Annotated in this window: 109 protein-coding genes, 4 tRNA genes and 1 pseudogene; 39 read left to right on the top strand and 75 right to left on the bottom strand. The window is 46.3% G+C overall.

Annotated features, from left to right (window positions below; translation table 11 throughout):
* The 4 genes and pseudogenes from QUB68_RS25690 to QUB68_RS25675 all read left to right on the top strand — a co-directional run.
* Positions 1-399: pseudogene (locus QUB68_RS25690) on the top strand (hypothetical protein); the annotation flags it as partial.
* 614 nt (positions 400-1013) lie between these two features.
* On the top strand, positions 1014-3692 hold the full coding sequence (locus tag QUB68_RS25685) for a DUF5906 domain-containing protein (protein WP_332997746.1): 2679 nt from the start codon (positions 1014-1016) through the stop codon (positions 3690-3692).
* 203 nt (positions 3693-3895) lie between these two features.
* The gene (locus QUB68_RS25680; RefSeq protein WP_332997745.1) at positions 3896-4243 is read left to right on the top strand and encodes a hypothetical protein; all 348 of its coding nucleotides are present in this window, start codon (positions 3896-3898) and stop codon (positions 4241-4243) included.
* 32 nt (positions 4244-4275) lie between these two features.
* Positions 4276-4569 carry a flagellar alpha dynein gene (locus QUB68_RS25675; protein WP_332997744.1) on the top strand — a complete coding sequence of 98 codons (294 nt, stop codon included), beginning with the start codon at positions 4276-4278 and terminating at the stop codon, positions 4567-4569.
* 197 nt (positions 4570-4766) lie between these two features.
* Here QUB68_RS25675 and QUB68_RS25670 read toward each other — a convergent pair.
* The 16 genes from QUB68_RS25670 to QUB68_RS25595 form a co-directional block, all read right to left on the bottom strand.
* A tRNA-Gly gene (locus QUB68_RS25670) sits at positions 4767-4837 on the bottom strand.
* Between the two features lie 133 nt (positions 4838-4970).
* Positions 4971-7031, bottom strand: coding sequence for an excinuclease ABC subunit UvrC (gene uvrC / locus QUB68_RS25665; RefSeq protein ID WP_332997743.1), 2061 nt, complete (start codon positions 7029-7031; stop codon positions 4971-4973).
* A 142-nt stretch (positions 7032-7173) separates the two neighbouring features.
* Complete coding sequence (locus tag QUB68_RS25660) at positions 7174-7926, bottom strand: amino acid ABC transporter ATP-binding protein (RefSeq protein ID WP_332997742.1); 753 nt, start codon at positions 7924-7926, stop codon at positions 7174-7176.
* Positions 7927-8165: 239 nt separating this feature from the next.
* Positions 8166-9362, bottom strand: coding sequence for an amino acid ABC transporter permease (locus QUB68_RS25655; protein WP_332997741.1), 1197 nt, complete (start codon positions 9360-9362; stop codon positions 8166-8168).
* Between the two features lie 3 nt (positions 9363-9365).
* A complete protein-coding gene (locus QUB68_RS25650) occupies positions 9366-9995 on the bottom strand; it encodes a hypothetical protein (protein ID WP_332997739.1) in 630 nt (209 codons plus the stop codon).
* Between the two features lie 87 nt (positions 9996-10082).
* Positions 10083-11297: an amino acid ABC transporter permease gene (locus tag QUB68_RS25645; protein WP_332997738.1), complete on the bottom strand. Its 1215-nt coding sequence runs from the start codon at positions 11295-11297 to the stop codon at positions 10083-10085.
* A 235-nt stretch (positions 11298-11532) separates the two neighbouring features.
* Positions 11533-12618 (bottom strand): amino acid ABC transporter substrate-binding protein, encoded by a 1086-nt coding sequence (locus QUB68_RS25640; protein WP_332997737.1) that lies wholly within the window; start codon positions 12616-12618, stop codon positions 11533-11535.
* A 208-nt stretch (positions 12619-12826) separates the two neighbouring features.
* Positions 12827-13054, bottom strand: coding sequence for a hypothetical protein (locus tag QUB68_RS25635; protein WP_332997736.1), 228 nt, complete (start codon positions 13052-13054; stop codon positions 12827-12829).
* 311 nt (positions 13055-13365) lie between these two features.
* Positions 13366-18186 carry a PAS domain S-box protein gene (locus QUB68_RS25630; RefSeq protein WP_332997735.1) on the bottom strand — a complete coding sequence of 1607 codons (4821 nt, stop codon included), beginning with the start codon at positions 18184-18186 and terminating at the stop codon, positions 13366-13368.
* A gap of 203 nt (positions 18187-18389) precedes the next feature.
* Complete coding sequence (locus QUB68_RS25625) at positions 18390-18791, bottom strand: fasciclin domain-containing protein (protein ID WP_332997733.1); 402 nt, start codon at positions 18789-18791, stop codon at positions 18390-18392.
* A 320-nt stretch (positions 18792-19111) separates the two neighbouring features.
* Positions 19112-19321, bottom strand: coding sequence for a hypothetical protein (locus QUB68_RS25620; RefSeq protein ID WP_332997732.1), 210 nt, complete (start codon positions 19319-19321; stop codon positions 19112-19114).
* 3 nt (positions 19322-19324) lie between these two features.
* Positions 19325-19483: a hypothetical protein gene (locus tag QUB68_RS25615; protein ID WP_332997731.1), complete on the bottom strand. Its 159-nt coding sequence runs from the start codon at positions 19481-19483 to the stop codon at positions 19325-19327.
* A gap of 36 nt (positions 19484-19519) precedes the next feature.
* Positions 19520-19897 (bottom strand): hypothetical protein, encoded by a 378-nt coding sequence (locus QUB68_RS25610; RefSeq protein ID WP_332997730.1) that lies wholly within the window; start codon positions 19895-19897, stop codon positions 19520-19522.
* The gene (locus tag QUB68_RS25605) at positions 19890-20273 is read right to left on the bottom strand and encodes a hypothetical protein (RefSeq protein WP_332997728.1); all 384 of its coding nucleotides are present in this window, start codon (positions 20271-20273) and stop codon (positions 19890-19892) included. The genes QUB68_RS25610 and QUB68_RS25605 overlap by 8 nt, the downstream gene beginning before the upstream one ends.
* Before the next feature lie 88 nt (positions 20274-20361).
* Positions 20362-20802 carry an Hsp20/alpha crystallin family protein gene (locus tag QUB68_RS25600; RefSeq protein ID WP_332997727.1) on the bottom strand — a complete coding sequence of 147 codons (441 nt, stop codon included), beginning with the start codon at positions 20800-20802 and terminating at the stop codon, positions 20362-20364.
* A gap of 252 nt (positions 20803-21054) precedes the next feature.
* Positions 21055-21342: a hypothetical protein gene (locus QUB68_RS25595; protein ID WP_332997725.1), complete on the bottom strand. Its 288-nt coding sequence runs from the start codon at positions 21340-21342 to the stop codon at positions 21055-21057.
* A 185-nt stretch (positions 21343-21527) separates the two neighbouring features.
* Here QUB68_RS25595 and QUB68_RS25590 point away from each other — a divergent pair, with 185 nt between their 5' ends.
* From QUB68_RS25590 to plsY, 5 genes are all read left to right on the top strand, one after another.
* Positions 21528-22322, top strand: coding sequence for an MlaE family lipid ABC transporter permease subunit (locus tag QUB68_RS25590; protein ID WP_332997724.1), 795 nt, complete (start codon positions 21528-21530; stop codon positions 22320-22322).
* Positions 22323-22385: 63 nt separating this feature from the next.
* The gene (locus tag QUB68_RS25585; protein WP_332997723.1) at positions 22386-22778 is read left to right on the top strand and encodes a DUF3119 family protein; all 393 of its coding nucleotides are present in this window, start codon (positions 22386-22388) and stop codon (positions 22776-22778) included.
* A 60-nt stretch (positions 22779-22838) separates the two neighbouring features.
* Entirely contained in the window at positions 22839-24158 is a 1320-nt protein-coding gene (locus tag QUB68_RS25580) for a DUF3086 domain-containing protein (RefSeq protein WP_332997721.1), read from the top strand.
* Positions 24159-24276: 118 nt separating this feature from the next.
* Positions 24277-24441, top strand: a complete 165-nt coding sequence (locus QUB68_RS25575) for a hypothetical protein (RefSeq protein WP_332997720.1) — start codon at positions 24277-24279, stop codon at positions 24439-24441.
* 94 nt (positions 24442-24535) lie between these two features.
* A complete protein-coding gene (gene plsY, locus QUB68_RS25570) occupies positions 24536-25216 on the top strand; it encodes a glycerol-3-phosphate 1-O-acyltransferase PlsY (RefSeq protein WP_332997719.1) in 681 nt (226 codons plus the stop codon).
* 160 nt (positions 25217-25376) lie between these two features.
* On the opposite strand, the gene QUB68_RS25565 is transcribed toward plsY, so the two are convergent.
* Together QUB68_RS25565 and QUB68_RS25560 are read right to left on the bottom strand one after the other, a co-directional pair.
* Positions 25377-25646 carry a hypothetical protein gene (locus tag QUB68_RS25565; protein WP_332997717.1) on the bottom strand — a complete coding sequence of 90 codons (270 nt, stop codon included), beginning with the start codon at positions 25644-25646 and terminating at the stop codon, positions 25377-25379.
* Positions 25647-25859 carry a hypothetical protein gene (locus tag QUB68_RS25560; protein WP_332997716.1) on the bottom strand — a complete coding sequence of 71 codons (213 nt, stop codon included), beginning with the start codon at positions 25857-25859 and terminating at the stop codon, positions 25647-25649. It abuts the gene before it with no gap.
* Positions 25860-26588: 729 nt separating this feature from the next.
* On the opposite strand from QUB68_RS25560, the gene QUB68_RS25555 reads away from it, so the two are divergent.
* Complete coding sequence (locus QUB68_RS25555) at positions 26589-31307, top strand: DUF4347 domain-containing protein (protein WP_332997715.1); 4719 nt, start codon at positions 26589-26591, stop codon at positions 31305-31307.
* Positions 31308-31403: 96 nt separating this feature from the next.
* On the opposite strand, the gene QUB68_RS25550 is transcribed toward QUB68_RS25555, so the two are convergent.
* Entirely contained in the window at positions 31404-31730 is a 327-nt protein-coding gene (locus tag QUB68_RS25550; RefSeq protein WP_332997714.1) for a hypothetical protein, read from the bottom strand.
* Positions 31731-31969: 239 nt separating this feature from the next.
* Here QUB68_RS25550 and QUB68_RS25545 point away from each other — a divergent pair, with 239 nt between their 5' ends.
* On the top strand, positions 31970-32197 hold the full coding sequence (locus QUB68_RS25545; RefSeq protein ID WP_332997713.1) for a hypothetical protein: 228 nt from the start codon (positions 31970-31972) through the stop codon (positions 32195-32197).
* Positions 32198-32267: 70 nt separating this feature from the next.
* Here the strand turns inward: QUB68_RS25545 and QUB68_RS25540 are convergent, their stop codons facing one another.
* The 9 genes from QUB68_RS25540 to der form a co-directional block, all read right to left on the bottom strand.
* The gene (locus QUB68_RS25540) at positions 32268-32879 is read right to left on the bottom strand and encodes a Uma2 family endonuclease (protein ID WP_332997711.1); all 612 of its coding nucleotides are present in this window, start codon (positions 32877-32879) and stop codon (positions 32268-32270) included.
* A gap of 11 nt (positions 32880-32890) precedes the next feature.
* Complete coding sequence (gene proC / locus QUB68_RS25535; protein ID WP_332997747.1) at positions 32891-33736, bottom strand: pyrroline-5-carboxylate reductase; 846 nt, start codon at positions 33734-33736, stop codon at positions 32891-32893.
* 246 nt (positions 33737-33982) lie between these two features.
* Positions 33983-34600 carry a cell division protein SepF gene (locus tag QUB68_RS25530; RefSeq protein ID WP_332997709.1) on the bottom strand — a complete coding sequence of 206 codons (618 nt, stop codon included), beginning with the start codon at positions 34598-34600 and terminating at the stop codon, positions 33983-33985.
* A 117-nt stretch (positions 34601-34717) separates the two neighbouring features.
* Positions 34718-35383 carry a YggS family pyridoxal phosphate-dependent enzyme gene (locus QUB68_RS25525; RefSeq protein ID WP_332997707.1) on the bottom strand — a complete coding sequence of 222 codons (666 nt, stop codon included), beginning with the start codon at positions 35381-35383 and terminating at the stop codon, positions 34718-34720.
* A 100-nt stretch (positions 35384-35483) separates the two neighbouring features.
* Complete coding sequence (pipX, locus tag QUB68_RS25520) at positions 35484-35753, bottom strand: transcriptional coactivator PipX (RefSeq protein WP_332997705.1); 270 nt, start codon at positions 35751-35753, stop codon at positions 35484-35486.
* A gap of 74 nt (positions 35754-35827) precedes the next feature.
* On the bottom strand, positions 35828-36256 hold the full coding sequence (gene acpS, locus QUB68_RS25515) for a holo-ACP synthase (protein WP_332997704.1): 429 nt from the start codon (positions 36254-36256) through the stop codon (positions 35828-35830).
* A gap of 132 nt (positions 36257-36388) precedes the next feature.
* Entirely contained in the window at positions 36389-36595 is a 207-nt protein-coding gene (locus tag QUB68_RS25510) for a hypothetical protein (RefSeq protein WP_332997702.1), read from the bottom strand.
* A 46-nt stretch (positions 36596-36641) separates the two neighbouring features.
* Positions 36642-37637 (bottom strand): energy-coupling factor transporter transmembrane component T family protein, encoded by a 996-nt coding sequence (locus QUB68_RS25505; RefSeq protein ID WP_332997700.1) that lies wholly within the window; start codon positions 37635-37637, stop codon positions 36642-36644.
* A gap of 171 nt (positions 37638-37808) precedes the next feature.
* Positions 37809-39170, bottom strand: a complete 1362-nt coding sequence (gene der, locus QUB68_RS25500; protein ID WP_332997699.1) for a ribosome biogenesis GTPase Der — start codon at positions 39168-39170, stop codon at positions 37809-37811.
* Between the two features lie 71 nt (positions 39171-39241).
* Here der and QUB68_RS25495 point away from each other — a divergent pair, with 71 nt between their 5' ends.
* Both QUB68_RS25495 and QUB68_RS25490 read left to right on the top strand, forming a co-directional pair.
* The gene (locus QUB68_RS25495; RefSeq protein ID WP_332997697.1) at positions 39242-40450 is read left to right on the top strand and encodes a NupC/NupG family nucleoside CNT transporter; all 1209 of its coding nucleotides are present in this window, start codon (positions 39242-39244) and stop codon (positions 40448-40450) included.
* Between the two features lie 228 nt (positions 40451-40678).
* Positions 40679-41221 carry an acireductone dioxygenase gene (locus QUB68_RS25490; protein ID WP_332997695.1) on the top strand — a complete coding sequence of 181 codons (543 nt, stop codon included), beginning with the start codon at positions 40679-40681 and terminating at the stop codon, positions 41219-41221.
* Positions 41222-41483: 262 nt separating this feature from the next.
* On the opposite strand, the gene QUB68_RS25485 is transcribed toward QUB68_RS25490, so the two are convergent.
* From QUB68_RS25485 to QUB68_RS25470, 4 genes are all read right to left on the bottom strand, one after another.
* A complete protein-coding gene (locus QUB68_RS25485) occupies positions 41484-42302 on the bottom strand; it encodes a hypothetical protein (protein WP_332997693.1) in 819 nt (272 codons plus the stop codon).
* 105 nt (positions 42303-42407) lie between these two features.
* Positions 42408-42878: a DUF732 domain-containing protein gene (locus QUB68_RS25480; RefSeq protein WP_332997691.1), complete on the bottom strand. Its 471-nt coding sequence runs from the start codon at positions 42876-42878 to the stop codon at positions 42408-42410.
* Between the two features lie 90 nt (positions 42879-42968).
* Positions 42969-43580 carry a cupin domain-containing protein gene (locus QUB68_RS25475; RefSeq protein ID WP_332997687.1) on the bottom strand — a complete coding sequence of 204 codons (612 nt, stop codon included), beginning with the start codon at positions 43578-43580 and terminating at the stop codon, positions 42969-42971.
* A 150-nt stretch (positions 43581-43730) separates the two neighbouring features.
* A complete protein-coding gene (locus QUB68_RS25470; protein WP_332997685.1) occupies positions 43731-44297 on the bottom strand; it encodes a sigma-70 family RNA polymerase sigma factor in 567 nt (188 codons plus the stop codon).
* Positions 44298-44685: 388 nt separating this feature from the next.
* Here QUB68_RS25470 and QUB68_RS25465 point away from each other — a divergent pair, with 388 nt between their 5' ends.
* From QUB68_RS25465 to QUB68_RS25455, 3 genes are all read left to right on the top strand, one after another.
* On the top strand, positions 44686-45900 hold the full coding sequence (locus QUB68_RS25465) for a DUF4331 domain-containing protein (protein WP_332997683.1): 1215 nt from the start codon (positions 44686-44688) through the stop codon (positions 45898-45900).
* 251 nt (positions 45901-46151) lie between these two features.
* Positions 46152-47552: a tetratricopeptide repeat protein gene (locus QUB68_RS25460; RefSeq protein ID WP_332997681.1), complete on the top strand. Its 1401-nt coding sequence runs from the start codon at positions 46152-46154 to the stop codon at positions 47550-47552.
* Between the two features lie 126 nt (positions 47553-47678).
* Positions 47679-49115, top strand: a complete 1437-nt coding sequence (locus QUB68_RS25455) for a nickel/cobalt transporter (protein WP_332997679.1) — start codon at positions 47679-47681, stop codon at positions 49113-49115.
* A 157-nt stretch (positions 49116-49272) separates the two neighbouring features.
* Here the strand turns inward: QUB68_RS25455 and QUB68_RS25450 are convergent, their stop codons facing one another.
* On the bottom strand, positions 49273-49710 hold the full coding sequence (locus tag QUB68_RS25450; protein ID WP_332997677.1) for a DUF6918 family protein: 438 nt from the start codon (positions 49708-49710) through the stop codon (positions 49273-49275).
* Between the two features lie 150 nt (positions 49711-49860).
* Positions 49861-50043, bottom strand: a complete 183-nt coding sequence (locus tag QUB68_RS25445; protein ID WP_332997675.1) for a hypothetical protein — start codon at positions 50041-50043, stop codon at positions 49861-49863.
* Positions 50044-50362: 319 nt separating this feature from the next.
* Here QUB68_RS25445 and QUB68_RS25440 point away from each other — a divergent pair, with 319 nt between their 5' ends.
* The 4 genes from QUB68_RS25440 (at position 50363) to QUB68_RS25425 (ending at position 54244) form a co-directional block, all read left to right on the top strand.
* Positions 50363-51892 (top strand): Ycf66 family protein, encoded by a 1530-nt coding sequence (locus QUB68_RS25440; protein WP_332997673.1) that lies wholly within the window; start codon positions 50363-50365, stop codon positions 51890-51892.
* A gap of 154 nt (positions 51893-52046) precedes the next feature.
* Positions 52047-53513, top strand: coding sequence for a cobyric acid synthase CobQ (gene cobQ / locus QUB68_RS25435; protein ID WP_332997672.1), 1467 nt, complete (start codon positions 52047-52049; stop codon positions 53511-53513).
* Between the two features lie 187 nt (positions 53514-53700).
* Positions 53701-53937 (top strand): 2Fe-2S iron-sulfur cluster-binding protein, encoded by a 237-nt coding sequence (locus tag QUB68_RS25430; protein ID WP_332997671.1) that lies wholly within the window; start codon positions 53701-53703, stop codon positions 53935-53937.
* A 28-nt stretch (positions 53938-53965) separates the two neighbouring features.
* The gene (locus QUB68_RS25425; RefSeq protein ID WP_332997670.1) at positions 53966-54244 is read left to right on the top strand and encodes a hypothetical protein; all 279 of its coding nucleotides are present in this window, start codon (positions 53966-53968) and stop codon (positions 54242-54244) included.
* A gap of 6 nt (positions 54245-54250) precedes the next feature.
* Here QUB68_RS25425 and QUB68_RS25420 read toward each other — a convergent pair whose 3' ends face one another.
* Entirely contained in the window at positions 54251-55591 is a 1341-nt protein-coding gene (locus QUB68_RS25420; RefSeq protein WP_332997668.1) for a hypothetical protein, read from the bottom strand.
* A gap of 300 nt (positions 55592-55891) precedes the next feature.
* A complete protein-coding gene (locus QUB68_RS25415; RefSeq protein ID WP_332997666.1) occupies positions 55892-56671 on the bottom strand; it encodes a photosystem II S4 domain protein in 780 nt (259 codons plus the stop codon).
* 194 nt (positions 56672-56865) lie between these two features.
* Here QUB68_RS25415 and QUB68_RS25410 point away from each other — a divergent pair, with 194 nt between their 5' ends.
* The gene (locus tag QUB68_RS25410) at positions 56866-57888 is read left to right on the top strand and encodes a DNA-methyltransferase (protein WP_332997664.1); all 1023 of its coding nucleotides are present in this window, start codon (positions 56866-56868) and stop codon (positions 57886-57888) included.
* Positions 57885-58613, top strand: a complete 729-nt coding sequence (locus QUB68_RS25405) for a PaeR7I family type II restriction endonuclease (RefSeq protein WP_332997662.1) — start codon at positions 57885-57887, stop codon at positions 58611-58613. Before QUB68_RS25410 ends, QUB68_RS25405 begins: the two co-directional genes overlap by 4 nt.
* Before the next feature lie 57 nt (positions 58614-58670).
* Here QUB68_RS25405 and QUB68_RS25400 read toward each other — a convergent pair whose 3' ends face one another.
* Together QUB68_RS25400 and QUB68_RS25395 are read right to left on the bottom strand one after the other, a co-directional pair.
* A complete protein-coding gene (locus tag QUB68_RS25400; protein WP_332997659.1) occupies positions 58671-59261 on the bottom strand; it encodes a Uma2 family endonuclease in 591 nt (196 codons plus the stop codon).
* Positions 59262-59405: 144 nt separating this feature from the next.
* Entirely contained in the window at positions 59406-59912 is a 507-nt protein-coding gene (locus tag QUB68_RS25395; RefSeq protein ID WP_332997658.1) for a hypothetical protein, read from the bottom strand.
* Between the two features lie 290 nt (positions 59913-60202).
* On the opposite strand from QUB68_RS25395, the gene serA reads away from it, so the two are divergent.
* Positions 60203-61786, top strand: a complete 1584-nt coding sequence (gene serA / locus QUB68_RS25390; protein WP_332997656.1) for a phosphoglycerate dehydrogenase — start codon at positions 60203-60205, stop codon at positions 61784-61786.
* Between the two features lie 315 nt (positions 61787-62101).
* Positions 62102-62995, top strand: coding sequence for a 50S ribosomal protein L11 methyltransferase (gene prmA / locus QUB68_RS25385; protein ID WP_332997654.1), 894 nt, complete (start codon positions 62102-62104; stop codon positions 62993-62995).
* 118 nt (positions 62996-63113) lie between these two features.
* Here prmA and QUB68_RS25380 read toward each other — a convergent pair whose 3' ends face one another.
* On the bottom strand, positions 63114-63728 hold the full coding sequence (locus tag QUB68_RS25380) for a hypothetical protein (RefSeq protein WP_332997652.1): 615 nt from the start codon (positions 63726-63728) through the stop codon (positions 63114-63116).
* A 23-nt stretch (positions 63729-63751) separates the two neighbouring features.
* On the opposite strand from QUB68_RS25380, the gene QUB68_RS25375 reads away from it, so the two are divergent.
* Positions 63752-64693, top strand: a complete 942-nt coding sequence (locus QUB68_RS25375) for a pentapeptide repeat-containing protein (RefSeq protein WP_332997651.1) — start codon at positions 63752-63754, stop codon at positions 64691-64693.
* Positions 64694-64810: 117 nt separating this feature from the next.
* Here QUB68_RS25375 and trxA read toward each other — a convergent pair whose 3' ends face one another.
* A complete protein-coding gene (gene trxA / locus QUB68_RS25370; RefSeq protein WP_332997649.1) occupies positions 64811-65128 on the bottom strand; it encodes a thioredoxin in 318 nt (105 codons plus the stop codon).
* 74 nt (positions 65129-65202) lie between these two features.
* Between trxA and fabG the strand changes: the two genes are divergently transcribed.
* Complete coding sequence (gene fabG / locus QUB68_RS25365) at positions 65203-65967, top strand: 3-oxoacyl-[acyl-carrier-protein] reductase (RefSeq protein WP_332997647.1); 765 nt, start codon at positions 65203-65205, stop codon at positions 65965-65967.
* A 65-nt stretch (positions 65968-66032) separates the two neighbouring features.
* Here the strand turns inward: fabG and QUB68_RS25360 are convergent, their stop codons facing one another.
* The 3 genes from QUB68_RS25360 to QUB68_RS25350 all read right to left on the bottom strand — a co-directional run bounded on the left by QUB68_RS25360 (position 66033) and on the right by QUB68_RS25350 (position 68204).
* Positions 66033-66377 carry a hypothetical protein gene (locus QUB68_RS25360; RefSeq protein WP_332997646.1) on the bottom strand — a complete coding sequence of 115 codons (345 nt, stop codon included), beginning with the start codon at positions 66375-66377 and terminating at the stop codon, positions 66033-66035.
* Between the two features lie 327 nt (positions 66378-66704).
* Positions 66705-67748 carry an adenylate/guanylate cyclase domain-containing protein gene (locus tag QUB68_RS25355; RefSeq protein ID WP_332997644.1) on the bottom strand — a complete coding sequence of 348 codons (1044 nt, stop codon included), beginning with the start codon at positions 67746-67748 and terminating at the stop codon, positions 66705-66707.
* Positions 67749-68069: 321 nt separating this feature from the next.
* On the bottom strand, positions 68070-68204 hold the full coding sequence (locus tag QUB68_RS25350; protein ID WP_332997642.1) for a hypothetical protein: 135 nt from the start codon (positions 68202-68204) through the stop codon (positions 68070-68072).
* A gap of 19 nt (positions 68205-68223) precedes the next feature.
* Between QUB68_RS25350 and QUB68_RS25345 the strand changes: the two genes are divergently transcribed.
* On the top strand, positions 68224-69357 hold the full coding sequence (locus QUB68_RS25345; protein WP_332997641.1) for an SAM-dependent methyltransferase: 1134 nt from the start codon (positions 68224-68226) through the stop codon (positions 69355-69357).
* Between the two features lie 174 nt (positions 69358-69531).
* Here the strand turns inward: QUB68_RS25345 and QUB68_RS25340 are convergent, their stop codons facing one another.
* The 5 genes from QUB68_RS25340 to QUB68_RS25320 form a co-directional block, all read right to left on the bottom strand.
* The gene (locus QUB68_RS25340) at positions 69532-69705 is read right to left on the bottom strand and encodes a hypothetical protein (protein WP_332997639.1); all 174 of its coding nucleotides are present in this window, start codon (positions 69703-69705) and stop codon (positions 69532-69534) included.
* Between the two features lie 391 nt (positions 69706-70096).
* Positions 70097-71209, bottom strand: coding sequence for a fatty acid desaturase family protein (locus QUB68_RS25335; protein WP_332997637.1), 1113 nt, complete (start codon positions 71207-71209; stop codon positions 70097-70099).
* Positions 71210-71629: 420 nt separating this feature from the next.
* Positions 71630-72895 (bottom strand): glutamate-5-semialdehyde dehydrogenase, encoded by a 1266-nt coding sequence (locus QUB68_RS25330; RefSeq protein WP_332997636.1) that lies wholly within the window; start codon positions 72893-72895, stop codon positions 71630-71632.
* A 4-nt stretch (positions 72896-72899) separates the two neighbouring features.
* Entirely contained in the window at positions 72900-73304 is a 405-nt protein-coding gene (locus QUB68_RS25325) for a hypothetical protein (protein ID WP_332997634.1), read from the bottom strand.
* A 249-nt stretch (positions 73305-73553) separates the two neighbouring features.
* A tRNA-Gly gene (locus tag QUB68_RS25320) sits at positions 73554-73625 on the bottom strand.
* 221 nt (positions 73626-73846) lie between these two features.
* Between QUB68_RS25320 and QUB68_RS25315 the strand changes: the two genes are divergently transcribed.
* The 3 genes from QUB68_RS25315 to QUB68_RS25305 all read left to right on the top strand — a co-directional run bounded on the left by QUB68_RS25315 (position 73847) and on the right by QUB68_RS25305 (position 76631).
* A complete protein-coding gene (locus QUB68_RS25315) occupies positions 73847-73987 on the top strand; it encodes a hypothetical protein (protein ID WP_172188980.1) in 141 nt (46 codons plus the stop codon).
* A gap of 161 nt (positions 73988-74148) precedes the next feature.
* On the top strand, positions 74149-74565 hold the full coding sequence (locus QUB68_RS25310) for a hypothetical protein (RefSeq protein ID WP_332997632.1): 417 nt from the start codon (positions 74149-74151) through the stop codon (positions 74563-74565).
* Between the two features lie 245 nt (positions 74566-74810).
* The gene (locus QUB68_RS25305) at positions 74811-76631 is read left to right on the top strand and encodes an ABC transporter ATP-binding protein (protein WP_332997630.1); all 1821 of its coding nucleotides are present in this window, start codon (positions 74811-74813) and stop codon (positions 76629-76631) included.
* A 206-nt stretch (positions 76632-76837) separates the two neighbouring features.
* On the opposite strand, the gene QUB68_RS25300 is transcribed toward QUB68_RS25305, so the two are convergent.
* The 16 genes from QUB68_RS25300 to QUB68_RS30015 form a co-directional block, all read right to left on the bottom strand.
* On the bottom strand, positions 76838-77134 hold the full coding sequence (locus tag QUB68_RS25300) for a chaperone modulator CbpM (RefSeq protein ID WP_332997628.1): 297 nt from the start codon (positions 77132-77134) through the stop codon (positions 76838-76840).
* Positions 77131-78141, bottom strand: coding sequence for a J domain-containing protein (locus QUB68_RS25295; protein WP_332997627.1), 1011 nt, complete (start codon positions 78139-78141; stop codon positions 77131-77133). Before QUB68_RS25295 ends, QUB68_RS25300 begins: the two co-directional genes overlap by 4 nt.
* 23 nt (positions 78142-78164) lie before the next feature.
* A complete protein-coding gene (locus QUB68_RS25290) occupies positions 78165-78464 on the bottom strand; it encodes a hypothetical protein (protein WP_332997626.1) in 300 nt (99 codons plus the stop codon).
* 352 nt (positions 78465-78816) lie between these two features.
* Complete coding sequence (locus tag QUB68_RS25285) at positions 78817-79953, bottom strand: serine hydrolase domain-containing protein (protein ID WP_332997624.1); 1137 nt, start codon at positions 79951-79953, stop codon at positions 78817-78819.
* A 57-nt stretch (positions 79954-80010) separates the two neighbouring features.
* Positions 80011-80667 carry a head GIN domain-containing protein gene (locus tag QUB68_RS25280; protein WP_332997622.1) on the bottom strand — a complete coding sequence of 219 codons (657 nt, stop codon included), beginning with the start codon at positions 80665-80667 and terminating at the stop codon, positions 80011-80013.
* Between the two features lie 250 nt (positions 80668-80917).
* Positions 80918-81439, bottom strand: a complete 522-nt coding sequence (locus QUB68_RS25275) for an Hsp70 family protein (RefSeq protein ID WP_332997620.1) — start codon at positions 81437-81439, stop codon at positions 80918-80920.
* Positions 81440-81450: 11 nt separating this feature from the next.
* The gene (locus QUB68_RS25270; RefSeq protein ID WP_332997618.1) at positions 81451-82188 is read right to left on the bottom strand and encodes a DUF6920 family protein; all 738 of its coding nucleotides are present in this window, start codon (positions 82186-82188) and stop codon (positions 81451-81453) included.
* 350 nt (positions 82189-82538) lie between these two features.
* The gene (locus QUB68_RS25265) at positions 82539-83162 is read right to left on the bottom strand and encodes an alpha/beta fold hydrolase (RefSeq protein ID WP_332997617.1); all 624 of its coding nucleotides are present in this window, start codon (positions 83160-83162) and stop codon (positions 82539-82541) included.
* Between the two features lie 145 nt (positions 83163-83307).
* Complete coding sequence (locus QUB68_RS25260) at positions 83308-84609, bottom strand: hypothetical protein (RefSeq protein ID WP_332997615.1); 1302 nt, start codon at positions 84607-84609, stop codon at positions 83308-83310.
* A 637-nt stretch (positions 84610-85246) separates the two neighbouring features.
* On the bottom strand, positions 85247-87763 hold the full coding sequence (gene mgtA / locus QUB68_RS25255) for a magnesium-translocating P-type ATPase (protein WP_332997613.1): 2517 nt from the start codon (positions 87761-87763) through the stop codon (positions 85247-85249).
* Between the two features lie 236 nt (positions 87764-87999).
* Positions 88000-88461, bottom strand: a complete 462-nt coding sequence (locus QUB68_RS25250; RefSeq protein ID WP_332997611.1) for a pyridoxamine 5'-phosphate oxidase family protein — start codon at positions 88459-88461, stop codon at positions 88000-88002.
* A gap of 336 nt (positions 88462-88797) precedes the next feature.
* Positions 88798-89124 carry a hypothetical protein gene (locus QUB68_RS25245; RefSeq protein WP_332997609.1) on the bottom strand — a complete coding sequence of 109 codons (327 nt, stop codon included), beginning with the start codon at positions 89122-89124 and terminating at the stop codon, positions 88798-88800.
* 55 nt (positions 89125-89179) lie between these two features.
* Entirely contained in the window at positions 89180-89386 is a 207-nt protein-coding gene (locus QUB68_RS25240) for a hypothetical protein (RefSeq protein WP_332997607.1), read from the bottom strand.
* Positions 89387-89726: 340 nt separating this feature from the next.
* On the bottom strand, positions 89727-92042 hold the full coding sequence (locus tag QUB68_RS25235) for an NACHT domain-containing protein (RefSeq protein ID WP_332997605.1): 2316 nt from the start codon (positions 92040-92042) through the stop codon (positions 89727-89729).
* Between the two features lie 87 nt (positions 92043-92129).
* Positions 92130-92330 carry a hypothetical protein gene (locus tag QUB68_RS25230; RefSeq protein ID WP_332997603.1) on the bottom strand — a complete coding sequence of 67 codons (201 nt, stop codon included), beginning with the start codon at positions 92328-92330 and terminating at the stop codon, positions 92130-92132.
* Positions 92236-92478, bottom strand: coding sequence for a VIT1/CCC1 transporter family protein (locus QUB68_RS30015; protein ID WP_442923123.1), 243 nt, complete (start codon positions 92476-92478; stop codon positions 92236-92238). Before QUB68_RS30015 ends, QUB68_RS25230 begins: the two co-directional genes overlap by 95 nt.
* A gap of 817 nt (positions 92479-93295) precedes the next feature.
* Between QUB68_RS30015 and QUB68_RS25225 the strand changes: the two genes are divergently transcribed.
* The 3 genes from QUB68_RS25225 (at position 93296) to QUB68_RS25215 (ending at position 95367) form a co-directional block, all read left to right on the top strand.
* Positions 93296-93380: transfer RNA gene (locus QUB68_RS25225), tRNA-Tyr, on the top strand.
* Between the two features lie 70 nt (positions 93381-93450).
* Positions 93451-93522: transfer RNA gene (locus QUB68_RS25220), tRNA-Thr, on the top strand.
* Between the two features lie 627 nt (positions 93523-94149).
* Positions 94150-95367, top strand: coding sequence for an HhoA/HhoB/HtrA family serine endopeptidase (locus QUB68_RS25215; RefSeq protein ID WP_332997601.1), 1218 nt, complete (start codon positions 94150-94152; stop codon positions 95365-95367).
* 784 nt (positions 95368-96151) lie between these two features.
* Here the strand turns inward: QUB68_RS25215 and QUB68_RS25210 are convergent.
* The 8 genes from QUB68_RS25210 to QUB68_RS25175 all read right to left on the bottom strand — a co-directional run bounded on the left by QUB68_RS25210 (position 96152) and on the right by QUB68_RS25175 (position 103738).
* Positions 96152-96499, bottom strand: a complete 348-nt coding sequence (locus tag QUB68_RS25210; protein ID WP_332997599.1) for a DUF760 domain-containing protein — start codon at positions 96497-96499, stop codon at positions 96152-96154.
* A 42-nt stretch (positions 96500-96541) separates the two neighbouring features.
* On the bottom strand, positions 96542-97057 hold the full coding sequence (gene scpB, locus QUB68_RS25205) for an SMC-Scp complex subunit ScpB (RefSeq protein WP_332997597.1): 516 nt from the start codon (positions 97055-97057) through the stop codon (positions 96542-96544).
* A 229-nt stretch (positions 97058-97286) separates the two neighbouring features.
* A complete protein-coding gene (locus QUB68_RS25200) occupies positions 97287-98138 on the bottom strand; it encodes an ABC transporter ATP-binding protein (protein WP_332997596.1) in 852 nt (283 codons plus the stop codon).
* 317 nt (positions 98139-98455) lie between these two features.
* A complete protein-coding gene (locus QUB68_RS25195; RefSeq protein WP_332997594.1) occupies positions 98456-99127 on the bottom strand; it encodes a hypothetical protein in 672 nt (223 codons plus the stop codon).
* A 65-nt stretch (positions 99128-99192) separates the two neighbouring features.
* A complete protein-coding gene (locus QUB68_RS25190; RefSeq protein WP_332997592.1) occupies positions 99193-99444 on the bottom strand; it encodes a TIGR02450 family Trp-rich protein in 252 nt (83 codons plus the stop codon).
* Positions 99445-100052: 608 nt separating this feature from the next.
* Positions 100053-100292, bottom strand: a complete 240-nt coding sequence (locus QUB68_RS25185; protein ID WP_194061715.1) for a hypothetical protein — start codon at positions 100290-100292, stop codon at positions 100053-100055.
* 697 nt (positions 100293-100989) lie between these two features.
* On the bottom strand, positions 100990-101130 hold the full coding sequence (locus QUB68_RS25180) for a hypothetical protein (RefSeq protein ID WP_332997589.1): 141 nt from the start codon (positions 101128-101130) through the stop codon (positions 100990-100992).
* Between the two features lie 772 nt (positions 101131-101902).
* The gene (locus QUB68_RS25175) at positions 101903-103738 is read right to left on the bottom strand and encodes a caspase family protein (protein ID WP_332997587.1); all 1836 of its coding nucleotides are present in this window, start codon (positions 103736-103738) and stop codon (positions 101903-101905) included.
* 296 nt (positions 103739-104034) lie between these two features.
* Here QUB68_RS25175 and QUB68_RS25170 point away from each other — a divergent pair, with 296 nt between their 5' ends.
* The 5 genes from QUB68_RS25170 to QUB68_RS25150 all read left to right on the top strand — a co-directional run bounded on the left by QUB68_RS25170 (position 104035) and on the right by QUB68_RS25150 (position 107870).
* Entirely contained in the window at positions 104035-104736 is a 702-nt protein-coding gene (locus tag QUB68_RS25170; protein WP_332997585.1) for a V4R domain-containing protein, read from the top strand.
* 92 nt (positions 104737-104828) lie between these two features.
* Entirely contained in the window at positions 104829-105095 is a 267-nt protein-coding gene (locus QUB68_RS25165) for a hypothetical protein (RefSeq protein ID WP_332997583.1), read from the top strand.
* A gap of 126 nt (positions 105096-105221) precedes the next feature.
* Positions 105222-105695 carry a phycobilisome protein gene (locus QUB68_RS25160; protein WP_332997581.1) on the top strand — a complete coding sequence of 158 codons (474 nt, stop codon included), beginning with the start codon at positions 105222-105224 and terminating at the stop codon, positions 105693-105695.
* Between the two features lie 102 nt (positions 105696-105797).
* The gene (locus QUB68_RS25155; protein ID WP_332997580.1) at positions 105798-106463 is read left to right on the top strand and encodes a V4R domain-containing protein; all 666 of its coding nucleotides are present in this window, start codon (positions 105798-105800) and stop codon (positions 106461-106463) included.
* 240 nt (positions 106464-106703) lie between these two features.
* Positions 106704-107870: a pentapeptide repeat-containing protein gene (locus tag QUB68_RS25150; protein WP_332997578.1), complete on the top strand. Its 1167-nt coding sequence runs from the start codon at positions 106704-106706 to the stop codon at positions 107868-107870.
* A gap of 86 nt (positions 107871-107956) precedes the next feature.
* Here the strand turns inward: QUB68_RS25150 and QUB68_RS25145 are convergent, their stop codons facing one another.
* From QUB68_RS25145 to QUB68_RS25135, 3 genes are all read right to left on the bottom strand, one after another.
* On the bottom strand, positions 107957-108427 hold the full coding sequence (locus tag QUB68_RS25145) for a phycobilisome protein (RefSeq protein WP_332997576.1): 471 nt from the start codon (positions 108425-108427) through the stop codon (positions 107957-107959).
* 243 nt (positions 108428-108670) lie between these two features.
* On the bottom strand, positions 108671-109153 hold the full coding sequence (locus QUB68_RS25140; protein WP_332997574.1) for a 2Fe-2S iron-sulfur cluster-binding protein: 483 nt from the start codon (positions 109151-109153) through the stop codon (positions 108671-108673).
* A gap of 89 nt (positions 109154-109242) precedes the next feature.
* Positions 109243-109551 (bottom strand): hypothetical protein, encoded by a 309-nt coding sequence (locus QUB68_RS25135; RefSeq protein WP_332997572.1) that lies wholly within the window; start codon positions 109549-109551, stop codon positions 109243-109245.
* Between the two features lie 94 nt (positions 109552-109645).
* Here QUB68_RS25135 and QUB68_RS25130 point away from each other — a divergent pair, with 94 nt between their 5' ends.
* Positions 109646-111604 carry a serine/threonine-protein kinase gene (locus QUB68_RS25130; protein ID WP_332997570.1) on the top strand — a complete coding sequence of 653 codons (1959 nt, stop codon included), beginning with the start codon at positions 109646-109648 and terminating at the stop codon, positions 111602-111604.
* Positions 111605-112050 lie beyond the last annotated feature (446 nt).

The following is a 112050-nucleotide window of genomic DNA, read 5'->3' as shown; positions in this document are numbered from 1 at the left end:
TGTTTTGAAGCGCGACGCTGTGCCCTGAAACTAGCCAAAGCTGAGGAATTCGAGGCTATGAAAGATGCCGCCGTGGCTGCTGACTTGGTGGACGAAATCAGTACATCGGTTTACGTGTCGGAACAGCAGCGACGGAACGAGGCAGAACTACTTATCGCGTCCAATGGTGATAGAGAACTCCTAGAACGCGCTCTAGCACTAGATGCTGAAGAAGACGAGTCGGAGAACGTTCAGCTAGCCGAGAACGATGACGATGAACTCCGAGAACGGATTCTGCAATTGCAGGCTCGCGGCTACGGCAAGGGTAAAATCATCAGCGAAATCTGGCAAGTCAGCAAAGGTGGCTCAGAGAAGTACAAGGCTGCTGAGGCTGAGTATCGGCGACTTACTGGGGAGTGATACTCAGCATACGTGCTGCATTGCAGGAAACCCATTGGGTTTCCGTAATGAACAACCCTGGTACATACCACTAGAAAAGCACCTTGTAACTGCTAGCAAACTCGTAGAATTTCGTTATTGTCCACGCTGTGCAACCGCTGACCTCTGACAGTGCTTGCAAAATACTCTGACAAGCAGTTCACAAGTCCCAGAAAATATCACAGGTTCGAGAAAACAACTACTATGCTGCAATTGCCCGTTCAAAGCTAAAAACGTAGGCTGCGAGAGGGCTTCAGTGCGACGTACTAAGGCACAGCCCTAGGGGTGTGTTTACACTCTCTAAGGTGTGCAGCCTATTTCCTTTATGTAGCTGGTAGAATCTGAGATACGCACTTTCCCAAATGAATCCAAAGTCTGTGGTCGATGAGTGGGAGTAAGGTAAGTGCTTATGGCAAGGAATAGAACGGGAGCCACTGATAGCAATCATCTTCCTGCCTCCAAATTTACGACCTAATCCTCTAGCTGCAATCAAGGATAGGCGACAGAGCAAGTCGTCAATTTTTTAAATTGCTCAAAATTACTATAAACAACAAAAAACCGCTCTCTCTAGTTTGACGACAACGAAGAACGGTTTTTTGCAAACCACCCTGCTGTTAAGCAGGCTAGCTTTCATGCACGACAATTATACTTCTGTTAACGGGCGATTAGCAACCTCTGGCTTAGTCTCCGTTTCCAAAGAAAATCCTTGCCCACACTGTGGCAAGCCCGACTATTGCTACCGCATCGGCGAACTGTCAGTGTGTAACCGCGAGAATCCCCCGGCGGAAGGGTGGACGGCTACCACAAAAACTGACGACAACGGGATGCTTTACTACGCACCGATTCAAGAGCAAAAGGAAACTCGCCCCGCACAAACTCGTTACTGGGAATATCCGGCGCGTGACGGTTCGCGGTTAGTCCGAGTCAAGCGAGTTGACGACGGCAACAGTAACAGAAAAATTACTCAGCAGCACTGGGAAGGTAGCAGGTGGGTTCCAGGGCTCGGTAATATTGACCGCGCCAATATCCCTGTTTACCGTCACCAGGACGTGCAAAAGGCGATCGCCCAAAATCAACTCGTCTTTATAGTCGAGGGCGAGCCGTGCGCTGACTTGCTGTGGTCTTTAGGTTTGGCCGCTACCTGCAACATCGGCGGCTCTGGAAAATGGCGGCCAACTGACAGTCAAGATTTAAGCGGCGCCGCTACTATTATTTCTCCCGATCGCGACGAACCAGGAATCAAGCACGCCGAACAAATTGCCCAAGACTTCCCAGACGCTCAATGGCTTTACCCCTACCCAGACTCACCAGCGTGGGACAACTTACCTAAGAGTCAAGGTTTGGATATCGCCGACTGGGTTAAAGACAAAAATCTCAGTGCCAAAGACTTAATAAATTCTATTACTCCTCGCCCCCGCACACGTGAAGATGTAGTATGCCAGAAGTATGACAGTGATGAAAAGGGCTATATTCCAGATACAGCACCAGTTGCAGAGCAAAATTTCGTACAAAAAGCAGAGGCATCGCTCTACACTGGCACACACTGGGTATCTATCGGCGGTCAGTTGTATCGCTTTGTAGGAACGCATTACGAGCTTCAGTCGGAAGCTGAGGAAAAACGACGTATTGGCAACTGGCTGAACACTTACTCAGAAAATGTCAAAGGCCGCTATGTCTACAACCGAGCGAAGTCAAGTAATGTGGCTGAAATTATCAACTGGGTTGTTGGTCGAACGGCGATTGACCCAAACAAAGTAAATCCTGATGGCTTGAACTGTTCTAACGGTGTGGTGCGAATTAATCCCGATGGTTCTCACGTCCTAGTTCCTCACAGCCCAAAACAGGTCTATACCTATGTTGGTGGTAAGTATGACCCTGGTGCTGACCCTACGGATTGCGATCGCCTTTTAGAGTGTCTTGAGGAATCTCAACGGGAGATTTTTCTCAGGACGGCCGCTGCTGGTTTGAACTTGCGATTGGTTCGCTCAAAGTTGACTGGCAGGGGAGTCAAAGGCTTGTTGTGCTACGGCGAGGGGTCTAACGGCAAGGATACGCTGCGAGCTGTGTTGAGCGCTGTCTTTGGTCAAGGCATGGCTGGTAAGTCGCTTTCAGATTTCAAGTCCTACGACGGCGGGCGGAAATTTGCACTGGCAACCATTGAGGGCGCTGTTTGTAATTGGGCTTCTGAGAATGCTGCAAACCTGAGTCTCGACATCATCCAAAGTCTCAAGCAGTTTATTACCGGCGACCCGATAGAAATTGAGCGCAAGGGTAAGGATAGTTACGAGTACAAGCCGACAGCTATCTTTTTAGCCAACTGCAATAAGTTGCCGTCCATCACCGGGGGAACAGCCGCTATTGATGACCGCTACGGCATCCTAAGTTTCAAGAAAACCTACAAGCGTGGTGCTGATGCGTCACAGGGAGAATTGGAAGCTGACCCGCGCTTTAAGGATGACCCGGACTTCATACTTGAACGAATTGCGCCGGCGATGCTTAACAAAATGTTGGAGCGGATGCCGCTGTTGCTGGCTGAGGGAATTGACTACAAGGCAACCCGTGAGGCGATGCGGGAGGCTCAAGAAGAAAGCCGACACCTGTGGCAGTTTGCTCGTGAGGTGGGACTGGAATCCGATCCGGCCGGCAAGGTTTATATCGGCGACCTCTACAAGGTGTTGGAGAAATGGTATCTAGAAAACGGGTGGCTGACCGTTGATGACTCTGGCAAAACATCCAAGAAATCGTGGGAGGGTGAATCGGTCTACGACAAGCCGGTCAAGAAATCTCAAGACTTGTACGTGCGCTTAAAGGAGCTATTTCCCAAGATTGAGCGACGGGTCGATACTCAGGAGCGTTACGGTAACAAATTCATTTCTGGGTTGAAGTTCACAAATTCCGAACAAAGTGTAAATTCATCGCAAGTATCGCAAGGTTCTTACGTAGAAAGGGTTTCATCGCAAGTGTCAAGTCAAGTGACTTGCGATGGTACTGGCGATGAAAGGCTTACCCAGAGCCAACCTTGCTATCCTTGCGATGAATTCATACCTTTTGTCAGAATTTGCAATTTGCTAAATTTACTCACCCAAGATGAGCTGCAAAAGCTGTCGAAATTGACTGAAGCAGTCGCAAAAGTAAAAGCGGCTAAAACTTGGGCGGACGTGCAGCAGGCGATCGGAGACGACGCGGAACTGCGGGGACAGGTAAAGACGGCGCTAACGAAAGAAGAGAATGCCCGTATTGGCAAACTCAAGATGACCGCAGTCGAGACCACGTAAGCGCTGGCAGTGGGAGTTACCTATAAGTTTGGGTAACTTCCTTGAGTATGTTACTAGCCTATCACTAAACTATTACAGTAACATACTTAGTAACATACGAATAACTAATAGTGTGTTACTAAGTATGTTGTTTATCTTATAGGTGTGTTACTAGACAATTAGTATGTTATAAAGGTATCATACCAATAACAAAGTAACAGACTATGGCAACAGACAAGAAACATATAGCCGTATACCTCGACAAGGCTGTAGAGGATGCGCTGATTGAATTCTGTACCGCTAACGGCATGGAATCTAAGAAGGGCCCGATGTATTCGGCGGCAGTGAATAGAGCGCTAGCACAATTTTTCGGGATATCAGATACCACACCAGACACCATACCACGTACCATACCAGACAACATACTAAGTACCATACCAAGTGCCATACCAGACAACATACCAAGTACCATACCAGATGTCGAACTAGCTGAACGCTTAACTGAGATTGAAACTCAACTATCGGAGCGTTTTACCCAGATGGAGGAACGGCTGGGAAAATTGAGAGCCTGAGCGAGGGCAACGATGAATCGCTCAGGCAGGAATTGAAAGCGGCCAACAAGCAACTTACAGAATGGGATGCGGAACTGAATCAGTTACACGAGCGCAACGGCGATTTGGTGTTGAAGGTGCAGATGCTGGAGCAAGAACTCAAGGAAGCGCAGCGCGATCGGGAAGCCAATAAAAACTCAGCTCCGACCGTCGCAGAATTTCCAGAACCGGCCGACTTGCTCAACCAGTTAAAAGCGCGGCGCAAAAAGTCTAAGGCGGACTTGGCAGATATGGACACAGTTGTAGAGTTGCTCTCCCTGTTGTGGAGTAGTGAAACAGTTCCCTAGGGTTTGTCAGGGGGTAGAGCCTGACTAGCCCCAAAACACCGTAGTCATTTCGTAGTCATTTGATACTCAATTTGGTTGTTTCGTAGTCATTTCGTAGTCAATTTCTAGTCAATCCAGCCCGCTTATCACCCGTATTTTGGGCAATAAAAAGCCTCAAACCGTTGATTTTTCGTTGGTTTGAGGCTCATATATTCGTAAGCGGGCAGCGGGAATCGAACCCGCATAGTTAGCTTGGAAGGCTAAAGTTTTACCACTAAACTATGCCCGCACACACACAGAACCTAAAGTTACCACAAGCTGTGGAGAATTGCAATAGGTCTGTGCAAAATTTTTGAACACCTCCCTGAAAGTGGCTGAATCGGGGCTTGTAGCCCGATCGCCTCTTCCAGGCTACAAAGGCTTTACGGATGGAAATAATCGTAAATTTGCTGCGCCAGACGCGGGCCAATCCCAGAAACTTCAGCCAACTGTTCGGGAGTCGCTAAACGCAGATAGTCGATCGACCGAAAATGCGCTAACAACAGTTTTTGTCGGTGGTGTCCCAACCCCGGAATGTCATCTAAGCGCGATCGCTTCATTCTCTGACTTCTTTGATCCCGGTGAAAACTCACAGCAAACCTGTGCGCCTCATCCCGCACCCGACGCAATAACTGTACACCAGGCTGCTCAGAATTAGTGGGCAGCGGCAAAGATTCCCCCGGCAAAAATATCTCCTCTCGCTGCTTCGCCAAACTCACAACCCGCAACTCATCTAGCAAATTCATCTCCCGCAAAACTTCCACAACTGCTGACAATTGACCCTTCCCACCATCTATCATAATTAAGTCAGGTTTGTCAACAATAGGAGGGGAAACCGTAGAGAAACTTCCCATTTCTGTCTGTTTTCCTAAATCGCTAAATTCTTTTTCCTTATTTCTTCTATCCGTTAAATCCGTTACACAATCCGTTGCCGAACTTCCTTCTTCTTTTTTATCTCGGAATCGTCTGCCAATAACTTCTGCTAAACTAGCAAAGTCATCAGAATGACCAGACTTAATTTCAGGATTTTTAATTTTGTAATGGCGATAGTGTTGGTTGGCGGGCAAACCGTCAATAAATACGACGCGGGAAGCTACGGCGTCCGAACCTTGAATATGAGAAATATCGTAACCTTCAATGCGGTGCGGAACTTCTGGTAAATCCATAATTTCTGCTAAATCTTGCATGGCTTGAGAATTGCGATCGCCCAATCTTTGCATTCTCGCCAATTCATACTCAGCGTTGCGTTCCACCATCTCGATCAACTCTGCCTTAGTTTGCCGCTGCGGCGTCAAAATCGTCACTTTTCGCCCCTTGCGGTTGCTCAACCAATCTGCTAATATTTCCCCTTCTGGTAAGTCGTACTGCACAGAAATTTCGCTGGGAATTTCTACAGATTCGACATTTTGATAATGTTCCTCCAACACCCGCTGCAAAATTGCTCCCGGTTCCACGCCGCATTGAAATTCCCATTTCCCTATTCGTGATTCCTGGGAAGAAGGCGAACTATTTTCACTCCCATCTCCTTGCAACAGAGGGGTTGGGGATACAGGCACATCAGCTATAAATCCCAATCTGCCCACTAATTGACCGGCGCGAATTTGGAACAATTGAACGCAAGCGTGCTGGGTATCTGCTGCAAGGGCGATCGCATCTCTGGAAACGGTATCGTCTGGTAAAGACACTTTTTGACCAGCACTCAAAGACTGCAAACCTTTAATTTGGTCGCGAATCCTAGCCGCTGTTTCAAAGTTCAAATCTTCGGCTGCTTGTTCCATTTGCGGTTCCAGAATGTCCAGCAATTCCTGAGTCCTTCCCTGGAAAATCATCGCCACTTTTTGGATAATTTTTTGGTAATCTTCCGCAGACATTAACCCTTGACAAACGCCGACGCAGCGCCCGATATCATAATTCAAGCAGGGACGGTCTTTAAACAGCGGTTGAGGGCGCTGGCGCAGGGGGAAAATCCGCTTAATTAAATGTAGCGTACTCCGCAGCGCGCCTGTATCGACGTAGGGGCCGTAGTAGCGGTCTTTGGCATTACCCGCGCGGCGTTTGCGGGTGATGAAAATGCGCGGGTATTTCTCTGACCAAGTTATGCACAAATAAGGGTATTTTTTATCATCTTTGAGGAGGACATTAAAGTAAGGTTGGTGCTGTTTTACTAGGTTTGCTTCTAAGGCCAAAGCTTCAGCTTCTGTGTCGGTGGCGATGAATTCTATTTCTCGCACTTGCTGCACCATCATCGCGATGCGGGGACTGAGATTTTGGCTTTCGCGGAAGTAGGAACGGACGCGGTTTCGGAGTTTTTTGGATTTGCCGATGTACAGGATGCGATCGCTCTCATCGCGCATTAAATATACACCGGGAACTGCCGGAATTTCTTTGAGGCGGCTTTCTAGGCGTTCTGAGTCTTTAACTAGCGGCAGAGTTTTTTGGATCATTAGTTATTTGTTCTTTGTTATTTGTTATTTGTTACTTGTTATTTGTTATTTCCAATGCCCAATGCCCAATGCCCGATGCCCAATTCCCAATGCCCAATTCCCAATGCCCAATGCCCGATGCCCAATTCCCAATGCCCAATCCCTACAATATCTGAGACAAAAACTTGCGCGTGCGTTCTTCTTTTGGATTCTGAAAAAACTCTTCCGGCCCGGCTTCTTCAACTAAAACGCCGCCATCCATCAATACAATGCGATCGGCAACTTCGCGCGCAAACCCGACTTCGTGAGTCACTACTACCATGGTAATTCCAGTTTTAGCCAAATTTTTCATGACATCTAAAACTTCCCGCACCATTTCCGGGTCTAATGCTGATGTCGGTTCGTCAAATAGCATGATTTTCGGCTGCATTGCTAGGGAACGTGCAATAGCTACCCGCTGCTGCTGTCCCCCAGACAACTGTCCGGGATATTTTTTTGCTTGTTCCAAAATTCCTACTCTTTCTAACAGTTGCATCGCTACTTCTTCGGCTTTTTTCTTGGGCCAACGGCGCACCCATACGGGCGCTAGCATGACGTTTTCCAGGACTGATAGGTGGGGAAATAGGTTGAATTGCTGAAACACCATTCCTACTTCTTGGCGAATTTTATCGATGTTGCGTAAGTCGTGGGAAAGTTCGATTCCGTCGATCGTGATTTTACCTTGCTGATAGGCCTCTAAAGCGTTGAAAGTGCGAATAAACGTCGATTTTCCCGAACCCGATGGGCCCATCACGACGACGACTTCACCTCGGTTGACGGTCATGCTGACGCCGCGCAGGACGTGAAATTGTCCGTACCATTTCTGGACGTTTTCTGCTACGATTACTGTCTCTGGGAGTGTGGGTTGAGTTTGCATATTTTTTTTTATTTTTTAACCGCTGATGAACGCTGATGAACGCTGATAGATATTCGTGTTTGCAAATTGTCTGCTGAGGGCGGGTTTTGCCATTTTTTTTGTCATTTTTATCATATATCCTTAGCTAAACCCGCCCCTACAAAATTCTAATGATTAATGACTGAGAGGGCGGGTTTTGCCATTTTTTTTGTCATTTTTATCATATATTTTTAGCTAAACCCGCCCCTACAGACTGCGGATTAATGACTTTTTTCTAGGCTGCGCTCTAATTTGCGGCTGGCTTGTGACATTGAGTAGCAAAATACCCAATAAATGAGACCGACGAATATGTAAACTTCGGCGTACCTGCCTATATACGATGGATTTGCTAAAACTGCGCGGGATATGCCGATTAATTCTAACATTCCGAATAGGGCAAGTAGGGATGTATCCATGAATAATCCGATGAATTGACCGCCGATCGCCGGAATGACAGTTCGCAACGCTTGAGGGAGTACAATCAGAATTGTCAGTAGGGGTGTGTTTAGCCCGATCGACCTTGCTGCTTCCATTTGCCCCCTGGGTACGGCCTGCAAGCCTCCGCGCACGTTTTCCGCCAAGTATGCCGCACTGAATAATGTTAATCCGGCGATCGCCCGAATGACTCTATCTAATTTGGGATATTCGGGCGGCAAGAATAATTGCAGCATCACTTGACCTAAAAACAAAATACCAATTAATGGCAAGCCGCGCACTATTTCAATGTACAATGTTGAAAGCAATTTGACCACTGGCAAAGAACTTTGTCTGCCGAGGGCGAGCAATACTCCCAAGGGAAAAGAAAGCACAATGCTAATAATCGCTAAAAACAGCGTCAGCACTAAACCGCCCCAGTCATTTGTCGAGACTTCTCTCAAACCTAACCCGCCTTTAATTAGCCACAGAATTAGCGGGAAGGAAAGAGCCCAAATTCCGGGCATCCAGCCCATGATTTTGGGATTGATTTGTCGGGCGGCGACATACCCCGCAGTGGCTGCGATAATAATTCCTAAGAGGTAGAAGCGAGAGGTGAGGTCGATCGGCGAAATGACTGCACCAACAACGGCAGTACCGAGTAAAATCAGTGTAGGCGGATTCCAAAGACGTTCTTCCCGCTGAATATTTCCCCAAGTTAAACCTCCCAACAAGGCAATGATTGCTGCGACTATCCACAGCCGCCAGTAGGATTCGCTGGGAAATCTGCCCACGAAAAATAGCGGCAAGTTGGCTTCTAACACTCGCCATTGAGCTTTTGTTGTGGCCCAAACGATAATTCCTTTTATAGTCTGGAAGGCGACAATCAGGCAAACTATTGTCAGAATGCTGTTGTACCAGGTACTGAATAAGTTTTTGCGCGCCCAATTCCAAGGGGTGGGCGATTCGGTGGCTGGAGGCGGTAATACGGGAATTGTTTCCATATTTTAGATTTGAGATTTGAGATTTGAGATTTCCGGCTGAATTGCACTTGCTAATATTCCTAATATTTTATTGACATCTATTAGGTAATATTCAGTCAAGTCAATTTCAATTACTTGTTCTTTTAGTCTTAAAAATCTCCACGTTTGGCCGCTAGTAACAGCCCCATAAGTTATTGTTGCATTTGGGTTGCCTTCGCATTCGTTAAATATTCTAACTCCCAACATTCCGGCTACACATGGCCCCAAGCTGGCATTAATGTCTTCGTTTTGTGCTTCTACGATTGCAACTACTGGTGCGGTAAGCATTAATAAGTGTGAAGAACGACTAATCAAAAAATCGCAATTTCCAGCTAATCCTTTTTCGGCATCAACTGTAAAATCTATTCCACAAAAAAGACCAATTTGATGGTTCAACAGTTTTCTAAGTTCGATTAAAATCGGTGCGGTAATCATGGACGATCGAGACTTGTCAGTATTGCTGCTTAAAGCAATGGGCACGTTCTCTTTGAGAATTTCTACAAGTAAGGGACTTGGTTCTAATTCTGGCACAGTAGAAAACAGATTAATTCGATCGCCAATCGTCAAAGCGAATTTTTTTGTTACTGTTTTTAAGTCAAAATCTCTGTAAGTCATTTCAACTTTAGTTCCAGATTATCATAAACTTAACTTTTGACTTCGCTGTCAACTGTCAACTGTCAACTGTCAACTGTCCACTGTTCTTTACCTTTCCTTGATTTGTACGGTTTGATTGTACCAATTCATGAACAGAGAAATTATCAAACTAATTGTCAGGTATGTCCCCATGATAATTATCATTGTTTCGATCGCCCTTCCGGTCTGATTCAGCGTCGGAGAGCCCACCACAAAGTAAACGTCTGGATAAGCCACCGCAACGGCTAAGCTCGAATTTTTCGCTAAATTCAGATACTGACTGGTTAAAGGTGGAATAATCACCCGCAAAGCTTGCGGCAAAATTACCATCCGCATGATTGTTCCAGACTTCAGTCCCAAAGACTTGGCCGCTTCCCACTGGCCTCGCGATACTGACTGAATTCCGGCGCGGACAATTTCTGCAATGTAACTGCCAGTATACAAGCTGAGTCCTGTCACCAAGGCTGCAAATTCTGGAGTTAATTTTAATCCTCCTTCGAGTTGCAATGCTGGTGTCAGGCGGGGGAAATCTAGACGAAAAGGTGGATTTTGGGTGATAATTCCAGCTAAGATTGCACTTAGGCCGATCGCACCTGCCGCCCAAAACAACTGTCTTCCCGGCTTAGCTTCTTCCAGCATCACCCGCGCCCGCCACATCCACAGCCCAGCCGCCGCCAAAACTCCGACAGTTAACAAAATCAACCAAATCTCAAAACCGGGCAAAGGCGCAGGCCAAGGTACAGCAATGCCGCGATTTGTCAAGTAAATCGGCCCGCGCATCTGCTGGTTGTCTTCCAGTTTTGGCAGGGAAATGAACACTGCAAAATACCAGAAAAATAATTGCAGCAATAACGGCGTATTTCGCAGAATTTCTACGTACAAGCTAGCCAACTTACGCAGCAGCCAATTGTCGGAAAGACGCGCAATTCCTACAGTCAAACCCGCAACTGTTGCGAAAATCAGCCCCAAACCCATCACCCGCAGCGAGTTGATTAAACCGACTAAATAAGCTTGTTTATAACTGTTTTCGGGGCTGTAGGGAATTACGCTTTCGCCGATGTCGAAGGATGCTTGGGAATTGAGAAAGTCAAATCCAAATGCAATCCCCAGTTGCGCGTAATTGGCGCTGAGGTTGTCCCAGAAAATCGCGATGATAGCTATGACTAAAATTAGGGCGATCGCCTGTCCGGCTATTTTCCAGAAGCGATCGTCCCGCAGTAGTGTGGATATATCTTGGAATTTGGATGATTTCTGAGTTTTGCTGTCTTGAGGTTCTGTATTCATAACTTAAATTCCTCAGCGCAATTATAAATCTAGTTCTGGGCGGATCGAGACTAAAGAAACCGGGTTTTTTGCTGAATACGAGTGACTCTGACGCAGGATTTTGGTAAAAAACCCGGTTTCTGACTATCCCTAAGACTAAAGAAACCGGGTTTTTTCCTGAATACGAGTGACTCCGACGCAGGATTTTGGTAAAAACCCGGTTTCTCAGAGGAAGCGCGTATAAGTCCCGATCGAATTAGCGGAACGGCGGCGAGTAAAGCAAACCGCCATCTTTCCAGAGTTTGTTTTGACCCCGGTCTAACTTAAGTGTACTTTTCGGGCCGAGGTTGCGATCGTACATTTCCCCGTAATTCCCCACTTTCTTAACAACGCGAAGAGCGTAATCGTTCGGCAGTCCCAAACCTTTACCTAAGTCTCCTTCTTTTCCTAACAAACGTTTGACGTTCGGGTCTGTAGTGCTGGCGACAGTTTGGTCTATATTTGCAGAACTAATTCCCAAATCTTCAGCTTCAATCGCCGCAAAAATGATCCATCTCACCGCATCCGACCATTTAGGATCGCCGCTTTTCACCGCTGGGGCTAACGGTTCTTTTGACATCACGATCGGCAAAACAACATTATTCTCGGGAGTCGGTAGAGTTGTGCGCTTCGAGACGAGTTGCGATCGATCGGCCGTAACACCTTGACAGCGACCTTCTTGATAGGTAGCAAAGGTACCATTCACATCTTCAAACACCACAGGAGTGTATTTGACTCCTAATTTTCGCATTTGGTCGGACAAATTTTGTTCCGTGCTCGTACCTGTCTGCACGCAAATAGATTTGCCCGCAAAATCTTTTAAACTTGTAATGCCGCTGTCTTTTTTGACCATGATGCTTTGAGAGTCATAAAAGATTACCGGGGCAAATTCCAGTCCGGTAGTGCTGTCGCGACTCGCAGTGTAGGTGGTATTTCGGCTGAGAATGTCGATTTCTCCGGCCTGCAAAACTGTAAATCTATCTTTGGCGTTCAGCTTTCGGTATTCGACTTTTTCGGGATCGTCAAATATTGCCGCCGCCACAGCCCTGCAAACATCCACATCCAGTCCCGAGTATTTGCCTTTTTCGTCTACAAAGCTAAAACCCGGCAATTCGCCGCTGACGCCGCAAATCAGTTTGCCGCGGCTGACAATTGTATCTATCCGGCTCGAACCTTGCTGCGATTTGCCTTCAGCAGCAGTTGTGCCTGGTGTTTGTCCGACTTGTGCCGATCGATCCCTACAAGATGCCAGCGGTGCCACAAACAACACACTTGCCAGCAACAGAAATCCCCATTTACGCATAAATTTTAGTAGAACGCTTTCCTGACGATCCTACCTTGTAGCTGTCGAGAACTGTTGCGATCGGCACAACAGCCCGCGGCGTCAATTAGCCCTTCAGAACCCGGTGCTGCACCCTGACAAGTGTACTGACTACCCGCCGATGATTTTTTTGCCCGCTGTGGGCGATCGACCTTTCCTACAATATTTATCCAATTTTGATTTTATCCGCTCAGAACCGCTCTGGTGCTAGGCGCTGCTCAGCTAAATCGCGGATTAGCGACAGCCGAGACTCGATGTACTCGTTCAACAAATCTGTTTCTTTGCCATTCAGCGCAGAGTTAGTCTTTAACTGCTTCAGCAGCCACTGTACCAGGGTGTCATCATCCAAATTGACTAACAGAGTCGCTTGGGTGGTCTCAATTAATGACCAGAGTTGGCGTAACATGACTGGAGTCATAAAACCTCGTTTAGCGTAAATACGCACTTAATGGGCTAGCTGAGCGATGTGTTGGTCTTAGTGTTTCCAGCCGATAGATGAAAAACACCTTAAGAGTCACGGACTTAATGATTATTTTATATTTCACCACAATAACTGAATATATTAGTGTCAAAAGCTACAACACACAAGATGTTATAAGAGTTCCCAATCTCGTCACATTGAGATCTATATCTTGATAAAAAGTTAAGAATCTTTACATCCTATCGATCGCCGGAGTTGGCAGAAGCCATTGGCGATAGTATGTAAAGCCCGGAAAGCCCAAAAAATCATCACTCAGCAGCCACCAACTTTTGCACCCCCGCGAGAACTATTTCTAATTCAGCAATGATTTTTGTGGCGCCCTCCAAATCGTTTGATTCGGCAAGGATTTGAAGCTCAGCAGCCATCTCGGGCATTAACCGCACCGCCGCCGTAGCGCTGACACCTTTAATTTGATGCGCGCGGCGGGCCAGTGTCTCCACATCTCCCGAGGCGATCGCACTTTTAGCAGCTTCTAAATAACCGCCAGTATCCACCACAAAAGCTTCCAGTATTTCCCGCTCAAACTCTAAATCAGCCCCCGCAATTTCGCGCAAACGAGCCCGATCGACTACTGATTCTAGATCTGGAGCAGAGTTTTTGACTTGCTCACCCTTAAACTTGGGAATTTCAACTTTTAACTGTACCGACCAATTTTCTAGTACAGATTTTAACTTTTCGATCGAAATAGGTTTGCTAATATAATCGTCCATACCCGCCGCCAGACACTTTTCCCGATCGCCCTTCAAAGCATTCGCCGTCATCGCAATCACCACCGTCTTTCGATCCGGTTCCATCTTGCCAGCAGCAGCGCCTGTCGCTTCCATGCGGCGCAATTCCAACGTAGCTTCGTAACCGTCCAAAATCGGCATCTGACAGTCCATCAACACAATGTCATACTTTTTGATCGCCAGCATAGATAGCGCCTCTGCGCCGTTATTTGCCACATCCGCCGCGCATCCCAAAACTTTGAGTTGATTCAGACCAACTTTTTGATTGATCGGAGTATCTTCAACCAACAAAATCTTTAAACTCGCTAACTCCCGATTGTCAATAGCTGAGGCTCGATTGGACGGTGGATTTTCTAGTGGCGGATCAATTGCATCATTAGGGGCGATCGCCCCAACCAAGCAATCAAACAGCCGGTGAGCTTTCACAGGTTTAGTTAAATAGCCACTAAAACCGCTATCTACCAAGCGTTTCGCCTCCGATATCTGAGTAATTGAAGTTAGCACCACCCACTTTGTCTGCTGCATTGCCGGCTCAGAAACCCTCAAGCGTTCCAGACTTCCCGCCACCATTTCCGGCAACTGAATATCAACTAAAACAATATCGTAAGGGCAACTAACGCTGACAGCTTTGTACAGAGATGCGATCGCCATCCAACCATTCTCAACCTCCTCAACTTCCATTCCCCACAAAACAGCCATTCTCAGCAGCACTTTTCGGACTGTCGGCTTATCGCTAGCAACTAACATTTTCCTGCCCGCCAGCACCGTTTGCAAATTCACTTCGCACGCTGTCCCTGTCGCAGTTAAATTTTCCTTAACAACCGGCACGGTGAACCAAAAAGTCGAACCTTTACCAGGGGTACTTTCCACACCGATTTGACCCCCTAGCAGCTCCACCAACTGCTTAGAAATAGCCAGACCCAAACCTGTGCCGCCGTACTTTCTCGTCGTAGAAGCATCCACTTGAGTAAAAGATTGAAACAGCTTTCCTTGGTCTTCTGCCGAAATCCCGATTCCTGTATCTGTGACTTTAAACAGCAGGAACAGCGAGCGATTGCTGCCGAGTTTTAACGGTTGAATTTTCTCTAAAACTTTCTGGTTGTCGCTGGCTGCCAACCACCCCGGATTCCTGCCAGTAGAAACCTCAATCACTACTTCTCCTGCTTCCGTAAACTTAATCGCATTGTTGATCAAATTAGTCAGGATTTGCCGCAAGCGCGCGGCATCGCCTCTAATTTGCAGCGGCACGTCTCTGTCAATCAGCGCCACCAATTCTATACCTTTGGTTTGTGCGGGAGTTGCCAACAAATCCAGCACTTCATCCAGACAGATACTGAGGTCAAATTCCATCGTTTCTAAGCGCATTTCTCCTGCTTCCAGTTTGGAGAGGTCGAGAATATCGTTAATGATGCACAGCAAATTTTGGCTGCTGAGTTTCAGCGTCTGCACAAAGTCTAGCTGTTCGGGAGTAAGATTTGTTTTCAGCAGCAAATCAGTCATCCCCATCACTCCATTCATCGGAGTGCGGATTTCGTGACTCATATTTGCTAAAAATAGGGACTTCATTCGAGACGCTTCCAGGGCGACTTCTCGGGCTTGCTGCGCTTGCTCAAACAAAGTAGATTGCTGAATGGCGATCGCCAACTGCACGCTCAACCTTCCCAGCAAATCCACCTCAGAATCAGTCCAAGCGCGCGGGCCGCTGCACTGGTGGGCAACCAGCAATCCCCACAACCGATTTTGACTCGGTTCCAAACTCTCGATTTGCGACCCAATTCTAGGAGTTTCCGGCGAATATTCTGTGGCAAACTCCTGACTTTCATCGCCGATAAAAATTGGTACAACTAAATTAGCCCTTACCTGCAAACTCACAAGTAAATTTAGGTGTATTTCGCTCAAACTAGCCGTATAAATATCTTCAATTGCTTGAATTTTTCCAGCGCGGTACATCGATATATAACTTTCCCCAAACGATTTTTCCTGAAGTTTTCTGCCCAGCATCGGCATCCAATCATCCCCTACAGATTCCACAACAACAATCCCTGTTTCATCAGCATCGAAGCGATAAATTACCGTGCGATCCGTCGCCAGCAACTGCCGCACTTCTTGTACAGCCGTGCTCAGAGTTTGAGTGAGGTTCAGGGACTGCCGGACTCGCTGGGCGATCGCCGAAACCAACCGTTCCCGCTCTGCTTGTTCCCGCAGCATTCTCTCAGCTTGCTTGCGTTCGGTGACATCGCGAATTACCGCAGCAAAACACAGCGGTTCATTATTTTGAGGGTGTTTGACCATAAAAGCATTCATCACCACATCAATGGATTTGCCGCTGCGCAAGTGCTGCAATTTACCTTCTCCTTGCCACTGGCCATGACGGATGATTTTTGGCAAAATCTTTTGACTAAATTCCTGTTTAAAAGTTTGACCAATATAATCCCATATTTCCGTATAAAGCACTTCCGAAATCTTCTCTATCCCGACCATTTTTCGTCCGGCTTCGTTGACAAACAGCGTTTGGCCTTCAAGAGTAGCCATACCGATAAAATCGCTGCTGTTTTCAATCAACGATACAAATTTTTGCCGTTCTTCTTCTCCTTTTTTTCGTTCGGTAATGTCGCGCTTAACGCAGACGTGACAAATTACATCGCCACTGTTGTTGATTACAGAGTAGGCTGCAACATCGATCGCCAAAGTGCGACCTTTTTTAGTACAGTTAGTAATTTCGCCCCGAAAAGTGCCAGTTTTCCCTAAACTTTTGGCAATTGCCGAAAAGCGTTCCCCCGCCACCAGCGGCGGCGCTTCTGCTTCTAATTCCGCGTCGGTGTATTCTAGCAGCGATTGATGGGCGCGATTTTGTTCGAGGAAAAAGCCGTCAGCATCGATAGTAACAATCGCATCATTGGAGTTGAGAAATATTTCTCGATAAAGTTTAAGTTTTTCCTCAGCTCGCTTGCGATCGGTGATATCCCTTTTGACACTGACGAAACAAACCACATCCCCAGCATCGTTGAGAACCGCAAAAGCGGAAACTTCCGCCTCAACTATTCCCCCTTGCAAAGCCTTAACACAGGTCATTTCGCCTCGATAACTCCCTGTTTCGGCCAAGCTTTGCAGCACCGACGCAAATGCTTGTTCTCCCATATGAGTTGCAGGGGTTTTACCCCACAATTTCGATGGACTGTAACCCAGCAAAGCCGTGTGAGCTTGATTTGTTTCCAAATAATCGCCTTGGGGGTCTAAAATGGCGATCGCATCATGGGACTTTAAAAATATTTCCTGATAAAGTTGCAGTTTTAACTCTGCTTGTTTGCGATCGCTAATATCCGTGAACAAGCCATAATAAACTACTTCCCCCGATCCGAGCATTTCCGGCTGCGAATGCCCTTGAATCCATTTAAGTTTTCCCGACGGAGTGACAATTCTACCCTCCCACCGCCAAGGCTGCAAATTTTCAGCAGCAAGCCGCACCGAGTTAACAAAATTATCTCGATCTTCGGGATGAATCATGTCAACAATTACATTAATATCCTGCTGAGCCGCCTCCGGTTCTATTTCATACAATTCTCGGCAGCCCGCACTCACAAACGAGAAGGCCATTGAGCCATCTGGATGCAAATCAACTTGATATACCGTGCCCGGTACACTAGCAGTAATTTTTTGCAGTTTAGCTTGGCTTTGATTCCTGGCTTCATCTGTGGCCTGCAATTGAGCAATCTCGCGAGAAATACCCAAAACTGCAAATACATTACCATCCGCATCGGATAGTGGCATTCTTTCAGTTTCCCCCTTGACATCGGTCTCTTGAGCTGCTAAGGTGGCTAGCGAATTAGCACAGATTTGAGCAGCAGTATGCAGCAAACAAAGGTGTTCAAAATTAAAAGCAGATGCCTGCTCTGCACCGACAAAAAATACTCCTAATAATTCTTCACTTTGATCCGGGTTAGCCGGTGCCATCAATACCGACTTAAACTGAGCAATTGGTGGCGAAGCCATGTTGTGCGCCCAATCCCGATTTCCCGCCAGCCATTCCACGCGGGCTGTTTGTAAGCGTGCTTCAATTTCAGCTCTGGCGCGGGTTGTTAAGGGCTGTGACTGTTGTTGCAGGTGTATTGTATTTTCTGGTAGAGTTAAAAGTGCGTTAGCGAAGCCCGCCCCTACGGGGGCTGCGCCAACGAAGAGGATCGTCTCCCCAGGAATCAGGCGCGCCAGATGTACCAGACACGCAGACCAAATTTCATCAGCACTCAGAGCGATTTGTACTTGTCCAGTAAGTTCATTGAGAACTTGCAGTTCCAAGGTACGCTGGCGGACTTTGGCCTTGAGGCTGGCGGCTAGGATTTGCATAGTGCTCACCACACTGGTTTGCTTATATTATAATTATTCATTTTCAAAGTTTTTTAAACAATCATCTTAAAATACATCCGGCGAAAAGACAACTTTTTTATATTTATATTACCTTTAATTGCTAAAAAACCAAAGCGCGATCGGGAGCGAAGCGACACCGCAAGGCACCTGCTTCGCTCCAGCAGCGAGGTTTGAAGGCGAAATTATCCCATTAAAATCACGTTATCGATCACATGGATGACGCCGTTGTCAGCTTCGATATCTGCCGCGACAACAGTAGCATTTTTCACCTCAAAACCGTCAGAACAATCAATTTTAATCGGCGAACCTTCCAAGGAAGTAACAAAACCGAGTTTTGCCAAATCAGCCTTCATAAACTTGCCAGAGACGACGTGAAACATCAAAATCCTAGCAAGTTGGGGAACATTCTGCACTAGGGTAGTGATAGTTCCCGGTGGCAATTTCGCAAAAGCATCATCAGTGGGTGCAAAGACAGTGAAAGGGCCCGGACTTTTGAGCGCGTCTACTAAATTAGCTACTTGCACCGCCGTTACCAGGGTTTGGAATGAACCTGCACCTACGGCAATATCAACAATATCAGGCATTTTGTTCTACCTCGTTTGGGATAAAAAGTTATATTAAGTATCGTAAACTGATGCGGGCAACAATACCTACTGTGTTTGTTAAAAAATTGGTAATTCGTTTGATCGTTCGGACTTCAGTCCTCGGATTTTTATGCGGACTAAAGTCCTCACTACGAACCTGGTTGGAAAAGGTTTGATCGTTCGGACTTCAGTCCTCTCTTTTTTGCGGACTGAAGTCCGAACGACAAACCTCATAATAGTTATTTTACAGACACAATATTACTAACGTATTTGCACTTTAACCGCGCGGTACTTTTAAATTGCTACAAGACTGCTTGCGGTTATGACACCAAAACCTTTGTTTCTAATTCTCCTACTTCTGAATTTACATCCTGTCCCTTGTGAATACTGAAACTGCCATACAGAATTGAAACTTCAAAAATATCCGTATGGATTAAAGCTGCTTTTCGGTGCGCGTCTTCACCCAAATGAATTCCAATAAAATCAGCTTCAGGCTCTTTTACCTCTTCTTCGTCATGTACTTCCCACATGATTTATCGACAGTCTTGGAAAACTAAAGAGTAAGGCAATCGATCGCCTGTAGGATCGTAAATACATTCAAATAAAATTTCATTTCCCCACAAAGAGACATTGACATTGGTTACGAGGGATGTCAATTCACCTAAATTAAGCAAGTTGTAGTCATCCGGCATATTAATTCCTCACTTTTTATACAAGACTGCTGGCGCTTATGACACCAAAACCTTTGTTTCTAAATCTGCTATTTCAGAATTTAGGCTTTCTCCCTTGTGAATGCTAAAACTGCCGTATACAATTGAAATCTCAAAAATGTCTGTAGTCAGGACAGCAGGCTTGCGGTGAGACGATTCGCCCAAACAAATCCCGAAAAATTCAGCTTCCAGTTCCCCGACTTCCTCTTCATCGTGTACAGTCCAACTGATATCGCGGCAGTCTTTGAATGCCAGCGCATAAGGCAATCTTTCTTCAGGATTGTAGACACATTCGATTAATACTTCGTTTCCCCACAAAGATACCTTGACATTTGTGACTAAAGAGGTCAAGCCACCCAAGCCAAGTAAGTTATAGTCGTCCTTCCAATCACTCATTTAACTTTTCTCCCGTATTGTGAGTATCCGGAATGAAATTGCCGAATTCATCTCGCGTCCGCAATAAACTACCATCTCGATCTAGACGCAAACCTTTGTTGATATTTCTGCCATCTGAACCGTATTTCGGCGCTGGCGTTCTGATCGCTTCACCGTTAGGACGTATCATTACTGTTGACTTATCAAGAAATTTATATTGAATATAGCCATCTCTAGTAATCTTTGCTTCTGCACCCTGTCCGCGCAAAAAGTCATCGACTTCTTGGCGTGTCATCCCGGTTAAGTCTCCTCTCTTCAGATGCAGTTCCATTTCCTCCAACTCCCTGACTCGGCACGCAAGTTTCCTCACCAACCATTCCTGATTAAAGTTTAGCACAGTTGGAGAATCCGAAGCGCGCACCGCCCGCCAAAGCAAATAGGGCGCGCACCGCACGCCCTATCAGCAATTAGCCAACAGTTATTTATTAGCCGAGTTGAACTTTTACTACGCGGTTCTTTTCCGCTTCCGCTTTAGGCAAATTCAGGTGCAAAACCCCATTTTTGTACTCAGCTTCTACGCTGTCATTCTGAACCCGTGCGGGTAGGGGAATCACCCGGCGAAACGAACCGTAGCGGAACTCAGAGCGAGTCATACCTTTCTCTTCTGTCTTAGTTTCCGATCGCCGTTCACCACTGATCGCAACAGCTTCTGCGGTGACTTGTACGTCCAAATCCTTAGCTTCCATGCCCGGAATTTCTAACTTAAGGTGGATGGCTTCGGGAGTTTCATCGAGTTCGGCGGGGGGTACAAAAGCCACACCGTTAGATGCGCGATCGGTTGCCGGCGTCAAGCTATCAAACAACCGATTCATTTCTCGCTGCAAGGAGTCCATCTCCCGCAAAGGTTCCCAACGAATAAGTGCCATAACTGATACCTCGAATCTCTTAAGTTTTTAGAGGTTGAGAAACACTTGACTCAACCTGTATTTAATATATTCCAGCTCCCGAAACTGGGGGATTCGGTTTTCCGCAAAAAGGCCGATCGCATTTCCGAACATTCGCGATCGGTATTGTAAAATCAAAAGGGGCGGGTATCCGATCCAACCCGAACCGAGCAATTTTAGATTTTAGATGGGAATTGCGCAATTCCCATCTAAAATCTAAAATGCTACGGTTGGTTAACTCCATCGTGAGTGCCCAAAAGAAGCGTAGGTATCAAACAAAGCACCCACCAAACCAAAAGTTAGGCCGATCACCAAAAAACCCTGGAGGGGACAGCCGCTGCCGAAAGTAGCTAAGAACTGCAAAATCTGGTCTTCTCCAGAACGACCAACTCCCTGGAGAGCAGGCACGAGACCGATCAACGAAAAGCTAGTCAATCCCGCGCCGATTAACAATATGGGAGCGACAAAGCTCAACAGGCCCGTCAGCAGTACAGAGCGCAGAAAATTAGGAAAGATGCTCATAAGAGTTGGTAAATTCAGCTAAACTGCCGAAAGGTGCAAGCAAACAAAACTTGTCCTTTTCTACGATAGGCAGCGATCGCCCTCCGTGGCCAGTTCTGTCAAAAATCTTAAATCTTAGAGAAGAAACTTGTTTAAGATTTGTAGATTGATTTCATTTTTTGCAGTTGTTCTACAGTCGAAATTCCTTGAGCACCACTACACCATCGAGCCTCAGTTTGTGGAGTCAGCGCTTGTTTGCAGCAATTTTATTGGGCGGCCAAGTCATGCTGCACTTACTGACTCGCAAAATTCACCGTCGCAACACCCTCGACCAAATGGCAGCAGTCGGGCCAGAATCTCTGCTGATTGCTTTGCTGACGGCGGGTTTTGTCGGTATGGTATTTACGATTCAGGTAGCGAGGGAGTTTATTAACCTCGGTGCCGGCAATGTCGTGGGTGGTGTTTTGGCTTTGTCTTTGACTCGCGAACTCGGCCCCGTCTTAACAGCCGTGATCGTGACGGGACGGGTAGGTTCGGCTTTTGCGGCGGAAATCGGGACAATGCAGGTCACAGAGCAGATAGATGCCATGCTGATGCTCAGAACAGACCCGATCGACTATTTAGTAATTCCCCGCGTCATTGCCTGCTGCTTGATGCTGCCAATTCTGACAATATTGTCCCTCGTCACGGGCATCGCCGGCGGACTGCTGATTGCGACGACAATGTACGGCGTATCTCAAACCGTGTTTTTAGAATCAGTCCGCCATTTCCTGACTCTGTGGGATATTTGCAGCGCGGCAATTAAGGCTTTTGTGTTTGGTGGTTTGATTGCTGTAATCGGTACTAGCTGGGGTTTGACCACCACCGGCGGCGCAAAAGGTGTCGGACAATCGACTACTACGGCGGTGGTGACGGCTTTGCTGGCGATTTTTATTGTTAACTTTTTGATGACTTGGCTGATGTTTCAGGGCACGGGCTCTAGCGTACTCAAAGGCTTGTAAGCTAGGAAACGGATAAAATATAAATAATTGGCAACATTACTTTACTACCCCTGATTTAAACCCGTGACTACAACTGCCTCTGCGACTACGCCCACAGATACGATCGAGCTCGCCCCGAGTTTTGCGATTCCCCTAGTGCTGGTACTTACTGCTGTACCGCTGCTGTTCGTGCAGAAGTGGGTGAGTTTGCCCCTGGCGCTGTTCGGCTTGTTTCTGATGTACCAAGCTGCCACCATCCGGCTACAATTCACCCTAACCGATTTGGATATTTATCGATCGTCCAAGTTGATCCGCCAATTTCCTTTCCGACAATGGCAAAATTGGCGGATATTTTGGCCCGCTGTGCCGATTTTGTTCTATTTCAAAGAAATTAACAGCATTCACTTTCTGCCGGTTCTGTTCGATCGTAAAATGCTACAGACCTGCTTAGAACAGCGCTGTCCCCGTCAAGACTAAACAAGTTGTTAATTTTTAATTTTTAACTTCTTCTGTGCCCCACGCCGAACCAAATTTCTCATGAATTCAGACGAATTTCCCACCCAAAAACCCGAATCACAACCAGCCGCTGACGGCGCACCAACTTTACCCGTGAATGAGATGGACTACCAGTTGCCATCTCAAACACCGGAATTGCCGATCGCCCAAAACGCTCCCCAAGCCCAAATCCTGCCCGAAACAGATGCGCTGGACGAGGAAGATGCCCAAATTGCCCGATTTGTGGACGCAGCAGGCGCGATCGCCCAAATTGGGTCAGAAACAGACGATCGCGAATCTGAAAGTGCGATCGATCAAAGTTCGCCGGAAACAGACTCGCAGCCAACAGCAATCTCCGCAACGGTAACGCCCGTCCCAGAAAATCTTACCGAAAAATTGGCAGATAGAGTCAAAGCATTGCAGCAGCAAGAACAAGATTTGACTGCAAGAATTGCCGCCCTGGAAGCAGACAAAGCCAAGGCCCAAGAAGCGTTGGGCGAGGCTCAAACATCGATCGGGCGTTTGGTACAAGACGGCTTGATTCAATTAGATACTCGCAAACAAGCACTACAAATTGAAGTAGAAAAACTCGAACGCCGGCGCGATCGAATTCAAAAGGAAATGCGAACCACTTTTGCCGGCGTTTCCCAAGATTTGGCAATTCGAGTCCAGGGTTTCAAAGACTATCTAGTCGGCAGTTTGCAGGATTTAGCCGCTACCGCCGAACTCTTAGATTTGACTCCGCCGGTACAAGAAACAGCAAAGCAAATTTCTGCTGACGAGTCTCCATCCTCAGCAGCGGTAAATCCCAGATTTGCCGAACAGGGATTTCAAGAACAAGCCAAACAAATTCGCCGCATTCTCGACCAATATCGCACTCTTCCCGACTATTACGGCCCGCCCTGGCAGATCCGCCGCACCTTTGAACCCATCCACGCGGAACGAGTCTCTAATTGGTTTTTCACCCAAGGAGGAAGGGGCGCTTTGCGGAGTATGGGTTCGCGGTTGCAAAATATCTTGATTACTTCGACGATTATTTCTGTACTCAGAAGTGTCTACGGCGGACGGGTGCGGACTTTGGTGCTCGCGAACAGCCCCGAACGTTTGGGTGAGTGGCGCCGGGGTTTGCAGGATTGTTTGGGGATTACTCGCAGCGATTTTGGCCCGGAAAACGGCATTATTATGTTTGAGTCTGCGGAGGCTTTGGCTCAAAAAGCCGATCGACTGGTGAAAGATGGCAAGTTGCCGTTAATTGCGATCGATGAAACTGAGGATTTAATTAGTTTGTCAATGCTACAATTTCCGCTGTGGCTGGCCTTTGCTCCCGATCCGCAAACTTTGATGACTGCTAAGGATTTTTGAATTAGTAATTGGTAATTGGTAATTGGTAATTGGTAATTGGTAATTGGAGAGGCGAAAAAAAACACACAATATCTGGTAGGGGCGGGTTTAGCGAATAATCTATGAAACAATCGACTGTATGAAGGCAAAACCCGCCCTATTTATGAAGGCAAAACCCGCCCTATTTATGAAGGCAAAACCCGCCCTATTTATGAAGGCAAAACCCGCCCTCTTTATGAAGGCAAAACCCGCCCTCTTTGTGAAGGCAAAACCCGCCCTCTCCTCTCCTCTCCTCCCCATCTAATGTTTATTTGTACCACCTACTTAATTGCTAATTGCTAATTATTCAAGAGGAAAGCTTGCAAATTGTAAAAGTACACGAAATCTCAAATTAAAACATGGCTAGCTGGATAGTTTTAAATGGCGCACTTTTAATAGCAGCTTACTTGCTGGGCTCGATTCCGACTGGGTACGCCTTGGGGAAATGGATGCTGGGAATTGATATTCGCGAAGTGGGTTCGGGTTCGACTGGCGCGACTAATGTACTGAGAACTTTGGGGAAGTGGCCGGGGTTGGCGGTGTTGCTGGTTGACGTGTTGAAGGGCGTAGGTGCGATCGTCCTAATCCGCTACATCTACTCTCTAGAGTTTACCACCCAGCTAGCAACCTCCGCAGGTTTAGAAAATACTGCAACTATCATCCCGTGGATGGCAACTTTAGCAGGTTTGTTTGCTGTTTTGGGACACAGCAAATCTATCTGGCTGGGGTTTACCGGCGGTAAATCTGTGGCGACAAGTTTGGGAGTTTTGCTCGGTTTGTACTGGCCAGTTGGTTTGGGAACTTTGGGAATTTTCGGGATAGTTTTTGCACTGTCGCGAATTGTTTCTTTGAGCTCGATTATCGGAGCAGTTAGCGTTTCTGGATTGATGTTTGCTTTACATCAACCGCTGGCTTATGTATTGTTTGGACTTGCGGGCGGCGTGTTTGTGATTGTGCGGCACCGCAGCAACATTCAGCGTCTTTTGAACGGTACTGAACCCAAAATTGGACATAAATTGGAAACAGCAGCTAGCGAGTGATAAATTGCTATGTCCAATTTTCGATAAATAAACCCCCTATTTGTCCAAAATCGCGACTATTTCTGGTCATCAACAAAACTGCTGGATTAACTAGCGCAACTGAAGCAATTTTCAAATCCATTGCGCCCAGTCTTGGGTGCAATTTTTTTAAGCGCTGAAATTATTGCACGGCTTCCCTATCAAAGTCAAGAATGGGAATAACGCAATAATTCATAAGTTGGCGCTTTAGCTGCTTGTACGCCTCAACTTGCTGTTCAATACTCTGTGCTTTGGCTGCATAACTCAACCATCCTCGCATCTGCTCTTCGTAGCTGATAATGCTTCTTGCTACTTGAGCTGGATTGATGTTTGCTAATCTTTGAAGCAGAGGTTGTGCTGCTACCCCTCCGCGATCTAAAACACTGAGATGATCCGTATCGAAAATATACATTTAATCTTCTGACTGCTCGGTAGAATTTAAGCGCAGAGACTCGCGATACTCCCGAGCCAACTGCATCGCCTCATTATAGGCAGGATTGTCAGCAAATGTTCCAGCAATTCTTTCCCACCAAGGTTTAGAAAACGAGTTACTCTCTACTTTGTCTTTGAGGCGACCAACTTCAGCTACTAAGAGGGCGATTCTTTCTTCTAACTGTTCTGGCATTGGCGGTAGTTCTCCATTGAACTCAACTCTTATTTTTTTTTGTACGTCACTATTTCGGAAATGTAGGAAATGTAGGTGTGCAGTGCGCACCTTACAGTTAGTTACAGCGTATTTGTTAGTAAAATAACTGCATTTAATGATGGGATTGGGCGCGGCGATCGGGATTTTGGCAAGCGCGATCGGGATATCGGGATGTATCTAAATTATTATTTGAATGTGCCATCTGGGGCGGCGATATACCACATCCGGGTTGACTATCGTCTCGATTGTCTCTCCCTCTCTCTGTAATCTCTGCGCACTCTGCGGTTAATTACAAATGGGGTATTTAACGCGGATCTAGTATTACGCCTTGCCCTACTTGGACAAAAACCTAAGTATGGGAAAGGTCTAATGAAAAGTCGATGAGAAGTCGATGAGAACTCACTCACGTTCTCAAATAGCCACCTGATTTAATAAAAATACGGTAGAAAGTGCGATCGAGCTGAAATCTTGCAGCATTCTCAATAGGCTGTAAAGTGGGTTCACCTCCAAATTCGCAATAATTAACCGTAAATACTGTGCCGCAATATCCAAACCAACCCCGGCGGATCTGCGGACAAACCGATCGATTCGATCGAGGGATTATGTAGCAATACATCTTTAGCAAATCTTTACAGACTTTTATGCAATCAACTGTTATGGTTGATGCAACAATTTTTCACTATTGTTCAATCAGGAATAGGTGCTGTGATGCCAAACTTTAATTGTCAAGTTTCAGGAAGTGCGATCGCCTTTATCGATTCTCAAGTTGCAGATTATCAAAGTTTGATTGCCGGGGTAACACCGGGTACGGAAGTAGTGGTTTTGGATGGGAACCGGGATGCGATCGACCAAATTACTGAAATTTTAGCTCTTCGCACCAATATAGACAGCATTCACATAGTTTCTCACGGCAGTCCGGGAAGTTTGCAACTGGGTAATGGCAGATTTTCTCAAGATAATCTGGAAACTTATTCCGAAAAATTGCGGCAGTGGAAGAGTGCTTTAACTCCTGGTTCGGACATTCTGATTTACGGTTGCAATGTCGCAAAGCTATTTAGGAACGGGCATCTTGCCCGTTCCACAAAAAATCAATCTTCTTGTGGAACAGGCATCTTGCCCGTTCTTGAGAATGGTGCAACATCTCAGTTGAAACCGAAATCTTGCACAATTTTCAATCATCCTGTAGGGGCGGGTTCGCGAACAGCCTTAAAGGTAACAGACAGGTTACATAAACCCGCCCTCCCCCACGAAAAAGCCCCAAGTGACATTAATGAATGTGCGATCGATAATGAACAAACAGTAGACGGTTTCACCTTCATTCAGCGCATCGCCCAACTCACAAATACCAACGTTGCCGCCTCCAAAAACCTCACCGGAAGTGCAGCAAAAGGCGGCGACTGGGAACTAGAAGTGACAACCGGGAAAATAGCAGCCTCTTTAGCATTTCGGCCCGAAGTTCTAGCAGCATACAGCCATGTTCTCTCCACCTTCAGTGAAGCGAGGAACTATAGTGTCGGCGGGAATCCTAGTGACATGGATACGGGCGACTTGAACGGCGACGGTTTCCTAGACTTAGCCGTGGTCAACAGGGGCTCCAATATTTCCATATTGTTGGGGACGGGTACTACGGGCAGCTTTGGTACTGCTACCACCTTATTTGACCCAGGTAACGAGAATCCCTTTGGCGTTGCAGTGCGCGACTTTAATGGAGACGGCAAACTCGATTTAGCTGTAGCGAGTAATCCTGGTGGTTCTGACCCCGGTTTCGTTTCCATCCGGCTGGGCACAGGTACTGGCAGTTTTGGTAATCCTACCAACTTCGCTTTAAATATGCATCATAGCTCGATCGCAGCCGGCGACTTCAACGGAGATGGCAAGTTAGATTTAGCCACAGCCCCGAGGTTTGGCAGCAACTTTTCAACAATTTCAATACTTTTCGGATCTGGTACTGGTAGCTTTGGTACTCCCGTTCCAATTAATACAAACAAACCAAAGTTTACTGTTGCCACAGCCGACTTTAACGGCGACGGCAAACTCGATTTAGTCACGTCGAACAATGAAGTAACTGACAACATCTCCGTTTTCTTAGGAGATGGTAATGGCAGCTTTAACTCCCCCGTTAACCTTAGCGCGGGTAATCTTGTTGGGAGAGAGAATCACTTTGTCGCCACAGGCGACTTTAATGGTGATGGCAAACTCGATCTCGCCGCAAGTAACGACATTTCTGAGAATGTCTCAGTCTTCTTGGGAGATGGTACGGGTAATTTTGGTAATGCTACCAACTTTGCTGTCGCAAGTCGTGTCTTTTCTCTGGTTGCAGGCGACTTTAACGGCGACGGCAAACTCGATTTAGCCATGCCTACCGGCGGGAACAAGGTTTCAGTCTTGTTAGGAGATGGTACGGGTAAATTTGCTAATCTCAGCAACTTTAGTAACCTGGAGACTCTCGGGGGAAATCGTATAGCTGCGGCAGATTTTAATGCTGACGGCAAGTTGGATTTAGCTACTACGAACGGCACTTCTAACAATGTCTCAGTTCTGCTGAATACATCGAATACAGTTAATTTCGGTGCCGCCACTTACAGCAGCGTGGAAGGAACAACAGACACAGTAGTTAATATTCCCGTCAAGATCACCGGTGGCATTCCCTTAAACGATGTAGTTGTCCCAATTCTCCTCGACCCCACTAGCACAGCCACCCAAAATTTAGACTACACCTTTTCCCCTACTTCGATTACATTCCCCGCAGGTACAACAGGTGCCGCACTCACCAAGAATATTGCATTTACAATCAAGCCAGACAGTATCCCAGAAAACGCCGAAACCGCAATTTTAAACTTGGGCACAATTACAGGTGCGATTCCCGGCCCCACAAAACAAACCACACTAACTATTGCCGATCAGGTTTCTGTTGCTTATGCCATTGCCACCGATACTGCCAGCATTGACGAAGGCAGTAGCGGCAAAAAACCTCTAACTTTCACTGTGACTCGCAGCAACGTCACTAACGGGGCAAGTAGCGTCAAATATGCGATCGCCGGAACTGCTACCAACGTCACGGATTATAACAACATCGGCGGCACTTCTGGGGCACGAACTCCTGCTGGCACGATTAATTTTGTGACAGGTGAAACATCGAAAACCATTACTCTGGATGTGTTGGGCGATACCGTAGTTGAACCTGATGAAACTATTACCGTCACCTTGTCAAATCCCACAGGCGTCGCAGCGGTAACACCGATAATTACTGCTGATACTGCTACCACGACTATTATTAATTACACTGCACCGACACCAACACCGACACCGACACCAGAACCACCTACACTGCCGACTCCGCCAACACCGCCACCAACGCCACCAACGCCACCAACGCCAACGCCCATACCACCAACGCCACCAACGCCAACGCCCATACCACCAACGCCAACGCCCATACCACCAACGCCACCAACGCCAACGCCCATACCACCAACGCCACCAACGCCACCAACGCCACCAACGCCAACGCCCATACCACCAACGCCGACGCCAACGGATAACCGCCCGCCATTGGTAAATCGTTCTGTCTTGTCGCAACAAAGAGGTTCTAAAACTGCCAATGAGTTTACCCTCGCTGCAAATACCGATACTGACCCCGATCCGGGCGATCGTATTAACTATACGATCTGTCTGGCAGATTACAATGCTTTGAATCGGTCTGCGTACCGTTCGGAAACCGATCTCAACGGCAGTCGCTATAATAAACTAATCGATAAGTCAAGTTTTCCGGAAATTCCTCTCCCCTCATGGTTAACTTTCAATCCCGAAACTCGCACTATTAAGATAGGCGAAACTCGCCCGAAGAAATTTAACTACTGGATGAAGATCACAGGAACGGATTCATCAGGTGCCAGTGTTAGCGAGATAATCCCGTTCAAGAGTTACAATTTCGGCGGTTTTGTGATTGACAATTACATTGCTGGTGCTACTATCTTCTTTGATGCCAACAAAAACGGCATACTCGATGCTAATGAACCGTCTGCCACAACTACCCCTAATGGTGAATTCGAGCTGAATCTCCCCTCTGACATTTTCGACAAAAATCAAAACGGGGAAATTGACCCTGAAGAAGGCAATTTAGTTGCCATAGGTGGCACCGATACCGCCACGGGTTTACCGCTAGAAACACCAGTTACCGCACCACCAGATGCTACTGTTGTCACCCTTTTAACCAGTTTAGTTGCTGATTTAATCGACAAAGGAGTTACATCAGAAGAAGCACAATCTTTAGTCAAAACCGCCCTTGCCATCCCCGCTAATGTTGACCTAATTAGCTTAGATCCCATCAAGGCAACCAACAACAACCAGCCAGGGGGAGTCCAAGTTTTATCCGCAATGGTGAAAGTCCAAAACGTCATCACTCAAACTAGCGCTTTGATTGACGGTGCTTCTGGTGCATTGACTAAGGATATTGTCAAGGCTGTCGTCAGTTCAATTACGAGTCGAATTCAATCCAGTACAGTTTTAAACCTCAGCAATGCAGCAGATTTAGAACCAATAATTCAGCAATCTGTCAGTAGAATTAAGCAAGTTGACCCCAGTTTTAACGGTCAAAACTTCACCCAACTTGCCTCGCAAGCTGCGACTGTAATGGCAACAGCAAATCAACGCATTGATGCCGCTGTCTCCAGTACAACAGGAACATCGATTCCTGAAGCAGTCGCCCGCGTCCAAAAAGTAGCTTTGGGCGCAACTACTCAAGACTTTAAAGCAGTTGGTGCGGGAAGCAAGCCAATTTCCCAGTTAGTTGCTGAGAATACTGGTGCTGCTTTAGACAGCAAAATTCAAGACGCAACCTCGCCTGCGCCTGGGCTTGCGGTTCCTGTTGTTACCGGTGACGCGGATTTGGGCAGCAATTCGCCCGATCGCATTCTTGGTACAAATGACGACGATATCCTGACTGGCGGCAGCGGAAATGATGTTTTGATGGGCATGAGGGGCAATGATTACCTCGACGGTGCGATCGGAAATGACTCTCTTTTCGGAGGCAAAGGTAATGATATTATGCTGGGAGGTAGCGGTAATGATGCCTTGTTTGGCAGTCGCGGTGCCGACATTTTGAATGGCGGTGATGGTAACGATATTCTGCTAGGAGGTAAGGGTGATGATTTACTAACTGGCGGTTTGGGAAGTGATATTTTGACGGGAGGTAATGGCAATGATAAATTCTTGCTTGCTACCAATGCCGGTACTGATACTATTACTGACTTTGAAGTTGGTAAAGACTTGTTAGTATTGGGTAACAATCTCACTTTTGCACAATTGTCAATTACTCAAGAAAATACTTCAACTTTCATCCGTTTGTCAGCAACAGGTGAAATTTTAGCCTCTCTCAATGGAGTGTCTGCCAGCTCGATAAGTGCTGCCAATTTCAACATAGCTTAGACAGTCCCGGACGAAGGTATTCTACATTTAGGGTGCGCCATAAGCACCCTACATCTACTAAGTTCGTCAGACCAGAGTAAAGACGGCTTGGATCGGTTAGTTCGACAAGCGCGGAATCCGCTTGGTGACGATGCTCATCATTTCGCTAGAACCGGGCGCAGGTATGGGGAAACTCCATTCGGAGATTTGAGCGAAATTAAGCCCCCAAAGCCAACGGATGGTATAGTTAATGCCGTAGTTCGAGCCAAAAATCACTACTCTCACCAGTTCGTAGCCATCAGAGCAAGGTGGCAAGCTATCGACACCAGGAATGACCGACGGCAAAGTATCGCCGGATTTAGGCACAAAACCCAGAGTTTGCGAATAAACCAATTGTGGCGGAAAACTTGGTGTAGTTTCCCAACCTATGCCAAAGTTTGTCATGATAATTTGAGTCTCCTACTTGTATTAGGGGGTTAGTCGCGCCGAGGATGGTCTAGATCCTCAGCGCGGCGCGATCTGTTGTATTTAGTTGCGATCGCATGATTTTGTTAATTATACCCCTTCTGAGTCCCTTGGTAAACCCTTAGAAGGTGATTTTATGTGCCACCGGGAATCCAAAAGGACTTAGTAGTCCCTAAATCCTTGTAGGATAAGCAATATATGAATGTGGAATATTGAAAATGCCCGAAATTGATGCTCCGAAAATGGTGCGCATAGATTTTTCCGTGCCTGCTCCGCTTTTAGAACAAATGCAAGAATTAGCGAAAGACGAGGGCTGGAAACAAGCGGAATTACACAGGATGCTCTGGGTGTTAGGTTTTGCAGCCTATACCGAGCAGAGCAACAAACGTTTGGTAAACCATCGGCTCAGAGCAAACCAGGCAAAAGAGAACCTCGAACCCGAGTAATAACGCGCCGTTGCCTCGCGTACAAAAAAGTCAAAATTTTTTACCGTATAATATACGGTCAGACAGCTTTTCAATTAATCCCAATAACTGGCCTTAGTTCCAGCACAAATCCGGGCAAAACATCTTCCCCTGACAGCGTAACAGGAGACTGCAATATTTCTATTTCTCGATCGCTCCTATAAATCTCCACACTCCGGGTTTGCGGGTCAATCAACCACCCCAAACAAGCGCCATTTTCCCGATATTCCTGCATTTTTTCTCGCGTTTCTTTGATAGAATCAGTGGGCGATTCCCTACGGGATAGCTTCGCTTCACGCAATTCCACAACAAAATCAGGACACAGCGGCGGAAATTTTCTTCTTTCTTCGGCAGTTAAAGCTTCCCATTTTTCGCGTTTTACCCAAGAAGCATCGGGAGAGCGATTGGCACCGTTTGGCAGTTTAAAGCAAGTAGAAGAATCAAAAGCAATTCCTAAATTTGGATTGCGGCGACTCCAGGATTGAAGTTGATAGGATAAATCCATATTGCGATTTCCCGTTTCTCCTCCCGTCGGTGGAACCATCAGCAGTTCTCCTTTGGCATTCCGTTCAAATTTATAATCGCGGTGATGTTGGCACAGTTCGTAAAACTGATCGTCTGTTAACTCGATCCACGGACTTAAATCTAATTTTAAAGTCAGCATGGCACTAACACCTATTTTCCTAATTCTTGAGAGCGCAAACAAGCTGCTTTCACTGCTTCAATCAAAGCCGATCGAAAGCCGTTACTCTCTAATGTAGCAATTCCGGCAATAGTTGTACCGCCGGGACTTGTCACTCGATCTTTTAATTCTGCTGGGTGCATTCCCGTTTCTTGCAATAGCTTTGCCGTACCGAATACTGTTTGCAGGGCTAATTGGGAGGCGATCGCCCGCGGCAAACCAGCACAAACTCCGCCATCTGTCAATGCTTCGATCAAAACTGCTACATAACCCGGGCCGGAACCGGAAAGGCCTGTCACCGCATCTAGCATACTTTCAGGCACTTCTACGACTTCTCCCACGGCCTGAAACATCCGCTTGACTAATTCTAAATCAGCCGGTTGCACGAGTTTCCCTGGGGCGATCGCGCTCATTCCCGCGCCCACCGTTGCCGGAGTATTCGGCATCACCCGCAGCACTCCTCGCCCCGGGAAAGCCGGTTCGAGCTTGCTGAGGGGAACTCCTGCCAAAATCGACACTATCACCGCCAATGGCTGGGAATCAGCCGTTTCTCCATTATTTCCTTGTTTGCGATCGGTCGCCACAGCCAATTCCAAAGCTACTTTCTCAAAAACTTGCGGTTTAATCGCCAAAAACAGCACTTCTGTAGCGGCAGCAACTTCTAGATTGCTGGCTGTGGTTCCGATTCCGTAGGTTTCCGTCAAAAATTCGCGCCGTTGGGGTTGCGGATCGCTCACCAATATTTCTGAAGGCAAATAAACTTTCTGTGCTATGAGGCGGGATAGGAGAGCTTCTCCCATTACCCCGCCGCCGATCGTACCAAATTTTATCATAGTTATTAGTTATTAGTTATTAGTTATTAGTTATTAGTTATTGGTTATTGGTTATTGGTTATTGGTTATTGGTTATTACTTCGGTACTGGACGTACACACTCTATATGTAGGGTGCGCATTGCGCACCTTGCCAACTACCGATAGCAGACATTTTTTTTGTCTTAGTCCTATTGTTATTGGTCAACTGCCAACTGCCAACTGCCAACTGCCAACTGCCAACAGTCAACAGTCAACAGTCAACAGTCAACAGATTACTGAGCCAATTGAGCTTGTTCTGCCGGCCAGACTGTGGGTGCAGGAGCAGCAGCAGCGCGGGGTCGTCCTTGGGCTGGGGGCACTTCGTGAACCACACCAGACTGAGTTCTCACCTGCACGCAGCTAGGAGTAAACAAGAAAATGCTTTCGCCAATACGCTCTTGATGACCGTCAAGGGCATAAGTACCGCCCGCCACAAAGTCCACAGCTCTTTGCGCTTGGTCTGGGTCCATCACAGTCAGGTTCAAAACCACAGACTTGCGTTCTTTGAGAGCTCGAATTGCTGCCGGCATCTCTTCAAAAGTGCGCGGCTCCATCACTACTACTTCCGAAATCCCGTTCATAGCTCCAGGCATTCCAATCACGTTATTCATTACTGACCCTACTCCCCCGGTTGGTGCAACAACATCCGTACCTGTCGATCCTACTACTGACCGATCGCGCATTCTGCGATTGCGGCGTTCTTCTTCTGCTGCGGCGGCAGCAGCGGCGTTCGGTTCGGGCGGTTGGTAGACGGTTTGAAAACGCTCTCCTTCCGCTTCGTCGTATTCGTAATCGTACTCAGGCTCGTTGTTGAAGCCTACAAAATCTCGTAGCTTAGAAAAAATGCTCACCTTTTAAGCTCCTTCACGACTGTACTGCCCCGACTATACTCGCGTTGCGGGTTAGCCGCGGGTCGCTAACTACTTTATATTTAACCTAATTTGTCCTTATCAGAAGATTTCAACAATTTATCCCCTCCTAGAGCCAAATAAGGTTTGTCCGACGCGTACCATAGTAGCACCTGCTTGAATTGCCAAATGATAATCTCCCGACATCCCCATCGAGAGCTGCTGCATTTGAATGCGGGGCAAATTTTGCTGCTGGATTTTGTCAGCAAGTTCGCGGGTGCTGTTAAACAATTCTAGAATTTGCGAGTCATCTAACCCCAGCGGAGGTATTGTCATCAAACCTTGAATTTTGATATGCTCACATTTGTTGAGTTCGGGGAGGTCGGCGAGCAGTTCTGGGACGCTCCAGCCGTATTTGTCGGGGTCGGGCAACATTTTGACTTGCAGGCAAACTTGGGGAGAGCGGGACATTTCGCCTGCTAGGCGTGAGAGCCTCGCCGCCAGTTTTAAGCTGTCCACAGAATGAATCCACTGGAAATACTCTAGGGCCAAGGCTGCTTTGTTGGCTTGTAAGTGACCGATCAAGTGCCAGTTGATATCCGGCAAATCTTGCAGTTGGCTTTGTTTTTCGGCAGTCTCTTGAACTTTGCTCTCGCCAAAATCTCGGATACCGCCGTCGTATGCTTCCCGGATAGCCTCAGTCGGTACCTGTTTGGTAACGGCGATTAACCGCACTGATTCCGGCAACTGTTGGCGAATGCTGTTAATTCGAGAGGCAATGGTCATAGGTACTCAATTCTGGCAACTGGAGGGAAGGAAAATTAAGACAGTTACCAATTACCAAATTACCAATTACGGATTACGAATTACCGATTACTAATTTTCGCTACTGAAAAGTGCGCTTGTGAACGGCCTGCAATTGGTCGTACTCGTGATATTGACCGCTGCGACGGAGGGTTCGCAGGCGAATTTCGACCATGAGGCGAGCGTCTGAGCGGCTGATGGGCTCAAATCTCAGGCCGCCAGGGCCGTTTGTTACTAAGAAAAATAGGCGCTGGGCGTATAGGGTGGTAAATAATTCTTGGCTGTCTTCAACCTGGGATATCCTGAAGAGGAGGCCAAAGTTTGGATGATTCAGGTAGGTTTCGGTAGTCATTCACACTCACAATCGATCGATTTTAGATTATAGATTTAGATTTTAGATTTGAGTTTCGCTCGATCGCCTGCGGGTTAGTTGTTCTCAGGCGGGGTGCAAAGGGCGATCGCCGTAGCCATACAATAGTCTCCGTCGTGGCTGAGGCTCAATTGCCATTGGCAATTTCCCCAAAAAGATGCTTGTGCTGCTGCGGTTCCGTGCAGTTGCACGTTTGGAGCACCGTTTTCGGAGCGCCGAATTTCCACATCTGCATACCGTATTCCCCGCCATCCCGTGCCTAAAGCTTTGACAACAGCTTCCTTGGCTGCCCACCGCCCCGCTAGTTGGTTGCTGGAAACTCGATTCATTTTACCTTTAATGTTCCTGTCTTGAGAATTTAGTTGCCCGCAGTCTCTTTGCTCGGCCGGCGTGTAAACTTTTTGGAGGAAGCGATCGCCAAAGCGGTCTAATGCGGCTTGAATGCGGGGAACGTATACAATATCTGTCCCGAGATAGATGTTCAAAGTCTTGGAGTTCTAAATATTTGTCTCTATTACTTTAGCAGGACTGTCGCGTCGAAGTATCTCATACCATTTGAGATTTGAGATTGAAGAATTGAAGAGTTGGGGATGACTTACTGGATATGGCTTTGGAGTCTACCTACACCTGGATTGTTGTTGGAAACTGGCATCAGTTTTGCTTTGATGGGTGGCCGATAGCCGCCAAGCATAAATGGTTTGATTCCCGTACTGTGCAACTGTCAACCCTTCGACTGCGATCGGAGGGCAAGCTGTCAACCCTTCTCCCTTGCGATCATCGGGCAAGCTGTCAACTGTCAACCCTTCTCCCTTGCAAGCTGTCAACTGTCAACTGTCAACTGTCAACTGTCAACTGTCAACTGAAAAGCTGTCAAGTGTCCCAACCCCAAACCAAGCGGGCGCTCCAGAGCAGGATCAAGCAGCCGAGGGCGATCCAATCTCGCATTTTGAAGTGCAAGGAGTGCCATTCTACACGGTGTCGATCGGGACTGGTGAAGCCGCGAACTTTCATGGCGCTAGCAATTTGTTCGGCTCGCAACAGCAAGTTTTCTAACAGCCGCTCTGCGATCGTCAACCAAACTTGAGCGGCGCGACGAAATCCGAGTTTTTTCCAGTTTATGGCTCTAGTGCTGACCGATCGCACTAAATTTTGTATTTCTTCCAATACTAGGGGAATAAACCGCAAAGATAAGGTTAATGTTAGTGCTATTTCGGTGACAGGCCAGTGCAAGCGGCGCAGCGGCTGCATTAAGTTTTCGATGGCGGCGGTGATTTCTTCGCTGGCTGTGGTGAGGAGGTAGAGGTTGGTGCTGTAAATTACTGTGAAAAATAGGGTGCTGACGTTGATAGCTATATCTATGGATTTGCGGGTGATTTTAATCGGGCCTTGCTTGAATACAACGTAACTGTAGTTTGTGGGTTGGTTCCGTTTATTTGGGATTGGGGATTGGGGATTTTGGGTTGGGGAGTTTGAGCCTATGTTAAAAGGTTGGTACCAGGGTTTGGGCTTTTGAGGGGGTGGAAGGGTTGCGGGCTGTTGGGAAAAGGTTAATTCGTCGGCGGGGATGCGGGGCTGGTGTTCTGAGGGAAGTGCGTCGGGGGCGATCGCGCTGAGGCAAAATACTAAAAAGCAGAATAGCAGAAGCAGTCCCATTTGCTGCTTCCACACGCGGAAGGGAATGGCTGCGCTTAGTGTCAGTACGATTAACATTGCTACTAGCATCAACCGCCAGACGGGATTGGCGAGTATGGGCGCGATCAGAAATGTCATCAACCAAGCTAGTTTGACGCGGGAGTCTAGCCTGTGCAGCCAGGTTACGGGTTGTTCTAAGTAAAGTCCTATGGGGAGCGATCGCAATAAATCCATTTTGTCGATTTTAGATTTTTAAGAATATCAATTTATTGAACCGCGAAGACGCAGTACGCGAAGCAAGAGAAAAGAAAGAAAGAAGGAAGAGGACATAAAAAAACGCAACTTAATTATATCATTAAACTGCGTTTTCTATTCAATCTAAAATCCCAATTCTCAAATCTCGAATTACTTCACGCGCAGTGCTCTGTTTGTTGTGCTGATTTCGGTGGCGCGAACTTTTTTGCCTCTCCAAAGCAGCCGCATTGGAGTACCTGTAAAGCCTAGATGTTTGCGGAATTGGCTTTCCATATAGCGGCGGTAATTTTCGGTGAAGCGTTTGGGATCGTTGACAAACAGCGCAATTGTTGGCGGCTGCGATCGCACTTGGGTTCCGTAATAGATTTTGCCTTGTTTTCCTTGGCGGGTAACTGGGGCTGAGTGCCAGCTTGTTGCTTCTTCTATGACTTCGTTGATCACGGCGGTAGCGACGCGACGTTTGTGTTCGTCGGAGGCTTTGTCTACTAATTCTATGATTTTTTCAACTCGCTGTCCGCTCATGGCGCTGACAAAGATCATTTCTGCCCAGTCGAGGAAATAGAGTCGGATTCTTGCTTCTCTTTCGTAGTCGTAGATGGTGTCGTTGTCCTTTTCTATGGCATCCCATTTGTTGATGACTATGATGCAGGCTCGACCTTCTTGGCTGATGCGATCGGCTAATTTTTGATCTTGGTCGGTAACGCCGTCAATTGCGTCAATTACTAGCAGTATCACGTCGGCGCGGCGGATGGCTTTGAAAGCGCGGTTGATCCCGAAAAATTCGGCGCCGTATTCGACGTTTTTCTTTTTGCGGATTCCGGCTGTGTCAATCAGGCGGTAGGTTTGACCGTTGCGTTCGACTAATGTGTCAATTGCATCGCGGGTTGTGCCAGAAATCGGGCTGACTATGGCGCGGTTTTCTCCCAGAAATGAGTTGAGCAAACTCGATTTCCCGACGTTGGGGCGACCGATAATTGCTACTTTAATTTCATCTACTTCTGGCTCTACTTCTGTGGGAAGGTGAGTCATTAGTTCGTCTAGCAATTCACCGGTGCCGTTACCGTGAATTCCGGAAACTGGGTAAGGTTCTCCCAGTCCTAATTGCCAAAAGTCTGCGGCTTGGGTGAGTCCTGTATTTTCGGATTCGCACTTGTTGACGGCTAGAATGACGGGGACTTTTTGCAGCCGCAGCCAAGAGGCTATGGATTCGTCGCCGCCGGTGAGTCCGGTTTGTCCGTCTACTACGAAAATTGCTGCGCTGGCTTCTGAGAGGGCCGCCAGGGCTTGTTCGCGAATTAAGGGCAGAAATTCGGTCTCGTCGTCGAATACTAGCCCGCCTGTGTCTACGACTTGATATTCTCGATCGCCCCAGTATGCTGGCCTGTACGTGCGATCGCGCGTGATTCCCGGTTCGTCGTGGACGATCGCGTCTTGGCTGTTGGCTAAACGGTTGACGATCGTCGATTTGCCTACATTGGGGCGTCCAATAATAGCAACTATAGGTAGAGGCATAAAAGTAGCAGCATTTAGGCTGCGCCGTAATTTTGAGCTTTAATCTTTGATTATAAGGGAATGTGACTGAAATGGAAAGACTTGTTTCTGTATTGGGCTTAGCGGTTTTTGTCGGTTTGTGCTACGCATTTTCAGTCGATCGGCGCGCGGTTAAGTGGCCTCCCGTACTGTGGGGAATTGCTTTGCAGCTAATTTTTGCAATTTTGATTCTCAAAACTGCTCCGGGTTTGGCGGTATTTAAATTTTTGGGAGATTTAGTCACCCAATTTCTCAATTTTTCAGATGCCGGGGCAAAGTTCGTATTTGGAGACAATTTTGCCGAACACTTTATCGCTTTTAAAGTGCTGCCGACTATTATCTTTTTCTCTTCGTTTATCACCCTACTCTATCACTATGGCATTTTGCAGCGGGTGGTGCAAGCAGTCGCTTGGGGCATGATTAAAACCATGAAAACTTCCGGTGCCGAAACGCTTTCTTGTGCTGCCAATATTTTTGTCGGACAAACAGAAGCGCCACTGTTAATTAAGCCTTATGTGGCGACAATGACGCTCTCGGAACTTCACGCTGTGATGACGGGGGGTTTTGCGACAATTGCGGGCGGAGTTATGGCGGCTTACATTTCTTTTGGGGTGTCGGCTCAACATTTAATTGCTGCGTCGGTGATGTCGGCACCGGCTGCTTTGGCTATTTCTAAATTGCTGTACCCGGAAACTGAAAAATCCTTGACTGCTGGCGAGGTGGAAATTAAGGTAGATCAGGTTTATGCTAATGCGGTGGATGCCGCAGCTTCTGGTGCTACCGATGGCTTGAAGTTAGCAGCAAATGTGGCAGCGATGTTGATTGCTTTTTTGGGTTTATTGGCATTTTTTAATGCGCTTTTGGGTTGGTTTGGCGGGCTGATTAGTGTGCCTCAGTTGTCGCTGGAATGGATTTTTTCTTATTTGATGGCTCCGGTAGCTTGGTTGATGGGGGTGCCTGCGGCGGATTGCGGCAAAATTGGGGTAATTTTGGGAAAGAAGACGATTTTAAATGAGTTTATTGCTTATCTGGATTTGATGGAATTGGTAAAGCAACAGGCGATTTCGGAACGATCGGCAATTATTGCGACTTATGCTTTGTGCGGCTTTTCTAATATTGGTTCCATCGGGATTCAAATTGGGGGAATTGGGGCGATGGCGCCGTCGCGTCAGGGCGATTTGGCTCGGTTGGGTGTGAGGGCGATGATTGCTGGTTCTGTGGCTTGTTTTATGACTGCTTGCATTGCGGGAATGCTGCTCTAAAAGTTTTGAGTTTTGTAAGGTGCGCCCTCCGCACCCTACTCTCAAAGTTATTAAATAAAAGTTAAAATTTAAGATTTTTTAGTTAAAGCGTGATATCCAATTGGGGATTGGGGAGGCAAAACATCTCATTTTAGCGATCGGCTATTATTGAAAATAAGCAGGAGTTTAGTCTGTAATGGAAACAGGAAACTAAATTATCCTCTAAGCCAAATAAATAGGTGGTGTACGATGGCTGTTCTGCAACTAGAAGACGGTAGGACATATACGGAACTCGGGGCGATCGCCAGCCAACTGGCTGTTTTAAATATTGAGGTCGATCGCCTGCCAACGAACGAAAATCCTGCGGTGCAAGAAATCTTACTTCAAGACATTCTCAATGTAACAGAAAAACAGCAGATCCTCGCAGCATTTAAAACCGAGTTTGAATACTTCAAGCGCGCCAGCGGATGTCAGTGGTGCGACTTGAAAGTGCTGCATCCCGGTTCGCCCCAGATTTACTCGCTCATGACTCAAAGCGATCGCACTCACACTCACGCAGATGCAGAAGTTATTCACGTTTTAACTGGGGAATGTGTGTTTGGGTTTGTGTATGCTAACGGCTCTCAAGTCCAATTAATGTTGGAAGCTGAAGAATACATTAAAGTGCCACCCAATACCGAACATTGGTTTTATCTCACTCCGTTGCTGTACTTGAAAGCTGTGCAGTATTACACCACTGCTCAAGGCTGGGTTCCTCAATATACAAACAGGAAACTAAAAATTAAAAACTAAACCATTCGGCGATTGAAATCGCGTCTACACAAACGATGTCCGCCTCCGCGGACTAAGAAATAAAGATAAAACTCGGCGATTGAAATCGCTTCAATACAAGCAAAGTCCGGCGACGCAGACTAAGAAATCAAGATAAAATTCATTAGAGATATTGCCCAAATAGCTAGGACGGGCAAGATGCCCGTTCCACAATAAAAAAATTGTGGAACGGGCATCTTGCCCGTCCGAATTTTTGATTTAAAAAACTTGTGTAAGAGGTCTATTAAATTTTGTCTAATTCGGCGGGTGCGGCAATTTCAATTTCTTCGCAGCGCTGCAACAAAGCTTCTATTTCCTGAGCCAGAAAAATTACTTCAGGCCAAGAAGAACCGTTGATTAAATCTTGAGCGTGTGCTAATTTGTTTCTCAATGCTTCTGCTGACTTGAGAAAACGCTCCCCGTAACGTTTGGATTTGAGCCCCAGCCGATCGACTATTTCGGCATTCGTCAGGATTAAATCTCGCTTGTCGCAGAATTGCAGGTAATCGATTAAGTCAATTGCTTCATTTCGCGATCGCCCTAATTCCCACAGGTGTTTTGCCGCTGAGATGCGATCGCCCTTCAGCAACTTCTGCCACGAATCTTGGGGAAAGTAGATCCGCACAATCCGCAATAAATTCATTTCTAGCAGCGTCACCAACCCAAACAGCAGCATCCGCACCGGTGCTTTTTGCAAATCGCCGCAGGTGACAATCCCGTTGATGCGGTTGCTTTCCAATACAAACAATCTCGGTTTTTCTCGCAGCAGCGGCAGCAATTCCATCAGCGGAGTAGACGCGGCGATTAACTGTGACGGGTGGAAAATTTGCTGGTAGTCGCTGCATTTACCTGTGATTAAGTGCGATCGTTCTACATAGCCGCAAACCGTGCCGTTTTCTTCGATCCCCAGCACGTCAAAATCGCGCGCTTCCATCCACGATCGCAATTTAGCTGCATCTTGAACCGCCGACACAGATTTTAGCGGTTCCGCGAGGTATTTAACTGTAATGCTGTCTTTGAATAAATCCCGCAAATCGGCGGAACTTGATTTTAAATGTTTCATCTCATGTCTGGTAATTTCCTGAGTCGTGGCGCGACAAGAGGACAATTAATATTTTAACTGCAAGTAGAGACGCGGGATTGCCGTGTCTCTACAGATTTTACCATCTTATTTACTCGCTAATTCCGGGCAGTAATGATTGCCTGCAAGGGTAGTGATAATATCGGCCTCGGCGAGAAAACTTTCTTTGACTGTTGGATTTTCGATACTGGCAGCTTGCCCGATCGCCCTTAATTTAACTTCCGGCAGAGAAACTCCCGCTTTGGCTTCCGCACACATTCTTTTAGCTGCGGCAATTTTTTGACCTGGGCTACTTTGAATGCTTTGCAGTAAATTGTTCGTTGCGTCTGGAGAGTAGCTTTTTGCTAAGCGTTTGTAGTCTTCAATAAATTTCCCATCGTTTCCTGTAAGTTTAATAGATTCTTGAGGCGAACACAACTGATTTAAGTTAATTACTTCTCCTGCTGCATTGACCAGAAAACAGCCTTCGCGTTCTTGGGCGATCGCGCTTTTGGCGATCGGGACAAATTGTATAATAACGGCGGACATCAGAGCAGTTAAACGCCAGTAATTTAGCATGGCACTATCCTTTATTTGTAATTGTTAATTGATGCTTCACAATAGACATCTCCAAAAAGTCTTGTGGGGCAGGCAAGATGCCTGCCATTTTCAAACTAGCATTTCGTTGTCTGTGGAAGTTTTCATTAACAGCAAACATCCCCCTTGTGTGAGGGACGAATGTGTGGAACCGGGAACCGATCGAATGTAGTCGCCTTGACGGCAAACTTCCCCTTCTACAATTAAGTCTCCTTCTAATACAAGCACTTCTTCCGAGCCAGCGTGTCGGTGCAGGGGAAATGTTCCTCCCGGTTCTAGTCGCATCAAGCAGGTAATCTCGCGCTTTTTTTTGTCAATGTAAAGCTTGCCGATCGAGATTCCCGGAACTCCGTAAGATTTCCATTTGACATCGCGCGATCGCACGATTAAAGATGGAGTATTGTTCTCTTTTGGGGAGGTAACAATTGGCTTTGAATTGACTGATTCTGCCGTTGGTGGTAGTTCGGCTATGCGCTGGAACAGGCGGTTTTTGAGGTCGGGGGCGACGGGAACGGGAGGTGCTGTGTAGGCGATCGCGGCAATTGCTGCTTCCAAGGCAGCCCGTTCGCTTTCCTGTTCTGGGGATGCTCTCAATTTCTCTGTAAGTGCGCGACTTTCTGACTCGTCGAGGGTATCGAGAGATTGAAGAACTGCAAGGATATTAAACTCCTCGTCTGGCATCATTTCCATCTGTTTTCCGGCATTAATTGAAATTCAGCCTAAGTTGATTTTATATTTGAGATTTTTCCGCTGCCATAGCACTCAAGATAGAAGATTAGAGATGCAATAATTTTAGATTAATCTTAAACTATTTAAAATTTGTTTAAAATTAATCTAAATTTCTTCGTTCAAAGCTTGACGTAACTTAGAAATACCCAAGCGAATTCTGGTTTTGATTGTGCCTGTCGGGATACCGATTTTAGCCGCGATTGCCGCGCAAGTCAACCCTTGATAGTAGGCTAGTTCGATCGCCTGTCGTTGTTCATTTGGCAGTGTTTCTAGCGCCGCTTTGACTTGTGCGCTGCGTTCTGCGAGCATTGCATCTTCCATCGGTTCTGGAAGGCTCGAACAGGGATTTTTCGCATCTTCTAGACAAGCTTGGGCTGCGCGGAATGTTCGCTGCAACACTCGGAGGCGATCGAGGGAACGACTGCGGGTAAGCATGAACAACCACGTATCCGCTCGACTGCGACTAGGATCGTAAGTTGCTGCTTTTTGCCAAATTTGGGAAAAAACATCAAGTACCACTTCTTCAGCTTCTTCTACCGAACCCAGGATTTTGTAAGCGAGACCGTAACTTGGACGACCATAGCGATCGTAAAGTTTAGCTAATGCCGTTTGGTCTTTGTGGGCAATCTGCACTAAAAGCAGCGATTCATCGCTTGACTTTTCCCCTGTCATCTCAGTGTACCTAAAAAATTTTGTTTTGAGTGTGCAGATCCAAAATTAAATATTCGGCGTATATCACTATAGAACATAATTGTAAGTTAATTGGGGAGGCAATCATAAGTATGCCTTTGCTGGCTCACTTTGTCATGCTTTGAATTGTAATTTTTCCGATTTATATTGCAGTTTATCACTTCTGCATAGTTTTTTATACCCAATCTTGCAGCAGCAGAGATCCAAAATAGCCAAACCTTCGTATACCAATTATGAGAAGGCTCAGCAACAGCCCAAAAGCCCGACAGGTTAACACACTGAAACCTGTTGCGACAAAAGTAAAACCCGCGCAGGTGGGTGGTTGACCATTAATTTTTGTAAAAATATCATTGAAATATAGGTGCTAACTGTGAAACTCACCAAAAAACTTCGCCGCATCATACTAGCAATTGAAGTAGCTTTAATTGCTGTATTAACTCCAGGGATAATTGCCGCTTCTGACCACGACGACGGCGAAGTCGATATCAAAGGTCGCACTGTCAATTTAACCGACCTGTACGTATATCGCGAAAAAGACCAAAACTCCAGTGCTGCGGACGGGGATTTAGTATTGACAATGAATTCAAATCCCCGTTCTGTAGCCCGCTTTCAATATTATTTCAGCACTACAGCCCTTTACCAGTTTCACATCACGCAGGTAGGTGACGTGAATTCTACACCGACTGGACGCGCCGATATTATCTTGCGGTTTGCCTTCAGTCCGCCTAACAATCAAGGTATGCAAGCGGTGGCTATAACTGTTGTTCGCGGCGGCTCCGAGACAACTACTAAGACTACAGTTAATGGCAATTTAATTGCCACAACTCCGCTGAATTCTAATTCTGTTTTGAATACAGTACCTGTGGGCGGTTCTAACTTGACTGTATTTGCAGGTTTGCGGGAAGACCCGTTTTTCTTGGATGTGGAACAATTTTTCCGAGTCCGCGCTGGGGCTTTGGGCACGGGGGCAAAAGTAGGTTTCAAGCCACCGAGTCAAGCGATCGACTTTACGAGAGGTTACAACGTCAATACAATTGCTGTGCGCGTTCCGAAAGCGTTTTTGCAAGCAGGAACTGGGGCGAATACTTTTGATGTTTGGACAACTGTTTCTATTAGGGATGGAGCTGGCGGTTTCAAACAGTTTGAGCGTTTGGCGAGACCTCTAATTAATGAGGGTTTGGTAGTTACTCCCGCATTTCTGGAAGCATTCAATAATATTCCTCCGAGATTGGATTTGAGCGCTGCTGCTGCTCCGGTGCGGCAGGAAGCTGTTGCTACTCTGAATGCTGTGGATCTTTTGGACGGTCGGGATAATGTCGATCCAAATGCGATCGCCGGAGCTTTCTTACCGGATGTCATGCGGATCGATACCACAAAAACCAGCGGCTACGCCAGCGCGACAAATTCTCAAGGAAGTTTGATCGGAGGTCGTTTGCTTATGGACGACGTTGTTGATATTACTCTGGGAGCTTTGGTGGGTTCTCCGGTTAGCGATAACGTTTCATATAACGGAGCTCCGGGAAATCCGGCTCAGGGACACAAGCCGTTAGAACCTAATTTTCCTTATTTGGCTTTGCCGAATTAGTCAGTTGACAGTTGACAGTTGACAGTTATTTGTAGGGCGCGTCGCCATCGACAATTCTGAAAAAAAGAGCAACAATTTCAGAGCGACGCACCTTCCACAATCATTGAGGAAACCAACCTAATAATTGTTTTGTAGCAAGACTTTTTTCAGTTGACAGTTGACAGTTGACAGTTGACAGTTCGCAAGGTGCCCCGTCGAATTAAACCGTAGTTTTTCGTGCTAGAGCCAAAAATGACGCACCCTACAATATTATGACTGCGAATAAATCACAAAAAACTAAATCGGATATTTTCTGGTGGCTGCTCCTAATCGGACTGCCGATAGTGGGAATTATCGCAGTTAATCTTACGCCGAATCTGCGTGAAATTTCAGATAAATTTGCTAACCAAAGTCCGAAAAATCTTGATGCTAATTACCGCTACCATTTTTCGGAAACTTTGAGAAGTAATCCCAATCAAAAGGAAGCAACTCAGCAAGAAATAGCTTTTTATCAACAGCGATTGGCTGTGGATTCCCAGAGTGGTTTGAACCGGGCGGCACTGGCGGGTGCTTATTTGAAAATGGCTCGCGCAACTGGGGAGGGAGGTTGGTTTTTATTGGCAGAACAAGCGGCCCAAAGATCGATCGCCCTTTTGCCTTTTGACAACAAAGGTGCGCTGTTAGTTTTAGCTCGAATTGCCGAGGCCAGACACGATTTTGCGACTGCTTTGCGCTTTGCTAAACAGGCGGGTTCTGACAATGAAGATGCGATCGCCCTTTCAGTCACATCTCACTTAGCCACTGGAAAAGTTGGTGAGGCAAGTATAGCAGCAGAAACCTTAGTTAATCGGATTCCCAACTTAGGTTCTCTCACATTAAGAGCTTTAGTGAGAGAGTCCCAGGGGCGAGATGCGGAGGTTTTGCAGGATTACCGACAAGCAATGGCGGCGGAGGAACCGGGAGAGATTGCGGGATCGGCGCGCGCCCGATCGCTCTTAGGTCGATTTTACGCCCGCCGCGGGCAGTTTGTGCAGGCGAAAGCGCTGTTTTTGGAAGCGCTGCGGTTGGTGCCGCGATACCCGCTGGCGCTGATTTATTTGGCGGATTTGGAAACGCGACAGGGCAATTATCGGGAAGCAGAGGCTAATTACAGCAAGGTTTCTGCGTATTCTGGCGGGGCTGCGACTGTGTTCGATCGCCTGGTGGATCGCGGTATGGCGAGGGTGAAGGAGTTGCAGGGAGACGCGATCGCCTCCGGGAGATTGCGCGACAAAGCAGAAGCTGGGCTGCGACAGGAACAGGTTTCTGGCGGTTTTGGACACCGCAGGGATTTGGCGAGTTTGCTGCTGGAAAAAGGTCGATCGCAGGATGTCGCCGAAGCGCTGCTGTTAATGCAGGATGAGGTGAAAATCCGCAGGGATGCGGTGACACTGGATATCTACGCCTGGGCGCTTTCTAGCGCTGGGGAATTCCAAAAGGCCGATCGAGTGATGGCCGAAATAGTGCGATCGGGCATTCGGGATGCGGGTATGTTTTACCGGGCTGGTGCGATCGCCCGCACTTTACGAAAAGATGCTGAATCTCGCGCTTACTTTCAAAAGGCTAAAGAAATTGACCCTACTTTTGATAGTCTATCGGGCAAAACATTAGGTTTGGGAAGTTATGAATTTTGAAATACAGTCTTTGACACATCAATATCAAAGAAACCGGGTTTTTTACCAGTATTAAAGGCATTGATGCAGTATTTTTGTAAAAAACCCGGTTTCTGCCTCCAAAAACAATTTAACCAGGAGCAATTTATGCAAAAAAAATGGAACAAATCGCACAAATATCTCATTCTTTTTTTGATCACAATTTTACTACTTTTAACAACCTCAACTCGACCAGTTTACTCGCACTGGTCAGATTTATCAGTAGCAGAAATAATCGTCAACGATTTGCAAACCGAAATAACATTAACCTTTCCAACCGGCTTAACAAAATTCGCTGACGACAATGGAGACGGACAGTTACAACTGGCTGAAGTTCGCAGCCACCAAACAGAACTAGAAAAGTTTTTCAGCCAACAAATTCGCATCACTAACAGCAGCAATTTTCAAGGCTCCGTAACAGTAACACCGCTAGAAATGGCCGCTAAAACCGCCAGCTCGATCCAGCAGCCAAATACCCACAGCACCTTAATCTTAGACTACACCTGGCCCGCATCTAATGTAATTTTAAAACATCAGAAGTTTCGGATTAACTATAATCTATTTTTGGCAGGAGTTCCGACAGCTAGCTGTCAAGCTACCATTGTGCAAGCTGGTGCTGTCAAAAGCTTTGTATTTACCACGCAAAACCGGGAATTTTTGTTAGCAGGAAAAGAATCTATCTGGGATTCAGGTTGGAGTTTGGTGCTAGCAGTAGCCGGAGCATTTGCTTGGGGATGCGTACACGCAATGTCGCCTGGACATGGAAAAACCATAGTCGGCGCTTATTTAGTTGGTTCGCGGGCTACTCCCATGCACGCTTTATTTCTAGCAGCGACAACCACAATTACTCACACTGCGGGCGTGTTTGCTGTCGGCGGAATTACACTTTTTGCTTCTAACTTAGTCGATCCAGAAAAACTCAACCCTTGGTTAAATTTAATATCTGGTTTTTTAGTAGCTATCATTGGGCTTAACTTACTCTTGCAAAGAACCAAAGTTAGGTTTACATTGAGTCATTCAGTATTTAAAAAAATCAGGAATTTATTTCTTAATTCCCAGCGTGAGGAACCAGTAAATCTTTTAAAGAGAGGAACTTGGGAAAGGGAATTTAAACCTGTCAAACCACATACATCTCAGCACTACCACCATCACGGAGATGGCCGGGTTCATTCGCATTTGCCGCCCGGTGCTGATGGTTCTCCCATTACTTGGAAAAGCTTATTAGTGTTGGGAATTTCCGGCGGTTTGTTGCCTTGTCCTTCCGCTTTGGTGATGCTGTTGAGTGCGTCGGCTTTGGGCAATATTGGTTTGGGCATGACGCTTGTGGTAGCGTTTAGTTTGGGATTGGCTTTGGTGCTGAGTGCGATCGGATTAATCTTGGTTTATGCTAAACAAAATTTTCATAAACTGCCAAAACAGATTACAGCAGTCAAATTTCTACCTGCGGTTAGTGCGCTGTTTGTAATGTTATTGGGATTGGGCATTACTGGAGAGGCAATGTTGAAAATATTGGCTGCGAATCAGTGGATTGTTGGGAATGGATAAGAAGACTGGGCGGTTGAAACCGCGTCTATACAAGCTCTCACCCGCATTGCCAAGGGTTGAAGACCGGAACATTACGTTATCCTCTTCAGTCCGCGCACCATCCGGACATCGTTTGTGTAAACCTGGTTTCAACCGTACGTCTTATCTAATTCAAGATTTAGATCGCACAATGTTTATTAATAATTTCGGCTAAATCTGGTATGCCGTTTTCCACGTAAGTCTTAGCTGAGGGGCGGAGTTTTGCATAGGCGCCTTTAACCACGGCTCTTGTGCTGTTTTCGGCTTTTTTGTCACTTATTTGGAGCAATTCGTCTGCTACTTGAGCTTTTCTTGCAGTTAGATATTCGACTGGGTTGCCATTGTTTACGGCTTCAGTCCACATCGGATCGAGTGCGATCGAGATTTCTGGCAAAAGTTGATCGACGACTTGGGCGCAATAGTCAGCCCGTATCTTTTTGACGGTAGAGTAGGCAGCTTTCAGAGCTAAACCACCCAATCCCGGCGCTGAAGCAACTTGTTTGTCTATCAACTCTACACAGTCATCAACAAAAGTGTCTCTGTTGTTTTCATTCAATAGAATATCGCTAAGTCCCATTTTTACTCTCCTTGATTTAATCGTCAATGTGCTGATTAGCTTTGAGTTTCATCTGGCGATTATATATCAAAAAGAACACTTGGAAAAAAATATTAGACAAGCTCTGTCTTACAATAAATGCCATTTGCACGTATTATCTGGCACGCATGATTAGGATTCGACGTTCGACTTGAAGAGCATAGGTAGTGCATCGACGGGAAGTTTTAGGGTTTGTGTCGGGCGATCGATCGATCGCAATACGAGATTTTTTGGTAATTTCGAGGCAGTGCTGACTCCGGCAAAAATTTGAAGCGATAAAGTTAAAGCCGCAGCTAACAACAGTTTTTCTAACATGGCACTACCTCCAATTACGTATGCTTTCCGGCATAATTCCTCTTACACCTACACCATACAGAACTTCTTCTACGGCAAGTGCGATCGTAGGAGCATAATTAAGTGATAGATATCACGACTGAGGAGAGGGTGAGACGGTGAGGGGGTAAGAGGGCTGATGGGGAGACTGTCCGAGTGGGAAAAATCTGGCTTCTGGCTTTTGGCTTGTGGCTTCGGATTTTCAAATCGGGAATTGTCCTAGAGAAAGAAGCCGTTGAGTGTCTCACAAAGGTAGAATTAGCGCGTAGAAGTTATTTGATACAGCGGAGGTACCGACAATATGCTTGCATACATTATGGCGTTGGCGGTCGGTTTGGGCAGCTTCAGTATTTACATGGCGGCATTCTTTTTTCCAGAAGTTCACCGCAAAAGTGATTTTACCTGGAGCGGGGTAGGACTTTTTTATGCGTTAATTTTATGGGCTTGTGCGGGGCGAATTACTGGTGCTCTCCTGCTGGGTCAAATGGCGGGCGTGGCTCTGCTGGGCTGGTTTGCTTGGGAAACTTTGACTTTGCGGAGGCTGGTGACACCGGTTGCTCAACAAACGCCGATGCCTCAGGCGGCGAATTTGGTCGGGGCGATGGGCGCACCGCTATCAGGTTTGTTTGGCAAGAAACCAGAACCCGCAGGGAAAAAACCTAAGTTTGTTCGATCGCCCAAACCGAAAACTGATGCGGTTCCAGCACCCACTGTGAATCAGGGCGAGGTAAAGGTAGATGGACAGCCGGCGACTCCCCCAATCGCTGACATGATTGCCGAAAGTGCGATCGCCCCTGACTTGAAAATTCCCGACAAGAGCGCACCGGCAATTACAGAAATACCCGTGTTTTCAGTCGAAACTCCTGTTGCTGAGACTAAACCCGCCCCAGCAGAATCAGCCAGTAGCTTCACTCCTCTACCTCCACCTCTAGAATTTTCAGAAATTGCCGCCGCAGCAACTGTGGAGCCAGCAAAGGTTCAACCAGAAGCTAAACAGCAGCCAGAGGATGATGATGATTTTGACCTGATGTGGAGGGCGATGGCTCAAGAGTCCCAGTCTGCTGCTAGTTCGACAGCCCCAACGGCGACAGCAACCGCAGCCCCAACGGCTAACCCAACTTCTGCCAAAACAGCTAAAAAATCTGGCGGTTTCGGAAGTTTGTTTGGCAATCTTAAAAATAGTCTCGGCGGTATGTTGGGACTGGGATCGGCTCAAAGTAAATCCGCTGTAAAGACTCCGGTGACAACGGCGAAAGCGGCAGAGGAGTCGATCGCCCCTGAATCTCAAATAACGGCAATTCCGGCACCGGATATCGATCGGATTCTCGAATCAGAATTAGCCGCCGCAGCAGCCGAAACCAGCAACAGCGGTATTGAAACCAGTCAAGCAGTGCCGTTTCCCACCGATGTGGAATCAATGGCCGAGTTGATGGCCGCAGAAATCGCCAGTTCTGCCAAAATAGAGGAAACTCCGATTTTAGACGAATCGCCGGCCCAAAACCAGACAGCGCCGTTGGCTGAAGAAACATCTGCGGCTGCGGTTGGTGAACCGGAACCAGCAGGCATCACGGAAGCACAAGCCCCGGCTGTATCTCTAGAAATGACTGTGGTGGAAGTGATTTCAGCACCGCCTGTAGAGATAGAAATACCGGGAGAACCCGATTTGATCGTGCAGGTGGAAACAATTTCAGTATCAACAATCTCGATCGCATCCACAGAAGAAAAAGCCTCTTCTGACGCAGAACAACCCGACGATCTAGTTGAAACGGCCAAACAGGCCGCTGAATCCAAGTCTGAGAATGTATCCGCCGAAGATCAGCCATCATCTTGAGGCAAAAAGCAAAAGGTAGAAACTCGAATTGTTTTGACTCTGGTTTCTACCTTCTTCCCTCTTTCTTATTCCCTTAACATCGATCGGTTAAATCCGTTAAATCCGTTAAATCCGTTAAATAATCCGTTGCCGAACTTCCTTCTCCCTAAATATTATGAAAGCAATTATGGTCGTGGGAACAACATCTCACGCAGGAAAATCTTTACTTGTTGCAGCATTGTGTCGAATCTTTTCTCGATCCGGCTGGCGGGTAACTCCGTTTAAAGGTCAGAATATGGCACTAAATTCCTATGTTACAGCCGCAGGCGGAGAGATTGGCTACGCTCAAGCAGTCCAAGCTTGGGCCGCGGGCATCGCACCTTGGGTAGAAATGAATCCGATTTTGCTCAAGCCGCAAGGAGATATGACTTCTCAATTGATTGTCAAGGGCCGGGCGATCGCCAATGTGCGAGCATCTCAATATTATGAGCAGTATTTTGATATCGGCTGGCAAGCTATTCGGGAATCTTTAGAATTTCTCAAGCAAGAATTTGACATGATTGTGTGCGAAGGAGCCGGCAGCCCTGCTGAGATTAATCTCAAACACCGCGATTTAACAAATATGCGGGTAGCTAAACACTTGAATGCTCGGACTTTGCTAGTCGTTGATATCGATCGCGGCGGCGCTTTTGCTCACATTATTGGTACTTTGGAATTGCTCGATCCAGACGAACGCGCTTTAATTAAAGGATTCATTATTAACAAGTTCCGAGGACAAAAATCGATCTTAGATCCGGGGCTGACTTGGCTGGAAGAAAGGACGGGAATCCCCGTGGTTGGGGTGATTCCTTGGATAGATGAAGTGTTTCCGGCAGAAGATTCTCTCGATTTGCTCGATCGGCGTTCTCCCAATTCTCAAACCGACCTGAATATTTCCGTCATCCGCTTGCCCCGAATTTCCAATTTTACCGACTTTGACCCCCTGGAGTCGGAAACTACCGTCACAGTCAAATATGTCAGCCCAAAAGACGAGCTAGGCCATCCAGATGCCGTGATTTTACCGGGTTCTAAAACTACAATTTCCGATTTGCAGGTGCTGCGCCAAACAGGTATGGCAAAAGCTATTCAAAATTACTTAGTAGCTGGGGGCACAGTCATGGGAGTTTGCGGCGGCTTTCAGATGCTGGGAGAAAGTATCACCGATAGAGAAGGTATTGAGGGAGAACAGGGAGAATTTCAAGGATTGGGATTGCTGCCGTTGAAAACTGCGATCGCACCGAACAAAATTGCCCGCCAACGCATCGTAACATCTAACTATCCTCAACCGGGTTTGCCAGTTTCCGGTTACGAAATTCATCAAGGAAGAACGCAAATGCTGGAGTCAGATTTGACTCAACCGCTATTTGACGATCCGAGTTTAGGAATGGTCAACACTTCTCAATCAGTTTGGGGCACATATCTGCACGGCGTCTTTGATAATGGAGCTTGGCGGCGAGCTTGGTTAAATCACTTGCGCCAACAGCGCGGACTCCGTGCATTGCCTACAGGTATTCCTAATTACCGGGAACACCGAGAAGCTCTGTTAGAAAGTTTGGCAGATACAGTGGAAAAGCATTTAGATATCAAGCATATTTTAGGTTAGTCATTAGTCATTAGTCATTAGTCAGTAGTCAGTAGTCATTAGTCATTAGTCAGTAGTCATTAGTCAGTAGTCAGTAGTCATTAGTCATTAGTCATCAGTCATCAGGAAGAAGGAAGAAGTAGAAATTATGCAACTCTTCCCGTTTTGTCATTAATCATTGGTTAGTTAAAGCGGAGATTAAAATTGAATGACAAAAATTGTTTTTTTACCTGATAATGTGACAGTAGAAGCTGAAGCAGGAGAGCTTTTGCTCGATGTAGCCAAACGTGCAGGGGTTTCTATTCCCACTGGTTGTCTGATGGGTTCTTGTCACGCTTGCGAAGTAGAAATTGATGGCGGAGATACCATTTGTGCTTGTATTTCCGGCATCCCTTCCGGGAAAAAGCAAGTGATAATTAATCTGTATGTTGACCCGACTTGGTAATCGATATATTGTTTAAGTCCATGTTCCTATGAACGATCGACAACTTCAGCCCTGCCCCATCTGTGCCATCCCATCCCCGTATTGGGAACGATATCCCCGTCTAGTATGTTCGACTTGCCGCAGCAAAGCCTGTGACAGTCAAGGGCGAAAGGTGGAGTTTTTTAATGTCTCAATGGATGGAGGTTTTCAGGCATTTCTAGCGGATACTCAAGAAGAATATCCCAGCCACATTTGCTATATTGAAGGTATCAAGTGCTGGGCGGATGAAGCGCGATTTGGCGGTATTGCGATCGAGGTTTGCGACTGATACGCTTTATTTCTTTTGCCATTCTTGCTGTTTTTTCCGCGCAGATTGCAGCCATTTCTGAGATTCGGGATAAACAGTTGTTCCGGGTTTGACGGATTCTAATTGATTGATAATTTCTTGCAACTGGCCGAGGGAGTTCCTGGGATTTTGACTGGGAGAATTTAAGTTATTTTGCAAGCTGGCCAACAAGTTTTTAGCTTCTTGCAAAGCTTTTGCCGAATCCTTTTCTGCTTGCAGTCTAATCTGGGTAATTCCTAAATTTTTCTGATATTGAGCGAGTTTAGTTTGAGCGTCGAGATAGCCCGGATTATCGAGAGGAACCATTTTCAATCGATTAATTCCTTCTTCCCACAAGCCTGCTATTTGCTCCCACTGTGTGGCTGGATGCGGCGGTTTTTGGGAGGCGACGGCGGCGGAAAGAGCAAATTCTTTGGCTGCTTCGATTAAGTTGTCGGCGCGCACTGAACCGGTAGCGATTCCGCCCATTGCTTGAAAGTCTCTTTCTGCTGCTTGGAGTTTTTGCTTAGCAGTTTTTCCCGCGAGGGTTTCTGCGGGAATTTGGTTGAGTTGGTCGATCGCACTTTGCCAATTTCCACTCGCTTTTTGCCTGTCGGTGGCCGTTTTTGCTTGCTGATACTGCTGTTTCGCCGCGTTGAGAGTTTGTTCGACTCGATCTAACTCAATAAAAGCATTTTTTTGCTGGAAAATTTGAGCATCCATGCGCCCGATATTTTTGCGGGCTGCTTGAAATTCATCGACTGTAAACCGCCAAGTGCAGCCGAAAAAAGAGCAATAAGTTTGTGGATAGTAACCGAGGAACCAAATCGGCAAAGCATCGAGATGTTTTTGCGCTTGTTTTACTTTCGTGTCGCCATATTCAAAATCTGCCGCAGCAGTGGCTTTGTTAACCAGTTGATCGGATTGTTCTACTAGGGCGATCGCCTGTCGGTAATTGTAATCCATACTGATAAAACTAGGCAGCAATAATATCGGCATGGTTTTCGCCACGGGCCACCGAATCATCGGGAAAGGCAGATTAATCAGCCAAATTATCCCGGCTGCGCCACCCAGCAAACCGCCAGCCAAGATGATTTTATCAAACAATCCGGGCGCGCGGTTGGCTTTGACAGCAGCTTTGAGAACTTGTTCGCTGAAGTTGGGAAATTCGCCTTTGAAGGTATCGCGGATTTCTTCTATTGAGGCGAAAGTGCCGTTTTGCGATCGTAATTTCTCCAACCGCTTCATCACCATCCCCCGGTAAACTGCACCCGCTATAGCATCATCAGCCGCGCACTTGTCAACTTCCGCCCGCAAAATGTCAAAAGCTCGATCGGTAAGACGCCCCATAAAACTCACCTATACCCTTTGAATTATTCTACAGGCTGCTCTACAAGATAATTGTTAAAATATATAAACTCCAAAATAATTCGCGATCGCCCTAAATCTACTAAAAAACCGTTTCTTTGAACCGAGGGGGCGAGAAACCGGGTTTTTCTCGAAATACTTTGTTGTCGCCCTAAATTTCCTAAAAAACCCGGTTTCTGGGAACCGAGGGGGCGAGAAACCGGGTTTTTCTCGAAATACTTTGCGATCGCCCTAAATCTACTAAAAAACCCGGTTTCTGGGAACTCAACGAAGTGGTCATAATTACAAATATCGAGTTAACTGTACTCGATAGCGTTCTTTTTTAGTAATCATAACTTCCCCAATCTCCAATCTTCCCTTGCCGCTAACAGCGATTAAATCTCCAGATTTAACGTGATAACTAGATTGGGTGATATCTTTCCAATTAACTCGCACGTCGCCTCTGTCAATAAATTCAACCATTTTGCTGCGAGACATGGCGAATCCAGCGGAGGCGACAGCATCCAATCTCATCGATGCTTCAACGGTGGTCATTTCTTTCTTTTTCGGTTCTCTAATTTTGAGTTCGCTCAACTCAATGCGCCGAGTTTTCACAGGAACCGATCGCACTTGCTGCAAACTCATCTCCAAATACTCTACCATTTCGGGCATGACAATAGCTTGCGCGCCGCGTTCACCCAACACAATTACATCGCCCGTTTTCTCGCGGACAATTCCCGTACCCAGCATTGCGCCTAAGAAGTCGCGGTGACTGGCGGTGTCGAACAAGAAATTGCCAGCTATCTCTATCGCAGCAATGCTAACACTCCCAGAGTCGATCGGGATTTCCGATCGCGCGATCGCAATTCTTTGTCTTTCACCCTGGGGATAGCCGCCCCAAGCGACCAATTCCACATCAGTTAAGCGCTTAAATACCGTCAGAGTGTCCGCCAATTCCGGCGGCGACAGAAAATCAGTCAGAGTAACTTCCCAAGTTTTAATTGCTTGTTCAGCTTGATCGAGCGCCCGCGCTACAGATTCGCGATTTTCGATGCCTTTTAACAGTTCTTCTTTTTGTAACATCAGTCAATTTAGATTCTAATTTGAGATTACGAAACCTTGCTGTAACTAAAAACTTTACTTCTTTAACAGTCGCACTACTTTAATTATAGTCTAAAATCATCAAATAAGGATATGATGATTTTTGTGGCTGGTAAAGCTGATATGATGAACATGATTATTGTACCAAATGTATGAAGTCTTCGAGTTTAAGCAAGGTGAATATTTCAACGCGGTTTCTGTCTCAGGAAGCAGCCGAACCGTTGAAACAAGCGCTACGGGATAAAACCCTTGTACCCGAGGAAGCAGCGGCATTACTAGCAGCAGACGAACAGCGCGCAATTCCTGCTATTAGCAAAAATGCAGCACTGATCCAGGAAATTCAGCATCGAGTGCAAAGCTTGCCATCTTTCCATTCTCTGCTACAGGGCGATAGCCGAAACTTGACATATATTCCCGATGAAAGCGTGCATCTGGTAGTCACATCGCCCCCGTACTGGAATTTAAAAGAATATCTCAAAAATCCAAACCAGCTTGGGGAAATAGCAGACTACGAAAAGTTTTTGCAAGAGCTCGATCGAGTATGGCAGCAAGTATGGCGCGTTTTAGTACCAGGCGGACGGCTGGTGATTGTCGTGGGCGATGTTTGTGTTGCCCGCCGGCGGTTTGGCAGACACATGGTATTTCCCCTGCACGCCAGCATTCAGGAAAACTGCCGCCATCTGGGATTTGATAACCTCGCACCGATTATCTGGTACAAAATCGCCAATGCTTCCCTAGAAGCAGCAGGAAATGGCACCAGCTTTCTCGGCAAACCCTACGAACCCGGAGGTGTCATCAAAAACGACATCGAATTTATCCTGATGCAGCGGAAACCGGGCGGCTACCGCAGTCCCAGCGTGACAGCCCGGGTATTGTCCGTGATACCGGAAACTCTGCACCGGCAGTGGTTTCAACAAATTTGGCAGGATATCAAAGGCGCTTCCACCAAGCAACACCCCGCCCCGTATCCTTTGGAACTAGCAGAAAGGCTGGTGCGGATGTTTTCCTTTGCCGGGGACACGGTACTTGACCCGTTTATGGGGACGGGTACAACCTGCATCGCCGCGGCCAACTGGGGACGCAACAGTATCGGGATAGATGTTGAGCCAAATTACCATCAGATGGCGCTGAAACGGATGCAAGAAACCTATGGCTTGCGCGTAGTCTATGAGGAATTGATGGCGGAGGTTGCCGATTGACGGGACAGTCGCCCATCCCCGATGATGTTTTTCGGGAAGCGGTGCAGGGTTTTTGGGATACCCGCATCGCCCAAGCACAAGCCCAGGTGCTAGCAGGCAAAGTTGACCAAGGCAATCGCAGCGCGGTGACAGGAGGCAAGCAGATGGACGGTTTCATCCTCACCCTGACAAATTTCCTGCTGGCTGCGGGTGTTCCCCAAAACCACATCCACGTTAAGAAAAGCCTAACTGTCATCCCAGGCTTTTTTCGGCCGACGAAGATGTATGATTTCCTGGTTGTAGACCCAGAAAAGCGGCAACTCAAGGTAGTCATCGAGTTGAAAAGCCAGGTTGGCAGCTTTGGCAACAACTTCAACAACCGCACAGAAGAAGCGATGGGGGCTGCTCTCGACATCTGGACAGCTTACCGGGAAGGGGTGTTTGGCGAAGCACCTGCGCCACCGTGGTTGGGATATCTGTTTGTTTTAGAAGACAGTCCGGCCTCGCGCGCAGCGGTGCAGGTTGCCGAACCGCATTTCGCAGTTTTGCCGGAGTTTAGAGGGGCAAGCTATGCTCAACGCTACGAACTTTTTTGTCAGAAGATGGTGCGGGAAAGGCATTTCACGGCTGCTTGTTTTTTAGTGACAAACCGCGAACAGGCTGCACAAAATCCCAACTATACGGAGCCATGTTCAGACTTGTCGGCTGCCAATTTTTTGCAGCAGCTTATCCGGCACGCGCTCTAGAGTAGGTAACAGATTTTATCGCTCCACAACAGCAGAGAAAAATGCTTGTTTACAAATTTAGAAAATATCAGTTAAATCCAACACAAAACCTGGCAATACTTCTTCACCTGACAGAGTTGCAGCTGCATCTAAAATTTCTACTTCTCTACCTTGACGGGAGATTTCTACTTTCCGATTTTTGCGATCGAGCAACCAGCCCAAACAAACTCCATTTTTCATGTACAATCTCATTTTAGCCCGCAATTTTTCTAGGGAATCGGTGGGCGAGCGCAATTCCACCACAAAATCGGGACAAATTGGCGCAAATTTTTCTTTCTCTTCGGGAGTTAAAGCCTCCCACCTGTCGCGCCGAATCCAAGCAGCATCGGGAGAAATATCTGCACCGTCTGGCAGTTTAAATCCAGTTGAAGAATCAAACGCAATTCCTAAATGCTTATTTTGACGGCTCCAACTTTGGACTTGAAAACTTAACTCCGCATTTCGTCTGCCAGTCTCGCTACTCGCAGGCGGCATAATAATTAGTTCTCCAGTAGAAGTCCGCTCAAATCTTAAATCTCGGTTCTCTTGACACAACTGAAAAAACTGTTCGTCTGTTAATTCAATTGTTAATTCGAGCGGAGAATATAAGGCGATCGTTTGAACTTCCATCGGTTTCTCCAAATATCAAGTAAGGTTAAATATTCTGGGAACATAACTTGAATCCAAGTCAATATTAGATTGTTGCCATAATACTAACTTGGAATTTTTAACCGCAGATGTAGGCTGATGTACGCAGAGGAACGCAGATGGGAATTAAGTCTCTGTATAGCCTTGCATATTTTCGGGTTCAAACTGCTTCAAAATATTCGCAGCTTTATTGGTTAAAGCGTCATTACCTTTAACTGCAATCAAAAATTTGCCTGCATTTAAACGGTTGCGGTAGGGCAAAGCATCGCCGCTACCAAAAGCCATTCCTCCCGCACCACCAACAAAAACGCTTCCCATTCCGCCCGCGATCGCACCTAGCAATCCGCCGATCGCGTGATCGCCAATTTCGCCCGCCCAAGCAAAAGTCTTCAACTGAGTCATCAAGCTGAAAGTAACGCCGGCAATGAAGCCAAACGGTATCAGCCAAACAGACATGAGTTTCGCTTGTTTCTTTGCTTGCTGGTTGGGGTCGATCAAGCCAAATTCATCAGCAGTTTTGTAGCCGCGGCCTAAAATGCTTACTTGCTTCATCGGCAAGCCTTCTTTTTCGAGGGCGCAATAGGCAGCTTCGGCTTGCATTCGATCGGGCAGTACGGCGATAAGATAATTCATTGAGAATAATTCCTGATAGTTAGGTTTCAATACCCGGAATTCATTATAACTTGAAAAGACTTGCTAGCTAAGCAATTGGGCGTTTTTAAGACGATCGCTCGCATTCGATCGCGCGCCAACCTAAAATATTTCAAGCAAAAACGCCCTAGCTTGACCGAATACAGATACAATTCAAACTGCACAAAGGCCAGTTTGAGCTGAGCTGTTAGATACGGCTCTAAGTCATAAGTCTCAACTCGCTCGCTCGCCAAAGCTCAGCCTATTTTTACTATTGCACTCAATTGCTTGCTATGCCTAAAGTTCTAGTATCCGATCCGATCGACCAAGCCGGAATTGACATCCTGTCCCAAGTCGCGCAAGTTGACGTAAACACAGGACTTTCAGCCGAAGAGCTGGTGAGAATTATCCCAGATTACGACGCTTTAATGATCCGTTCTGGCACCCAAGTTACCAAAGAAATCATTGAAGCGGGCAATTTACTCAAAATCATCGGTAGAGCAGGCGTCGGCGTCGATAATGTCGATGTACCCGCCGCTACCCGCAAAGGAATTGTAGTCGTCAACTCCCCCGAAGGCAACACGATCGCCGCCGCCGAACACGCGATCGCCATGATGCTCTCTATGTCGCGACACATTCCAGAAGCCAACGCCTCCGTCAAGAGTGGTAAATGGGAACGCAATCGCTTCCTCGGCGTAGAAGTTTACAAAAAAACCCTCGGTATCGTCGGCTTAGGCAAAATCGGCTCCCACCTCGCCGCCGCAGCCAAAGCAATGGGCATGAAACTACTAGCCTACGATCCGTTTATTTCTACCGAAAGAGCCGAACAGTTGGGCTGTCGCTTAGTAGAACTCGAACTGCTGATGCGCGAATCCGATTACATCACGCTGCACATCCCCAAAACCCCAGAAACCCTGCACCTAATTAACGCTGAGGTGCTGTCGAAGATGAAGCCCACGGCCCGCATCATTAACTGCGCCAGAGGTGGCATCATAGATGAAGCAGCCCTAGCAGAAGCCATAAAAGAAGGGAAGATTGCCGGCGCTGCGATCGACGTTTATGAAAACGAACCGCTGCAAGCCGATTCCCCTCTACTGACTGTCGGCCAAAACATCGTACTAACGCCTCACTTGGGTGCATCCACCGCCGAAGCTCAGGTGAATGTGGCGATCGACGTTGCCGAACAAATTCGTGATGTACTGTTAGGATTGCCCGCGCGATCGGCTGTTAACATCCCAGGAATTTACCCAGACTCGATCGAAAAACTCAAACCCTACCTCCAACTCGCCGAAACCCTCGGCAACCTCGTCAGCCAACTAGCCGGAGGCCGAGTCGATTACCTCAACGTCCAACTCCAAGGCGAATTGGCAACCAACCAAAGCCAGCCCGTAGTCGTCGCCTCTCTCAAAGGCCTACTTTCCCAAGCCTTGCGAGAGCGCGTTAACTACGTCAACGCCAGCATCGAAGCCAAAGAACGCGGAATTCGCGTCGTTGAAACCCGAGATGCTTCTATTCGCGACTACACAGGCTCCCTGCGCCTCAATGCCAAGGGAACCCTCGGCGAACACACCGTCACGGGTGCTGTGCTTGGCGACAGCGAAATTCGGATTACCAGCGTTGACGATTTCCCAGTCAACGTTTCCCCGACTCACCATATGCTGTTTACCCTGCACCGCGATATGCCGGGGATTATTGGCAAAATTGGTTCCCAATTGGGCAGTTTTAATGTCAATATTGCCAGTATGCAAGTGGGCCGTAAAATCGTGCGAGGCGATGCGGTGATGGTTTTGAGCCTCGATGACCCTCTACCAGAGGGGATATTGGCTGAAATCATCAAAGTTCCCGGGATTCGGGATGCTTACACAGTGAATCTTTAAAGGATTTTAGATTTTAGGTTCAGCCAATCTAAAATCTAAAATCGTTACACGGTGAATCTTTAAAGGATTTTAAATTTTTAGGTTCGACCAATCTAAAATCTAAAATCTAAAATCTTTACACGGTAACTATTTGAAGGATTTTGGAGTTGAGATTTTGGATGCAAGGACTGATAATTGGTAATGGGTAATTAGTCATTGGTAATTGGCAAGAAATCTGAATTTTTTCTATTAGTCAATCCTCATTCTTAACTCCCCAGTTGCCAGTTTCCAGTTCCCCTCCCCCAATCTAAAATCTAAAATCTAAAATCTAAAAAAATGGCACATAGCTGGTGGGAAATTAGAATTCTTTGCGATCCGGGGCTCGAAGATATCATCTTTTGGCGTCTGGAACAATTTAACTGTCGGGGAACTGCTACTCAGCTCAAAAGCAATTCCTGCCTGATGTCGGCTTATTTGCCCGAAGAACAGGCAGGATTGCTGGATTTGGCTGCCCTGTCGTTGTGGCTGCGCCAAGATGCTCTGTGTGCGGGTTTGCCCCTACCTGCGATGCAGTGGGATTTGATTGAAGAGGAGGACTGGGGCACTACTTGGAAGCAGCATTGGCAGCCTCAAGAAGTGGGCGATCGCTTTTTAATTAATCCGGCTTGGTTGCCGCCACCGACTGATACCGATGATCGCATAATTTTGCGTTTAGATCCCGGTGTCGCTTTCGGTACAGGTGCTCACGCTACAACTCAACTGTGTCTGGAGTCGCTGGAAATGCGTCTCGGTTTTGACGACAAAAAATATGTACTTGCCGATATTGGCTGCGGATCGGGTATTTTGTCGATCGGCGCAGTGTTGTTGGGTGCCACAAAAGTTTATGCTTTGGATACAGATCCTTTGGCAGTGCGATCGACCATCAGCAACAGACAACTCAACCGCATTAAGCCGCAGCAGTTGGTTTCAGAGCTCGGAAGTATCGATCGGCTCAAAGAAATGGTAAAGGAGCCGATCGACGGTTTCATGTGTAACATTTTAGCAGAAGTAATCATCGATTTAATCCCGCAATTCACCGCCATTAGCAAACCCACGACTTGGGCCATACTCAGCGGCATTTTGCTCGATCAAGCTAAGCCAATTGCGGACACTCTCGAACAACACGGCTGGATTGTGGCCACTCTGTGGAAGCGCCAAGATTGGTGCTGTTTCAATATTCGGCGAAGTTAGCGTTCTGATATTTTCGATACATATATTAGTAGTAGGGTTCGTCAGATTCGATGATTTTCGATGCGCGTCGAATCGCTGTTGCTAACAAGAAGTTAAGTGAAAACTAGGAATTAACTTCCTAATCTTCGCTAAATATTACATAGCGGATAATCGAACCTTCGCGTTCAATTTTTACAGCGTGTTGCGAAAGTATTTCTTCTGACCACATTGGCTCTGAAGCAGCTTGACCTTCAGGTTCATCGCCAATCCAAGGTGGAGAGGATGTAGATAAGTCACGACCATTTAATTGTCGCTCTAACCACTCGATCGCGAATGTCTCTAAATATTTACATTCGCGATCGCAACGACCAGATCCAAGAAACTGACCTTGTTGATCAAAAACTTCTATAAACGAGCCACTATTATCCCAACCATCATCAACATACCCTTGTATCAGAATAGCAAATGAGATTTGAGATTCGACGGGAATTTTTACAAGATATATCTCACTGAGGCTGTGCTGAGAGTACCAAAAATGTCGATCGTAAGTGTCAGCTACAGTTTTAGGTATGTCTTGTGGAGGTCTTTCAATCTCCACCGACTCCAAACCATCACCAAACTCACCAAACAACTGAAGACATCCGATGCGACAGTCTGGGAAGAAATCCGATAAAGAGTCATATTGATGGTAAAACCTACCGATTTCTTCCTCGTAGAATTTTCTAACTAAAAATTTTCGATTGCTATAATTCATATTATAGATTTAGGATAAAAGTTATGGACACTGAAGAATTACTGAGACGATATGCTAATGGAGAGAGAGATTTTACTGGGATCTATCTGACCAATGTTGATTTAACTGCCATTAACTTAAGTCACGCTAATTTTACAGAGTCTAACTTGAGAAATATCAACTTGCTTAATGCCAATCTGAGTTATGCCAATTTCTCGAATTCAAGCTGGGAAGGAAGCAATCTGCGGGGGGTGAATTTGAGAGGAGCCAACTTAGAAGGTGTTGTGATGAGAGATATTATTTTAGAGAACGCTGATTTAACTGATATTAACTTGAGCAATGCTGAACTAAATGAAGTTTACCTCATGGGTGCTAATCTAACTGGTGCCAACGTGAGTAATACTTCTTTGTATATTGTGAGTCTGGCATCTGCTAACTTGGAGCAAGCTATATTCCGCAATACTACTCTTGATGAAGTTAGTTTTGATCCTCCAACTCAACGATATATAGAAGTTCGTAAATTGCTCAAACAGTACGCTGCTGGGGAGAGAAATTTTGCGGGGATTGGGGTTCAGAACACTGGGCTGAGCGGGGTTGACCTAAGTGGGATCAATTTGAGCAAAGCCAACCTTATAGCTCTCAATTTGAGCAATGCCAATTTGAGTAATGCTCACTTGCAGGGAGCTAGAATGCTTGGTACTAACCTAAGTGGCGCGAATCTGAGCGGGGCTAATCTAAGCAATGCCGACCTCAGCGGTGCGAATCTGAGAAAAGCTAATTTGAACGATGCCGACTTAAGAGATGCTATTTTGAGTGGTGCTGATTTGACCGAGGCTGACTGCGAGAGAACCAAAACTGAAAATGTTATTTTGGTGGCAACCAACCTGATAGGTGTCAAAGGTTTTGGCAGTATGATGGGAGCTTTTTTCTGCAAAACCATTGAACCAGGAGGGGAATTCGTAGAGGGGCCTGATTGGATTGAGTAATAAGCCATGAATGCAATGTTATACCAAGTAACTGGTAGGGTGCGTCAGCTATAATTCAATTCACCAGCAATCAGATATTGGCTGACGCACCCCCGCGTGTGAGAAAATCGGCTGTGGTTACAAGTGAGGTTGCAGTCGTGAGATCAACTGCGCCGGTTGCAATACTCCCTCAATGCGATCGACCTCAACACCATTTTTAAACAGCACCAAAGTCGGCAAAGCATAAATCTGATGCTGCGAAGCCAACTGCTCGTACTTATCCGTATCAATTTTAACCACCATGAGCTGCTCCTTAGTTTGAGCGCTCACCTGCTCTAAAATTGGTACCATCACCTGACAAGGCCCGCACCAAGTAGCATAAAAATCTACCAACACAGGCAACTCAGAGCCCGATAGTAACTCCTCAAAACTGCTGAACTGTTTTTGAACTGCCATAAGACAAAATAATTTTTTTGGTTCTGGATCGATTTTAGTGCAAAATTCTGAGCGTAGATTGCGAGGACACAATTATGGAATTATTGCCAGAGACATATCAGCGACTGCGGGGTCAAGTTGCAGTTGTCACCGGTGCATCGCGGGGAATCGGCCGCGCGATCGCCTTAAGCTTAGCAGCAGAAGGCGCTAAAGTCGCCGTGAACTATGCCAGTTCTAGCGCTGCGGCTGATGAGGCGGTAGCAGAAATAATCGCAGCAGGTGGAGAAGCGATCGCCCTTGCAGCAGATGTCTCCAAAACTGACAATGTAGATGCACTCATCAGTAAAGTCATGGAAACATGGGGACGGATTGACATTTTGGTGAACAATGCCGGCATCACCCGCGATACTTTGATGCTGCGGATGAAGCTAGAAGATTGGCAAGCTGTGATTGATTTGAATCTCACCGGCGTATTTTTGTGTACAAAAGCTGCCAGCAAAATCATGCTAAAGCAACGCAGCGGCCGAATTATTAATATTGCTTCGGTTGCCGGCCAAATGGGAAATCCCGGACAAGCTAATTACAGTGCGGCAAAAGCTGGAGTAATTGGGTTTACGAAAACTGTGGCGAAAGAGTTAGCCAGTCGTGCGATTACTGTGAATGCGGTTGCACCTGGATTTATCACCACAGATATGACAAAAGATGTCAAATCTGACGAGATTTTGAAGTACATTCCGCTGGGAAGATACGGCGAAGTTGAGGAAGTTGCGGGGATGGTGAAGTTTTTGGCGGCGGATGCGGCGGCGGCTTATGTTACCGGGCAGGTTTTTAACGTTGATGGGGGCATGGTGATGGCTTAGGATTGAGGTTTTTTAACCGCAGATGCACGCGGATGAACGCGGATGTCTGCGGTTGTCAATTTATCTCAAATCCTTTTAGGGTGCGCTGTCCGCACCTTCCCCGATTCGCCCACCTTACTTTGACAAAACTCCTCAAAGAGTTCAAAAAAACTATTGAGAGCATCCCTCTCATCCTGAGAAAAAAATAGAATTATATTCGCCCATGATTGAGATGAATCAATATTTAATTTTTTCTGTATCCATTCTTGAAAGCCATCTAGAGCGTTTTCTTCTTTTAGAGGTACGCCAAGTTGGTACTGTGCCACATTATATCCAGACAAAAAAGCCTGAAGACAACTAATTGATGCCTTACCCAAATAGAGTGAAGGTGTATTCTTGATTTTTTTGAGAAGCTGGGAGAGATTATCCATACAAACTATCCCGTTGAATACCTCAGTATAAAAAATTATATGCTCAGATAAATCTAAAGTCAATTGACTAAAGTTTGCTACAATTATTAATTATATAGAAAATATTTGTTGTTGGCATAAGTCCCGGCCGGACACGGCAATGCCGTTTCCCTACAGATGAGATTCTCTAAGGAATGAGAATTAAATAACTTACACAAGTTTGTGGGATGGGCGTCCCGCCCGCCCTTTTTGGACGGGCGGGACGCCCATCCCACAATAACAATAAAAATTGTAAGTTATTTAATTCGCGATCCTAAGTAGCAATTTTTTTCATAACTGGTATAAGTTTCATAATCCAAATATTTTCCTCATCCAACTTCGCACCGCAGCAATTAAACGTTTTAATTTCTTGACAAAACGCTGCCAATAATATTTTTCCTCTACCTCGGAAATGTCCTCGATTTCTATCGGCAGTGGCGGCATTCCGACAACTTCGTAAAGCGGATATTCGCCGCTCTTTCCCGGGATTTGAACTGATACGCGCTGATTCACGATCGCCAAATCCTTAATTTCCTGATAAGTTTCCTCAGAAATCAGCAAACTTGTTCCCACTTGCTTGTTCGCAGCTTCAATCCTGCTGGCGAAATTCACCGCATCCCCGATCGCCGTAACCGACTGATTTTGCTCGGCGCCCAAATTCCCCACAACCACCAAACCGCAGTGAATCCCAATCCCAATCCGCAACCTGTGACTGTATAAAGTCTCAAAATAGGGATTGAGTTTCTCCAATTCCTCCAACATCTCCACGCCAGCCCTCACGGCTTGTTCCGCCGCCCTGTCAGGATTTTCCAACCCAAACAGCGCCATAAAACCATCGCCCATATAATTATTGATCATCCCGCCGTTGCGGTTGATCGCATAACCCATTTTTTGGAAATAGCGATTTAAAATATAAATTACATCGTAGGGCAACAGCGATTCTGCAAAAGCCGTAAACCCTCGAATATCGGCAAACAAAATTGCAATTTTCTTCTCTTGACCGACAGGTGCAGAAATCAAGTTTCCGGCGATTTCGTCGTTAAATGATTCCAAGTCTTCAGAATCGATCGCCAGCCGACGCAAAATCACCTTCCCGCCCGCCACCTGCGTCTGACACGCCAACCTAATTTCCGGCTCTAGGTGCAGTTTTTTCGCGAGATCTTCTTCCGGCGAGGTGCGGGGCGAGCAAAATTCCAAACCTTCGACAATCAAGACGCGACAAGTCGAACACCGGGCGCTACCGCCGCAGATGTGGGTGTGGGGAATTCCCGCACGCAGGGAAGCTTCCAGAATTATATCGTTGTCGTCTATCTCGATCGTGCGATCGTCCGGCAGATAGTGAATCTGTGGCATATGTGGCGTATCTAGCTAATTAGGAACGAATCTCGCGGACATCTGTTATTGCAGCGAACTTGTATGCAAACCCGGTTTCTCGGCATCTTTTCTGCATTACCTGATTGATTCAGTATAAATGGCGATCGGCACTTGCTCCCCGTACCCTCAGCCCAACCGCCCAACTCACTCAGCACTCAAATCGCGATCGCACCCTGAAAACACCCCAATTCAAGCCCCACTAAATGCTGTGGAATCAAGCTCAAATCTCAATTTTCAAATCTTAAATAAACTGACATAATTCTTAATAAATTTATAATGGCTGAAAACCCTATAAATCCGTTATCGAATCGCCTTCAACCGCCAGATATTTTGATAATTTTGCAGGATTTTGCTGTGAAAACCTTGATTAGTAATAGTTTGAGCTTTTTGGCTCTCTAACAACCAGCCAATTTTCGTGAGATAGAATAGCAGCATCTTTAAAACCAGTATAACCATGAGTTCATCAACAGCCCTACAAAACCTCGAACACCACATCCCGCTGGTGGGAAATATCCATCTCAAAAGTCCGATCGCCTACCGAGCAACCCGCCTCGCAGTCAGTGCAGTTAACGCGGTGCAAATGGCAGTAGCAGAGTCTTATATCAACGGCTTGGAAGTACCAGATTCTGTATTGCGATCGCTTTTTGATACCTGTATGCCCGTCTTTTTTAAGTATTTTCCCTCCCTGCTGGCACCCTATGAATGGGTACTCACAGAAACAGAGCATACAGCCGAAGGCCCGCGGGATTTAATGAAAATTCAGTACGACTTACCTCAAGCCATGCTGAATCCCATGTTAGGCGAAAGCAAACTCATTTATCCTAAATACAGCATGGGATTGTGGGAAAAAGGAGCCGCCAACCTCGAAGCATCCCAGATGCAGATGATTGATGATGTGATTGAGAAGCTAGAGATTCAGGATGGCGATCGCATTTTAGACTTTGGCTGCGGTTGGGGTTGCGTTCCCAATTACATTCTTGCCAAATTCCCCAATGTTACCTTTACGGGGATTAACTTGAGCCAGCATCAATGCGAATATATGCGTCAGAAGATGCAAGACCCCGAAAGCTACCTCAGTTCCGGTCGATTTACCCTATTTGAAGGCGATTTGAACGACGCCCAATTCGAGACCAAATTTGACAAGATTCTCTCCATCGGAGTTTTTTGTCATGTAGGCAATTTAACCAAAGCTTTCCAAAAGCTCGCCTCTTTCCTCAAAGATAACGGCCGCCTTTTCATTCACATCATCACAGTTCGCACCCCTAACAACATATCCAGCGTTTTCACGCACAAATACATTTTTCCCCACGGCCGTTACTGGAAATACGATGCCGTTCCCAGCCACAACAAAGACCTCAAAACCATCAAACAATGGTATCTCAACGGATACAATTACTCTACAACCTTTGCTAACTGGCTGAAAAACTTTGATGACTCTCAGGCGACAGTCAAAGATTTAAACTACGGCATCGACTATGCCAAATTTCGCCGCATCTGGCGGTTTTACTTGATTTGGTTTGTTGCTAATTTCGCCAGTTGCGATGGTGAATACAATGGTAATGGCCAATATTTAATGGTTCATGCCTAATCCCTGACATTCCAGGACACCCTGAGATGCCGATCGTCCATAATTAGCGCATTTTTGTAGTCATAGCGAATAGTTTTTTTTCTAAATCTGAATAAAAACTATTTGCTCTGAGTGCGACCTTAATTATGGTTAGATAACGAGATGCGAGTTCAGATAGTGTCCGCTCAATTACCCTTAATAAAGGTGTTTGCAGTCGGGAATGCAAGCCATCATAAAAATCTTAGGACTTGCATTCCGAACGATCAAACCAATTTTAGTGTAGTCGTGCGATCGAAGTTCCGAAGGTAGAGTTGCACGAAGGGAAATCATTGCTCTCAAATCTTCTTTAGCGATCGATAGTATCAGCATTTATAGCAGTGGACAGTGGACAGTTGACAGTTGACAGCTCGCCCTGAGCGACTTGTGCTGAGCTTTAAATCGTGGCGAACGAATGCGCTCAGCTTCCGCGTAGCCGAAGCAAGCCGAAGGGTTGCATAACGGGAATCAAATCATTGATGCAGTACGGGTATCGGCTCTATTCATGAAGTTATTTATGTCCTCACCGATGTGCGGTTGCTATAATACCAAATCCCCGTTAAAAACCGCCGCTCTGACTCGGCGGTTTTTAACGCGACGCAACTTATAATAATATGATGTCCGCTGAATTGCCAACGCTCAAGTAAAATCTTGGGACATGATATAACTGGGTTAAAAAAGTAAGATCCACACTGCGAACCTTACTTTTTGAACATCGCTTGCATCAGCCTTTGTATTCTTCGAGAATACTGCAATTAACGGACATTTCTCCTAAGGAATCAGTGAAGGTGACTTCATCTTGATAATGCCGCGGCGTTTGCATCAGCAACCGCCAAGCTTCCCCAGCATCGATTAAATTCATCCGCTCGGGATAGTGAATTTGTAACAACTCTTGTACCATCGGGTAATAGTTTGAGTTGATGCTGGGAAAAATATGATGCTCTGTGTGGTAAGAAAAATTTAAGTGCAGCAAGTCAAATATCTTAGGAACCCGCAGCGAAGCACTATTGATCAGTGGATCATTAATGCTGGTCATCCGACAACCCATATGGTTAGTGTAGATGTAAAACATTGCTCCTGCATGACCAAGTGCGATCGGCAAAATGTAGGCAAGAGTAACTTTAATCGGGTTAAAGTCTAGGTAAAATAAGACGCTGAGATGAATTCCTAAGATTCCCAGACATTCTAGGGCGATAGTCGATCGATCTTTCGGACTAACTGTAAACGCAGCCGGCACGTAATCAACAGATTTATCGTTGAATAACAACACCGAGGACACGTTGCGGAAATTATGCACCGCCCACGATCCAGCCATTCCCACAATCAACCACAGCGGATTGACTTCTACCGACGGTACAAATAGATTTTGAATCCATTTTCCCCAAGTATCCGGTTGCTGGTACAGGTAATTGCGATCGGGGTCTGCTAAGGAATTGGTGGTATTGTGGTGTACGAGGTTGTGCAGCGATTTCCACTGAGTAGGCGGCATCAACAGCATACTTAGGCCTAAAAAGGCGATGGGATAACTCAGGCGAGACTTTTTCTGAACGCTACCGTGCATCAGGTCGTGGGAGCTAAATAGCAAAACTATGATACTATTGCCCATAATCACGGCTAATGGTAAGTACAGCCATAAAAGATAGACAGGCCAGCGATCGAGATAGTCGGCAATTCCCCATCCCAGCAAGAGAATTCCCAGATTGATTAACAATATTGCTAACTTGCTAGAATCTGGTTCAAAGGCTTCTGGTGGCAGCAGCGGACGCAATTTTTTAATGTATGTCGATTGGTTAATTAGCGTTTCGCGATCGACTGTCTCGTCTGAAGAAATGAGCATTTTTTCTGAATTCATTGTTTGCTAATTACACCCTAATTTCAGTCGGATTGTTTTTCCTTTTTTAATTATATCGATTTTGGGATAATTTAGGGTTGGCAAATCATTATTTTGTGAAATTTAAAACTGTTACCCAGACATTTGACACATATCATAAAAACGTAATTATTGGAAAATTATAATTCTCAGCCATCTGTATAGCAAATCAAATCGAGCCGCAAAAATACATCCTATTGCTCTAGATTTTGAATCTCATCTCATCTCCGATCGATCGCCTACAATAAAAGTTTTTCGTAGTACGGCTATTAGTCTTTGTTTACTAAAAGCCGACTGATAGGACTGAAGTCCTCACTACAAACTTTGTAAAAAAAAGATGCTCTCTCTTAAATTCCATTCAATAGCTAAGCCGGAGAACATAACTCCCTAAAATTGTCCGTTACCTTGAACAATTTCTTTAATTGTCGTCAGCGTATCTAGCCCGATCAATCCCCGGCGATAGCCTTTTTGGTTGGACATTCCCAAAAATATCGCATCTCCCCGATTTTGATAGCGCCAAAACCGAGGCGAGGCATTGATAAAAGTAGAGGCGCTGTTGACATCGAGAGCAAATTGGCGGCTTTCTAGGTAAGATTCAGTGGCGATGGCGTCAGCGTGGCCGCTGCTGTAGCGGTTGATCCAGCCGATCGCAATTTCGAGACTATCGACAACTTTAAACGCGATGGTTTTGTTTAAATAAGGTTGAGTCCACTCGTAGGGTTCCGCCAGCTTCAACTCGGGGAAATCTGCGACGAGATCCGCGTCGGCGCTAATCTGAAAGCCTTTTTCTTTTAGACTATTCCACAGCCTGACTAAGGAAGAAGGCTTTTGATTGCGATCGATCAGCACTTTCTCGATCGCATTTACCGGATCTGGCACACTTTGATGGCTGTCCAAAATCATCCACCTTGCCATCTCCAAACTACCTGTCGGCGACCAATAAAGGTAGCAATTGCCCATTGCCGATCGCAATACGGGCGCTGTGCACAGCCTTACCACCTGCTGCACCAAACTCGGTCTACCGTAGGGAATAATTAAATTGAGATATTGGTCTTGAGTCACCAAATCCCGGATCGAAGCGCCCCGATCCGGTGGCAATACCTGCAAACATCCTGACGGCAAACCGACATCATCGATCGCCGACATCAAAGCTTCTCCAATTACAGCATTAGTTTGCCAGCTTTCGCTGCCGCCTTTGAGAATCAAGCTGTTAGCGCTTTTGAGACACAAACCCGCGGCGATCGCCCCCAACTCGGGAAACGCCTCGTAAATTAGGGCGATCGCCCCCAGCGGCAACGATTGACAGTACACTTGACAGCGATCGACTTGATAAGAAGCATTGATCACTCTGCCGATCGGATCTGGCATTTCCCCCAACCGTTCCAGAATTTGGACAGTTGTCTTGATCCGTTCCGGTGTCAGCTTCAGCCACTCTACAATCAACTCAGGAATCGCCATATCCCGACTCGCTTCTAGATCCAGAGTATTTGCTTCTAAAATGTCATTTTGCCGACGTTTGAGTGCGATCGCCATTGCCTGCAAACCAGCAGCGCGATCCGTACTTTTTGTCGCCGCCAACTCCATAGAAGCTTGATAAGCGCGGCGGGCGACATTTGCCCCCTCTGATGAATGGCTAAAATCCTCTATTATCATCTTACTAACGCCTGTAAGCTAGCCATACCATCAGCGCCGGCAGCATTGCTAACAGCACAGCGACCATTGCCCACAGAATAATATTCGGGCCCGGTGAGTGCAGCGCCAGGGGCAACCAAATCAATAGTGGCACCAAAATCATCCCCAGGGCCAGCGGCAAGTAGTGCGCCTTCAAACCCGGATTTGCTCTGTTCCACTGCTGACCCGTCCATCGCCAAGCCTGCTTATAAGGATAGTTCGTTGATAGTTGCTCGATGACGTGTCCGCTTTCGTCCAACACAAATATTTGCTGACAACGGTTGCAGCCAAAGGCTTCTGTCAGTATTATCGGCACGAGACGACCCCTCCGCCGGCAAGGGCAGGGGTACTCATCATTTAAGTCAATCTTTGGAGCTTTTTGGGATGGCACGGGCGATCGGATAAAAAAAGCGTTTTTGCCAGAATAATCGTTAACACATCTACTTAATCAGACTTTTCAATTCTGCCCAATCAAGACTTTTAACTGCCTGTTTCGAGCGATCGCCCGATCGGCAATTTCTACTTGCAAGTCCTGGACTCAATTTTACCATTAACTTAGGTATTTTCAACCATTATCAAAACAAAACCGAAAAGTTTTTTGATATCCTTTCCGGTTTTGTTTATTTTCTTGATTTTTCAAAGCGGGTGACGCGATTCGAACGCGCGACATTCACCTTGGCAAGGTGACGCTCTACCACTGAGCCACACCCGCATTTCCTGCGGTCTTAACCATACTGTCTTACTTTTCGGAATTTGTCAAGTCTTTTTTGTAAGTTTTTTTCAGAAACCCAGTAAAAGCGCCCGAATGCCCGTCCCCGGCTGAAATTGCGGCCGCCGCCAGATTGTTAAAAAAATCAGTAATTGCATTGCTTTTGACCGTCATCCGCCGAAAGCAAAGCTACAATCAAGCTGCAATTGTGGGAGAACACTGCTATGTCAGACTTAAATCGCGGAATCATGAAGTTCAAAGGAGCTGACAGCCCGATCGCGATCGCTATTTCGGCGATCGTCATTGCTGGCGGCATCGGCTTCCTGATCTGGTGGGCGCTGCAATCAGCCTATACCTTCAGCTAAAAGACGACTAAAACCTAAAAATTAGAAAGTATTGCTCAGAAGGGAGAATTTCCGAAAATTCTGCCTTCTGTGTTTTTTGGGGCTCAGACAGCACTTGCCAAACGGTTTTACTGTGCTTATCCTGATCTTGACGACTGTTTCACCCTCGTAACACAGCTAATATGCGATCCATTCTCTTAACCGTAGCTCTTCTGTGTTTAGCAACCCCTGCTTTTGCCACAACCTGCGAGGAAAGCTTCCAAAAAAAGGGGGACTTTTTCAATGGTGCCGCCTTTTCTGCGCGTGTCCAGGTTGAGGGATTATCAGTAGAGAGAGCATTTTCTCAATTAAGACTGATTTTAGTTCGCGAGGGCATCAAGACTGTCAGCACCGATGTGAGCATGGGTGTAATGAAAGCCGAAAATCCCGCAACAGCATTTCAGCGTGCTTTGCCGATCGATATATTTGCCTCACAGGACGGCAATCTATTAAATGTTGATATGATCTTTACCATTCCGAGTGGCGTGGGTGCAAGCAGAGACACCGTGAAGAAATACTTGTGTGATGCCCTAAATCAATTGTTGCCCAAAAGTAAGTAAACCCGCCCCGACACAAATATTATGGTCGATCGACTGAACATGATCTGAAATATCATCGCGGTTGAGCGATAAATCTGCGATCGCGCAAAAACGTCGAGCGCACTCATAACCGGGCCCGAATGCTTCCAGCTATCCCCAGAGATCTCCCCGATCGACTATTTTTGTAGTACACTTGTAATTGAATTGCGCCCAGCGCGCAGTTATCAGACTCAAGTGTTTACAAGGGTTGTATCGCAAAAAGAATTATGGCAAGCTTTCGGGACATTCTCAAATACTACAGCCGCTACGGTCAAATGTCGGTTTTCAGCATCGGTGCATCCAGCCTGTTTGAACTCGCCGATTTGGCTGTGCCCTACGCGATCGGACAAATATTAAACGTATTATCCAATCAACCTACAGATACAGTAACGCAAACATCGATCGCAGCGATCGCCTCACTTACCCAGCAATCACCCAGCAAAATATTATCGCTATCCGTCTTGCTGGGCTTGATTTTTCTGGTAACAGTCGCCAAAGCACCCGTACAGCCTTGGGTGGGAAACTGGTTCCACTGGGCACTACCACTGACAGCACGGCGGGATCAGATGAGAGGAGCGATCGGCAAAATCCTCACCTTACCTCTAGAATTCTACGACGAAAACAACGCCGGACGAATTTCCAGCCGCATCGCCAAAGGCATCGCCAACCACACTTGGACGTACCCAGAAATTGCCGGTCAATTCATCCCCGAAGTCGTCCGCTTAACCGGCGTCTTTACAGTTATCTGGTTAATTGAATGGCGCATCGGCCTATTAATTTTGGTTTCCTTCCTCTTCATCCTCGGTTTTACCTTAAAAACTCTGATGGTAGTTACTCAGAGAGAAGAAATACTCGATGAATACATCGAAGATACCGAAAGCCGCAACTCGGAAATCATCACCAACATCAAAACAGTCAAAGCTTTTGCCACGGAAAAAGAGGAACTCAAAAGGCAAACCACCAGACTCGATCGCGAATTGAAAGTTGTAATTAACCGCATTCACAAAGGATACGTCACCCTGGGGACATACCAGCAGACAATCGTGCAGTTTTGCTTGTTTTCAGTTCTAGGTTTTAGCCTAGCAGAAACCGTTGCAGGCAGGATTTCTCTGGGATATTTTGTCACAGTTTACACTTTGGCAAGCATGGCCTATTCCCAACTGCGTCCGATTAGCGTTATCGCCGAATTATTTGCCCGCCGCTATTCTTCAATGATCCGCTTCCACGAGTTTATGCAGTTACCAGACGGTGTAGATGCGGTGAATTTAGCAACAGAAAATGCTGCATCCGCGTCGCCCTATAGATTTAGCGGCAAAATTGAGTTTTGCGGGCTGAGTTTCGGGTACGATCGCGAAAAACCTGTTTTGCAGGATGTCAATTTATTGATTCATCCCCGTCAAACTGTAGCATTAGTCGGGCGATCGGGTTCCGGGAAATCAACATTAGTTAAACTGTTGTTTCGGTATTTCGAGCCCAACTCCGGCCGCATTCTGATCGACGGCGAGGACATTTCCAGTTTAGACGTGACTGGCTACCGCAAACGTTTAGCCATTGTTCATCAAGAAGTTGACGTTTTTAACGGTACTTTGCTGGATAATTTGAAATACGGCAACCTGAAAGCAACTTTTGAGCAAGTTGAAGAAGCTTGCCGCATCGCCCGAGTAGACGAGTTTGTCAACTTGTTGCCCCAAGGTTACTATACCGTGGTCGGGGAGCGGGGAATGCGCTTGTCTGGCGGTCAGCGGCAGCGGTTGGGGATTGCCAGGGCGCTGTTGGTAGAGCCGGATGTGTTAATCTTTGACGAGGCTACTTCTAGTTTGGATTATGAGTCGGAGCGATCGATCCAGCTAGCAATGCAGAACATTTTGGGTACGCGCACCACCATAATTATCGCCCACCGACTGAGTACAATTCGCGAAGCCGATGCGATCGTTGTACTAGACGGCGGTAAAATCGTCGAAGTTGGCAGCCACGACGAACTTTTGAACCAAAAAGGCATTTACCGCCGCCTGCACTCCCTGCAAGAAACCGGCGAATTATTGAATTAGGGATTTGGGCTTAGCCTATAATTCGGGTGCTCTTCGGTGTACCAAGCAAGCCGGCATTTCATCTACAAAGTGCCTTGATCTGCGTTTATCTGTGTTGATCTGCCTTAATCTGCGGTTGACCTCATAAATTTCAGATAATTTGCAAAATTTGGCAAAAATTAGCGTTGCAATCAAGAACACAGCAACATAACTAATAATTTTTCAAGTCAAGCCTGCAATGCTTTTAGCCTGGCCCGAAGTTGGGCGATTTCCTGCGCCATATCTACAACCATTACTGCTCCTATGAGATTTAGCCCTAAATCCTGGCGCAACCGTTGGATTTGACCAATGCGCGCAATTTCCCGCCCGTGCAGCATTGAGCCGATCGGCTCAATCAACCCCACTTCCACAAATTGCTCGATTACGGTTGTTGAAGTTTCTGTCACCAAAGCTGCATATTCAAACGTATACAGCCGATCGCCTTTTTCGGAAACAACGATAGTGGACAAGCTAAATTCGGTCATAGTCTCACCTCTTCTATTGCAGAACGTGGGTTAAAACTGCTACTCGCCTTAATCTTTTCATAGCAATCCTGCTCGATTTCACTCAACTCCTTCGGAGACACGATCTGAAGTTTCACAATTAGATCCGTGCGTTGGCGAAGCCTCTCCTGCGGAGAATCGCCTTTCGGCAAGATCCAACCCTTGCCGCGCAGCCGCAGCGATTGTCCGCAACTCACCCCTTTCGGCACAGTCATCATCACACCACCGTCCGGCGTTGGCACTTGCATTTGAGTACCTAAAACAGCTTCATCTGGGCGAATAGGAACCTCGCAAGTTAAATTATCACCCGAAAACTTAAAAAAGGGATGGGGAAATAGTTCGATTGTCAGATACAAATCGCCTCGCTGTTGAGAAAAAGGGCTGACGCGACCTTTTCCTTTCAGTCGAATCCGACTGCCTAATTTAGCACCTGCGGGAATGCGAACGTTAAGGGTTTCATTGTCCAACTGCAAGCGTTTCTGCACGCCGTGAAAGGCTTCTGAAAGCGAAAGCGCGATCGCCGCTTCAGTATCCGGTGCAGGCGCTTGAGTGCGAAATCCACCAAAATCATCAGCCTGAGTCGAAGAGCGCGAATGAGTTTTTCCCGATCGGGTTGGGCCACCATGACGACCCAGCAAATCCTTGAGAAAATCATCAAAATTGCTGTATTCATCGAAATTGGTGGACGGATCGAAATCAAATCCCCCGGCATTCGTGCTAGTTCCTCTAGGAGGAGCAACCCCTGCCCCTGCTTGCTTCCAGTGCTGCCCAAATTGGTCATACTTGCTGCGCGTTTCAGGATTTGATAAAACCTCGTTGGCTTCATTCAAATCTTTGAACTTATCCTCAGCTTCTGGATTGCCGGGATTCACATCAGGATGATGTTTGCGGGCAAGTTTGCGATATGCTCGCTTGATTTCTTCAGGAGTTGCAGTTTTGCTAACTCCCAGAATGGTGTAGTAATCTTTGAAGTCGGTTGCAGTTGGCATGATTTAAATTACTGAAAATCTAATTATTCTGCACTGGGAACATCGTTTGTCAGTGATAAATCTCCTTCTTCACTGAGTTGTTCAAAGTCTTCAGTTGTGGTAAACCGCTTTGCCTCTGTTGGATCTGTGGCTTGATTGCCAGCAAAATTTGTCGCTGCTGAGCGATCGATCGCAGCAGGATCGATTTCGGCTCCGGCCTCGGCTTCGGCGCTTAACAGTGCATTACCTCCAGCAAAATGATTTTTTTCGGCGATCGTTTGTAGAGCTTCCGCGGCGGCTTGATTGGGAACTTCTGCTTGAGACACCATTGATTCGTCATTCATGATTGAGACCTCTTAAATTACGGTTTAGTTTGCTCGTTTAAATCGAGAAAATTAGCAGGATTTGTAATTAATTGGTTTCCTTTATTATAGGTGATTAAAAACGATCGGTAACAATGCTACTGGAATCAAAATTTGCGCGATGGCAATTGTCGTATCCATAGATTGGACGCTCCTCATGTAGGTTAATTGCGATCGGTCAAAACATCCCGAATCGTTATAGCAACATTTCTACGATTAGACTGACCAAGTTTTTTCCCTCAACTCAATAATCTAATCACCAGAAGCAGAAGTGCAACTGCAAGCAAGCCACCATAGAATATGAACACAAGAAATTGTCAGTTCGCACAAACCGTTAGTTGGGAAGCGGCTCACTTTTTCGCTCCTGCGGCATTTTATACGGTGCGCCGAAGACAATAGCCGCCAAACTGCTGGCGATTTCTCCCGAAGGCGCATTCTGGTTATTGCTCAAAACGATCGCTGTTACATGGTCAGAGGGAAAGCGAATGATAGAATTGAAAAAGCCATTGATGCTGCCATCATGCCCTATCATTTGACGGTCAAACCGCTTTGTGATACCCCATCCATAACCATATCCGTCTTTGAATGGCGTGAATATCTCAGCAAGTATTTGGCGCGAAACAAGTTTTTCAGTGTAGAGAGCCTGATCCCAGAGAAGTAAATCTTCTGTTGTTGAGTAAAGCGCACCTGCCGCGAACGGGATAGACATATCAATATAAGAAGCGTTGATAATCGAGTTATCTTGTAATTCGTAGCCCCCTGCACGATTTTTGATCAGGCGGTTGTGGCTATCGTATCCGGTATGTGTCATGCCAAGCGGCGCGAAGATGTTCTCTTGCAAGAAGTCGGGGTAAGATTTACCCGAAACCTGTTCGATAATCATGCCAAGCAGGTAATACCCGGAATTAGTGTACTTAAATTTTTCACCGGGCGTAAACTCTAAAGGCATATTCTTGAAACGCTCGACAAGATTCGCGTGGGTGCTAGGTAGCTGCATCGTTTGTAAAAAGTTTGGAAGACTTGTATAGTTCGGAATGCCGGAAGTATGAGTCAAAAGGCTTCTGATTGTAATCGACTGCCAAGCAGCAGGACAGTCCGACAGATAGTTACATATCAGGTCATTAGTGTGCAACTTTCCACGCTCTTGCAATATCATTATTGCCATCGCGGTAAACTGCTTCGTAAGTGATCCCAAACGGAATACGGTTTGTGGCTTGTTCGGCACATCAAGTTCTAAATTTGCCATTCCATAACCCTTACTAATCAAAGGTTTACCGTCTCGCGCCACGAGAATTGAACCACTGAAGCGATTCACTTTCACAGCAGCATTCATGTACTCTTCAGCTTTGACAACAATCTGTTGTTTAAGTTGCGGTGCAGCCAAAATTTGCGCCGAAGCAAGCTGGATGAATAGCAAACACAAGACGACTAGCGCGACGAAACGATTCATACGACTGAAATTTATAGGCATAAAAATTTATCCTCTAAACTAATGTTAGGCGCGTCGTTTGTGAATGTCGCACATCATTTATCTTTCATTTATTTTCCCGATCCCTTCAGCCTGCCTGTTGACGATTTTCGGGCTGCCATAGTAATTGATTTTCCCTACACCAGATGCCTGTGCATCCAGTTGCCCCGTCACATATATGTCAACATTACCTACTCCAGTCGAATTTACCTTCGCGTTGACAGTATGTAAATTCTTCGCGTCTAAACTTCCGACACCCGATAATGTAATATCTGCTTCCTTTGTTTCACCAGATGCAGTGAAATCCCCGACACCATTCACCACTATTTCCAATCGGTCGTTCTTTACATTTGATAGATTAGCTTTACCTACTCCATCGAAAACAAACTTTTTAAGATCGGGAGTCGATACAATGATTTGTAGTTTTTGCTGAGGATTGTATCCTTTAGTGGGTCGGATGTACAAAGTACCATTTTTAACTTCAGTAGTAATTAATGGGATGATGTTATCATCGCCACTAATTTCGAGACTCTCCTGCCCTTGAGAACGCACTTGGATCGAACCAACATAGTTCGCGTCTAGAGAATCGAAGGAAGCAACCGATCTTTTCTCGGTCTTAACATTACCACTTCCTTTGACGTTGGAGGTGTTACTAATGAGATTGCATCCCGCCAAGCTAATAACTAATCCGATGCTGAGCACTGTCAATATTTTCATGGTCTTTCTTTCACTCAAAACATAGGTTATCAGGAACAAGAGAACCCCAGTGAAATAGTTCAGAAGTCCCTAGGCAGAATTATTTGCACGCTGGGTTTTGTCCTCATGTTTACTTTGCTCATTAGACAAGATTGCAAAAATACCTAGGACGGGCTCTCCGGCCCATCCCACAAAAATTATTTTTTGTTGTGGGATAGGTGTTCTGCCTGCCCAAAAACTTGATTAAAAGAATTTTTGCAATCTTGTCTATTTAGGGTACAAAATCAGCATCAATCACATCTTCCTCGCTGTTTCCCGACGGTGGACTTGCGGGATGAGGATTGCTCGCATCCGCACCAGCTTTGGCGTAAACGGCGCTACCAATTTGCATCAGGGCTTGTTTGAGATCCGTTGTGAGCGATCGCATTTGATCGTAGTTTTCTTGACCAATTGCCGATCGCAAATCTCCAATCAATGATACCGCCCGCTCCTTATCCGCATCAGAAACTTGACCGTCCAAATCTTCCAGTTGTTTTTCTGATTGATAAACTAGCGAGTCTGCATTGTTTTTGGTATCAATCTGCTCGCGCCGTCTTCGATCTTCCTCATAAGACGCGCGATCGCTCATTCGCCCTCGCATATACGGATCGAGAGACAAGTAAATGGTGCGATCGAGAATTTCTCCCTCTCCCGGTTCTGGAATTGCTGTTTCGACAACGGCAAAATCGCTCTCTTTGGGTTCTCCCGTCGGATAACTTTTGAGCAAAATTTGTTGGTTCATTGACTCAGACATGGATGCCTCCTTTATTGATAGATTGCCTTCTCGATCGTGCAGTGGAAGAAGTCGCCCTCGGACTCAAAGCGTTCACTGCCGAAGAACCATCCCCCCCGGAGTTGCGTCGGGATCGTATAGCCCTCAAAGGTGCCGATCTTCTCTACGATTCCACCAAAGTCGTTATATTGAAACGCGCCAGCGTCGGGATTGCCCCAGCGATCGACTTTGATCTGCTCCAAGACTCCCTGATTGGAAACCGTCAGGGTAATCTTGGCCGGTTCTCCGAGTGCTGTGAAGGTTGCCTGAACTTGGGAAACGTTTAACTCTGTCCAGATGATGTCAGGGTTACAGAGGACAGATGGCAACCACATGGACTCTGAGTGAACTCGTCCCACACACGATCGAGTGATATCCTCTCCGCTTTTCTGTATGGTATTCCACTTCGCTTCACCGACACCATCCACGATGCGATCGTCTCCCAAAATTGGTAAGCCATTCATCAAAGTAGTCACCTGCCAAATCATGCCTCGATCCCAGCAAATCACTTCTTCCGCTTTAAATGAATGCCAATGTTTTCCGAGTTTGATTTCACCGTGCATCCACAGTCGAACGGCGGATGCGAGGGGTGTACCGGGGGCGATCGCATTCTCCAAATAGCGACGGGCTAGATTAGGAAGATTGATTAATAATTCAGGATTGAACGGGCGATCGCTCTTAGGTGCTGATTCCCACAAATCGTCTAGAGAAATTTCTTGGATTTTAGTCATGTTTTAAAAGGTTTAAAGGGCAAGATACAGCACTTTGCGCTGAAGGTTTGGTTAAAAATATGATGTATGTTACTGGTTAAAAGCTTTTGGTTAAAAGAACTACCACAGAGGAAACGATCACAACTACGGCATTTTTTTATTGATGCGCTTCTCTGCGCGTTAGGATATCATCTAGAATAGCGATCGCATCATATATATATATGTATCTGTAGGCGGATATTCTGATTGCCCATCAACTCAACAATCTAATCACAAGAATCAGAAGCGCAACTATCAGCAAGCCACCATAGATCGTGAAAATGCGATCGGCGAACTACTTTGGCAAGCAGAAAATGTCGATGACTTGACCGTTAAAGTTTGCTATAGGCGATCGATTGAAACATTAATTTTGAACCATTCTTATATTCTTCAATAATATAATCATAGGCTTTCTTCTCAGACCGTTTTTGGAAAGATATCTGACATACACCAATATAGGCAGCATAGAGTTCAGGATATTTTGCAATTGTCTTAATACCAAGGTAAGACCCACCTGAGTGAGCCATTAAGTAGATTTTGTATTGAGCGAATCGATTCCTTAGATAATTCGTAATTTCCTTCGTGTCAGAAATCAAATCATCAATGGTGATTTCTCTATCCTTGTATCTTGCGGCATAGGAAAGCCCAGCCCCACGTTGTTCAAACCATACAATAGTGAATATGTCATGTAGTCCTGTTGGATATTTATCTGTGAAAAAATAGTCTGGCATTCCTCCATGTAGATAGAGCAAAACAGGGTTATTCAGGGTTTTCCCCTTGATAAAGAAACCAAGTCTTCCGCCGTTGATGTCAACAAAACCTTTTTCGGAAATGCTGTTCGGCAATACTTTACCATCTTCACCTAAATAAGGTTTTGGCTTTCCTGCGCTATTAATTTGCAAGACAACAAATCCTGCAAGTAATAGAAACAAAACGACTAAAGGCATTATCACCATGATTGCCTCAATCCTTAACTAAAAATTGCTATTTTTTATAGATAGTCCTCGTACAACCAATCTTTCTAACGGTTGTGTTCAGCGGACAAAAATAGCCTCCGCAACTTAATGAAGTAGCCTGCTACGTTCCGCTGCAACACGGTTGTTAGGCATTCTCTTTGCCCAAACCAAGACCTCTTAGTATCTCCCACACTGGCAGAAAATCCCTCAGCGTATCGTAAGAATACTTGGGTAGATCATCACTATAATAGAAATCGTCTTCTTTCTTGTTATACATGTAATCGACATAGCTCATGTAAATCTTTCTCAGTAACCCGCTTAGATATATATCTAGATTGTGAGTGAACACGGAGTCAATCATGCTTGTTTTCAGTCCATACCAATCTGGGATGGATATCTCGCTTTGGAAACTTGATTGGTCAGTGTTTCTAAAGCACCGTTCAAACTCCTCCCTCACAGTACGTATCACAAAGTCGTGAAAGTTTGACTCCAGACTTTCGATCCAAAACTCTCTCTTATCTTCATCCAATTGATCGTAAATTTCTTGAATTTCAGCTAGCCTACCCAGAGCAGATTCACCAGAAACTTTTTGGTTATTAATGCCACTGCGAAATGATGCAAATGGATTGATGACTACTACATATATAGTATTCGGGTATGGTAATAATTTCGCAATTTCTCCCCAATTCTGAGAAGCATAAACGAGTGAATGATACCCACCAGCCTCCAATTGGTATGAAATCGTATTTGAAATCGTATTTAATGCTACTTTTGAATAATCGGGGATGTTACGATCGCCAGTTTCTTGGTCAATATCTATCCAGCCATCAATTATTGGAAACGAAATAGCTACCGTAAGCATTGATCTGTCGTCTAGCAGGTTATTCTGAAACCATTGATAATAGGATTTGTCTGGATAATAGACAGATAAAGTTATTTTTCCCTCATCTTGTTTGGGTATTAATGCAACTGCAAACTTGTCATTAGCGAGTATCTCTTGAGCAAAAGCATCTCTGACAGTTCTAGTTTCCATTGGAGCGATCAAAACCGAATTTATTACACCTTCTGTTATACCTGGAAAAATAGAACAAAAATGATTTGCGTAGGCGAGAAGTTCAGTATAAGCCTGTCGTTCAGTCTGTTTAGATTTCTTTAACTCAATAATTGTTAGTCCATTGGTTTCCGAATTACCAAAAAGATCAACTCGTGTCGTCGAATCGCCAGTTTTTTCAAGCCGTAACTCTTGGGCGATAATCACTAGCGACTCAAGCCCATCTAAAATTTTGTTTATTTTTTGTTCGGCTATTTGTTGTAATAAAAAACTTAACGGGGGGAATTCGTCACCTTGCCAACTTACAGGTTCGCGCCGCCCAACAATCAATTCTGAAATCGATTCTTTGTGATGATTAAAAAGGTAATCTCTAAACTCATTTTCCGTGAATTGCATTTAAATTCTCAATATTTATTTGTCGCGACCTCATTACTGGAAACACTTGGATCGCTTTGTATGCCTAACTATGTATTATCCCACAACTGCGGTTCAATTCTTATTTTAACAATACTTCGGACAGTTTTATATCTAGTCGAGTGTCCCAAACCATTGCTGGCTATATGCTGGACTATTTTTTCAATGTTTAAGTCCAGCGCTAAGTTTCAGAAAATTCGTTAAAAATGGCAGGGCTTCCTCCGTAAGGCTTACAGGGCAGTTAAAAAACTGTCCGAAGTATTGATTTTAACTGAATGTGAGTGGGAAGTCCCGCACCCTACCTGTACTCAGGTGGGTGACGGGATGAAAACGAACCAGAAACAAGTTGAGCGATAGCGAATCAGTGATACAATTTCACTTTGCTATGATTCAGGCGATCGGCATTTTTTGCAATGATAAATAGCTGATTCATTGCGAATTCAGCATCTCCCACTTAAGTGAGAGCATTCTCTGCCTCTGGATAGCTAGAGAAGATTTTCACAGATTAGACTTAAATTACATTCGCTCTCAATTCTTGAAATTGCATCTTCGTTAATCTGCGTTCATCTCCCTGATATCTGCGGTCGATCTATCAATCAAAAAAATAGGCAATTCAAGTCTATTGTACGTGTTGATAAAAAACTCGTTTCACAGTTTCTGCACTGAGGATGTAAAGTCCGACAATTGCCGCTAGCACCAACAGGAATTCGAGCGGCAAGGATTGGAATCCCAGTAAACTTGCAAGCGGAGTATAGGGAAGAAATAGTGCGATCATGACGATCGCGATCGTTGACATCAGCAGATACTTTCCCGGCTTGCTCGTGAGAATCGACTGCCGCGTCCGAATCACCAGCACAATTATGGATGCAGAAATCACCGATTCCATAAACCAACCAGTTCGGAATTGCGCGGGGTTGGCGTGCAGCAGAAATATCAATGCTCCAAACGTCAGATAATCAAAGACTGAACTGAGTAAACCAAACACCAACATAAATTTGCGGATAAACTTGATATCCATGCGGCGGGGTTTGTTTACCAATTCCTTGTCTACGCGATCGGTGGCGATCGTCATTTCAGGAAAATCAGTCAATAGGTTTGTGAGTAAAATCTGACTGGGCAGTAGCGGCAAAAACGGTAAAAACAGAGAAATGCCTGCCATGCTGAACATATTGCCGAAATTAGCGCTGGTTGCCATAAACACGTATTTCAGCGTATTAGCAAACGTGATTCGTCCTTCCTTCACACCCTCAACCAAGACATTTAGGTTTTTTTCCATCAGCACAATGTCGGCTGCTTCCTTCGCCACATCAACCGCACTCTCAACGGAAATTCCCACATCGGCAGCATGAAGCGCAGAAGCATCGTTAATACCGTCTCCCAGATAGCCAACTACATTCCCCGCTTTTTTGAGCGCGATGATGATCCGCTCTTTTTGATTCGGCTCAACTTCAGCAAAGACATTTGTTTCTCCAACACGATGCAGTAGCGCTTCATCACTGAGTTTTTGCAGTTCTGCACCAGTCAAAACCTTTGGCTCGGGTAGTCCTACCTGTTGAATGATACTGATGGCAACAGCCCGACTATCGCCCGTAATCATCTTCGGAGTGATGCCCAGGGCTACCAAATCTTTGAGGGTGTCAGCAATGCCTGGTTTCGGCGGATCAAACAGCGCCAGATAGCCTAGAAATGTCATGTTCGTTTCATCGTCTTTACTGAAGGAATCGCGGTCAAAATTGCGGTAAGCAACTCCCAATACTCGAAATCCTTTGCTGCCCAATTCTTCAGCGCGTTGCTCGATTTGCTGCCGCCCTGCTGCCATGTCGATCGCAATTCCGTCACCAGTCTCTACCGTTGAGCAGACATCCAGAATATTCTTGAGGGCTCCTTTGGTGACAATCAGATGCGTATTCTCTTGTTTAAACAGGATGCTTAAGCGTTTACGGTTGAAATCGTAGGGCACTTCATCGAGCTTTTGATAGCCTGAAATGTCGAATGTTTTGTGCTGGCGAATCGCTTTGTCGATCGCATTTACATAGCCAGATTCAGACGCAGCATTCAAATAAGCGTAGAGCAAAACCCGATCGCTCTCCTTGCCATCCACATCAACCGCCGAGTGAATTTTTACCTCCCCTTCCGTCAGCGTACCCGTCTTATCCGTACAAAACACGTTCATACTGCCAAAATTCTCGATCGCAGCCAACCGCTTCACAATCACCTGCTTTGCCGCCATTTGCTTAGCGCCGCGAGACAAATTGAGGCTGACAATAGCAGGCAGAAGTTGAGGAGTTAGCCCAACCGCCAGCGCTAGGGAAAATAAGAATGATTCCAAAACTGGGCGTTTTAGGTAAACATTGGCGGCAAAAATCAGGACAACCAAAATTAGCGTCACCTCCATCAGAAAGTAGCCAAACTTGCTAAGTCCCGCTTCAAATTCAGTTTCCGGCGGCCTAAGTTTCAATCGTTCCGATACCTTACCAAACTCAGTCTCCTTTCCGGTATGCACCACCACTGCTTTGCCAGTACCGCTGATAACATTAGTGCCCATATAAAGGATGTTAGTGCGCTTGCCCAGATCGGTTTCAGCAGGCAAAACGCCGCTGAGTTTATCAGCCGGATAGGTTTCTCCAGTCAGCGCCGCTTCATTCACCGACAAATCTTTCGACTCCAGAATCAGGCAGTCACCGGGAATGCTATCGCCAGCATTAAGTATCACAATGTCACCCGGAACCACCTGTTCATTGGGGATTTCTTGAGATTTACCATCCCGCAAAACCGTGGCTTTTACTTGCACCAATGCCAGGAGTTTCTCAACAGCATTTGTCGCTCCCCGTTCTTGCCAAAATCCTAGTAAGCCGCTAATTAGGACGATCGCCAAAATGATGATCGCATCTGCCGCATCCTTAAGAAATATTGACAGCACGGCGGCAAAAATCAGAATCAAAATAATCGGACTTTTGAACTGGTTGAGCAACAGCGTCAGTGAGTTCGATTTATGTTTTTGTTTCAGGCTGTTCGCACCGTATTCGCTCAGGTGTTGTTTAGCATCCTGGCTGCTTAAGCCTGCGGTTGTAGACTTCACCTGAGCCAGCACCCGATCGGCAGGTAAGCTCCAAAACGTAGAAAGTTGTGAATTCATTGTTTATTCTCTAACTTCTGATTTCCGGCCAGCAACCGTGCCAATCCATAGGCAGCCGCAGCGGCCACACTTCCCACCATGAACGTCTCGCTTGGTACTATCAGCCGATCTGATACCAAATCAGGGTTTCCGACTCCCTTTATTCGACCGTCGGCGCAGGCCGACTTTGTTTGTGTAGACGCGGTTTCAACCGCCGAGTTCGATCTAATACCCGTAGTATCAGTTGAATTAAGCAATCAACTCGATGCTGCTCGACTGCTTGGCCCATCAGTCGTGCGTCCGGTCATTTCGCCCCCAGAGATGCGGTAGATGGCTATTACCTCTGCACGTCCCCAAGAGTCGATCCAAGTTCGATTGATCGCAGGCGAAAGTGTGGGATTTTGCCCTTTGACTAATTCCATCGCTCCATCGATTTCTTGCTGCTCGGTTAGGCGATCGGCTCTGCCACTCACAATCACGCTCCGCCAATGCAGCGGATCGTGAATTTGCTCTACCTGTAAGCAGACTTCTGGATTCATGTTTATGTCATGAGTCTTCATACCTTCGGTTGTAAACAGGTAGATATCGGAATCCTTGAAATAATAGTGCATTGGCATCACGTAGGGTTTTCCTTCGTGTATATAACCAAGATGACCGTATCCTACTTGTTGTAGAAACTCTTGAATTTCTTTTTGTCCCATTTCATCAATATCTAACATCACTATTCTCCTTTTCAATATTCAGTCAATTGACTTGATTGCAAATGTGTTGGCTGCGATAGCAAAAACTCCGAAAAATCTAGCTTTGCTCCGAGTCCAGATCCCCCTAAATTCCCCTTAAAAATGGGGACTTCGATCGGAATCCTGTCCCCCCCTTTTTAAGGGGGTTAGGGGGGATCAGGGCCTAGTCGTCAAACAGCGGTCTGTGGAGGACTAAATTCCTCGTCTAGCGGGTTCTTAGTCCTCACTACTAACGAATTTTATTGTGAGCATTGAAAATGCTTTTCACACTCCGAAAGAGATGCTCCCAGCGTGCAGCGGAGCCAATACTAAACTCTAAGCCCTTTGTTGCTCAAACATATGATTCAATCGATCGGCATTTTCTCTCATAATGTGCAAAATGCCCCCCCGAATCACCGTTTCTCGGTACATTCGCTCCGCTAAAGGAGAACGGTGTGGAGCACCGAGTTTTCTCACCGGTACTGTTTCTCCGGCGATCGTGTAATGGTTGGGAACTTGGCTGAGAACGTGAGCAATCAGCTTTTGCCGAAATTCAGGCATCGAAAAAGCTGACTGATAGGGATGTTCTGGGTAGTCATCTAAGACTTCGCCAATTTCTCGCACTACTGCTGGCAATGTTAAATTGATTAGCTCGAATGACATTTTTACCTCTAATTTATGATTGCTGAGTCCGAAAACTATTGCTTGTCGGCGTTGATTAAGCGGGCATATCTGCATGACAACAGCCACAGCGCCAGTAAATCCTTCCCGATCGCATATGTCGGACTAAAACAGTAGAACAGCACAGACAAGTATGACGGCTGTTCATGCCGCACTCGATCGCTGGTGTGTCTAAAATCTGCTGGGTGCGATCGGCTTTTGAGTGCCTTGACAATGGGATTGCATTACTCAATAAAGTCTTCATCTTATATCCTGAGTCGATCGACTTAACGTGCCGTTTTTTCCCACAAAGCTTTTACAGGTAGCTAAGGAATGGCAATTTAATAACTTAAGCGACTTGCTTGTTACTTTCGCTCTGCCTGGTAACGCAGATCCGGAGGCTCTGCCTCCTTTTACTTCCCAGATTATAGGAGAGAGGACTGTAGTCGTGGTTTAAGTTATTAAATTTTTGTTCCTAAAAGTGAGTTATCTTCTAAGAATTATAGGCAATTGACGTTTCAAGTCTAGTATTGACAGATGTTTGATTTGTATTAATTGAGTGAATACTTAATAATTCTTTACATAAATCTGTATCAATTCAGAATTTATTGCCATTCCCTAGCTTCCAGTTCCTGCTGAGGCAGCAATAAAGTCGCTTCGATTTCCTGTCGGATGGCGGCTGTCACTTCACAATTGCTGTGCAGACAATCGAGCAGAAGTTGATTGGCATTGTAGTAGGATTCCAGCACTTGCTGTTGAGCTGGACTAAACTCCCATGTATGGTTAATATTGCGGTAATGGGCGATCGTCTCCCTCAATTGTTCCACCCAGGCAGAATAGTTTTTCTGCCACCAGTCATCCAGCCATTCTCGGTTTTGACTCGCAGATGGCAATTCGTCTCTCAATTGTTGCAAAGACTTATAAAATCCAGCATCCAGAACCGTCACCAGAATATTGTTGAGTGCCTCACTACAAGCCTTGGCACAGGCAAAATCCTGACTGTGATTAACCGCACATTCCAGCAGCAAATTATCTAACGCCGTATCTAAAAACATCCCTTGATCGAGGGTACACGCTAACGCAAAGTGAGCCGCTGTATGAGGGCTTTGGGCAAGCGCCAAGTAAAATGCTCGTGAAGTGGCAACTTTGGGCTCTGTAGGAATCATCTGCGATTTTTGACTTGCCCACAGCAAAAATTCTTGCAAATAAGGGTCTTGAGCAACTAATACATCAATCTGCTGCTTCATCAACTGCACCAGCGAATCTGCACTACGCAACATCGCAGTCGTTAGCAAGAAGACTTCGCGCCAGTGCGGGTCAGTTATGTGACTGACCAACCCGGACAGCGCTTGCTCTAATCCTCCCAGATTGTGACTGGCAACAATTTTTCGAGCCGTGAAATATTCTTGAAATGCTAGATAGGAAAACGAAAAAATTCCTCGCGCCCGTTCTGTAAGCAACCCATGTTGAGCCTCGATAGATTTAAGTACGGCTTCGCTTTCGAGTTGGAGTTCCTCTGGTTCCAACAATGTCGCACCTGGCAAATTCCGCAAATAATCCCCAATGTATTGTTCGATGATCCGTTGCTCAAAAAAATACTGTCCGTCTTCAAAGGTGACTGCCGCCAACTGACTCAGCAGCCTCAGTTTTTGAGGTAATAAAAACCCTCGGTACACGTCATCGCGTTCGACTCCTTTAGCTTCATCCCATTTACCCAGCAGCAAATCCAGTCCTTGCTTGTAAAACTCCGTCCGTTTAGTCGGAAATTTGTCTTGACCGTGAAACACCCAGCAAGCAAGATGCAGAAACATGGGTGTGACTACCAGTTGGCGAAACTGCCAGTTTTCCGGCAAGTCCAATTTGCGCATAAACTCCATAGACTGTGCTTCCCCCGATTCAGGGTTGCTTTTGGCAAATTCCACAAACCACTTTTGCGCGAAGGTGGTAATTTGAGCCTCGGTAAAGGGGGCAATTTCCACATCGGTAAAGCCTTGCAGTTGCAGTTTTTGCGCGGCGGTGCGGCAGGTGGCGACGAACTGGTTTTTATGATATTTTTCTGAGAATTTGCGAATTTCTTTCAGAACTGCTGTAATGTCTTGGTTGAGCACTTCATCCATGCCATCTAGCAATAGCAAAACTCTACCGGCTTTGAGTAAAGTTTCAATTACAGACGGATTGGGAATACCTGATGTGAGAAATGCCTGATGAATGTAATTTAGGAAGCTAAATTTGTTATCATCTCTGGATTCTTCGGCAAAATCTCTCAGGGCGATGAAAACTGGCACTTGATGGGCGGCAAATTTGCCCCGGTTGCACAGAATGGCTAGATGTTTCAAAAAGGTGGTTTTGCCGACTCCTGGTTTACCTAGTACCCTGAGTTTGGAGTAGGTTTCGACGGCTTGCATTCCTGGTATTTGTTTTTGGTCAACTGCGCCTAAGCCGACGCGCTCAAATTCACCGGGCTTCAAGTTTTGCAAGTCGGCAATTTCAAACCACTGTTGGCTGGCTATCTCTTCTAAAATGTTGACATCGACGTAGATGTCATCAATGCTGACTGGACGGCTGATGTCGAGTAATTGCAAGATGCCGCACTGGTTTTGAATTGTGTCGTGATATTGCGATCGCACAACTTGCACTAAACTGTCAATATTCCCAGAGGCTGTCTCGGCTGTATCTACGGGTTCTGGAAATTCCGCAGGCGGATTGTCGGCAATTTCTCGCCAATCTAAATCAAGTATGGTACAAATGCCTAAAAAAGTCTGGCGATCGACCGATTTGCCTGTGAAAAATCGCCCAATTGGCTGACGAGTCTTTAAGTTGACTTCTCCGGCTAGATTGTCCTGAGTCCAGCCCTTGATGGCAAACGCTGCTTTCGCCTGTTGAATTCCAGAAGAGGATGCTTGGAGCGATCGTTTTACCATAAAATAACAACCTCATATTAAGACTCAAAATTAAAACTTGTATAAATATCTGATATTTTACGGACTCTTCACCGAGTTGTATGCTTTTTACCTCGGTGAAACGATCCAAAATCCCACGCCGATAAATTGGTTTCTCAAACACCAAGAGCGAAATAGGATTGTGTCAACGCCAGGGAGATCAGCCTTTCCCTGTTTAACTTCCAGTAACAGCATTACCTTGATGTTTGACTTTTCTGTGCCCTTGTCTTCCCGAATTTCCGGCTGTTGTCGCTGGAGTTTGGCACGCAAGCTCGCCTCTGATTCTCATAAAAATGCTACCAGCCCCTAGTTCGGCTAACCCTCCAACCAGGGCGATCCTTTTCGCTAACGCTAACGCACATCGACCTGCTGCTACTGAAAAGCTTACTGTCAGCCCATCTGACATCCCAACAATCATGTATGAAATTATTTTTCCATAGATTTTGAAGTCGAATAAAATAGTAACTTTAGTAGAAAAACGGCAAAAATATTTACTTGTCCATAATAATATAGAGGTGCTTGCTATTTCGACTCTACCAAAGGTTAGAGATGTATAAAATTAGTTTTTACCGTTATATCTTGTTGCCAATTCTTGACAACTAAAACCTACCTCAATCTTCCTCGTCATTCAGATTCGTTAACTCATAAATAGCTGCATAAAATTATACAATCGTGAGGTTGAAAGAGATTTGATTTGCTCAACTAATCGGTCATTTTGAGTTGAAAAAACGTTTAAATTAATCTCATTCTGCTGAAATTAAAGTCAGGAGTTTCGGGCGTGTCCTCAAATCAACCAGATATAGCGAGGGACTAGAGCGTCGAGACTAAAAACTAGGGAAAGAAGGGAATAGAATAAGCGGGTTTTTTCATTCAGTTGACAGTTGACAATTGACAGTTGACAGTTGACTTCGGAGTGCGACCTCTACCTAAAAGGAAGAGGATTGGAGTAATGAATAGTTTTCTTTTAATTTCTCGCCTTTAAGGCTTGGGGCTTTAAACCAATTCTTTCTGGTAACTCAGAATCTCCTAACCACCGGGCGCGCTTGCTATAACTACAGCCCGTTTGTGATGGCGCGTGGCAATGGCGCGATACTGCTTGAGTTTGGCGAAACAGTGTTCGATTTTCCTGTGTACCCCTAACTGGCTTATGTGTTCCACTCTTAATGATTAAAATTTTAAATGTATGTTGCAAAATAAAGATGAAGGTGCTAAGTTATTTAACTGTGGGTACAAATGGGTCGGTGCCCGAGCGGTTAATGGGGGCGGACTGTAAATCCGCTGGCTACGCCTACGCTGGTTCAAATCCAGCCCGGCCCACCACACTTTAAATAAAAGTTAAAAGTTAAAAATTAAAAGTCAAAAATTTTAATTTAACATTTTTAATTTTTATGCCCGTGTAACTCAGGGGTAGAGTACCTCCTTGGTAAGGAGGAAGTCATGGGTTCAAATCCCATCACGGGCTTAGTTTTCTAACCCTTATGGTTACGCCATTTAGGAATCTCACTCAATCTCCGGTTAACGGTTGCCACTCATTTTTCGCTGATCTCGTCTGTGAGTCTCACGAAAAAAAATCGGCATAACCGCCCTTAAGCTTAAAATTTATGTCTCGTTCCCGTAGGTTGTTCCTAGGGTTTTTTAGTGTGGCGGCCCGATCGACACATCGCCGGAAAGAAAACAGTCGCAACTAGGATCGAGGCGCACCGAGAGGAAGATTTGCCGGCGTTTTCTGGGCGGGGGCGATCGACCTTGAGGAGTGCAGAAATCACCAGAAATCAACGTTTAAAAGTCATTACGTACAAAAAAAGTATTCATTTCGGGCAATTGACAACTATATAGCATAGTGAAAGCGCCTATTTGAAAGCTTGAGCCCGGCCCGTGACTTGTAAATCCCAGGCTAAGCCAAGTTACGATGAGAATTATTAGTTTTTGTCCCTCTTGGCAAATCAGGCAATTTTTGCCCGTGATGCCCCTAGCTATGTTAGGAGAGGAAGCGGTACGCCCCGCCCCGCTTCCGAACCGTCGCCAAGACAAAAATGCTTGATGCCGATCGTGTTTGCGGGGATGAGGTATTCAGCGGGAGTTGTTAAATATGAGTTTATCTTTTAAGCAGTTGACGCTTTATGTGACTTTGCTGTCGATCGGGGGAGGCATCGGATGGTTGGGGAATCGCTATCTGCAAGGCTCAAACAATCTGGAAACCGGATTGGTTTTGCCCGTGGTGCGCCAGCAAATCCCACCCTATGCGTCTCCTCCTGTTCAGTCCAATCGCCCAGTCGATCGCAGCAATCCCAATTTTATTGCAGAAGCAGCCGAAAAAGTCGGCCCCGCTGTCGTGCGGATTGACGCATCGACTAAGGTGACGAATCAAGTGCCCGAAGCTTTCAAAAATCCTTTGTTTCGCAGGTTTTTTGGGGACAATTTGCCGCAGCCGGAAGAACGCATCAAGCGCGGTACCGGTTCGGGGTTTATTCTCACTGCTGATGGCCGCATCGTGACTAATGCTCACGTCGTCTCTGGGACGGATACTGTTAAGGTAACGCTCAAAGATGGGCGCGAGTTTGAGGGTAAGGTGCAGGGAGTCGATCCGCTGACGGATGTTGCTGTTGTGAAAATTAATGGCAAGGAACTGCCGCAAGTGGCTTTGGGGCGATCGGACAATATTGTACCGGGACAGTGGGCGATCGCGATCGGCAATCCTTTAGGTCTCGACAATACCGTGACTGTAGGCATTATCAGCGCCACGGGTAGAACCAGTTCCCAAGTCGGCATCCCCGACAAACGAGTCCGCTTCATCCAAACCGACGCCGCCATCAACCCCGGCAATTCAGGCGGCCCGCTACTCAACGACCAAGGCGAAGTAATTGGCATCAATACTGCCATTCGCGCCGACGCTCAAGGCTTGGGATTTGCAATTCCGATTGAAACCGCAAAACGAGTTGCCGATCAGTTATTCGCCAAAGGGAAAGCCGAACATCCCTATCTCGGCATTCAAATGCTCAGCTTGACTCCCGCCACCAAGGCAGAAGTTAACAAACAGCTCGATAATAAAATTACGATCGATCAAGGCGTAGCCGTGACGCGAGTCATGGAAAATTCCCCCGCTCAAAAAGCCGACCTGCGGGCCGGAGATGTCATTCAAAAAGTTGACGGAATTGCGGTCAACACTCCTGGAGACGTGCAAGAACGGGTGGAAAACACATCTGTCGGCAAAGAACTCGAAGTGGAAATTAACCGTTTGGGTCAAGTTCAGAAACTGAAAGTACGTCCGGGTGCTTTTCCCCTATCCGGTAGCCCCGCGGGTGGTTAGTTGCCACGGTGGAGGTTGAAAGATGCACCAGATGCTCGATCGATAATCGGACAAAACTAATTACACAAAAGATTTTGACGCTGACAAAGCTTTCAGGTGAGATTTTATGTAATTAATTCTGTACAACTACTGATCGGGCGAGATTCCGGCTCTGGGACAGAGTTGATTTGTTTTCTAGGAAAAATGAGCGCAATTGCGCTCATTTTTCCTAGAGAGGATTTAAAACTCAGCTTTGAGGAACCAAAATAATTATGTATTCTGAGTCCTAAATGCTTCTGCCTTTGAGGAGCAGTAATCGGACAAGATTAACTACACAAAGGATTTTGACGCTGACAAAGCTTTCAGGTGAGATTTTATGTAATTAATTCTGTACAACTACCGGGGCGAGGTTCCTGCTGTGGGAGAGAGTTGATTTTTTTTCTAGGAAAAGTGAGCGCAATTGCGCTCACTTTTCCTAGAGAGGATTTAAAACTCAGCTTTGAGGAACCAAAATAATTATGTATTCTGAGTTCTCAAGGCGAATGCCTTTGACGATCGGCAATCAAACAAGATTAGTTACAAAGAGGCTTTTGACGCTGACAAGGCTTTTAGGTGAGACTTGATGTAATTAATTCTGTACAACTACTTAGTTCTGGACGCAAAAACCGGGTTTTTCTACCAAAATCCTCCGTGTATCGCGAGGAATATAGGATCAAAACCCGGTTTCTTAATTCCCTGTCTGTCCAGGAATGTTTATTTTTTCAACAACTTTCATCTTTCTCGCTTCCCCAACCCGTTGATCTTTTTACTGATCTTTGGGAGATTTTGGTTTAATCGAGCTGGTGCTTGCTAAATTTTCTTCTAGCTGCATCCTCTGCTCCATTTGCCTCAGAAAATAGCCTGTCATCATCGCTGAAGCTAGCAAACCTGCTAAGTTTTCGCGGTCAGTGGTAATCTCAACGTTAAAATTGTCCGAAGGCAAGACGCCGACAAGTCCTTGAACGTTATGAGAGATAATTTCTCTGATTTCAGGGCTGGCGGACTTGGCGATGCGGGCTAGAACCTCCGGGGATTGGTGTTGGAGGTACTTCAGAAGTGGATTGACTGCGGTTTGTTGGGCATTGTCCCGGTCAAAGTCAGGGTGAAAAACCATTTGGCGATTCTTAATTTCTGGCTTGCTACATTCTACTTCAAACTACTCCTCATTGCTTGGGTACAAATTTGCCTGAAAGTCAATTTGCAATTGTTTGGGCAGTTGGTCTACTTGAAAGTACCGGTGAAATTTATCGGTAACTTGTAGCCAGTACGATCGCCCATCCGTTGGCTTCCGTTTCCGCACGAAACCCATTTCTACCAGTTCCTGCACCTGTTGGTAAGCTCCTGAACCCCTCAAATTAACTAAATCTGGCTGCGCGATGCCGCCTTTGAGGGCGATCGCCGCCAGCGTCCGCAAAGCCCCAACACCTAATTCGGGAGGTATTAAAGTTTGCATTAAACTCGCAAACTCGTCTCTCAGTTGCAGGCTGTATCCCGTTGGGGTTTCGACGACTTCTAATGCACTGTCGCGGTGGGAAGAGTCAGACATGAGTTCGATGATGGCGTCTTCGGCTTCAGATCGATCGCACTTGGCAATCTCAGCAATTTCTGCGATCGACACCGGCTGACCTTTGAGGTAAAGTATAGCTTCTATTGTTGTGGCTAAGCGAGTCATTTAGGAATTAGTAATTGGGAATTAAGACGTTGAAGTGAGAATGATTTAGTTATCTAGAAAATAAGTCGGAAGGATTTATACCAAATCCTACTCTGTTTCCTAGTCCGCGGAGGCGGACTTCGTTTGTGTAGTAGCGATTTCAATCGCCGAGTCTATTTAGCAATTAGCGATCGATCAATCTAGTAGTAGCGATTTCAATCGCCGAGTCTATTTAGCAATTAGCGATCGCTCAATCTAACTGTCTGCCAGTCAATTCTACAAAAATATCCTCTAAATTAGAAGCACGAACCATCATCCCAGTCTTATCATCTTTGGCATCCAGATAAAAATTAGCTTCTTCCAGAGTCGGGAAAAACTTGTATTCCCAGCGATCGCCAATTTGCTTCATCACCAACCCTTGACCGTGTTCCTGCCGCAATTGCGCCAACGTTCCCAGTTTAATTAACTTACCGCCATCCATAATCCCGATGCGATCGCACAAATACTCAACTTCATCCATATAATGCGTAGTCAACAGCATCGTCATTCCCTGCTTATTCAAATCTAGAATAATTTCCCACAACCGGCGGCGCGTTTGCGGGTCTAACCCTACAGTCGGTTCATCCAAAAACAAGATTTCCGGCTCATGCAAAAGTGCTCTGGCAATTTGCAACCTCCGCTTCATTCCACCCGACAAAGTTTTTACTAAATCATCTCGCCTTTCTGCTAATTCTACATATCCCAACCACTGTTTAATCAACTGTTGCCGCTTCGGATTTGGAATGTGGTGCATCCGCCCGTGAAACTCCATATTTTCCCAGACGGAAAGCTCAGTATCAACGCTGGTTTGTTGCAGTACAACACCGATGGACTGTTTCACTTCCAAGCTTTGGCGCATCACGTCATATCCAGCTACCTGAATTTGACCGCTGCTGGGTTTTGTCAGCGTAGTCAGCATCCGAATTGTCGTCGATTTCCCAGCACCGTTGGGGCCCAGGAGACCGAACATTTCTCCGGCTTCAATTGTGAAGGAAAGGTCATTTACAACGGGGATTTTGTTGTATATTTTGCAGGCGTTTTGCAGGGAAACAGCGGCAGTCATAGGTATTTCGGTATATTTTGGTGTAAATAATGGTCTTTATTTTCAGTCATATCAAACCCCATAGTATCGAAATTATACTATAGTCTCGTTCGCGATAACCGCTTGCGAGCGGGACGGCACTAAACTCAGAAAAAGATGATTCGGATGTTACGGCAAACTATATCATTCCTGGATGCAGAAGCCTGGTGCGATCGATGGTACTGATAGAATAACACCCGAGTTTCTCTGGTATTTGGGCACGACTTTTGTGAGCGTAACTAATCTCTGGAGCGTCCGCATCTAAGATGCTGATTTTTTTTACTGCTGGTAGCGCCTACTTATTGCGGTTGAGTTAAGTCAGGTTTCAGTTCCATGATGCGTTTGTCAAGCTGCCGGGCGGCTGAACTCATTGTGATAGCCGGTTTCTTGCCGTTGAGATACATAAGCATCAAAAAACTTACTATTTTTCCACGCCGAAATACCGCGAATTCGGCATTGACAGGTTTGCCTTGTATTGTTCCTTTGCTTGTCCACGCCCCCGATATCTCGCCAATTCGATCTTCTAGGGTTAAAGGAGTAACATTAGGAAAGTGATCTTCTGGGCTACCACCGTTTAAACTTTTTGAGAACTCTTGTGCAAAATTCCCTTTACGGATTTCTGCATCAAATTGAGCTAGCTCGATCGGGTCGGGAATTTGCATTGTAAACCCGATGATTGATTGAAACTGCTCCTCATCGCTCTTTTGATAACCAAACAGGCTTGCTGGTTTAAGGCTAGCGAGATCGCTGGTCAGTTTTTTCATAGCCGCAGTTGGCATCTCTTTAAAACCTGCGGGCAAGTCTTGTAAAGTGAGGACTAAGCCGGACAAGTCCGCTGGGGGAGTTGGAATATCGGCAGACAGAGTATTGCTGCGATCGATCGCTGGAGTTGCGATCGACACTTTGCCAAATCCATCGCCCAATGCAGCACTAATTAGCAAACACACCAAGAACACAACTTTTTTTTTCATTACTTCACCCTGTTGCGATGACCGATTACCAACCTCTACCTCACTCTACCCCAAAGCACTGGCTTTTATTCTGCCACTTCTAATTCCTCTAATTCCTGCGTAGACTGCCATCCAGCTTGCCAGAGCGATCGGTCTTTAAGCTGTTGGGCGTTCAGCCAGAAACGGACATTCGGATCGCAAGATGCCACCATTTCTGCAAATACCCATTTACCTTCGTTTTTGCGGTTGACTACTTGAAAGTGGCGCCACCCCCAATTTTTTTGGTGAGAAGTCCATCGAGAACCAACTAAATAAGGAAATTTTTGTTTCTTAGGCACAGTATTTTTGTTGATAAATATATGAGAAAGCCAGTTTATGATAATAACTCCTGATGTTTGACGATCCCAATTCCAGATTCGCACCAGCGAGAATCTTCTCTCGCTGTGTCACATCACACACAATCTTTCGCTGAGCTGGAGCTGACTAGAGAGTTCAGCTAAACTATGTCTGTAAGTAGATGCGTTTATTGTAAATTGAAGTATTTTAGCCTCCGAGTTCAAAAGTAAGGGCAGTTCAGTGACTGCCCCTGTAATTAGTTATACCTATTGAATAGGATTGATTTTTCAGCCGCTCCACAAAAAGCAAATTTATGCAGCACGAGCTAAATCGTAAATCTCAAATCTAAAAGCAAATAACCCAGGTTATAGTTGTGCGCAATAATCCGTTCTGCGAAACTTACTCAAATCTACTTTTCCAGCAGGTTTGACGTTCATTTCCTATTTTACCAAAGCGGTAGGCCGCTTCTTGTCCGCAGGCGTTTTTTCGGGCCCAACTGTCCCTACAAACATTTTTTCAATCTCAATCGTGTCTCATTGACGCTGTACAGCTCAATAAAAAAGCACTTTTAGGCAAGATTGACTAATTTATGTGATGCTGTCGCTACCCCTTAATTACTTCCGTGTGAAGGCTTGTGCCCCGATAAATCCATAGGAAGTTGGGGAAGCCGGAGTCGCACTGCATTTGTTTGCAACCAGAGAGTGATGGCGTGCTTCCGCTGTGGAGTCACGTACTCTCCAGGTCTGATGACGCCAGCACAGACGCCGATGTTTTTAATAAGGGTTTCTCGCTCCGATGAACTTGCACCCTGTAGCAACCTGACTTGGGCTTTGATAAAATCTACGTTCATAGCAGAAAGTAAAAGTAACTAAAGAACTCAGTTAAATAGCGATGCTTTGGTTCCAATTGTAACTCTAAAACCACTTGGTACGAATCAAATTGATTCAACATCCCCAGGATGGGGATCGGAGCGTCTAGAGCTAGCCAACTTTATTTACTTTATCTGTTTTTGCTGGCAAAAGTGTCACTATGCTAGCAGTTTTGGCAGAATTATTTATAGTTAAGAACTGTTACAAATTTGGGTCACCTCCCACAATAATGCAGAGTTTAGTGCTAACGCTACTTTCCAGAACTCAAAAAGTTTAGCATTGTCTCCAGATCCTTGGCTTCCTAGGTTCTACCAGAAAGAATTGGTTTGAAGCCGGAACCCTTGTAGGGAGAAATTAAAATCAGGCTATTGATTACTCCAATCCTCTTCCTTCCAGGTAAAGGTCGCCCTCAAGCAGTCAACTGTCAACTGTCAACTGTCAACTGAACCTCCCCCATGGGGAAGGGAACAGCCGAACATTCCTCTTGGATCGCCCTCCTTAACACCCAGACACTCTCACCTCACCCTATTGATTTAACTCAGCCCCTATGGCTCGCTGGCGACTATAACTTAAGGCGTACGTGTTGTCACCTGGGCTACCATAAGCAAGCAAGTTTTGATCGTTGTTTCTCAATCATATATTTTTTGGCTTTTCTTGAAAAGCCCTGATTTGTGTTAATTAAGGCAGCTTTGTGATGTCCGCGCCAACTAAGACTCGCAACTTACGAATCCAGACATTTTCCGCTCTGTGGCGGTGCATTTGTTTTCTAAATTTATTGGGGACGATCGCACATTGACTAGAATTGCCAGTAAGAGTCATTTTGTATAATCCATAACATAAGCTGTTTGGCATTGAAATTGCATATTCGGAACGATGCTCAGAGCAACGTCCCACAAGACTTGGATTGATTTTTGACGCACAATTTAAATGTAGAACAGCTTATCTGTCAATTGTAATAATTTAAAAACAGCACAATTTCCAACACTTTTCCCATCGTCGCGCGCTCCTAACAGCCAAAAATATCGGTAAAGTAAATCAACCTTGCATAGCTGCGCTGCCCAGGTTTAGGGCGCAGATATTGCCTTCACGGTCTGTGTTTAATAGCAGTGATATATCGCCCAATTTGCTAGTTGCTCAAGTTGAGAGCGAGTATAAATTAAGCAGCTAAGCTGAAGCAAGCAAATCCGCAGCCTAAATGTTTGAATTAGAGATAAAAACAGACTTATTTAGAAGTAGCGCCTCAACATTATTTGAGCATCTAAAAACGTCGCTGCCGCCATACTTCCGGTAAAAACAAACACTGAGTTTTTGACGGTACAGGGGCTGGTTGATAGAGTTCTAAGAGGTGAATTAAAGGTATTAATTAACCCGCAACTACGAGATATTTCAATATCCAAAAACTCCGAGACGGCACAGTAGATAAAATCCCCCGCCGCCTGAGCTGCGAAGGGGAAATGGTGAATAAATTTATTGTTTTAAATTATCGATGTGTAGGTGTCCTCTTGAAGTGTCAAGAGGCATAGAGCGAGCGTTATCAGCTTTTTAGCCAAGATAATTCCCGATAATGAACCGGGAAATTATCTTAGCTAAATCAACCTTTTTTCTGGCGTTGCAGCTTAGTTTTCCAATTAGCGATCGCCGCCTGTGCTGGCTGATAACTCTGCGTACCAGACGGCACCAGCGAAGCAGCTTCAACAGCCTCTTTCAGCTTTCCTTGAGAGCCGCGCAACTGAGCAATTTTGAGAATAGTTTCGCTCCACTCTCCAATCAACTGTTGAGCTTCTTCATACTTCGGCTGACCGGGCTGAATTTTATTGGCTTGCTGGATGCTTTTACTGTAAGAAGAGGCAGCCCCGCGCTTAATTTGGCTCGAAGCCGCCGATAGCAAGGCAGTATTTACTTGCTGCTCTTTAGATAAATTATCCCACTGAGCGATCGCCTGTTTCGACTGATTGTAAACAGCTTGATTCACATCAGGCATCAATTTAGCCGCGCCGATCGCCCCCTGGAAATTGCCCCGAGCAGCCCGCCCGTTAGCGATATCCAAAATCGTCAAACTCCAGCGCTCAATATCCTGCTGAGCCTGCGGGTAGAGCGGATCGCTAGCCGGAATCGTCCGAGCCTTAACCACCGCTTTATTAAAACTAGAAGCCGAACCATCCTTGAGGAAAGTTTTCGCCTCAGCCCACACCTGCTGGCTCGACGGCGGCTGCTTGGTTCCAGTCCCTGCTTGCACCGCCTGCGGTTGGTTCTGTGGCACTCCAGCACCAGCAGATTTTTGAGGCCCAGCGTTTTGAGCATTCTCAGCAGGCGATCGCGGATCTCCATCCTGCTGGCCGATAAAAATTGACCTGTTCGTCACAAAAACACCCAACAGCAGCAGCAAAGCCGTAGCTCCACTCCACAAAATTAGCTGCTGCAAAAACGATTTGTCCGACGCCCCGTTATCGGCATCCTCCGGAGGCGGCAAGTTGGGTCGATCGTCCGCCCCACCTGTTGTTGGACCCACAGTATTCTGCCGATCGATCGGCTGCCTCTCAACCGGGGCATCAATCGCGTTGCGAACTGCCGGAGGCAGCTCGATTCGAGCCGTAGCCGCCGCCATTTGCGGGCGATCGAACTCATCAGCCGCACCAACAGCCATATTGCCGTTGCGTCCGGCCAACGCAGCAGTTGCCACCCCAGCAGTGTCCGGCAAAATCACCAAATGAGCCTTTCCCGGAGGATTCACCACCATCAAAGGTTCTTGTTTGGGACGCAAATGGTGGTCGCACAGCTCCGGTAGTCGATCGCTCAAGAAACGGTCTAAACCCTTAAGCGTCGTGCACTGTCCCGATCGCAGCCCCTCCAACAGCGCCGTCGTAAAAAATCCTTGACGCAGAGCAGAAGTTTCCCGCGAAACTTGATTCGGGCGGCAAGAAAGCACCGTCGGGATTTCCAGTGCCCGCGCCAGCTCTGCCGTTTGAGTGCCGATCGTTTCCCCCGCTTTCACAATCTGGCTGCGGTTCATATCAACCAGCACCAACACCGTTTCCGTCGGAGCATTTTTCAGAGTATTCAACAGCAACTCTACCGGAATCCCCGTACCCTGAATATCCGCCGGATTGCCGTCAACCGGCATCAAATAATCCTTGCCTTCATAGCTAACACCGTAGCCGCTAAAAAAACACCAGAGTAAATCTCCCTGTTGCAGGTGTTCCGCGCACAGGCTTTGGGTCAACCTCAGAATATTTTCCCGATTCGGATACGTTGATTGACCCCACAGCGACGGCGAACTATCCGTCATCAGCAGACATCCATCCGGCGCAAAATCAGCCTCCTCAGTCAAAAAAGTGTGCAGTGCCTCTGCATCCTCTTGGGCATAACTCAAAGGCTGGAGTAACTGATATTGATTGATGCCGATCGCAATACAAGCGTGATGTTTCATCCCCATATGCCCTATATATATAGTGAACAGCTTGCACAAAACGATAACACATCGCCGTTTAACGTTATACGCACTTTTGCCTCCGAGCGTCAGATAGCAATTGTCCGAAGGCAGAACTCCCAAAAAGCGCCTAAATTCAGCATCTTAAAATTTTCACATCTTAAATATTGCAGTAAAAAATTATACCCTCTGCCTGTATTCATAAAAATGACGTTAAATTGGATACACAGGCCTGTCTACTTGTTCTATTTGACCATATTTTTCCCCAACTACACCAAAAAGGAGTAACCCGCTAAATGGTCTCTACCGCCCAAAAAGAAATCTCCACCCACAGCGAATCGCTACTCAAGCAAAAGCATCCTAAAAATCACGGCCATTATCGGTTTCAGGATTTTTTTGCCTTCGATCGCCAGTTTGGTACAATTAACGACTGGAACGAGTCGCGCAACATTTTCACCAGCGAAGACTTCATCATCGGTTTGGTGGAGGGACTCGAAGAAGAAGTAGGCCCGGCTTCCTCTGTGATCATGTATACTATTGGTTGCCAGTGGGGGCTGCAAGATGCAGAATTTTTTCAAAAATGGTTTAGCGCCGAATTCAGCCAAAACATTCGCCAGTCGAATCTCATGTTTCTGCTAGAAACTTGGTGGTGGCCTTTCACTGCTCAAGGTTGGGGTCGCTGGGAAGTAGACATGAGCGATCGCAAACACGGCTGCATCTTCATCAACCTCTTCGACTCAGCAGTTGCTCGCACCTTGGGCGACGTGGGCAAACCAGTTTGTCACCTATACGCCGGTTTGTACGCCGGTTTCTTCGGATCTCTAGTCAAAAAGCCTCTGAGTTGCATAGAACTCCAATGTTATTCCATGGGAGAAACCTATTGTAAATTCCTCCTCGGCAACCCAGATAAAATTGATGCCGCAGCATTCTGGCTCAACGAAGGTGCCAACGCCCGCGATATTGAAAATCGACTACAACAAGGTGAAATATTGCGGTAAACAACCTGGAAAGGCACATCACCTGCCCTGCCTTTCCTCCCACCAATTTCGCTATGTATAGTGACGGTGGGCCTATCCAGGCAGGAAGAAAGATGAAAAGTCAAACTTCATGGTTGGACAAGTCTGTCCAAGAATTCTTTGGTCACTATAATTGGCTGGGAAAACCTTTAGAAACCCAAAATGGCTCGACTCCCGGTCAAGTGCTGACTTTAACCCGATCCGTAGCAGACTTTTTTCAAGCTATTTCTTGGGAAGGAACTCCCGAAGTGGGCGCCCGGCCCCTACCGCCACCCTTGCCAGTAATTTCTATTTCTGAACCCGCAGAAGTCACCATTGACGACCTATTCGACCTGTTTTAATCTGTCCTGGCAATGGCAAACGAAAAATAGTGCAATCCCTGTTCCCTCTTCTTCATTCCTTCTTCCTTCTTCCTTCTTCCTTCTTCCTTCCTTTTATCAATTACCGATTACCACTTAATTAAAATCATGCACCCTGAGATTGAGGCGCTGCTGGATCAGGCAGAAAATCGCTTTTTAAAAGGCGAAGAACTCATAGCTTTTAAACGTCAAATTGCCACCCTGTCCCAGCGCTTAAAAATTTACGAATTTTTGCGAGAGAAGGAAGCAAGCATCTTCCAACCAGTAGCCAACAAGCTACAAGAAACATTCCCCGACGAAAAAGAAGAAACCTTAGAACGATCGCTCAAACACTGGCTGTTAGTCTTGCGCTACAGCTCTATGGCCATGCTGCTGAACGATCGAGATTTTCTCGAACAGCGACTCCTCGACTGGGTTTCTGGCATAGTCGAAGCCCACCAAACTCAAAAGATCGAAGCAACTGTTTGCAATCTGCTGCAAACTCGTTTAAAAGAACTACTTTCCGAGCAAGCCCGAGCTATATTGCAACCATTTTTTGACCAAGCAAAGTCAATGATTATTGACCAAGGTAATAAAGAGTAGACAAATTCCCAATTCCCAATTCCCAATTCCCAATTCCCAATTCCCAATTCCCGATTCCCAATTCCCGATTCCCGATTCCCAATTCCCAATTCCCAATTCCCGATGATTAATATTGCCGACTTGCTCAAAGAGCCCCGACTCCCTGGAAACTACTTTGCTAGCGATGCCTACGTCCGAGGCGACCTCGAACTCGGCCTGCTGGAAAACCGCCGGGGCGATCGGCTCATAGCGCTCCCAGAAACACTAATTCAAGCCATTTATATCGGCTTAGAACAAGAAACAGGTCAAGCATCCCGCCTCGTGCTTTTCAACTGCGGTCGCTGGTGGGGAAAAAACTTCTACGTGCGTTTTTGCGAAGAAGTCAGCGAATACTATGGCCAGCCAGTTTCCGAAATGGAAATGGTAGAATTTCTTCAGTCCTTGCAACAGTGCTGGAAAACTCACGGATGGGGAACATTTAATTTTGACCCTACCTATTCCGAACAGGGATTTTTAGTAGTAAAAATTGCTAACTCTCTTTTTGCTAAAACAGCTCCCAAAGGGAAGCGACCAGCCTGTTTTTTAGAAGCAGGCATCTTAAGTTCCTTCTTTAGTCAGCTCACAGGTCGAGAACTCCACTGCCTGCAAACCTCCTGCGAATCCTTGGGTTCCGACTGCAACCGCTTTATTTTAGGGCTGCGCGATCGTCTTCAACCGGCAGATTCTCTCGTCGAAGAAGGACAAGATCACGAAGCTGTTATCAGTCAACTTTGCCAAGAAAAAAAATAAATTATTTGATAGCTATTAGTTTATTGCTAATAGCTGTCAAATCGATTAGTCGGTAGCCATTTTATCACCAGACAATCAAAACTGAGAGTTAAATTATAAAAAAGCTACAAAGTTTGAATAACGGGTTTTATCTATCAATAAAAAAACAATTATAACTCGCAGATAGACAATTCATAACTTACCCGATCGACTCACAAAATTCAAAAACTATCACAACCTCAAACTTTTTGCTCGAACTTAATGGACGCCAACGAACTTCTAAATCGATATGCAGCAGGCGAAAGAGATTTTAGACAGGCAAACCTGCGCGGCATTGTGTTGAGTTCGATCGATTTATACCGTTCCAGCGATGCCCCAACTCTACGTTTGGACAACCTTAACGAACACCAGCAGCGACCCTACTTAATCGGTGCCAACCTCAGCGGGGCCGACCTCACCAAAGCCCACCTGAGCCGAGCCAACCTCAGCAAAGCCGACCTCAGCGGAGCCAATCTCACCGGCGCCAACCTGATCGCCGCAAGTCTGAGCGGAGCCAATCTCAGCGGAGCCAATCTCACCGGCGCCAACCTAGCCGGAGCTCACCTGAATTGGGCAAACCTGACAGGAGCAATTCTCCCCAAGGCAAATCTCATCGGAGCAGATATGAGCGCGGCCAACCTTACCAAAGCCAATCTGGGCGAAGCAAATCTCAGTAAAGCCTATCTGATTAAAGCCAATCTCAACGGGGCAAACTTGAAAGATGCAGACTTGAGTCTAGCGAGTCTCAAAGAAGCAGACTTGAGCGAAGTACAGCTTACCGGAGCCGAATTGTCCAAAGCCAACTTAGCCGGAGCCAACTTAACCCGTGCTAACCTCACCAAAGCCAACCTGTTGAAAGCTAACCTCAGGCGAACTAACCTCACTCAAGCCTATTTAAACGGCGCGTGTTTGAGCGAATCAGACATCAGCGAAGCTTGCTTGGACAGAGCCAATTTGTGCAAAGCAGACTTCAGCAAAACCTATTTGAGAAATATTACTTTGAATGGGTGCCACTTAAGCGGTATCAACCTCAGCGGGGCAGATCTGGGCGGTGTAGACTTGAGCCGCAAACTCTTAACTGCAATCAATATGGCAGAGGCATTGTTGAATGAAGCTAACTTCAGCGGTGCTTATCTGATGGAAGCCAACTTGAGCGGGGCCAACCTCAGCAAAGCCAACCTGAGCGGAGCCTACCTGATCAATGCCGACCTTTCTAATTCTTGCTTGCACGAAATTGACTTGAGCAAAGCTAACCTGAGTAAAGCCAACTTGCGGAAAGCTGACTTGACAGGAGCCAACCTCCGGGGAGCCATTCTCACTGAGGCGGATTTGAGGGGAGCGAACTTGATTGGAGCTATTCTTCCTAACGGCACGATTTATAGCCGTTAAGGTGATACCACTCTCCCAAAAGAATGCAATTGTATGCAAATTCTCAGCCTTGATGTAATCAGTAATGGTATGACATCCCCCCTCGATTATTTGCCGAGTACAGTGCGGTTGATGTCCAGAATCGGAATAAATAGGCTGGCTTCTTCCGCAGTCAGATATTGTTTGAGTACCTTTTTCATCACATCGTAGGTCACTGCCGAACTATTTCGAGCTTGAAAAGCGCCTAAAATAGTTTGGAACCAAAGCAGCAGCCGATCGCGCAACCGTTCAGTATCATTAATCAAAAGTGCTGCCGCCGAGTGCCTCAACACCCGCAGAGCATCTACGCGCCACTTTGCCGTCACATCTTGAGACCCCCGGCGAAATAAACTAGGGTCGAGAGACTGCATTTGTGCTTCCACTTGCCGAATAATTTCTTTCTCAGCGGCTTGAATTTTTTTATAAGCACTCATCCGGTGATTTAAAGACTGAAAATAGTCTTTCAAAAATTGAAGTTCTTCAGCGGTGGCGTAGCGTCCATCTGCTTCCGTACTCAAACGCGCAAGTTGGCTCAACATATAACTTTTTTCTTTTGGGCAACAATCTGTTCAAATCCAACATATCAAGTTTTAACTCAATTGGCTGCCTCATCCAATATCTGCAATGATATTAGCGTTGGTAGTTCACCTGCATCACAGGGGATTTAAGCCCCCACCTTTAGGTGGATTGTTTTTAGGCTGGGGCTTAAATCCCCTGCCTAAAAACTTCGCACTCCGAAGTCAACTGTCAACTGTCAACTGTCAACTGTCAACTGTCAACTGTTAAGCTTCTTTAGTCCGAACTAAATACTGTCCTACTTGAAAGCGAGTTTCATTAAGCTGTGTAACGACCGAACGAGTGATCAACTTTCCCGATTCCACAACTACTTGACCCGTAATTGGGTGTAACAAATCTTGCTGGGCCCGGCGGCCGATCAGAGCGCCTACATTTTCAATAGCATTAATGTACATCCCCGCAGGTATCTGTACAACCACACCCTCGCCCATAATTTGAGCCTGACAAGCAAGTCGCGAATTGGCTTTAGCTGTAGTAATGACTTCCAGCGTCCTCCTCTCGCGGCGGTTCACCTCAGACAAGCCTTGCATGCCCTCTTTAATGTAAACGTGGCAGGTAGCGCACATTCCCCGCCCGCCACATTCCTTGAGAACGTCTAAGTCTTTGGAAAGTAAGGCAGCCAGGATGTTCGATCGAGTTTCCACTGCCATTTCTTCGGCAATTGGATCTAGTCTAATAATTTTAACCATATTGATTTTTCATCCTCTCAAGTTCAGTATGCAAGCTTGGGCGATCGAGATATTGAAACCCAAAAAAAATTGGCTGACACTCAAAAACGTTAAGATGGCTTGACAGCATCGGCTTCGGGTTCTAGAACCCAGATTGCATAACCGCTAGCTGTTTTGGTAATCGCTGTTGAGTCCCCCCTATTCCCTAGCTTAGCCGCGATGGCTAAAACCTTAGATGGTTCTTGGACGGCCTTGAAAAAACTGTAATACTCGCGATCGACTAAAATAGCAGCCACAGGTAATTCCAGATCCGGCACCCGAATCCGGCAAGATTGATACTGACTACGAAACTCAAGGATTTTAGTAGGTGCGACCGTGCGATCGATCTGACTCGGCTGAGAATGAACCTGAGATAACATAGCAGTACCTGGCGATCGATTCAAAAATTTGAATTTTTGTCAGAATTCTTTACATATTTTAATACTAGCTCAAGCATTTCCTATAATTAGACCAATGCAACATTCTAAGTACCGCATTTTAGGGCTAGTCGGACAAGGGCAATTTGGTCGAGTCTTTTGTGCCAGTGTTCGAGAAACTCCCGCCAAAGATTCCCGGCTTACCAGCCAACTGGTTGCTCTCAAAGAACTCAGCCATCAAAAAGCCCCAACTAGCGAATTCTTGCGAGAGTTGTGGTTTCTGATCACCTTACAGCACCCCAACATCGTCACCTGCCGAGCTCTAGAACACACAGCTACAGGCAGGTACTTAGTTATGGACTACTGCGAAGGAGGAACCCTCCGCAACCTGCTCAAACAAGACCGCCCCTTGCGGCTGCTCGAAGGTTTGCAGCTAGTCATGGAAGTTTTAGCCGGCCTAGACTACGCCCACCGCCGAGGCGTAGTTCACTGCGACATCAAACCCGAAAATATCCTCCTAACTTTAGGTTCCAAAGGTTGGTCGCCCCGGCTGTCTGACTTTGGCATCGCACGTCGGCTACCAGAAATCGGTACCACTCGCCTCCATCAAGAAATTTCTCCCGACGCTACCGTAGGTTCCCCCGCTTACATGGCCCCAGAGCGGTTTTACGGTCTTTATTCCCCCATGTCAGATATATATGCAGTGGGAATTCTGCTGTTTGAGTTGCTAATGGGCTACCGCCCTTTTGGTGGCACCCCCGGAGACTTAAGGTGGGCGCACCTGAATCAACGCTTGCAGCTTCCCGACGCCATCCCCGAACCTTTGCAAGCAATAGTCAAAAAATCTTTGGAAAAGCTGCCCGCCCGCCGTTTTGCCAGTGCTTCCCAAATGGCTCAAGCTCTGCGGCTGATCATGTACGACCCCGCTGTCAGGCAATTGGGCGACTGCATTGTTCCTTGGGAAAACCCCGCCACCAGTAGCGCTAAAAGTCTGAAGTCGGAAACTGACTCTTTGGCGGAAGTTGAAGAGGAAGAAGCATCAAAGCCGGCGATTAATTTACTTCGGACTGTGCATTATTCAGTTTCGCAGCCAAAGCCCCTGATATTTCCTGCACCGCTGACCGCTTTAATGGCCACTGAAAAGTATCTCTACGCTGCTGTAGGTAAAGAGGTGAAGGTTTGGTGTCAGCCGGAAAAACAGCTAGTCACAGAAGAAATGCCGACTTCTATATCTATATCTATGCCGGAAATAGTACGTGGCATTTTACCTGCTGCTCACGGCTGCTGCGTTCTCACTCCGCAAAAACTTTACTGGCTCAACGATCGTTCTTGGGAGCCTCAGTGCCTGCTGGATATGGGTTTCAGGCAAGGCCCTGATGCTTTTAAAGCTGCTGTTGACTCTCACGACCGCTGGTTGACAGTGGCTGTTCCAGGCGAACTGCGCTTTTATGCTTTAGCCGAAAACAGCTCTGCAGGCGATGGGGAAACAGCCCTGAAGCCGATTGCTACTGTGGCGTTACCGGAACACTATTTACCAGAATTAATGTTTTTGGATGGGCGACACGTCTTAGCAGTTTGGCCGGACAACGAACCAAAAAATCCCCAAACTATTTTTAGAGTTTACACTCGTCGCGGCACGCCGGTGGGTTCTGTGCGCTTGTCTGCCAGCGTCGGACAGATGCTGCTGACACCTGAGCCTTATACTTTGCTAGGAATTCCCCAAGCTGGTAAACCAGCGGTGCTGTTGATGAAATTGTGGCCGCTCAAGGTAGCGCGAATTCCTCTGGAAAGTTTGCCAGTGTCTGCTTGTGTGACTAATTGGGGATGGGTGTTGGCGGATGTTGGGGGGCAGATTCTGGTTTTAAACAGTCAAGGCATTCAAATAGGAAATTTTAGCAGCCCCGTCGCACCCCGGGCGATCGCTCCTTGGGGGAAGACTGGTTTGGTGATTGCTGCCAATACTGAGTCCGAGAGTCACTTGCACTTTTTAGATGTAGATGTTGAGGAGACTCACAGGAGCGATCGAGTATCTAAGGCTGATAACAAGGATAAATGAAGCTGTCTGGGGTTGCTGTAATTAAGGAAAGTGTAGTTGCGGGCGATCGATTTGTGTGGAGCGAGGACTGGCAGGCGGGCGATCGGGTCTAGGGCATACCTCACCCTCCCTCAGTCAAGTAAGCGCCAATGCAGGCACTACTTATATATATCTGGTATATGACCGAGATCAACCAACAACCTGGTGCTGTGATAGTGCAGTGGGGGCGATCGAACCTAACCAAAGCCTGACCTCCGAGTCAGTCCCATGATTTTTCACCTGTGAAGTATTCTACAGAGCTACCAAAAAGCGAATTTGGGGGCAAAAAAGCAGGGACTGCCGCTCAATAGGAATTACCGATGGATACCGGAGCATGGATTAACGCTCTTCAACCCTTGGTGTATATAGGTTTCAAAAAAAGTCAAAAATAGTTTCCCAAAAAGCTTGACAACTCTTGGCGAAATAAG

Source organism: Microcoleus sp. A006_D1, from assembly GCF_036702805.1.
Classification (GTDB): Bacteria; Cyanobacteriota; Cyanobacteriia; order Cyanobacteriales; family Microcoleaceae; genus Microcoleus.
Note: the sequence above shows the minus strand (reverse complement) of the source record. Positions and strands in the feature narration are given on the sequence as shown.

What these genes read in the sequence shown, in the direction of transcription:
- QUB68_RS25260 (WP_332997615.1), bottom strand. Translation starts at nt 84,609, where the DNA reads ATGCAATTCACGGAAAATGAGTTTAGAGATTACCTTTTTAATCATCAC.
- QUB68_RS25620 (WP_332997732.1), bottom strand. Translation starts at nt 19,321, where the DNA reads ATGTGGGAAGTACATGACGAAGAAGAGGTAAAAGAGCCTGAAGCTGAT.
- QUB68_RS25575 (WP_332997720.1), top strand. Translation starts at nt 24,277, where the DNA reads ATGAAGGCAAAACCCGCCCTATTTATGAAGGCAAAACCCGCCCTATTT.
- QUB68_RS25610 (WP_332997730.1), bottom strand. Translation starts at nt 19,897, where the DNA reads ATGAGTGATTGGAAGGACGACTATAACTTACTTGGCTTGGGTGGCTTG.
- QUB68_RS25445 (WP_332997675.1), bottom strand. Translation starts at nt 50,043, where the DNA reads ATGTTAGAAAAACTGTTGTTAGCTGCGGCTTTAACTTTATCGCTTCAA.
- QUB68_RS25645 (WP_332997738.1), bottom strand. Translation starts at nt 11,297, where the DNA reads ATGAATACAGAACCTCAAGACAGCAAAACTCAGAAATCATCCAAATTC.
- QUB68_RS25555 (WP_332997715.1), top strand. Translation starts at nt 26,589, where the DNA reads ATGCCAAACTTTAATTGTCAAGTTTCAGGAAGTGCGATCGCCTTTATC.
- QUB68_RS25375 (WP_332997651.1), top strand. Translation starts at nt 63,752, where the DNA reads ATGGACACTGAAGAATTACTGAGACGATATGCTAATGGAGAGAGAGAT.
- QUB68_RS25165 (WP_332997583.1), top strand. Translation starts at nt 104,829, where the DNA reads ATGAAAAGTCAAACTTCATGGTTGGACAAGTCTGTCCAAGAATTCTTT.
- QUB68_RS25650 (WP_332997739.1), bottom strand. Translation starts at nt 9,995, where the DNA reads ATGACTTACAGAGATTTTGACTTAAAAACAGTAACAAAAAAATTCGCT.
- scpB (WP_332997597.1), bottom strand. Translation starts at nt 97,057, where the DNA reads ATGACTCGCTTAGCCACAACAATAGAAGCTATACTTTACCTCAAAGGT.
- QUB68_RS25300 (WP_332997628.1), bottom strand. Translation starts at nt 77,134, where the DNA reads ATGACCGAATTTAGCTTGTCCACTATCGTTGTTTCCGAAAAAGGCGAT.
- QUB68_RS25540 (WP_332997711.1), bottom strand. Translation starts at nt 32,879, where the DNA reads ATGCTGACTTTAAAATTAGATTTAAGTCCGTGGATCGAGTTAACAGAC.
- QUB68_RS25495 (WP_332997697.1), top strand. Translation starts at nt 39,242, where the DNA reads ATGGAAAGACTTGTTTCTGTATTGGGCTTAGCGGTTTTTGTCGGTTTG.
- QUB68_RS25485 (WP_332997693.1), bottom strand. Translation starts at nt 42,302, where the DNA reads ATGAAACATTTAAAATCAAGTTCCGCCGATTTGCGGGATTTATTCAAA.
- QUB68_RS25425 (WP_332997670.1), top strand. Translation starts at nt 53,966, where the DNA reads ATGAACGATCGACAACTTCAGCCCTGCCCCATCTGTGCCATCCCATCC.
- QUB68_RS25175 (WP_332997587.1), bottom strand. Translation starts at nt 103,738, where the DNA reads ATGAAACATCACGCTTGTATTGCGATCGGCATCAATCAATATCAGTTA.
- QUB68_RS25630 (WP_332997735.1), bottom strand. Translation starts at nt 18,186, where the DNA reads ATGCAAATCCTAGCCGCCAGCCTCAAGGCCAAAGTCCGCCAGCGTACC.
- cobQ (WP_332997672.1), top strand. Translation starts at nt 52,047, where the DNA reads ATGAAAGCAATTATGGTCGTGGGAACAACATCTCACGCAGGAAAATCT.
- QUB68_RS25420 (WP_332997668.1), bottom strand. Translation starts at nt 55,591, where the DNA reads ATGGGGCGTCTTACCGATCGAGCTTTTGACATTTTGCGGGCGGAAGTT.
- QUB68_RS25285 (WP_332997624.1), bottom strand. Translation starts at nt 79,953, where the DNA reads ATGCCTATAAATTTCAGTCGTATGAATCGTTTCGTCGCGCTAGTCGTC.
- QUB68_RS25335 (WP_332997637.1), bottom strand. Translation starts at nt 71,209, where the DNA reads ATGCTCATTTCTTCAGACGAGACAGTCGATCGCGAAACGCTAATTAAC.
- QUB68_RS25195 (WP_332997594.1), bottom strand. Translation starts at nt 99,127, where the DNA reads ATGAAAAAAAAAGTTGTGTTCTTGGTGTGTTTGCTAATTAGTGCTGCA.
- QUB68_RS25290 (WP_332997626.1), bottom strand. Translation starts at nt 78,464, where the DNA reads ATGAATGACGAATCAATGGTGTCTCAAGCAGAAGTTCCCAATCAAGCC.
- pipX (WP_332997705.1), bottom strand. Translation starts at nt 35,753, where the DNA reads ATGACTACCGAAACCTACCTGAATCATCCAAACTTTGGCCTCCTCTTC.
- QUB68_RS25265 (WP_332997617.1), bottom strand. Translation starts at nt 83,162, where the DNA reads ATGGTGATAATGCCTTTAGTCGTTTTGTTTCTATTACTTGCAGGATTT.
- QUB68_RS25350 (WP_332997642.1), bottom strand. Translation starts at nt 68,204, where the DNA reads ATGCTGCTATTCTATCTCACGAAAATTGGCTGGTTGTTAGAGAGCCAA.
- QUB68_RS25345 (WP_332997641.1), top strand. Translation starts at nt 68,224, where the DNA reads ATGAGTTCATCAACAGCCCTACAAAACCTCGAACACCACATCCCGCTG.
- QUB68_RS25200 (WP_332997596.1), bottom strand. Translation starts at nt 98,138, where the DNA reads ATGACTGCCGCTGTTTCCCTGCAAAACGCCTGCAAAATATACAACAAA.
- QUB68_RS25250 (WP_332997611.1), bottom strand. Translation starts at nt 88,461, where the DNA reads ATGTTAGATATTGATGAAATGGGACAAAAAGAAATTCAAGAGTTTCTA.
- QUB68_RS25130 (WP_332997570.1), top strand. Translation starts at nt 109,646, where the DNA reads ATGCAACATTCTAAGTACCGCATTTTAGGGCTAGTCGGACAAGGGCAA.
- QUB68_RS25210 (WP_332997599.1), bottom strand. Translation starts at nt 96,499, where the DNA reads ATGGTTTTTCACCCTGACTTTGACCGGGACAATGCCCAACAAACCGCA.
- QUB68_RS25245 (WP_332997609.1), bottom strand. Translation starts at nt 89,124, where the DNA reads ATGTCATTCGAGCTAATCAATTTAACATTGCCAGCAGTAGTGCGAGAA.
- QUB68_RS25680 (WP_332997745.1), top strand. Translation starts at nt 3,896, where the DNA reads ATGGCAACAGACAAGAAACATATAGCCGTATACCTCGACAAGGCTGTA.
- QUB68_RS25185 (WP_194061715.1), bottom strand. Translation starts at nt 100,292, where the DNA reads ATGAACGTAGATTTTATCAAAGCCCAAGTCAGGTTGCTACAGGGTGCA.
- QUB68_RS25505 (WP_332997700.1), bottom strand. Translation starts at nt 37,637, where the DNA reads ATGGATTTATTGCGATCGCTCCCCATAGGACTTTACTTAGAACAACCC.
- QUB68_RS25625 (WP_332997733.1), bottom strand. Translation starts at nt 18,791, where the DNA reads ATGCCTGATATTGTTGATATTGCCGTAGGTGCAGGTTCATTCCAAACC.
- QUB68_RS25635 (WP_332997736.1), bottom strand. Translation starts at nt 13,054, where the DNA reads ATGACTCCAGTCATGTTACGCCAACTCTGGTCATTAATTGAGACCACC.
- mgtA (WP_332997613.1), bottom strand. Translation starts at nt 87,763, where the DNA reads ATGAATTCACAACTTTCTACGTTTTGGAGCTTACCTGCCGATCGGGTG.
- QUB68_RS25525 (WP_332997707.1), bottom strand. Translation starts at nt 35,383, where the DNA reads ATGACCATTGCCTCTCGAATTAACAGCATTCGCCAACAGTTGCCGGAA.
- QUB68_RS25580 (WP_332997721.1), top strand. Translation starts at nt 22,839, where the DNA reads ATGAATTCAGACGAATTTCCCACCCAAAAACCCGAATCACAACCAGCC.
- QUB68_RS25135 (WP_332997572.1), bottom strand. Translation starts at nt 109,551, where the DNA reads ATGTTATCTCAGGTTCATTCTCAGCCGAGTCAGATCGATCGCACGGTC.
- QUB68_RS25640 (WP_332997737.1), bottom strand. Translation starts at nt 12,618, where the DNA reads ATGCGTAAATGGGGATTTCTGTTGCTGGCAAGTGTGTTGTTTGTGGCA.
- serA (WP_332997656.1), top strand. Translation starts at nt 60,203, where the DNA reads ATGCCTAAAGTTCTAGTATCCGATCCGATCGACCAAGCCGGAATTGAC.
- QUB68_RS25215 (WP_332997601.1), top strand. Translation starts at nt 94,150, where the DNA reads ATGAGTTTATCTTTTAAGCAGTTGACGCTTTATGTGACTTTGCTGTCG.
- QUB68_RS25450 (WP_332997677.1), bottom strand. Translation starts at nt 49,710, where the DNA reads ATGGGACTTAGCGATATTCTATTGAATGAAAACAACAGAGACACTTTT.
- QUB68_RS25455 (WP_332997679.1), top strand. Translation starts at nt 47,679, where the DNA reads ATGCAAAAAAAATGGAACAAATCGCACAAATATCTCATTCTTTTTTTG.
- QUB68_RS25560 (WP_332997716.1), bottom strand. Translation starts at nt 25,859, where the DNA reads ATGCCAGAACAGTTAGAAGAAAGAATCGCCCTCTTAGTAGCTGAAGTT.
- prmA (WP_332997654.1), top strand. Translation starts at nt 62,102, where the DNA reads ATGGCACATAGCTGGTGGGAAATTAGAATTCTTTGCGATCCGGGGCTC.
- QUB68_RS25550 (WP_332997714.1), bottom strand. Translation starts at nt 31,730, where the DNA reads ATGACAAACTTTGGCATAGGTTGGGAAACTACACCAAGTTTTCCGCCA.
- QUB68_RS30015 (WP_442923123.1), bottom strand. Translation starts at nt 92,478, where the DNA reads ATGATTGTTGGGATGTCAGATGGGCTGACAGTAAGCTTTTCAGTAGCA.
- QUB68_RS25170 (WP_332997585.1), top strand. Translation starts at nt 104,035, where the DNA reads ATGGTCTCTACCGCCCAAAAAGAAATCTCCACCCACAGCGAATCGCTA.
- QUB68_RS25310 (WP_332997632.1), top strand. Translation starts at nt 74,149, where the DNA reads ATGCGATCCATTCTCTTAACCGTAGCTCTTCTGTGTTTAGCAACCCCT.
- QUB68_RS25595 (WP_332997725.1), bottom strand. Translation starts at nt 21,342, where the DNA reads ATGAGCATCTTTCCTAATTTTCTGCGCTCTGTACTGCTGACGGGCCTG.
- QUB68_RS25660 (WP_332997742.1), bottom strand. Translation starts at nt 7,926, where the DNA reads ATGCAAACTCAACCCACACTCCCAGAGACAGTAATCGTAGCAGAAAAC.
- QUB68_RS25160 (WP_332997581.1), top strand. Translation starts at nt 105,222, where the DNA reads ATGCACCCTGAGATTGAGGCGCTGCTGGATCAGGCAGAAAATCGCTTT.
- QUB68_RS25295 (WP_332997627.1), bottom strand. Translation starts at nt 78,141, where the DNA reads ATGCCAACTGCAACCGACTTCAAAGATTACTACACCATTCTGGGAGTT.
- QUB68_RS25565 (WP_332997717.1), bottom strand. Translation starts at nt 25,646, where the DNA reads ATGTATATTTTCGATACGGATCATCTCAGTGTTTTAGATCGCGGAGGG.
- trxA (WP_332997649.1), bottom strand. Translation starts at nt 65,128, where the DNA reads ATGGCAGTTCAAAAACAGTTCAGCAGTTTTGAGGAGTTACTATCGGGC.
- QUB68_RS25380 (WP_332997652.1), bottom strand. Translation starts at nt 63,728, where the DNA reads ATGAATTATAGCAATCGAAAATTTTTAGTTAGAAAATTCTACGAGGAA.
- QUB68_RS25155 (WP_332997580.1), top strand. Translation starts at nt 105,798, where the DNA reads ATGATTAATATTGCCGACTTGCTCAAAGAGCCCCGACTCCCTGGAAAC.
- QUB68_RS25240 (WP_332997607.1), bottom strand. Translation starts at nt 89,386, where the DNA reads ATGAAGACTTTATTGAGTAATGCAATCCCATTGTCAAGGCACTCAAAA.
- QUB68_RS25430 (WP_332997671.1), top strand. Translation starts at nt 53,701, where the DNA reads ATGACAAAAATTGTTTTTTTACCTGATAATGTGACAGTAGAAGCTGAA.
- QUB68_RS25140 (WP_332997574.1), bottom strand. Translation starts at nt 109,153, where the DNA reads ATGGTTAAAATTATTAGACTAGATCCAATTGCCGAAGAAATGGCAGTG.
- QUB68_RS25360 (WP_332997646.1), bottom strand. Translation starts at nt 66,377, where the DNA reads ATGGATAATCTCTCCCAGCTTCTCAAAAAAATCAAGAATACACCTTCA.
- QUB68_RS25305 (WP_332997630.1), top strand. Translation starts at nt 74,811, where the DNA reads ATGGCAAGCTTTCGGGACATTCTCAAATACTACAGCCGCTACGGTCAA.
- QUB68_RS25400 (WP_332997659.1), bottom strand. Translation starts at nt 59,261, where the DNA reads ATGGAAGTTCAAACGATCGCCTTATATTCTCCGCTCGAATTAACAATT.
- QUB68_RS25235 (WP_332997605.1), bottom strand. Translation starts at nt 92,042, where the DNA reads ATGGTAAAACGATCGCTCCAAGCATCCTCTTCTGGAATTCAACAGGCG.
- QUB68_RS25340 (WP_332997639.1), bottom strand. Translation starts at nt 69,705, where the DNA reads ATGCTGATACTATCGATCGCTAAAGAAGATTTGAGAGCAATGATTTCC.
- QUB68_RS25280 (WP_332997622.1), bottom strand. Translation starts at nt 80,667, where the DNA reads ATGAAAATATTGACAGTGCTCAGCATCGGATTAGTTATTAGCTTGGCG.
- QUB68_RS25275 (WP_332997620.1), bottom strand. Translation starts at nt 81,439, where the DNA reads ATGTCTGAGTCAATGAACCAACAAATTTTGCTCAAAAGTTATCCGACG.
- fabG (WP_332997647.1), top strand. Translation starts at nt 65,203, where the DNA reads ATGGAATTATTGCCAGAGACATATCAGCGACTGCGGGGTCAAGTTGCA.
- QUB68_RS25145 (WP_332997576.1), bottom strand. Translation starts at nt 108,427, where the DNA reads ATGTTGAGCCAACTTGCGCGTTTGAGTACGGAAGCAGATGGACGCTAC.
- QUB68_RS25330 (WP_332997636.1), bottom strand. Translation starts at nt 72,895, where the DNA reads ATGATAATAGAGGATTTTAGCCATTCATCAGAGGGGGCAAATGTCGCC.
- QUB68_RS25270 (WP_332997618.1), bottom strand. Translation starts at nt 82,188, where the DNA reads ATGACTAAAATCCAAGAAATTTCTCTAGACGATTTGTGGGAATCAGCA.
- QUB68_RS25180 (WP_332997589.1), bottom strand. Translation starts at nt 101,130, where the DNA reads ATGACTCTTACTGGCAATTCTAGTCAATGTGCGATCGTCCCCAATAAA.
- QUB68_RS25470 (WP_332997685.1), bottom strand. Translation starts at nt 44,297, where the DNA reads ATGACAGGGGAAAAGTCAAGCGATGAATCGCTGCTTTTAGTGCAGATT.
- QUB68_RS25600 (WP_332997727.1), bottom strand. Translation starts at nt 20,802, where the DNA reads ATGGCACTTATTCGTTGGGAACCTTTGCGGGAGATGGACTCCTTGCAG.
- uvrC (WP_332997743.1), bottom strand. Translation starts at nt 7,031, where the DNA reads ATGATCCAAAAAACTCTGCCGCTAGTTAAAGACTCAGAACGCCTAGAA.
- QUB68_RS25475 (WP_332997687.1), bottom strand. Translation starts at nt 43,580, where the DNA reads ATGATGCCAGACGAGGAGTTTAATATCCTTGCAGTTCTTCAATCTCTC.
- QUB68_RS25440 (WP_332997673.1), top strand. Translation starts at nt 50,363, where the DNA reads ATGCTTGCATACATTATGGCGTTGGCGGTCGGTTTGGGCAGCTTCAGT.
- QUB68_RS25315 (WP_172188980.1), top strand. Translation starts at nt 73,847, where the DNA reads ATGTCAGACTTAAATCGCGGAATCATGAAGTTCAAAGGAGCTGACAGC.
- QUB68_RS25150 (WP_332997578.1), top strand. Translation starts at nt 106,704, where the DNA reads ATGGACGCCAACGAACTTCTAAATCGATATGCAGCAGGCGAAAGAGAT.
- QUB68_RS25545 (WP_332997713.1), top strand. Translation starts at nt 31,970, where the DNA reads ATGCCCGAAATTGATGCTCCGAAAATGGTGCGCATAGATTTTTCCGTG.
- der (WP_332997699.1), bottom strand. Translation starts at nt 39,170, where the DNA reads ATGCCTCTACCTATAGTTGCTATTATTGGACGCCCCAATGTAGGCAAA.
- QUB68_RS25395 (WP_332997658.1), bottom strand. Translation starts at nt 59,912, where the DNA reads ATGAATTATCTTATCGCCGTACTGCCCGATCGAATGCAAGCCGAAGCT.
- QUB68_RS25460 (WP_332997681.1), top strand. Translation starts at nt 46,152, where the DNA reads ATGACTGCGAATAAATCACAAAAAACTAAATCGGATATTTTCTGGTGG.
- QUB68_RS25480 (WP_332997691.1), bottom strand. Translation starts at nt 42,878, where the DNA reads ATGCTAAATTACTGGCGTTTAACTGCTCTGATGTCCGCCGTTATTATA.
- QUB68_RS25615 (WP_332997731.1), bottom strand. Translation starts at nt 19,483, where the DNA reads ATGCCGGATGACTACAACTTGCTTAATTTAGGTGAATTGACATCCCTC.
- QUB68_RS25655 (WP_332997741.1), bottom strand. Translation starts at nt 9,362, where the DNA reads ATGGAAACAATTCCCGTATTACCGCCTCCAGCCACCGAATCGCCCACC.
- plsY (WP_332997719.1), top strand. Translation starts at nt 24,536, where the DNA reads ATGGCTAGCTGGATAGTTTTAAATGGCGCACTTTTAATAGCAGCTTAC.
- QUB68_RS25355 (WP_332997644.1), bottom strand. Translation starts at nt 67,748, where the DNA reads ATGCCACAGATTCACTATCTGCCGGACGATCGCACGATCGAGATAGAC.
- QUB68_RS25490 (WP_332997695.1), top strand. Translation starts at nt 40,679, where the DNA reads ATGGCTGTTCTGCAACTAGAAGACGGTAGGACATATACGGAACTCGGG.
- QUB68_RS25415 (WP_332997666.1), bottom strand. Translation starts at nt 56,671, where the DNA reads ATGTTACAAAAAGAAGAACTGTTAAAAGGCATCGAAAATCGCGAATCT.